The sequence below is a fragment of the Streptomyces sp. NPDC002730 genome (assembly GCF_042888805.1).
GTDB lineage: Bacteria > Actinomycetota > Actinomycetes > Streptomycetales > Streptomycetaceae > Streptomyces.
On the sequence record NZ_JBIAQG010000011.1, the window covers coordinates 1 to 115,343 of the forward strand.

The following is a 115,343-nucleotide window of genomic DNA, read 5'->3' on the forward strand; positions in this document are numbered from 1 at the left end:
CCCTGTGGGAGAGTAGGACGCCGCCGAACAATCATTGTGGGAAAGCCCCGCACCGTCATGGTGCGGGGCTTTTCTGCGTTCAGGACCCATTGCTTCAACCCCTCTCAATTCATGTGGCGCCCGCCCTCAGAGACGGCCGGCGGCCTTCAATGCCAGATACGCATCCGCCAGGGCAGGGGCGAGGTTGTCAGGAGTGGCGTCAACGACCGTGACTCCGTGGCGCTGGAGCTGTTCTGCTGTGCGGCGGCGCTGAGTCTGGGCCTGAGTGCCGGCCGCGGCCTCGTACACGGCGTCGACGGTGCCTCGGGTCTTGGACATCTGCTCGATGTGGGGGTCGGCGACCGAGGCCACGAGTACCGTGTGGCGTTTTGTGAGCTGAGGAAGGACGGGGAGCAGCCCCTCCTCGACGGGCGCGGCGTCGAGGCTGGTCAGCAGAACAATGAGGGAGCGGCGCGGGGCGCTGTGCAGCGCCGTGGCGCTGAGGCCTCGTGCGTCGGTTTCCACGAGTTCGGGTTCGAGTGGAGCGAGGGCGTTGACCACGGCGGGCAGCAGGTCGCCGGCTGAGCGGCCTTGGACCTGGGCGCGGATACGGCGGTCGTAGGCCAGGAGGTCCACGCGGTCACCGGCGCGCGAGGCGAGTGCGGTGAGGAGCAGTGCTGCGTCCATCGCCGCGTCGAGGCGCGGGACATCTCCGACTCGGCCGGCCGATGTGCGGCCGGTGTCGAGTACGACGAGGATGTGGCGGTCGCGTTCAGGGCGCCACGTGCGTACGGCGACGGTGGTCTGGCGGGCGGTGGCGCGCCAGTCGATGGAACGGGTGTCATCCCCGGGGACGTAGTCGCGGAGGCTGTCGAACTCGGTGCCCTGTCCGCGGATCAGGACGCTGGTGCGGCCGTCGAGCTCGCGCAGCCGGGCCAGTCTGGACGGCAGGTGCTTGCGGCTGGTGAAGGGCGGCAGCACTCGCACGGTCCAGGGGACCTTGTGGCTGCCCTGGCGGGCGGCGAGGCCCAGTGGCCCGTATGAGCGGACGGTGATGCGTTCCGCCTGGCGGTCGCCGCGGCGCGTGGGGCGCAGGACGGTAGTGAGACGTCGGCGTTCACCAGAGGGGACGGTCAGCTTGTGCCGGGACGCGGTCTGTTCGGTGCCGGTGAGCCAGCTGCTGGGCGGCCAGGCGTCGCGGAGGTGGGCGCGCAGGCGGCGGTTGGAGGTGTTGGTGACGGTGAGCTGCACTTCCGCGCTGTCACCCAATCGAACTGATGTATCACCGCTTCGGGTGAATCGGAGCGTTCGCACTGGCGCGGCGAGGGCGTAGTCGCACAGGATTGCCAGTGAGAGAGGCGCGTTCACGGCGAGCATCCCCGTCCAGCTCGGGGCGAGGACGCCGACGGGGAGAGAGCCGAGAGCGGCGAGAAGCGCTGTCCTTCCGGTGAGGGCCATGGGTCACTGCCTCAGCGGGGGACGGGGACGTGGGTGAGGATCGCGGTAATGACGGAGTCGGCGGTGACTCCTTCCATCTCCGCCTCGGGGCGGAGCTGGATCCGGTGGCGCAGGGTCGGCAGAGCCAGGGCCTTCACATCGTCCGGGATGACGTAGTCCCGGCCGGTGAGCCAGGCCCAGGCGCGTGCGGTGGAGAGCAGGGCTGTAGCGCCTCGGGGAGACACACCGAGAGTGAGTGAGGGGGATTCACGGGTGGCACGGCAGATATCGACGACGTAGCCGGCGATCTCGGCGGACACCGAGGTCTTGGCGACGGCGGCACGAGCCGCTTCCAGGTCGGCGGGGCCGGCGACGGGGCGCACACCTGCGGACTGGAGGTCGCGTGGGTTGAAGCCTTCGGCGTGACGGGTGAGGACGTTGATCTCGTCGTCACGTGAGGGCAGAGGGACCGTCAGCTTTAGGAGAAAACGGTCCAGTTGGGCTTCGGGAAGCGGGTAAGTGCCTTCGTACTCCACCGGGTTCTGGGTCGCGGCGACCAGGAACGGGTCGGGCAGCAGGCGGGGCGTGCCGTCGACAGTGACTTGCCGCTCTTCCATCGCTTCCAGGAGCGATGACTGGGTCTTGGGCGGGGTGCGGTTGATCTCGTCGGCGAGAAGGAGATTGGTGAACACGGGGCCGGGCTGGAACGAGAACTCAGCAGTGCGCGCGTCGTAGACGAGGGACCCGGTGACATCGCTGGGCATCAGATCGGGGGTGAACTGGACGCGTTTGGTGTCGAGTTCGAGGGAGGCCGCGAGGGTGCGGACCAACAGCGTCTTGGCGACGCCCGGTACTCCTTCGAGAAGGACGTGGCCGCGGCAGAGCAGAGCCACGACGAGACCGGTGACAGCGGGGTCCTGGCCAACCACGGCCTTGGCGATCTCGGTGCGCAGCGCCTCGAGGGAGGTGCGGGCGCGGTCCGAGTTCTGAGCTGTCTCGGGGGTCGGGGCGCTCATGAAGTGCGTACCTCTCTTTCGAGGGCGTCGAGTTGGTCTGCCAGACGGATGAGAGCGGTGTCGTCGGCCGGTGCCGGGCCGAAGAGCAGGGTCTTGAGGTCCCGGTCGCCGGCGGGGAGATGGGCCGACACCGCGGGGAGCAGGGCCTCGGGGGAGTGGGCGTCGATCGGGGGGACGCCGAGGAGCGGGGCGAGGCGGGTGCGGGTTGCCGAGCGCAGGGCTGAGGCCGCGCGGTCGCGGGCGTTCACCTTGCGGTAGAGGCGGGCGCGGCCCTCGGTGGCCTCGGAGGCGCGGATGGCCACGGGGAGCCGTTCGGTCACCAAGGGGCCGAGTCGGCGGGCGCGCCAGATGGCGGCCAGGACGGCGGCGAGGGCGAGTTGGAGAGTACCCCAGAGCCAGCCGGAGGGGATCAGGTCGAGGAATGAGCTGTTGCTGCCGCCGTCGGTGCTGTCGTCAGCGCCGGAGCTGTCACTGAGCGAAGGGAGGTACCAGACCAAATGAGTGCGGGAACCGAGGAGTTGCAGGGCGAGGGAGGCGTTGCCGTGCTTGTCCAGACGGTGGTTGTAGAGGATGTCGGGGGAGCCGAGCAGGACTGTGTCGCCATCGTTCGCGTCGTCGATCCTGAGCAGGGTGGGCAGGCCACCGCTCGGGTAGCAACTGTCGGCATGGGAAGTCTCGGTGGCGTACCGCTCACCGCCGAGGTCGGCATTGCCGGCGCTGCGCGCGGCGGGGAGGGCGCACTGAGGGGTGCGCGCCGAAACCGGAGCCGGGCTTTCGGTGCGGACGCCGGGGGCCAGCACGTCGATGGACACAGGACTGGCGGAGAGGAGGACGGTGCGTCCGCCGGACGAGGCGGTGGCGGTGTGCAAGGTCTGCTGCTGGTGGTCCGTCAGCAGGTCGGGAGCGGCGACGAGAAGCGTGGTATCGGGGCCGGCTGCGGAGGTGGCCTCGTCGAGGGTGGTGACCACGCGGGTGGAGACGCCGCGGCCCTTGAGGAGTTCGGCCACGGCGCGGCTGCCGTAGCGGTCCGCGGACCGGGGGTCGAGGCGGCCGTGCTGGTCCCCGGAGCGCAGGGCGGCCATGGCGATCCCGGCCACTACGAGGATGACGAGCGCGAGGAGCAGGCCGCGAGTGCGGGTCCACACCTGGCGGGTGGTGGGAGACGTGGAGGTGGAGCTGAGGGTGGCCGCGGTCATTCGGCTGCTCCTTGGGCCGCGCCGGTCAGCCGGGGCTTCGCGTGCTCCAACTCGACGTCCAGATCCCGAAGGCGTAGGTATGCCTGCCGGTCGGCGGTGCGGCCACCGTATGTGACGTCGTCGAACTCCCGGGCGGAGGCACGGAGTCCGTCGGCGTGGTCGGGGAGGGAACGGCCGGCTTCGGCGGCGGCCTCGTCGGCTGTGCGGCCCGGGCGCGGGTCGAGGACGACTCGTTCCTCCAGGGAGCGGACGATTGCCCGCATCCGTTCCTGGACGGCTTGGTTCCAGCGTCCGGCGGTGGCGTGTTTTTCAGCGGCCGCACGGTGTTCGGACGCGCTGCGGGGGCTGTCGTCGAAAAGGGTGTCTACGGAGCCAGGGGTGCGTTGCGGCGTGCCAAGACGCCACCAGAGAGCGGCCACCAGGCCGATGACGACCAGGATGACGACGAGGAGACCGAGCGGACCGCCGGGGGCGGCGCCGGACGCGGCGTCGAAGATGCTGCCGACCCAGTCCCAGAAGCGGTTGAGCGCGCGCTGGAGGAGGCTCGGGTCGTTCTCGTGGTACATCGGTTTGGACAACTCCCGCTCCGCCGCCTCTCGGGCGGGGATCCGCGGAGTGTCCACCGGTACGTCATCGCCTGCACGGATCAGTAGCCGCGCTGTCCTCACGCCCCCCGTCGTGGACACCGCATCAGCTCCTGGTGGAGTGGTTGCCAGGCGGCTCGGAGCCGTAGCCGGGGACGCCGGCGGCACGTGCGAGTTCGAGGTCGAGGGCCTCGCGGCGGATGCGCTGGTCCACGTAGAGGAGGACCGTCACGCCGGCGGAGATCGGGTAGGTGATGGACGAGGCGATCACCGAGCCGATTCCCGTGATGATCAGGAAGGGCCAGCCGAAGTCCGGGGTGGTCCCGGCGAAGAGGTCGCTGAAACTGCTGCCGTCAACCGCGTACGCGACCAGGCTGAACGGCACGGCGATGATCATCGACACCAGCAGGGTCAGCAGCAGCGTGAGCGCCAGGATGCCGAAAGTCCGCCACCAGGCGCCCTGGACCAGTTTGGCGGAACGGCGCAGGGACGGGATGACGCCCTGGCGCTCCAGCATCAGCGCGGGGGAGGCCAGGGCGAACCGGATCATCAGCCAGAGGATGACGCCGCAGGCCGCGAGGCCTCCGAGCAGGGCGAGCGCGATTCCCGCACCGTTGCCGAGCAGCACGCCGGGGAGGATGCCCACGGCCATGATGGCGGCACTCATAAGAGGCAGCAGCAGGGTCAGGCCCAGCAGCTGAGGCAGCCGGGGCCGGGCCTCGTGCCAGGCCTCGGAGAGCGTCACCGGGCGGCCCAGTACCGAGCGGCTGATCACCATGGTGAGAAGTGCTGTGGTGAAGAGCGTGCCGATCAAGGTGATCAGCAGCGACGGGCCCATGGCGAGCAGGCTGGACTGCAGCGAGTCCACGGACTGGCTGAGGGCTTCCGACGGGCTTGCGTTCGGGTCGACCTCGGGCGGATCCGGGAGCAGGTAGCGCTCGACCAGGATGTTGCAGATCTGGGAGATCACGGAGACGGTGATCGTGACGCCCAGCACCGTGCGCCAGTGAGCGCGCAGCGTCGACACCGCGCCGTCGAGGATCTCGCCGACACCGAGAGGACGCAGCGGGATGACGCCGGGCTTCGCCGCGGCCGGCGGCCGGCCCCAGTTGCCGTGCGGCTGACCGCCGCCCCAGCCGGGGGCAGGCGGTGGCCCGGGTACGGGGTCGGTACGAGGCGCCGTCGGAGCGGACCACTGTCCCGCGGGCGGCTGTGCCTTGGACCACTTCGAGGCGGGGCCGCTCTCGTCGGCGGGCTCGGCGGGCCGTGGCACGCCGGTTTCCTGCCCGTCGGAGGGAGCAGATCCGGGCGAGGCCCAGCCCGGAGTGTCGTTCACGGTCGTCCACCTCATGGCTTGGTCGCGGGGCCGGCTCGGCGAGCCGACACGTTCACGGTGCCCGTCCGCCCATCAAGGCGGCAGGTTGGCAGCCATCGTGCCACGCGTTGCCTGCTGGTGGGCCGGGCCCTGTATCTCCTTCGTACCTTCATTGTCGGTGCCTCACGGGGCAGACTGGGCGGATGGCTGATCAGTACGTACAAAACCCGGCCGACGCAGAGCCGCCCACGCTTCCGGTGCTGCGCTGGGACGAGCCACCGGAAGGGCCCGTACTGGTGCTTCTCGACCAGACCCGGCTGCCTGCCGAGGAGGTCGAACTGGTCTGTACCGATGTGCCTGCCCTGGTGCGGGCGATCCAGACGCTCGCTGTGCGAGGGGCGCCGCTGCTGGGCATCGCCGGTGCGTATGGTGTGGCCCTCGCCGCCGTGCGGGGATTCGACGTGGATGAGGCGGTGGCCCTGCTGGAGAGTGCGAGGCCCACCGCGGTGAACCTGGGGCACGGAGTGCGGCGGGCGGCGGGCGCCTACCGGGCGGCGGTGGACAAGGGAGCGGATCCGGAGCAGGCGGCCCGGGCGGCGCTCGCGGCGGCCAAGGAACTGCACCGGGAGGATGCCGAGGACAGTGCCCGGATGGCTGAGCACGGGCTGGTGCTCCTTGAAGAGCTGCTGCCGGGCGGCGGTCACCGGATCCTGACCCACTGCAACACCGGGGCGCTGGTGTCGGGAGGCGAGGGCACCGCGTTCGCGGTGGCGCTCGCGGCGCACCGGGTGGGCCGGCTGCGGCGGCTGTGGGTGGACGAGACGAGGCCGCTGCTGCAGGGCGCGCGGCTGACCGCCTACGAGGCGGCGCGCAGTGGAATGCCGTACACACTGCTCACGGACAATGCCGCGGGGTCGCTCTTCGCGGCGGGGGAGGTGGATGCCGTACTCATAGGGGCGGACCGGATAGCGGCTGACGGATCGGTGGCGAACAAGGTGGGCAGTTATCCGCTGGCGGTGCTGGCGAAGTACCACCATGTGCCGTTCATCGTGGTCGCGCCGACCACGACGGTGGACCTGAACACGCCGGACGGGGCGTCGATAGAGGTGGAACAACGGCCGGGACATGAAGTGACTGAAGTCACAGCGCCGCAGATAGCGGCGGCCGGGGTCGGAGCGGACGGCGGGTTGCCGGTCGCGCCGCTGGGAACCCAGGCGTACAACCCGGCTTTTGATGTCACGCCCCCGGATCTGGTGACGGCGATCGTCACCGAGGAGGGTGCGTTGTCCCCGGTCACAGGGGGAGGAATCGCGGAGCTGTGTGCCAGGTCACGCCAGGTAACGATTAGCTAATGGGATGATGTCGATTATGAAGGGACGAGTCCTTGTCGTCGATGACGACACCGCACTGGCCGAGATGCTCGGGATTGTGCTGCGTGGTGAAGGTTTCGAGCCGTCGTTCGTAGCGGACGGCGACAAGGCACTTGCCGCTTTCCGTGAGGCCAAACCGGATCTGGTTCTGCTGGATCTCATGCTGCCCGGACGGGACGGCATCGAGGTGTGCCGGCTCATCAGGGCCGAGTCCGGCGTGCCGATCGTGATGCTCACCGCCAAGAGCGACACCGTGGATGTGGTGGTTGGCCTGGAGTCCGGGGCCGATGACTACATCGTCAAACCGTTCAAGCCGAAAGAGCTGGTCGCCCGGATCCGGGCGCGGCTGAGGAGGTCGGAGGAGCCGGCGCCGGAGCAGCTGGCGATCGGGGATCTGGTCATTGATGTGGCCGGTCACTCCGTGAAGCGGGAGGGGCAGTCCATCGCTCTGACCCCGCTCGAGTTCGACCTGCTGGTCGCGCTCGCCCGTAAGCCCTGGCAGGTGTTCACCCGCGAGGTGCTGCTGGAGCAGGTGTGGGGCTATCGCCACGCCGCGGACACCAGGCTGGTCAATGTGCATGTACAGCGGTTGCGTTCCAAGGTCGAGAAGGACCCCGAGCGCCCGGAGATCGTGGTGACCGTCCGTGGTGTCGGTTACAAGGCCGGGCCGAGCTGACATGTCCCAAGGCAGTGTTGCTCCGAAGCCCGGGCAGCCGGGAGTCCGTGCGGGGCGGGCTGCCGGACCGGGGTGGGGGGCCTCGCGATTCGGCCGTCTGCTCCAGGGCGGACGGCCGCTCCAGGACGGGGCGCCGGGTGGACCGGTGCTCCGGCTCGTCATGCGCTTGATCCGCCGTCCGCTGCTGCCCGCGGTGCGGCTGTGGCGACGGAACATCCAGCTCAGGGTGGTCGCGGGCACGCTGCTGATGTCGCTCGGTGTGGTGCTGCTGCTCGGCTTCGTCGTCATTGGGCAGGTGCGCAACGGTCTGCTCGACGCCAAGGGCAAGGCGGCGCAGAGCCAGGCGGCCGGTGGCTTCGCCGTGGCGCGGGAGAAGGCGAATGCCTCGGTGGGGCCCGGTGGGCAGGACGGTGCCGTCACGGACGGCCGGACTGCGCGGAGCTCCTGGCGGTCCGATCTGGTGGACCAGCTCGCCAGTGGCGGGCAGGGGGCGTTCAACCTGGTGGCGCTGAGTGCCGACTCCCAGGATGCGGGTTCCAGCCGTGCGCCCCGGACCTCGGGTGGTGTGGACCACACGAGCATTCCCGTGGCCTTGCGGGAGGCCGTCGACCAGGGCACCGGGACGTACGAGACGTATGTTCGGATCAAGTACAACAACGATGTGCACGAGCCGGAGCCCGGGCTGGTCGTCGGCACCCGGCTGAACGACATCGAGGGCAATCCCTACGAGCTCTACTACCTCTTCCCGCTGGCGCAGGAGGAGCAGTCGCTCAACCTTGTCAGGGGGACCCTCGCCACGGCGGGGCTGTTCGTGGTCGTCCTGCTGGGAGCCATCGCCTGGCTGGTTGTGCGGCAGATTGTCACGCCCGTGCGGATGGCTGCCGGGATCGCCGAGCGGCTCTCGGCGGGCCGGCTCCAGGAGCGGATGAAGGTCACGGGCGAGGACGACATCGCAAGGCTGGGTGAGGCCTTCAACAAGATGGCGCAGAACCTTCAGCTGAAGATCCAGCAGCTGGAGGAGCTCTCCAGGATGCAGCGGCGCTTCGTCTCGGACGTGTCGCACGAGCTGCGTACGCCGCTGACGACCGTACGGATGGCCGCGGATGTCATCCACGAGGCGCGCGTCGACTTCGACCCGGTGACCGCGCGCTCCGCCGAGCTTCTCGGCGATCAGCTCGACCGCTTCGAGTCGCTGCTCTCCGACCTGCTCGAGATCAGCCGCTTCGATGCGGGAGCCGCGGCGCTGGAGGCCGAGGCGATAGACCTTCGCGAAGTCGTACGACGAGTGATCGGCGGTGCCGAGCCGCTGGCCGAGCGCAAGGGCACCCGGATACGGGTGACCGGTGACGAGCAGCCGGTTGTGGTGGAGGCCGATGCCCGGCGTGTGGAGCGGGTGCTGCGCAACCTGGTCGTCAACGCCGTCGAGCACGGCGAGGGCCGGGATGTCGTGGTGCGGATGGCCGTGGCCGGCGGCGCCGTCGCGGTCGCCGTGCGGGACTACGGCGTGGGACTGAAGCCGGGCGAGGCGACCCGGGTGTTCAGCCGCTTCTGGCGGGCCGATCCGGCGCGTGCCCGTACCACCGGCGGCACCGGCCTTGGTCTGTCCATCGCGGTCGAGGACGCCCGGCTGCACGGCGGCTGGCTGCAGGCGTGGGGCGAGCCCGGCGGAGGCTCGCAGTTCCGGCTGACCCTGCCGCGTACGGCGGACGAGCCGCTGCGTGGTTCTCCGATACCGCTGGAGCCGGAGGACTCGCGGCAGAACCGTGAGCGTGCCGATTTCGCGGGACCGAAGACGAGCGGGCAGCTGCTGACGTCCGTGCCGGTGCAGCCGGTGTTGGACCGGTCACCCCTGCCCGTACCACCGCGCGCCCCCGTGCCGCCCCGTACAGGGCCCGGCGGGGTGGATCCGGCGGCCCTTCCGGGCAACGGTGCCCGGGTGGTGGCACGCCAGGCCGGGGAGCGGCGAGACAGCGACTCAGCGCCACAGCTTTCTTCGGAGCGTTCGGAACGTGAGGACACGACTCGTGGGCGCTGATCCCCGTCGGACCGGCCGCACAGGCGCCGTGCGCGCGTCGGCGCTGCTCGCCTGCAGCGGTGTGCTGCTGGCCGGGTGCGCGTCGATGCCCGACAGCGGTGACATTCATGCGGTGAAGGCGTCCCAGCGTGCGGACTCCCAGGTACGGGTGTACGCGGTGCCGCCGCGGCAGGGGGCGACGCCGGCCGAGATCGTCGCAGGTTTCCTGGAGGCCATGACCAGCGACGACACGAACTTCGCCGTCGCCCGGAAGTATCTGACGCCGGATACGTCCAAGAGGTGGCGGCCGGAGGCGAGTACCACAGTGCTGACGGCAGCGCCGGACTCCGGACAGCCCGTAGCCGGTGGCCGGGACAACCCGGGCATGGACTATCCGCTCATCGGCAAGCAAATCGCGACGGTGGACTCGCAGCACGCCTATCAGGCGGTTTCGCCCACCCCGTACCGCACGACCATTCACCTTTCGCTGCAGAGCGGTCCGGACGGCAAGGAATGGCGCATCGACGCCCTGCCGCCGGGGCTGGTGCTCGGAGCATCCGACTTCCAGCGCAACTACCGTTCCGTTAACAAGTATTACTTCGCCTCCGCATCCAGGAGGAATGTGGTCGTTGCCGATCCTGTCTACATCCGGCAGCGACTGGATCCGGTGACCCGGATGGATCCGGTCACGCAGACGGTCAAGGCGCTGCTCGAAGGCCCGACCAACTGGCTGAAGCCGGTGGTCGAATCGCCGTTCCCCGCAGGTACGGCGCTGAAGGAGGGCACCAAGTCGCTGGCGTTCGACGACCGGAACGCGCTGAAGGTGCCGTTGAACGAGAAGGCGTCCAATGTTGGCCACCCGCAGTGTATGAAGCTGGCGGCCCAGATCCTCTTCACCTTGAAGGACCTTTCGGCCACTCGGATCGAGCAGGTGGAGATTCAGCGCGCGAACGGCTCACAGCTGTGCGTGCTCGACGGCGGCCAGGCGGAGGCGATCGCGCCGGACCACACCTCGGTCAGGCCCGTCAGCCAGTACTTCGTCGACAAGAAGAAGCAGCTGGCGCTGCTGTCGGGCGGCGCCAAGGACATCAGCGAATCGCAGCATGTGCCGGGGCCGTTCGGCAATGGGCAGCTGCCGGTCGGCCTGGTCGGCGTGGCCCGCGACGAGCGCACCGCGGCAGCGGTTTCCACCGACTCCAACCGTCTGTTCGTGGCGTCCATCAAGGCGGGGAGCGAGGTGGGCGACGCGGTGGTGCAGAGCAAGGGCAAGGACGCCGCCCATCGCCTCTCGGCGCCCAGCTGGGACGGCCGGGGCGATCTGTGGGTGGCGGACCGCGACCCCAAGAATCCGGCGCTGCTGCGCCTTGCGGGCGGTTCCGGCGCACCGAAGAACGTCAAGATCGTGCCGGGTCTTGAGGGTGCGCGTATCGAGGCGCTGCGGGTGTCGGCGGACGGTGTGCGGATCGCGCTGCTGCTCACGAAGGACGGGACGACCACGCTGAAGATCGGACGCGTGGAGCGCCAGGGCGCCACCGACAACCCGGTGGTCTCCGTGGCGGATCTGCGGCCCGCCGCGCCTCAGATGGAGACCGTGACGGCCGTCTCCTGGGCCGGTCACAGCAGGCTCGTGGTGGTCGGCAAGGAGTCCGGCGGGGTGCAGCAGGTGCGCTACATCCAGACGGACGGCTCGAGTTCGGCCGCGAGCATTCTGCCGGGGCTCAACCGGGTCAAGGCCGTTGCGGCGTCGGACGACGAGAACCGGCCCCTGGTGGCGTACTCCGAGGACGACGGCATCGTGTGGCTGCCGACCGGTGCCAACTGGCAGACGCTGGTCGAGGACGGATCGTCGCCGGTCTATCCGGGGTAGCGGAGCCGGGCGGCCGGCCGCCCGGGACGGGTTGTCCACAGGGGTGGCAGGGCGCCCCCGGCATTGGCACAGTGGTTGCCATGCGGGGGTGGTGGCGGGAAATCTCCGGTCTGGTGCTGCCGGCCGCCTGTGGCGGCTGCGGCACTCCTCGTACGCCGCTGTGTGAGGCGTGCGCCCGTGCGCTGTACGGCGCCGGGGCGCGCCGGGCGAGGCCTGTGCCGGAGCCTGCGGGCCTGCCGGTGGTGCATGCCGCCGCCCCGTATGCGGACGCCGTACGTGCGGTGCTGCTGGCGCACAAGGAGCGGGGTGCTCTGGGGCTGGCCCGGCCGCTGGGTGTCGCGCTCGCAGGGGCGGTACGCGCGTCGCTGCCGGTGTCCCGGGCCGCCGGGGGAAAGCGGCCGCTACTGCTTGTACCCGTGCCGTCCGCGCGGCGGGCGGTGAGGGCGCGCGGGCACGACGCCGCGCGGCGGATCGCGCTGGCGGCCGCGGGTGAGCTGCGGCGTACGGGGATCGAGGCGAGGGCTCTGCCGGTGCTGCGGCAGCGGCGGGCGGTGGCCGACCAGTCGGGGCTCACGGCCCGCGAGCGGGTGTCGAATCTGGCGGGGGCACTGGAGGTCGTGGCGGGGGGCGGACGGCTTCTGGAGGGCGGCCGGGCGGTGCTGGTGGACGATCTCATGACGACCGGGGCTTCGCTGGCCGAGGCGGCGCGGGCGCTCCGCGCGGCCTCCGGTCTGCAATTTTCTGGATTCGTACAGCCGAGCGCGGCGGTTGTCGCAGTGCCGCCGCTGTCTTTCGAAATGAACTGGAACTGACAGAGAACTTGCGTCGTTGCAGGTAGTGAGAGGCGAAAATGCTCTGATCGGAAGTACGCGCTGGTAGCGGGTGCCGACACCCGTCCGATCGAGCTATGTTCGGTTGTGAGGAATGGCGACAGCTGTTTGCCTCACCGAATGCACTGTCGTGCCTCCGGCCAGGCTTTCGAGGAAGTGAGAACCTCGAAAATTGGTGGGGTGGGGATCTTGTCGACTGGGGAGGAGGAGGTGAAAGTCCGTCCGAGGCTCCGGTGATCACCGGGGTCTGGTGCAAGAGGGAGATGCTCCGCAGCCTGCGAGCGGGCGGGGCTATCCGGGAACGGAGTTCTGCGTGGACATCGTCGTCAAGGGCCGCAAGACCGAGGTGCCCGAGCGGTTCCGCAAGCACGTGGCCGAGAAGCTGAAGCTGGACAAGATCCAGAAGCTCGACGGCAAGGTGATCAGCCTGGACGTCGAGGTGTCCAAGGAGCACAACCCGCGGCAGGCCGACCGTTCCGACCGTGTGGAGATCACACTCCACTCCCGAGGCCCGGTGATCCGGGCGGAGGCAGCGGCAGCCGATCCGTACGCAGCGCTCGATCTCGCCACGGGCAAGCTGGAGGCGCGGCTGCGCAAGCAGCACGAAAAGCGCCACAACCGCCGCGGCAACGGCCGCATTTCGGCATCCGAGGTGGCCGATGTCGTTCCCGGCGTCGCCGAGTTGAACGCCAATGGCCGGCCCGTCGCCGAAGAGGCGCCCCAATCCGTTGCCACCACCAGGATCGGCTCGCTCGAAGTCCAGGGCGAAGGACCGCTGGTGGTCCGCGAGAAGGTCCACACCGCAGCCCCGATGTTGCTCGACCAGGCGCTCTACGAGATGGAGCTGGTCGGGCACGACTTCTACCTGTTCGTCGACTCCGAGACGAAGCAGCCCAGTGTCGTCTACCGACGGCATGCCTATGACTATGGCGTCATCCACCTGGAGACCGACCCGCTGGCCGGGTCCGAGGCGGGCGGCGCAGGAGGTGCACTCGGCGGCTGACCCCGTCAGCAGGCGGCTGGTGCCCCTGGAGCGCCTTGTGTGCCCCCAGGGGCACCACCGTGCGGCCACGGGATCACCGCTCTGTCGTCCGGGCATGAAAGCATGGCGTCGTAAGCCAACCGATGCGCTGTGCACTGACGTTGGCGAATCACACATGATATTCAGGCCACGGCCTTCAGGGGGAGGAACGATGGCGGACAGCTTCGGCCCGGTTCACGGCGACGCCGGCGACGCCGGTGACACAGTCAACGACACCGGCGCGGACGCCGACGACTCACGCAAGGAGCCGATCCGGGTCCTCGTGGTGGACGACCACGCCCTCTTCCGGCGGGGCCTGGAGATTGTCCTCGCACAGGAGGAGGACATCCAGGTCGTCGGCGAGGCGGGCGACGGCGCGGAGGCCGTCGACAAGGCGGCCGATCTGCTGCCTGACATCGTGCTGATGGATGTGCGGATGCCCAAGCGCGGCGGCATCGAGGCCTGTACCTCCATCAAGGAGGTGGCCCCCAGCGCGAAGATCATCATGCTGACGATCAGTGACGAGGAGGCCGACCTCTACGACGCGATCAAGGCGGGCGCCACCGGCTACCTCCTCAAGGAGATCTCCACCGACGAGGTGGCCACGGCGATCCGTGCGGTGGCCGACGGCCAGTCGCAGATCAGCCCGTCCATGGCGTCGAAGCTGCTCACCGAGTTCAAGTCGATGATCCAGCGCACCGATGAGCGCAGGCTCGTCCCCGCGCCCCGGCTGACCGAGCGGGAACTCGAAGTGCTCAAGCTGGTCGCCACGGGGATGAACAACCGCGATATCGCCAAGCAGTTGTTCATTTCCGAGAACACCGTGAAGAACCACGTCCGCAACATCCTGGAGAAGCTGCAACTGCACTCCCGGATGGAGGCCGTGGTCTACGCGATGAGGGAAAAGATCCTCGAGATCCGGTAGGGGCAACGACCGGCGGCTGCGGCAGCGGTCAGGAGCAGCGGCTCCGGCTGCGGTCAGGAGGAGACGGCCCGGACGAGGTCCGCGGTGAGCTCGGCGCGGTCGACCCGTTCGATCCGTACGGAATCGCAGCCGACCCACTCCGCCGCCTCGCGCAGCGCCTGAGCCATGGGTGCCACGGCCTTCGGGGTGTCCAGTGACACCTGGCGGGCCACCAGCGTCGTCCCCTCGCGCGCCGGGTCGACGCGGCCCAGCAGCCTGCCACCCGACAGCAGCGGCATCGCGAAGTAGCCGTACACCCGCTTCGGCTTCGGGACGTACGCCTCCAGGCGGTGGGTGAAACCGAAGATCCGCTCGGTGCGCGGCCGCTCCCAGATGAGGGAGTCGAACGGCGAGAGCAGGGTCGTACGGTGCCGGCCGCGCGGCGCCGAGGCGAGTGCCTCGGGGTCCGCCCAGGCGGGCTTGGACCAGCCCTCGACCGTGACCGGGACAAGACCGGAGTCCGCGACCACCGCGTCGAACTGCTCGCCCTTGAGCCGGTGATAGTCCGCGATGTCGGCGCGGGTGCCGACGCCCAGCGCCTGTCCGGCCAGCCGGACGAGCCGACGCAGGCACTCGGTGTCGTCCAGCTCGTCGTGCAGAAGCGCGTCGGGCACGGCGCGCTCGGCGAGGTCGTACACCCGCTTCCAGCTGCGCCGCTCGGTGCACACCACCTCGCCGTACATCAGCGCGCGCTCGACGGCTACCTTCGACGCCGACCAGTCCCACCACTCGCCGCCGTTCTTCGCGCCGCCCAACTCCGTCGCGGTGAGCGGGCCTTCGGCGCGCAGCTGTTTGATCACCTGGTCGTACGAGCCGTCCGGCAGGTCGTGGTGCCAGTGCGGGTGGCCACGGTAGGCGCGGCGGCGGAAGGCGAAGTGCGGCCACTCCTCCACGGGCAGGATGCAGGCCGCGTGCGACCAGTACTCGAAGCTGTGGCCCTCCGTCCAGTACGCGTCCTCGACCGTCCTGCGGCCCACCGCGCCGAGGCGGGCGTACGGAATCAGCTCGTGCGAACGCGCCAGCACCGAGATCGTGTCCAGTTGTACGGCGCCGAGATGCCGCAGCACGCCTCGCACTCCGCCCCGCCGGTCGGGCGCGCCCATGAACCCCTGGGCGCGCAGCGCTATGCGGCGCGCCTCGTCGGCGGAGAGTTCGGCGGCGGGAGGCGGCAGCGTCGTCATGTTCCGCACGATAGACGTCGGCACTGACAGCCGGCCCCGGGTCCGGTCCCTGCCCGAGGTCGGCCCACCGCCCCGTCGTGCCGCGATCGCGACGCGCCCGGCCCCTTCAGCCCTCGGGGCCCGTCAGCCCCCGGCACGGGCCGGGAGATACGGATGCGTGCTCTCCAGCCCCAGGTCCGACGGCAGCAGCGCACCGACCCAGGTGTCCCTGAGGGTGTCCTTGTTCAGCAGAGCTGCGCGCAGCGCGCCCTCCATCACGAAGCCGGACTTCTCCGCGACGGCCCGGGACCCCGCGTTGCCGACTTCCGCCCGCCACTCCAGACGCGTCGCCCCCAGCCTGCTGAAGGCCCAGTGCGCCACGGCGCCCACGCTCTCCGCCATGACACCGCGCCCGCGGTGCTCCTTGCCCGTCCAGAAGCCGATCTCCCAGGTACCCGAGAAGGTCCGCAGCGTGACCGCGACCGACGCCATCAGCGGACCGCCCTCGCGCGGCAGCACCGCGAAGGTGCACATCGTGCTGGTGCGCCAGCCGTCCGGCACCATCTGCCCGGTGAACTCGGCCGCGTGCTGCCGTTCGTACGGCGAAGGGACCGTCGTCCACCGCTGGATGTCGGGATCCTGGCAGGCCTGGTACACGGCCTCCGTGTCATCGGTCGTGAAGGGACGCAGCAGCAGGCGCTCGGTGGTGAGAGTGATGGGCTCCATGTCCGGATTCTGGTCAGGACCGCGGGCGGATGCGAGCACTTTTCGGGCCTCACCGGCACCTTCCGCGAGTCCCGAGCGTTCTTCTTGCGGGTGACAGCAGGCCCGAGCGACGGCGGACTGACGGCGGACCTCCCGACCCGGCGGGGTCCTCGCTTACGATGGCCGTTGCGGTGGGGCCCACCTGCCGCGCCCGCGCCAGTGTCCATAACACGACCCAGTGCCAGGCCCGATCGGCAAGGAGACCAACCTCAGTGTCCGTCTTCAACAAGCTCATGCGTGCAGGCGAAGGCAAGATCCTGCGCAAACTGCACCGCATCGCGGACCAGGTCAACTCCATCGAAGAGGACTTCGTCAACCTCTCCGACGCCGAGTTGCGGGCGCTCACGGACGAGTACAAGGAGCGCTACGCAGACGGCGAAAGTCTGGACGACCTGCTCCCCGAGGCCTTCGCGACCGTCCGCGAGGCCGCCAAGCGCGTCCTCGGTCAGCGCCACTACGACGTACAGATGATGGGCGGCGCAGCCCTGCACCTCGGATACGTCGCCGAGATGAAGACCGGTGAGGGCAAGACCCTCGTCGGCACCCTCCCCGCCTACCTCAACGCGCTCTCGGGCAAGGGCGTCCACCTGATCACGGTCAACGACTACCTGGCCGAGCGCGACTCCGAGATGATGGGCCGGGTCCACAAGTTCCTGGGCCTGGACGTCGGGTGCATCCTCGCCAATATGACGCCCGCCCAGCGCCGCGAGCAGTACAACTGCGACATTACGTACGGAACGAACAATGAGTTCGGTTTCGACTATCTCCGCGACAACATGGCGTGGTCCCAGGACGAGCTCGTCCAGCGCGGCCACAACTACGCCATCGTCGACGAGGTCGACTCGATCCTTGTCGACGAGGCCCGTACGCCGCTGATCATCTCCGGCCCCGCCGACCAGGCCACCAAGTGGTACGGCGACTTCGCCAAGCTGGTGACGCGCCTGGTCAAGGGCGAGCCGGGCAACCAGCTCAAGGGCATCGAGGAGACCGGCGACTACGAGGTCGACGAGAAGAAGCGGACCGTCGCCATCCATGAGCCGGGTGTCGCGAAGGTCGAGGACTGGCTGGGCATCGACAACCTCTACGAGTCGGTGAACACCCCGCTCGTCGGTTATCTGAACAACGCCATCAAGGCCAAGGAACTGTTCAAGAAGGACAAGGACTACGTCGTCATCGACGGCGAAGTCATGATCGTCGACGAGCACACCGGCCGTATCCTCGCCGGCCGCCGCTACAACGAGGGCATGCACCAGGCGATCGAGGCGAAGGAAGGGGTGGACATCAAGGACGAGAACCAGACCCTCGCCACGATCACCCTGCAGAACTTCTTCCGTCTCTACGGCAAGCTCTCCGGAATGACCGGTACGGCCATGACGGAGGCCGCCGAGTTCCACCAGATCTACAAGCTCGGCGTCGTGCCGATCCCGACGAACAGGCCGATGGTCCGCAAGGACCAGTCCGACCTGATCTACCGGACCGAGGTCGCGAAGTTCGCGGCGGTCGTCGACGACATCGCCGAGAAGCACGAGAAGGGCCAGCCGATCCTGGTCGGCACCACCTCGGTCGAGAAGTCCGAGTACCTCTCGCAGCAGCTGAACAAGCGCGGTGTGCAGCACGAGGTCCTCAACGCCAAGCAGCACGACCGGGAGGCGACGATCGTCGCCCAGGCCGGCCGTAAGGGCGCCGTCACCGTCGCCACGAACATGGCCGGCCGTGGTACGGACATCAAGCTCGGCGGCAACCCCGACGACCTCGCCGAGGCGGAGCTGCGCCAGCGCGGCCTGGACCCGGTCGAGCACGTCGAGGAGTGGGCCGCGGCCCTGCCCGCCGCGCTGGAGCGCGCCGAGGCGGCCGTCAAGGCCGAGCACGACGAGGTCACCAACCTCGGTGGCCTCTATGTGCTGGGCACCGAGCGGCACGAGTCGCGTCGTATCGACAACCAGCTGCGCGGTCGTTCCGGCCGTCAGGGCGACCCGGGCGAGTCCCGTTTCTACCTGTCGCTGGGTGACGACCTGATGCGTCTGTTCAAGGCGCAGATGGTCGAGCGCGTGATGTCGATGGCCAACGTGCCGGACGACGTGCCGATCGAGAACAAGATGGTGACGCGCGCGATCGCGTCGGCCCAGTCGCAGGTCGAGCAGCAGAACTTCGAGACGCGTAAGAACGTCCTGAAGTACGACGAGGTCCTCAACCGCCAGCGCGAGGTCATCTACGGCGAGCGCCGCCGTGTCCTGGAGGGCGAGGACCTGCAGGAGCAGGTGCGTCACTTCATGGACGACACCATCGACGCCTACATCCAGGCGGAGACCGTCGAGGGCTTCGCGGAGGAGTGGGACCTGGACCGGCTGTGGGGCGCGTTCAAGCAGCTCTATCCGGTGAAGGCCACCGTCGAGGAGCTGGAGGAGGCGGCCGGAGACCGGGCCGGGATCACCGCCGAGTTCATCGCCGAGTCCATCAAGGACGACATCCACGAGCAGTACGACGAGCGCGAGAAGCAGCTCGGCTCGGACATCATGCGTGAGCTCGAGCGGCGCGTGGTGCTGTCCGTACTGGACCGCAAGTGGCGCGAGCACCTCTACGAGATGGACTACCTCCAGGAGGGCATCGGCCTGCGCGCGATGGCGCAGAAGGACCCGCTGGTCGAGTACCAGCGCGAGGGCTTCGACATGTTCACCGCCATGATGGAGGGCATCAAGGAGGAGTCCGTCGGCTATCTGTTCAACCTGGAGGTCCAGGTCGAGCAGCAGGTCGAGGAGGTCCCGGTGCAGGACACGGCGGAGCGGACCTCGCTCGCCAAGGAGGACGCCGTTCCCGCGGGCGCTTCTCGTCCGGAGATTCGCGCGAAGGGCCTCGGCGCTCCGCAGCGACCCGACCGGCTGCACTTCTCCGCTCCCACGGTGGACGGCGAAGGCGGTGTCGTCGAGGGCGACTTCGACAACGACGGCGAGCCTGCCCGGTCGGAGATGGACGGGCTGACGCGTGCCGAGCGACGCAAGGCGCAGAAGGGCGCCGGCCGCCGCCGCAAGAAGTAACGCTTGCTCGATGCGAACGGCCGGGGCCGGACACCTCTTGCGGTGTCCGGCCCCGGCCGTTTCGTTCTGGTCCTTCCGGGCCCCGGCCGTTCCATCAGGCGCCGGCGCCGGCACTCGCCGTGTTGCGGCGGCCCAGGCCGAGGAGGCGGGCGGCGCGGGTCGTGGCCCGGGACATCTTCGACGGCATCGAGTCGGGGGCGGGGATGGTGACCGGGCGGACCCGGCCGTTGTGGATCGCGGTGATCCGCCAGCCGTCGTCGGTGTTCACGACCACGACCGTCTGGCGTGACAGGCGCCGCTTGGGGAGCTCGGAGCGCCACGGCATCAGTACGGAGGCGGTGCCATACACGATGGCGACCCCAGGGGCGATGTAGCGGATCGCCTCGATCTCGCCGACCAGCGCCGAGCCGGTGAGGACCCCGCGGAACAGCCGGTCGTGGTTGTCCTGGTGCTCGGCCCGTCCCACGGCACGGGTGCCGTCGTACGACACATAGTCGGAGTCCTCGGTGAAGCAGGCGCCGAAGGCGACAGCGTCGCCGTCGTTCCAGGTCTGCATGAAGCGCTGGAAGAGGTCCTGGATCTGGATGTCGCTGGTGCTCATGGCAAGTCCTCCGGGAATGGTATCCTTTCGACTGACGAAACTTACGATAGCGGAAAGATTCGAATGTCGAAAGAAGCTTTGGTGAGGAATGTTGCCCAGCAGCTCCGCTTGCTGCAGCAGAGCTTCGACGCCTTCGACGAGGCCGCCGCGGCACGGCTCGGCGTGAACCGCACCGACCTGCGCTGCCTCGATCTGGTGCTGGGGGCGGGCGAGCGGTTGGGCGGCGAAGGGTCCGGCAGCGAGCTGTCGGCCGGTGAGCTCAGCGCCGCACTGAAGCTCAGCCCGGCGGCGACGACCACGGTCATCGACCGGCTCGAGCGCGCCGGCCTCGTCACCCGCAGCCGCGACGCGGCCAACCGGCGGCGCGTACTCGTCACCGCCACGGATTCCGCCCGTGCCGCCGAGGCCGAGGTCTACCTGCCCGTCGGCGCCGCCGGGGCCGAGGCGCTGAGCCGCTACGACGAGGGCCAGCTCGCCACGATCCTGGACTTCCTTCAGGCTGCCCGTCAGGTGCAGGAGGGGCAGGCGGCCAGGCTCGGTGTGGACGGCGGCTGAGCCGGGCACCGGCGGCCGCTACCGGGCCGACTGTGCGGCGACACGCTCCCCGCCGAGCTCCACCGCCGCGCAGCGCCAGCGCTGGTCCGCGCCCTGCTCCAGGCGGAAGGCCATCGCGCTGACCCGGTCGCCCGAGCCGATCCGGGCGAAGGCTTCGATCACGCCGGGGCCCGGGTGGTACTCGCCGCAGTGCCGTACGACAGGCGTGACCCGTTCCGCCGGGCGCAGCGGAGCCCCTGGAGCCAGCCGCACCAGTTGCTCGTACGCCTCCCCGATGGTGTGCCCGAGCATCCAGTGCACCGGTCGCTGTCCGCTGAGCACCGCGAGCAGGCGGTCGGCGAACCAGTAGTGCGGCAGGTGCTGCCGCCGTGCGCGGGCCATCGCCGCTGCCGCCACCACTGCGGGCCTGCGTTGATCGCGCCGTCCTGCGGGCCGGGTCCTGTCCATGCAGATCGCCCCCGATATCCGGGCCCGGTCTTGATACCGGACGGTAACTTCACTGGTGATCTTCTACGGGGGCGGGGCGAGCGGCCGCAATGTGTGCGGGCACCGCCGGAGGGCGACGGGAAACTTCACCTATCAGGGTGACGAGCGGTGGCCCCGGGCCGTGGCGGGCAGGCGCGCGGGTATTTCGGGTGGACGGTGCGCGAGCCCGGGAGCGGCACCCCGAAGGGGGACGTCGCACGTATCCTGAGGGCGTCTTCCGACTACGAAAGCGGCCAGCCATGCGCGTCTACGTCCCCCTGACCCTCCCCGGTCTCGCAGAGGCGCACAAGGCGGGCAAGCTGGGCCCCGGTCCGCTGGTCGCCTACGCGGTGACCCCGGGACTGCGCGAGTGGTACGTCTCCGACGACATCGAGGAGCTCGAGTACGCCGCGCTGAACCGTGCCGCGGCCGCCTCGCTGCGGCTGCTCGCGGGTGATCCGGCCGCTGCCAGGCGCCGGGTCGTCGTCGCCGTCGACGTACCGGACCAGGACGCGGTGGCCGATCCCGACCGGGTGCTCGTCGCCAGCGCGCTCGGCGAGGTGCGGGTCGCGTCCGCGGTGCCACTGGCCAAGGCGGCGGCGGTGCATGTGGACGCCGACGACGCGGTGGACGATGTGGCGGCGGCGGCGGAGGCACTGGGAGCGGCGGACCAGGGCGACGACGACGCCCAGTTCACGGTGGACGGCGCGGAGGACCACGAGCTGCTCTGGTTCGGGGTGCAGGAGATCCCGAACCTGATCTCCTGACGCCTGCCGGCCCTCTCCGCCCCCTTCCGCGTTGCCCGGCACCTCGTGCCTGCCCGCCCCCTTCCGCCTCGCCCGGCACCTCCTGCCCCTTCCCGACGGTCATCCCGTCCGGCCGCCTGTCAGTCCTGCTGGGTACTGTTTTGGTATGGGGAAGCACGCGGACACACACATCGTCTGGGACTGGAACGGCACGCTGTTCCACGACATCGACGCGGTCATCCAGGCGACGAACGCCTCGTTCGCGGAGATAGGGCTGCCCGCGATCACGCTCGAGCGCTACCGGGACCTGTACTGCGTGCCGGTGCCGCTCTTCTACGAGCGGCTCATGGGGCGGCTGCCCACGGATGCGGAGTGGGCCGTCATGGACGAGACCTTCCACCGGCACTACTGGGTGCTGGCCGAGAGTGCGGGACTGGCCGCCGGAGCCAGGGAGCTGCTGGTCGACTGGCAGGCGTCCGGGCTGACGCAGTCGATGTGTTCGCTCGCCCCGCACGAGAACCTGATACCGATCGTGCGCACGCACGGCATCGAGCAGCACTTTGTGCGGGTGGACGGCCGGGTCGGCGGATCGCACGCCGGTAAGGCCGAGCACATGGCGCGCCACCTCGCGGGGCTCGACGGAGTACGGGCGGAGCGCGTGGTGGTCATCGGCGACGCCGTCGACGACGCGGTTGCGGCGCAGCATGTGGGAGCGCGAGCCGTCCTCTACACGGGCGGCTCACACAGCCGCGCCAGCCTGCAGGCGGCGGGGACAGGCGTGCCCGTGGTGGACACACTCGCTGAGGCAGTGGCCGAGGCCCAGCGCCTGGCGGCCTGACGCGCGCCGCCAGACGCTTCGCCGTGGCGGCATGCGTCGCGGCGTCAGCTCACCGGGGCCTTCGCGCGCAGCACCTTCAGGAACTCCCGCATCCACGCGGAGTGGTCCGGCCAGGCGCGGGAGGAGACGAGGGTGCCGTCGACGACCGCCTCCGCGTCCTGGAAGCTGGCGCCGGCCGCCTGCATGTCCAGTTCCAGCGCCGGGTAGGCGGTGACGCGCCGGCCCTCCAGGCTGCCGAGCGCCGCCGTCAGCAGCGGGCCGTGGCAGATCTGGGCGACCGGCTTGTCGGAGTCGAAGAAGGACTTGAGGAGCTTGCGGAGTTCCGGGTCGTTGCGCAGATACTCGGGGGCTCGGCCGCCGGGGATCACCACCGCTGCGTACTGTCCCGGCTCGACTTCCGAGAAGGCCAGGTCGGCGGGCCAGGTGTAGCCCGGCTTCTCGGTGTACGTGTCGAAGCCCGGTTCGAAGTCGTGCACCACGAACTGCAGCTTTTTGCGGGAGGGGGCCGCGATATGCACCTCGTACCCCTCCTCCCGCAGCCGCTGGTACGGGTAGAGGACTTCGAGGGACTCGGCTGCGTCGCCGGTGACGATCAGGATCTTCGCTGTCATGGCTGCTCCCGGTGTCCTGCTGTCGACGGTACTCCCGGTGTCGTGCTGTCGACGTGTGACCGTGTCGTCACCGTCAACGTGCACCGCGAGGGGGCTGCTTGCCAAGAGGGCCTGTGTCGCTGTCCAGACTGTCAAACTTCAGGCCCCGCTTTTGTACACATACGGCTCATGACGGGTCGGGGGGGCGGGACGATAGCCTTGACCCGTGATCAGCGCGATACGCCGCGGGGGCAGCGAAGCCCCCGGCCTGCGCCCGGAGTGCCACAGCACCCGGGCGATCGTTGCTCTCCTCGTTCCGACCGGGTTGCCGAACTTGGCCAATAACCGCTCGGACGACTCTCATCGCGGCATAACGTCGACTCCGACCGGATACCCCGCGTCACGGCGTTGCGTCGCTTCTTTCACCTACGTCACGCAACGGCGCGCGACAGGAGCCAGAGGACATGCAGACCAAGCTGGACGAAGCCAAGGCCGAGCTGCTCGAACGGGCCGCCCGGGTAGCTGAGAACAGCCCGCTCGGGGGGAACCTTCCGACTGGGTCCGAGCAAGGGAAGCGTCCAGACCGGGACGCTCTGCTCACGTACCTCCAGCGCTACTACCTGCACACCGCTCCCGAGGACCTTGCCGACCGCGACCCGGTCGACATCTTCGGCGCGGCACTTTCCCACTACCGGCTGGCCGAGAACCGCCCCCAGGGGACGGCCAATGTGCGGGTTCACACTCCGACCGTGGAAGAGAACGGCTGGACGTGCAGCCACTCCGTCGTCGAGGTCGTCACCGACGACATGCCCTTCCTCGTCGACTCGGTCACCAATGAGCTCTCCCGCCAGGGCCGCGGCATCCATGTCGTGATCCACCCGCAGGTCACCGTCCGCCGCGATGTGACCGGCAAGCTCATCGAGGTACTGCCCTCCGAGGCCAAGAGCAAGGCGCTGCCGCACGACGCGCTCGTCGAGTCCTGGATCCATGTCGAGGTCGACCGCGAGACCGACCGCGCCGATCTGAAGCAGATCACCTCCGACCTGCTGCGGGTCCTCTCCGACGTCCGCGAGACCGTCGAGGACTGGGAGAAGATGCGCGACGCCGCGCTGCGCATCGCCGAAGAGCTGCCCAGCGAGCCGAAGGCCGACGATCTGCGCGACCAGGAGGTCGAGGAGGCGCGTGAGCTGCTGCGCTGGCTCGCCGCCGACCACTTCACCTTCCTCGGCTACCGCGAGTACGAGCTCACCGAGAACGACGCGCTCGCCGCCGTCCCGGGGACCGGACTCGGCATCCTGCGCTCCGACCCCCAGCACAGCACGGACGAGGCGCACCCGGTCAGCCCGTCCTTCAGCCGGCTGCCCGCCGACGCCCGTGCCAAGGCCCGTGAGCACAAGCTGCTCGTGCTGACGAAGGCCAACAGCCGCGCGACCGTGCACCGCCCCAGCTACCTCGACTACGTCGGCGTGAAGAAGTTCGACGCCGAGGGAAATGTCGTCGGTGAGCGCCGCTTCCTCGGTCTCTTCTCCTCCGCCGCGTACACCGAGTCCGTGCGCCGGGTGCCGGTCATCCGCCGTAAGGTCGCCGAGGTCCTGGAGGGCGCAGGCTTCTCGCCCAACAGCCACGACGGCCGCGACCTGCTGCAGATCCTCGAGACCTACCCGCGCGACGAGCTCTTCCAGACGCCCGTCGACCAGCTGCGTTCCATCGTCACGAGCGTGCTCTACCTCCAGGAGCGCCGCAGGCTGCGGCTCTACCTGCGTCAGGACGAGTACGGGCGCTACTACTCCGCCCTCATCTACCTGCCGCGCGACCGCTACACCACCGGCGTACGGCTGCGCCTGATCGACATCCTCAAGGAGGAGCTCGGCGGCAGCAGTGTCGACTTCACCGCCTGGAACACCGAGTCGATCCTCTCCCGGCTGCACTTCGTGGTCCGCGTCCCGTCCGGGACCGAGCTGCCCCACCTGACCGACTCCGATGTCGAGCGCATCGAGGCCAGGCTGGTCGAGGCCGCCCGTTCCTGGGCCGACGGCTTCGCCGAGGCACTCAACGCCGAGTGCGGTGAGGAGCGCGCCGCCGAGCTGCTGCGCCGCTACGGCTCCGCCTTCCCCGAGGGCTACAAGGCAGACCACTCGCCGCGTGCCGCCGTCGCCGACCTCGTGCACCTGGAACGGCTGACCGATAACGGCAGGGGCTTCGCGCTCTCGCTGTACGAACCGGTCGGTGCCGGCCCCGGCGAGCGCCGCTTCAAGATCTACCGCACCGGAGAGCAGGTCTCCCTCTCCGCGGTCCTGCCCGCGCTCAACCGGCTCGGCGTCGAGGTCGTCGACGAGCGTCCGTACGAGCTGCGCTGCTCGGACCGTACGACCGCCTGGATCTACGACTTCGGTCTGCGCATGCCGCTGGCCAACGGCAACGGCGACTACCTCGCCGACGATGCCCGCGAGCGTTTCCAGGACGCCTTCGCCGCGGTCTGGACCGGCAAGGCAGAGAACGACGGCTTCAACGCCCTCGTCCTGGGCGCCGGTCTGAACTGGCGGCAGGCGATGGTGCTGCGCGCGTACGCCAAGTACCTGCGCCAGGCCGGTTCGACCTTCAGCCAGGAGTACATGGAGGACACCCTCCGTACCAACGTCCACACCACCCGGCTGCTGATCTCGCTCTTCGAGGCCAGGATGTCCCCGGAGCGCCAGCGCGCGGGCACCGAGCTGATCGACGGTCTCCTCGAGGAGCTCGAGGGCGCGCTCGACCAGGTAGCCAGCCTGGACGAGGACCGGATCCTGCGTTCCTTCCTCACGGTCATCAAGGCGACGCTGCGGACCAACTTCTTCCAGGAGGCCGGCGGCGGCACGCACCACAGCTATGTGTCGATGAAGTTCGACCCGCAGGCCATCCCGGATCTGCCTGCGCCCCGCCCGGCGTACGAGATCTGGGTCCACTCCCCGCGCGTCGAGGGTGTGCACCTGCGCTTCGGCAAGGTCGCGCGCGGCGGTCTGCGCTGGTCCGACCGGCGTGAGGACTTCCGTACGGAGATCCTGGGCCTGGTCAAGGCGCAGATGGTGAAGAACACCGTGATCGTGCCGGTCGGCGCGAAGGGCGGCTTCGTCGCCAAGCAGCTCCCGGACCCGTCCGTGGACCGGGACGCCTGGCTCACCGAAGGCATCGCCTGCTACAAGATCTTCATCTCCGCGCTGCTCGACATCACCGACAACCTGGTGGCGGGCGAGGTCGTACCGCCGGCCGATGTCGTACGCCACGACGGGGACGACACCTATCTCGTCGTCGCCGCGGACAAGGGCACCGCGTCCTTCTCCGACATCGCCAACGAGGTCGCGCTCTCGTACAACTTCTGGCTCGGCGACGCCTTCGCATCGGGCGGCTCCGCCGGATACGACCACAAGAAGATGGGCATCACCGCCCGCGGCGCGTGGGAGTCCGTCGAGCGGCACTTCCGCGAGCTCGGCCACGACACCCAGACCCAGGACTTCACGGTCGTCGGCGTCGGCGACATGTCCGGTGACGTGTTCGGCAACGGCATGCTGCTCAGCGAGCACATCCGGCTGGTCGCCGCCTTCGACCACCGGCACATCTTCATCGACCCGAACCCGGACGCGGCAACCTCGTACGCCGAGCGCAGCCGGCTCTTCGAGCTGCCCCGCTCCTCCTGGGCCGACTACAACAAGGAGCTGCTGTCCGCGGGCGGCGGCATCCACCCGCGTACGGCCAAGTCGATCCCGATCAACGCGCACATGCGCGCGGCGCTCGGCATCGAGCCCGGCATCTCCAAGATGACGCCCGCCGAGCTGATGAAGACGATCCTCAAGTCCCCGGTGGACCTGCTGTGGAACGGCGGCATCGGTACGTACGTCAAGGCTTCCACCGAGTCCAACGCGGATGTCGGCGACAAGGCCAACGACGCGATCCGCGTCAACGGTGAGGACCTGCGGGCCAAGGTCGTCGGCGAGGGCGGCAACCTGGGTTTGACCCAGCTCGGCCGGATCGAGTTCGACCGCAGCGGCGGCAAGATCAACACCGACGCCATCGACAACAGCGCGGGCGTGGACACCTCCGACCACGAGGTGAACATCAAGATCCTGCTCAACGGCCTGGTGTCGGACGGCGACATGACCGTCAAGCAGCGCAACAAGCTGCTCGCGGAGATGACCGACGAGGTCGGGGCGCTGGTGCTGCGCAACAACTACGCGCAGAACGTCGCCCTGGCGAACGCCGTCGTCCAGGCGCCGAGTCTGCTCCACGCCCACCAGCGCTTCATTCGGCGGCTGGAGCGGGACGGGCATCTGGACCGGCCCCTGGAGTTCCTGCCGACCGACCGGCAGATCCGTGAACTGCTCAACGCGGGCAAGGGGCTCAGCCAGCCCGAGCTGGCCGTGCTGCTCGCCTACACCAAGATCACGGTGGCGGACGAGCTGATCGGGACGGAGCTGCCGGACGACCCGTATCTGCGCCGGCTGCTGCACGCGTACTTCCCGCAGCCGCTGCGCGAGAAGTTCCCCGAGGCGATCGACGGGCATGCGCTGCGCCGCGAGATCGTCACGACGGTGCTGGTCAACGACACGGTGAACACCGGTGGTTCGACCTTCCTGCACCGGCTGCGCGAAGAGACGGGTGCGTCGACCGAGGAGGTCGTGCGGGCGCAGACCGCGGCCCGCGAGATCTTCGGACTCGGCGCGGTGTGGGACGCCGTCGAGGCCCTCGACAACAAGGTCGCGGCCGACGTCCAGACCCGTATCCGGCTGCACTCGCGCCGCCTCGTCGAGCGCGGTACGCGATGGCTGCTGGGCAACCGGCCGCAGCCGCTGGAGCTCGCCGAGACCATCGATTTCTTCGCCGAGCGCGTGGAGCAGGTCTGGGCGGAGCTGCCGAAGATGCTGCGTGGCGCGGATCTGGAGTGGTACCAGGGGATCCTGGACGAGCTCACCGAGACCGGTGTTCCCGAGGAGCTCGCGCTGCGGGTCGCCGGGTTCTCCTCCGCCTTCCCGACGCTCGACATCGTCGCGATCGGGGACCGTACGAAGAAGGATCCGATGGCGGTCGCCGAGGTGTACTACGACCTCGCCGACCGGCTGCGGATCACCCAGCTGATGGACCGGATCATAGAGCTGCCGCGGGCCGACCGCTGGCAGTCCATGGCCCGCGCCTCCATCCGCGAGGACCTGTACGCCGCACACGCCATGCTGACGGCGGACGTGCTCTCCGTGGGCAACGGCAGCTCGACGCCCGAGGAGCGGTTCAAGGCCTGGGAGCAGAAGAACGCGGCGATCCTCGGCCGGGCGCGCTCCACGCTGGAGGAGATCCAGGGCTCGGACACGTTCGACCTGGCGAACCTGTCGGTGGCGATGCGGACGATGCGGCAGCTGCTGCGTACGCACAGCTAGCGGTACGGGAACGAGGGGGCGCCGGGTCCGTCCGGCGCGCTTCGCCCTCGATCGCCGGACGGGCTTTTGAGCACAAGCCCGTCCTGCGATCGAGGACAGCCCGTCAGGGGGCCCGGCGGATTCTGGTCAGCCAGCCGGATGCCCTCGGGTCCTTGGCGGCCCGCTCGATCCCTGCCAGGGTCGCCGCGAGCGGCTTCGGCAGCCAGCCGTCGAAGTCCCGTACGTCGCGTCCCGCTGCCCGCCGGCACAGCTCGGCCACCTCCGCCGCCGTCGGCCGCTCCTCGGGCCGGGCGGCGAGGCAGGCCGTCAGCACCTCGCGCAGCGCCGCCGGATGCGCGCGGAGATCCGGCGGCTCGTGGTCGGTGCCGGCGATCCGGGTGGCGACCACCAGGCCACCGCCCTCTCCGTACGGATGGCGCCCGGCGGCGGCTTCGGCGGCGACGAGTCCGAGCGTGAACACATCGGATGCGGGCGTGAGCTGCTTGCCGAGCGCGTGCTCGGGAGACATGTACTTGGGTGTGCCGACCATCCGGCCGACGGTGGTCATGGATGACGTCCCGACGTCCCGCGCGATGCCGAAGTCGAGCAGCCAGGGCCCTTCCGCGGTGAGCAGCAGATTGCCCGGCTTCACATCGCGGTGGATGACCCCGGCGGTGTGTACGGCGTCCAGCGCGTGGGCCGCGCAGGCAGTCAGCTGAAGCACGCACTTCAGCGGCAGCGGCCCGTGTTCGGCCAGCGCGTCGTCGAGCGGCAGCCCCGGTACGTAACGGGTGGCGAGCCAGGGCCGGGCGGCCTCCGCGTCATGGTCGACGACCGGTACGAGGTGGTGTCCGTGCACCCGGCGGACCGCCTCGACCTCGCGGGCGAAACGTTTCCGGAAGCTCTCGCTCTGTGCGTGCTCGCGACGGATCAGCTTCAGCGCGACGGGCCGTCCTTCGCCGGTGCGGGTGAGATAGACGGTGCCCATCCCGCCCTCGCCGATCCGCGCCTCGAGCACATAGCCCGCGATCTCCCGCGGATCGTCGTCGCGCAGCGGCTGAGGCCCCCCGTTCCGCATTCCCACTCCCCTTGGCGCGCCCCTGCCCATTGTCGGCAGCGGAGCCTATCGCGCGGCCGTGGCCGTCCACAGCCGCCTGCAGGAGAGCAGAGCCGCCGTGACCAGCAGACCGTTCCGTACGACCGTGATCAGACAGCCGAGCGGAGTGCCGCCCAGCACATCGTCGTAGAGCAAGGGGTAGGCCAGCGCGCTCAGCGCGGCCGCGGGCAGCATCAACAGCGCGACCGGGCGCTGGGTGGTGTGCCGGGAGGTGAGGCAGACCGCGGCCAGTCCGAGCAGCCAGACCAGATACTGCGGGCTGATCACCCGGCTGGTGACGGTGAAGAGCAGGACGGCGGCGAACGCGGCGTCGAAGGGTGTCGCCGCACTCCAGCGCCGGGCCCTGACCCGCCAGAGCAGCAGCCAGCACAGCGCCGCGGCGGTCAGCAGCAGCGAGAGCCGCGCCACGCTCGACACATAGGGACCGATGAACTCGAAGGCCCCGTACTGGAACCTGACCGTGCCCGGCCAGCCCGCCTTCCGCGCGAGCTGGAGCGCGGTTCCGCCGAGCGACTCGATCTGGACGCCTCTGGCGCCCTGCTGCCGCAGAAAGTCCAGGGAGTGCGTGAAGACGAGCGCGAGGACGGCGAGCAGCGCGACCGCGGAGGCGGCGGCCGAGAGCCAGGCGGCGCGTGTCGTACGTCCCCGGGGTGTGCCGAGCAGGGTGAGCAGCGGCCAGACCTTGACCATCGCGCCGAGGCCGGCGAGCGTCCCGCCGAGCAGCGGCCGGCCGCGCATCGCCAGTAGCGCGAGCACGGCGAGGGCGGTGACCTGGACGTCGTACCGCGCGAAGGGCAGATGCAGCAGCAGCGGCAGTCCGCACACCCACATCCAGGCGCCGTGCACACCGGCGCGGGCGAGCGCGAGGGTGACAACGGCGTCGGCGGCGAGGGTGATGGCGACGAAGGCCTGGAAGTAGGTGAGCCAGGGCAGTGTGCCGGGGAAGAGGAACACCAGCGCGGCGCCGGGCGGGTACTGCCAGGTGACGTCGTTCAGGGGGAAAGCGCCCTGGTCGAGCTGCTCGTACCAGTGCCGGTAGAGGGTGTGCACCTCGCCGGCGACGCCGCTGTCGCCGAGGCGGTCGACGATGAGCAGGAGCAGCATCCCGATGCGGGTGGCTGCCCAGACGGCGCCGAGGGCGACGGCCTGCGTGGGCCGGGCCGGGCCGGCGCCGAGGGGCGCCCGGGTGCCGGGGAGCGCGGTCCCGGGCACGCGGGCGGAGCCATGGGCGGGCGGTGCAGTCCGATGAGTCGTCATCGGCCTGCACTTTAGCCCGCGTTATGGGTAATTTGAGGTGATTTAGGGGCTATTTCTTGGGGCTGGTGAACTCGTTGTACGCGGCGACGACGTCCTTCACCGGGCCGTCCATCCGCAACGTCCCGGCCTCCAGCCAGATCGCGCGGTCGCACGTCTCGGAAATCGTGCCGATGCTGTGGCTGACCAGGAAGACCGTGCCGGCCTCCTCGCGCAGCTCGTTGATGCGCTCCTGGCTGCGCCGCTGGAAGCGGGCGTCGCCGGTGGACAGAGCCTCGTCGATCAGCAGCACGTCGTGGCTCTTCGCCGCGGCGATCGAGAACCGCAGCCGGGCGCCCATGCCGGAGGAGTACGTACGCATCGGCAGCGTGATGAAGTCGCCCTTCTCGTTGATCCCCGAGAAGTCGACGATGTCGTCGTAGCGGTCGCGGATCTGCTCGCGGGTCATGCCCATCGCGAGTCCGCCGAGGATGACATTGCGCTCGCCGGTCAGATCGCCCATGAGTGCCGCGTTCACGCCGAGCAGCGAGGGCTGGCCCTGGGTGAAGACCCTGCCCTTGGATGGCGGCTGCAGGCCCGCGATGGCCTTGAGCAGGGTCGACTTGCCCGAGCCGTTGGAGCCGATCAGGCCGATCGCCTCGCCCTTGTACGCGGCGAAGCTGACGCCCTTGACGGCGTGCACCTCGCGAACGCCGGGTGCGCCCTTGCGGGAGACGATCCGGCTGAGGGCGGTGGTGGCGCTGCCCTTGCCGGTGCGGACGCCGTTCACCTTGTACGTGATGTGGACGCCGTCGACGACGACGGTGGGAACCCTGGAGTCAGCCACGGCCGTACTCCTCCTCTGCCTTCCAGAAGTACAGGAATCCGCCGGCCCCGAAGAGCACTGCCCAGAAGAGGGCCACGGCCCAGACATGCGGGGGGAGTTGGGCGGCGGTGAAGCTGTCGATGAGCGCGAAGCGCATGAGGTCGATGTAGACGGCGGCCGGGTTGCACTGCAACGCCAGCTTGACCATGTGCGGCACCTTGTCGTGGCTGAGCACCTTGTCGATCGACCACATCACACCGGAGACGTACATCCAGGTGCGCAGGATGAACGGCATCAGCTGGGCGATGTCCGGGGTCCTGCTGGCCAGCCGCGCCATGATCATCGAAATGCCGGTGTTGAACACGGCCTGCAGGGTCAGTGCCGGGATCGCGAGCAGCCAGCCGACCTGGGGAAGCTGCCCGAAGCAGACCAGGATGGCGAGCAGCGCGCCGAGCGAGAAGAGCAGCTGCTGGAGCTGCTGGAGCGCGATGGCGATGGGCAGGCTCGCGCGGGGGAAGTGCAGGGCGCGTACGAGGCCGATGTTGCCGGAGATCGCGCGGGTGCCGGCCATGATCGAGTTGGCCGTGAAGGTCCAGATGAACACGCCCGTGACGAGGAACGGGATGAAGTCGGGCACGTGCTTACTGGTGTCGAGCAGCATGCCGAAGATGAAGTAGTAGACCGCCGCGTTCAGCAGCGGGGTCATGACCTGCCAGATCTGGCCCAGCTTGGCCTGGCTGTACTGGGCGGTCAGCCGGGCGGTGGCGAAGGCGACGATGAAGTGGCGGCGGGACCAGAGCTGGCCGATGTAGGAGCGCAGGGTGGGGCGGGCGCCGCTGACGGTCAGACCGTGGCGGGCGGCGAGCGCGGCGAGGTCGGACGGGCCGTCCGGGGCGGATTCGCTCAGATCTGGATGCGGCTCTGGCCGGCCGATCGTCTGGCTGCTCACGGTGCTCGCTTTCGACAGGCGCGGAGGCAGGGACAGGGGTGGAGTACGTCGGGCGCGGGCGTTGGCGGCGCCCGCGCTGGGAGTCGCCCAGCGATGGGACGGACCCGTATCGTCGCTACGGCGAGAGTAGGACGGAGTGACGTCGCAACGCAACCGTTTCGTCGTCCCGGTATGCTCCTGTGCATGACCACGGATCCGGGAACACCACGTCGCGCGCCGGCGGGAGCCGCAGTGCTCCGGGAGGACGTGACCCAGGCCATCCGCGCCGCCGTCTTCGAGGAACTGGCTGCGGTCGGCTTCGCGCGGATGTCGATCGAGGGGATCGCGCGGCGGGCGGGCGTCGGCAAGACGGCGGTCTACCGGCGCTGGAAGTCGAAGCTGTCGCTGGTGCTGGACCTGGTCTCGGTGTTCGCGGCGCAGGGACTGCCGGCGCCGGCGACGGGTTCGCTGTACGGCGATGTACGGGCGCTGCTCGAGGTGGCGTCGCACGCCCTGCGGCACCCGGTGGCCTCGCAGGTCATCCCGGACCTGCTGGTGGAGGCGGCGCGCCACCCGGAAATCTCGGACGCGATCAAGGCGGCGCTGCTGGACAGCCAGCAGGGCGTGGCGGCGATGGTGGTACGGGACGCGGTGGCACGGGGCGAACTCCCCGAATCGACGGACCCGGACAAGGCGCTGGACCTGATTGTGGGGCCGCTGTACTGGCGGCTGGTGGTGGTGCGGACGGGGCTGCCGAAGGGGTACCTGGACGAGCTGGCGCGGGGGGCGGTGGCGGCGCTCCGGTCGTGACCGGGGGTTGTTCCCCTCCCCGCCCCTTCCCGAACCGGGGGCAGGCCCCCGGGCCCCCGCTGAGGCGGCCCTCGTCGTTGAGGTCGGTTGCTACGCCGCGGCGACCAGTTCCCGCGCCCGCTCGTTGAAGTCGGCGACGAGCCGATGCGTTCCGGAGGGCTCCATACGAGTCCTCCTGGTCACACCCCGGGCAGGCGACCAGTCGCTTCATCAGCGCCACCAGCGCTTCAGGCATGGCATGGCAGGCCATCGGTAGCGCAGCGGCGCTGAGCCTCGGACACCAGGAAAGGTCTCCGAGCCTTCCGCGTGCCTGTGCCGGTTACTGAGCCGGTGGCCACTCGCACGGCCGGAAGACCTCACGGGAGGCTACGGCGACCTATACGCGGAGCTGCTTCACAGCGCCGTCGTCCGTCACCTCATACAGGTCGATCCTGAGCAGGTCGCGCACGGTGGCCGGAACTCGCTCCGCGTGCCAGACGGACGAGGTCGGCACGATGATGGCGTAGCGGGTGTCACGGGACCCCCCGATCATCCGGCGCAGGAGCTGCCCATAGGCGATGCCGGTGTCAGTACCGCGATCCGTGGTTCGACCCTTGGCCTCACCTATCAGGCGCTCGACACCGCGTATGGCCTCGATGTCGGCGTCGGGATCGGTGGGGGCCACAGGGGTCCAGCCTTCAGCAACGAGCCAGCGTCGGAACGCATCCGTCACTCGGTCCTCGTCGCGCACTTCTCTGCTTCCCATGCCGCGCAATGATGCCTGCCGCCGCTCACAAGGCCTGGCCGAGGCCACTGGGCGACGAACTGGTCACCGGGTACGGGACCCGAACGCTCTGGCCTCAGCGAGTACCTCCTGGACGAGGCCGAGCTGGTGGCCGAGGGGCTGGATGAAGGCATCCACTTGTTCAATGACCTGGGCTTCCAGGTCTGACGGCTCAGCAAATGTTTCTGGGTTTACGGCCCGCTCCTGAAAGTACGACCGGGAGGCTTCGTACCACTGCCGGCCCCGACGGTGCTCGGCGCGCGCTTCGACGAGCAGCGGTTCGCTTACCTCCTCGTTTCCGAGGCGGCGGGTGACTTTCTGTCGGAGCATCATGTTGCTGACGACTTCGCGGATGCCGACGGGGAAATCCGGGCCCTCGACGGCCCGCTCGATGCGCTGGCCTGCTGGGGACGGCCATGGGGAGCAGACCTCCGTCAACGCCGAATAGAGCTTGCCCCACTCGGGGGATCGGGCTTTCTCACCCTGCTCGATCAGGAGCTGTGCTTTTCGCCGCTGGTGGTACGGGGCGGCGGGGTGCGCGACCTGGTCGACCAGTTTGCGGGCGATCTCGCTTCGCTTGGCGGCCGTGTTCTTGCCGGCCGACCGTGCCCAAGTACGCCAGGCCCGGCGCGCCTGGCTGTCGGGGATCACCACGTCGTCGATCAGCCACATGTGCAGTACCGGGCGAATCAGCGTGTGATGGGGAACGCGCGCGAGCGGAGACCGCAGGCGGGCCTTGAGCATCTCTGTGAACAGCCGGCGCTGGTCGGGTGAGTACAGGCGAGCATCGCTGCCGTGCCGGGTGGACTTCTGAAATGCCGGGGAACCCAGCAGCCCGTGCTCGGTCCAGTCCGTGATCATGCGCGGGCTCGCCTTGGGGACACCAAGCGCCAGCGCGTCGGCAACCAGATCCTCAGCCGTCGCGGGTTCCCAGGTCTCCGCCTCGGGGCTCGTCATGGCGTGGAACTTACATCGGGATTGAGGCCCGGCGGGTCGCTTCGTGCCCCTTGCCCACGGAAGCGTGGCTCTCGACAACGCGAGACCCCCGCACCGCGGAACCCTGGCAGGAACTGGCAGCGCGGGGGCGGCGACAACTCCTTGTGATCGGAGGCCACCTTGGTTCACCGTACGCGCCGGACGTCCCCCAGTCCGCGGCCCACGAACCGTCAGCGAAGGAAGAAGAAGATCCGGCGAGAGTTGCTCTGGAATGTTGCGCGGTCCGGAGCGTGCGGTGCGGCCACCGCCGTGGCAGCGCTCGCGGTCAACACCGTGGCGCACGTGATCAGCCTGAGGTAACAGCCCGGCAGGCAGCGCTCGGCCGCCGTCCCACCCCTGGTCAGAGGGGCCGGACGGCGGCCGCCCCGGCGCCCCGTCAACATCCCTCAGGAATACGTCACTTCACCGCTCCCGCCATGACTCCCGTCACGAATTGCCGCTGGAACGCGAAGAACACCGCCAGCGGGATGATCATCGAGACGAAGGCGCCGGGCGCCAGGACGTCGATGTTGTTGCCGAACTGCCTTACCTGGCGCTGGAGTGCCACCGTGATCGGCGCGCTCTCGGAGTCCGCGAAGATCAGCGCCACCAGCATGTCGTTCCACACCCACAGGAACTGGAAGATCCCCAGCGAGGCGATCGCCGGGCCGCCCAGTGGCATCACGACGCGCGTGAACAGCCGTATCTCGCCCGCCCCGTCGAGCCGTGCCGCCTCCAGCAGCTCTCTCGGGATCTCCGCGAAGAAGTTCCGCAGCAGGAAGATCGCGAACGGCAGACCGAACGCGACATGGAAGATGATCACGCCGATCGTCGTCTCGAAGATGCCGATCTGGCCGAACAGCTTGGAGACCGGCACCAGCGCGACCTGGACCGGGACCACGAGCAGGCCGACGACCACCATGAACCACCAGTCGCGGCCCGGGAATTCCATCCAGGCGAAGGCGTATCCGGCGAGCGAGCCGATCACCACGACCAGAACCGTGGCAGGGACGGTGATCAGCACCGTGGACAGCAGCGAATCGGTGATCGCCGTGTTGTCGAGGAGCCGCGAATAGTTCTCGGTGGTCAGCTGCGCCGGGGCCGAGAACACCTTCCACCAGCCGCTCTCACTGATGTCCGTCGCGTCGCGCAGCGACGACAGCAGCAGCCCGAACGTCGGCATCAGCCAGAACAGGCCCACCAGGATGAGAAACACCCGCATCACGCCACCGCCGGCGCCTGCCGCGATACGCGCCGGGAGTGACTGCTTGGCCTTCACCACACCGTCGGTCGTGGTCATCGGCGGCTCTCCCTTCGCATCCTGCGGATGTTGAACAGCATCACCGGGATCACCAGCAGCAGCAGGAGTACGGAGATGGCGCTGCCCAGCCCCACGTTCGAATCCGTACCGAACGACGAGCGGTACAGCTGGAGAGCGAGGACGTTCGCGTCGTCCTGGGCCGAGCCCGGCGCGATGATGAAGACCAGGTCGAAGATCTTCAGCACATTGATCATCAGGGTGACCAGGACGACCGCGAGTACCGGCGCCAGCAGCGGCACCGTGATCTTGCGGAAGACCTGCCATTCGTTCGCGCCGTCCACCCGCGCCGCTTCGAGGAGTTCACGCGGCACGCTCGCCAGGCCCGCCGCGATCAGCACCATCGCGAAGCCCGCCCACATCCAGACGTAACTGCCGATGATCGCCGGGGTGACGAGCGAGGGGCCGAGCCAGTTGACGCCGTTGTACGGCTCCCGGAAATTGTCGGCGGGCAGCCGGAGTTGGGCGCCCTCGGCGGACGCGGGCAGGCTGAACGTACCGTCCGCTCCGGCTCGTGCCGATGCGACGACCTTGCCGTCCCTGACTGCCTCCACCTTGATGCCCTTGAGGCCGAGCTCCTTGGCGTCGATGGTGTTGGGCTTGCCGCCTCCGCCCTTGGTGAAGTCCAGCCAGGCGGTGCCGGTGATCTTTCCGTCGTCCGGCTGTGCCGGCTTCGCGGGCTTGGCGTCGGACGGCATCTTGTCGGGCGCGACGCCGACCAACGGGAGCTGGACCTGTTTGCCCGCGGTGGCGGGCTCCTTGGCGACGAAGGACCCGCCCGGACCTGCCTCGAGCGGATGGACGGCGAGCGGACGCGCCTTGGGGAATCCGGCCGACTCGGCGAAGGTGTCATGGACGCCCACCCAGACCGCGTTGGCGACACCGCGGTCCGGGTCCTGCTCGTACACCAGCCGGAAGATGATGCCCGCGGCGAGCATCGAGATCGCCATCGGCATGAAGACGATCAGCTTGAAGGCGGTGCCCCAGCGGACCCGCTCGGTGAGCACGGCGAAGATCAGACCGAGCGCCGTCGAGACGGTCGGCGCGACCACCACCCAGATCACATTGTTCTTGACCGCGGTGAGGATGGTGTCCTCGGTGAATATCTCCTTGTAGTTGTCGATCCCGGCGAATCCGCTGCCGGACTGGTCGAAGAAGGACCGGTAGACCGAGTACCCGATCGGGTAGACCACGAGCGCGCCCAGCAGCACCAGCGCGGGCAGCAGAAAGCCGACCGCGATGATCTTACGTGTGCCTGTCACGCTCTTGCGCTTGTCGGCGGGGGGCGTCGGACGTACGGAGCCCCTCGCGGTCGCCGCAGTTGTCACCGATTCAGCTCTTGTACGCCTTGGCCGCGTCCGACTCCAGCTTCTGCTGGGTCCCGGCGACGTTCTTCGGGTTCTTCAAGAAGTCCTGGAGTGCTTTCCACTCGCCCTTGCCGGGCGTACCGCCGAACGACTGCGGCATCTGGTCCGACATGTCGAAGCGGAATGTGTCGCCCGCCGCGATCAGCGCCTTGGCGATATCGCGCTGCACATCATTGGGGTACGCGGAGATGTCGAGCGACTTGTTCGGTGAGATGAACCCGCCCGACTCGGCCCAGATCTTCGCGGCGTCCGGGGAGGCCAGGAAGGTCAGCAGCGCCTGTGCGCCCTTGGAGTCCTTCAGCGCCACGGCCGCATCGCCGCCGGTCACCACCGGAGGCTCGGCGCCCACCGCCGGGAACGGGAACACCTTCGCGTCCGTACCGATCTTGGCGTCGGTCTGCGCGATGTTCACCGAGACGAAGTCGCCCTCGAAGACCATCGCGCCCTTGGGCTGCTCACCGCCGGTGAAGGTCTGGGTGACCGATGCCGGGAACTCCGTCTGGAGCGCGCCGTCGGCGCCGCCCGCGATCAGGTTCGGCTTGCCGAAGAGCTCGCCGAGCGTGGTCAGCGCGGTCTTCACGGACGGGTCGGTCCACTTGATCTGGTGCTTGGCCAGCTGGTCGTACTTCTGGGGTCCCGCCTGGGAGAGATAGATGTTCTCGAACCAGTCGGTGAGCGTCCAGCCGTCCGCGCCGCCGACCGAGACCGGGGTGACACCGGAGGCGGAGATCGTCTCGGCCGTCGACAGGAACTCCTTCCAGGTCTTCGGCTCGCTCGCGCCCGCGTTCTCGAAGGCCTTGGCGTTGTACCAGACCAGGGACTTGCTGGCGGCCTTGAAGTAGACGCCGTACTGCGTGCCGCCGACCGCGCCGAGATCCTGCCAGCCCTTGGTGAAGTTCTTCGCCAGCTCCGCCTTGGCCTCGGCGCCCAGCGGCTTGACCCACTTGCGCTGCACGGCCTGCTGGAGCGCGCCGACCTGCTGGAGGAGTGCCACATCCGGGGGCTGACCGCCGGCGATCTTCGTACCGAGGTAGTTGAGCATCGCGTCCTGGGTGGGGACGAAGGTGACGGAAGCCCCGGTGCGCTTCTCGAACTCCTTGAGGACCTTGGTGAAGTTCTCCTGCTCGGGGCCGGTCCAGACGGCCACGACCTCGATCTTCTCGCCGTTCAGCTTGGGCAGTTGGACCGTCGCCGCGGACTCCTTGCCCTTGCCCTCGCCCGGTTTCGCCTTGTTGTCGTCCTTGTTGTCGCCGCAACCGGCGAGTGCGAGAGCACCGATGGCGGCGAACACCACTGCGGTCCTGCCCGTGCGAAGAGTTGTGCGCATCACTGCCCCGTCTCTCCCGTGCCCTGTCCCGTGCCGACAGGTGTACGCCCGGTACTGGAGGGCCGCAATACCGCACCAGGCGTCAACCAGCCTTTTGTGATGGCCTTGTGACGTGATGTCAGGTCAAAGGGCGGGCCTGTGCTGTCGCTCAGGGGCGGGCCGGATTCAGCGGCGGAACCGGAGTCGCGTCCACTGATCGTGCAGCTCGCTCCAGGGCACTGGCCAGAAGTGCCAAGTCCGTTGGCCCATTGCCCAGTTCACGAACGGGCCGACGGGTCGGCGGGTCACCCATCCGCTCCCACTCGAGCGGCACCACAGTGGGACGCAAGGTCGCCGTACGCGGAATGCGTCCCGTCACCCGGCCGCTCTGGAACGGGGTCACCCGGCCGTCCGGATGCCCGAGCCTGCCTCGACCGGGGGCAGGGTCGTCCGGCCCCGGCGCGGCGGGCGGCGCATCCAGCACGACACGCAGCCGCGCACCCTGTGCCAACTCGGTGTCGGCCGTACGGTCGGGACGCGCGGACGTCGCTATCAGATGTACACCGAGCCGCTCGCCGTCCCGGGCCACGGTTTCCAGGGCCCGTACGACCGAACCGGCCGCGGGCCGCCCGGGGCTGCCGAGCGCCGGTGCGACCAGCGCGTCGAAGTCGTCCACCAGCACGACGAGCCGCGGGAGCGGAGGCGGACCCTCGGCCTTAGTACGGGCCCCGGGGCGCAGCCGGAGCGTGCCGCTGGCGGGGGAGTCGAGGTCACCGCGCTGCTCGGCGGCGCTCGGCGGGCGCTGGCCCACCATCCGGTCGGCCACATCGCGCTGGGTGTGCCACTCGGCGAAACCGACGCTGCCCAGCAGCTCGGACCGCCGCTTCAGCTCGGCCCCGAGCGCCTGCGCGAACGCCCGCATCCGGACCGGGTCCGAGGCCACCAAGTGCTCGGTGACATGGGGCAGTTCGGTACAGGCGGCCAGTCCTTCGCCGCGCTCGCCGCCGGCTCCGTCGACCAGCAGCAGCCCGAGCCGGTCCGGGCGTCCCGCGGCGGCCAGCGAGGCAGCGACGGAGCGCAGCAGCTCAGTGCGGCCGCTGCCCGCCGGGCCTTCGATCAGCAGATGCGGGCCCTCTTCGGTGAGATCGACGGTGAGCGGGCCGCGCGGACCCGCGCCGAGCACCGCGGTGCCGTCGCCCGCCGATGCCCAGCGCGCCATCAGAGATGCGGGGGTGGCGCGGGCGAGACCCAGCTCGTCCAGCAGCCGTGCGGAACGCGGCAGCGCCGCGACCCGGTCGAGGTGTGTGCCGGTGCCCTCGGCGCGCAGCGGCGCGACGGCGCGCCCGAAGCGTTCCGCCCAGGGCGCCGAGACCGCGTCCACCGCGCCGACCGTGCCGCGCCCGACGGGCTGCCCGCCGGCTGTACGCATCAGCCGCAGCGCGGTCGCCACATCGCCGCTGAGCAGGGCGACCGCCCCGCACTCGCGGAAGGCGAGCGAGGCCGCGCACGCCGCCTCGTAGGTCGCGGCGACGGGTGAGAGCGGCGAGGCGGCCGGGGTCTCGGCCAGACAGATCAGATGGATCCCGGCAGCGGGGCCGGCGCCGGCCAGCCTGGCCGTCGTCTCGCGCAGCGCGGCCGATCCGGGGTCCCCGTCGACGATGACGACGGTACGCGCGCCTTCGTACCGCGCGGCGGCTTCGGCGACGGCCCTGCGCTCGGCGCTCGGCCAGCCCGGGCCGAGCGGCCCGTCGTCCAGGCGGCGGGTGAGTTCGGCACTGCGGGCGGTGGCCTGGTCCCGGTCGTAGGCGAGGAGCAGTCGGCAGTCCTGGCCGTGCGCGGGCCGCAGATGCGGCAGCCAGCCGAGCCAGGCCCACTCGCTCTTGCGCTCCTCGAGGCTCCGCGACCGGTCCGTGGAGACCAGCACGATCTCCAGATCCACAGGCGAGTGCAGCGCGGCGAGCTGCGCCACGGCGGACCTGGCAAGACCGGCCAGCCGCGCCCTGGGCCCGGCGAGCCCGAGCGAACCGGCCTCGCGCAGGCCGACGGTCACCGGCACGGCAGGCAGCTCGGCCCGGTCGGTGGTGCCGAGGCGGAGCACAAGGGACTCGGGATGCCCCGCTCCACGCTCCCAGATCCGGGGGCCGGGGCCGAGCGCGGTGAGCAGCACCGCGGCCGGATCGGGCCAGCTCTCGACGGCGCGCGTCGCGGCGCTGCGCGGTCCGGGCTGCGACGGGAGCTCCGGGACAGGCTCCTCCCGGCCTCCGGCGAGCCGCCGGGCCCAAGCTCCTATACCGCGTCTGCGGGGGGTGGCGCCGTCGGGCAGGCGGGTGCCGCGGAAGGGGGCGGCTTGGCGCGGCGGGCCGCTGGGAGCTGCGGGGCTGTGGGCCTCGGGCGGTTCGGGGACCTCGTGGGTCTCGTCCGCCCTGGAGTGCATGGCGTCGCCGTGGGCGCTGCCGTCGGGGCCGTACGTGTCGTATGTATAGAGCGTCTCGGCATCGCCGCGCCCGGCGCTCGTCGGGGCTGCGGGAGCGGTGGGGTCGTACTGGAAGGGCACACGGCGCTGATCGCCTGCCCGGGGGACTTCGCGGGGGCCCGAAGCGTGGGGAGCCCGGTCGGCGGACCCGGGACTGGCCGGAGCCGCACCGCGCGCGCCGGAGCCACCGTGCCCGGAAGCGCCCGATCCGGAAGCGCCCGGAGCCGATGCGTCGGGGCCGTAGCCGCCGGTGCCGGAACCGGCGTCGTCCCGGCGGGCCCAGCTGGGTACTGGTCGGCGATGTCCGGGGTCGGCCGGACCGGAGCTGCCGAGGCCCGAGCCGCCCGGCCCGAAACCGCCAGGAGCTGATCCGTCGGAACCGGAGCCGCCGGAACCGGAGCCGCCGGGGCCGGAACCGGACCCACTGGAACCGGACCCGCCCGGACCAGCCCCGTCCGCCCGGGTCACCCGCAGATGCCCCTCGCCGTCCGGCGCCGTCGGCAGCGCGGGCGTCGGGTCGCACGGGGTGACCCGGAGCGTCGACTCGCCAAGTCGCAGCAGCGCGCCCGCGGGCAGCCTGACCGGGCGGGTGCTCAGGGCCGCGCCGTCCAGCGTGGTGCCGTTCGTCGAGCCGAGGTCGGCGACCGTCACCCGGCCGTCCTCGGCGACCGTGACCGCGCAGTGCAGCCGCGAGACGTCCGGGTCGTCCAGCGGTACGTCCGCCTCGGCGGAGCGGCCGATCCTGATCTGGCCGCCGTGCAGCAGATGGACCCCGCCCGCGTCGGGACCGGCGACCACATGGAGCTGGGCCGAGGCGTCCGCCCCGGGAGACTCGTCCTCACCGGGGACCTGAAGGGAGAGCACCGCGCCGTCCACCAGCGGCGGCTCGCCCAGCGTGCGACGCTGCGCGTCGAGCCGCTCCTGGCCCGCGTACAGCACGACGGAACCCGAGACATCGGGGCCGGAGACGGCCGCCGCGAGGCCGGAGGCCACGGCGGCCAGCGCCGTCCCGGCAGGCGCGGTGATCAGCACGTCGCAGGCGTGTCCCGCGGCATGTCCCGCCGAGGCGTGTCCCACGGAGGCATGCCCCGCGGTCGCGGATCGGCCGCTGCGCGGCGCGAGGACAGTCAGCCGGATCTGCATCGCCGTCAGCAATCCCTTCTGCGCGGGGTACCCGGCAGGGGAGCCGCCCTGTGATCGCCCCCACCCGGCAGGTCGGCACGCGCCACAGGGCTCCCGCCCCCACGACTCCGTGCTGAGGGCATCCTCGCACCTGCCACTGACAACACGCCCGGGGACCACCAGTACGTGATCTTGATTGGTCGGCTCTGGGCGTAAAAATGCCTGGTTGGGATCTGATCCGGAACGTGCGTGACGTTCGCAGCACGGCTCTTCGGCAACCATCCGTACGATGCCCGCGTCTTCCTTTCGAACACGACCAGCGGTCATCAGGAGGGGATGCGCAGGAGGAAGTCGGGCAGACGACCGGCCGGTGCCGTGTCCGGCGGCACTAAAGTGGGTCGGACACCCGGGTGGGCCACCGCGCCTCCGAGCAACGGCCACAGCGGCCCGGGACCACGCAAGGACCACGATCAGCAGGGAGCGCATGACGTGCGGCCGGTAGGCAGCAAGTACCTGCTCGAGGAGCCCCTCGGGCGCGGCGCCACGGGCACCGTCTGGCGAGCCAGCCAGCGGGAGACCGCGGGCGCCGAGGCGGCCGTCGCGGGCCAGCCCGGCGAGACCGTCGCGATCAAGGTCCTCAAGGAGGAGCTTGCTAACGACGCGGACGTGGTGATGCGCTTCCTGCGCGAGCGCTCCGTCCTGCTCCGCCTCACCCACCCGAACATCGTGCGCACCCGGGACCTGGTCGTCGAGGGGGATCTCCTCGCCCTCGTCATGGACCTCGTCGACGGCCCCGACCTGCACCGCTACCTCCGCGAGAACGGCCCGCTCAGCCCGGTCGCCGCCTCGCTGATGACCGCCCAGATCGCGGACGCGCTCGCCGCAAGCCACGCGGACGGCGTCGTCCACCGTGACCTCAAGCCCGCGAACGTACTCCTCAAGACCGACGCCGACGGCCAGATGCACCCGATGCTGACCGACTTCGGCATCGCGCGCCTCGCGGACTCCCCGGGCCTGACCCGTACGCACGAGTTCGTCGGCACGCCCGCGTATGTCGCGCCGGAGTCGGCCGAGGGCCGTCCGCAGACCTCTGCCGTCGACATCTACGGCGCGGGCATCCTGCTGTACGAACTGGTCACCGGCAGGCCCCCGTTCGCGGGCGGCACGGCCCTCGAGGTGCTCCACCGCCACCTCAGCGAGGAGCCTCGCCGCCCCACCACCGTCCCCGAGCCGCTGTGGACGGTCATAGAGCGTTGCCTGCGCAAGGAGCCGGCCCAGCGGCCCAGCGCCGAGAACCTCGCCCGTGGACTGCGTACCGTCGCGGCCGGAGTCGGCGTGCACTCCACGCCCGCGCAGGTCGACGCCGCGCTCGGTGTCGCCGCGCTGCTCGCGCCCGACCCTTCGCCCGCTCAGGTGCCCGAGGCGCCGGGTGCGGCCGACCCGACGCAGGTCCTGCCGAGCAACGCGGGGTCGTACGACCCCAACGCCGCGACCAGCTTCCTGCCGCAGACCGGCGCCCCGCAGTCCGGACCCCCGCAGAGCGGCGACCCGACCACGGTGATGCCGCCCGTACCGCCGGGTCAGCCGCGTCCGGAGGACCCGCACCCCTGGCAGTCCCAGCTGCAGGCGGCCCGCGACCGCAACGAGCAGACACAGGTCCAGTACCTCGACCCGAGTCAGGACCCGCTGCGCCGGCGGCCGCAGCGCCAGCAGCAGAGGCCCCCGCAGCAGCCGCCGCGGCAACCGCAGCAGTACGCGCCGCAGCCTCAGCAACACCGCCCTCAGCAGCAGCGTCCTCAGCAACAGCGCCCGCCACAGCGGCAGCAGTACGCCCCGCCGCCGCAGCCTCAGCAGTACGCGCCGCCGCCCCAGCAGCCCGCGCCGCGCCAGCCGAGGCAGCCGCGCCAGCCCAACCCCAACCGCATGAGGATCCCGGGACTCGGCTGCCTCAAGGGCTGCCTCTTCACCGTCCTGATTCTCGTCGGCGCGGGCTGGCTGGCGTGGGAGCTGTTCCTCCAGGACTGGGTCTCCCAGGGTCAGAGCTATTGGGACGCGATCGGCGACGGCATCTCGAAGGTGACGAAGTGGATCTCGAATCTCGGCGGCTCGGACCCGGGCACCGGAGGCACCGGCAACGGCTCGGGCGCCGGACAGTAGTGACTCGGTAGCTTTGTCGACTTCTGCGGGGTGATTTCCCCCGCAGAAGTGAAGGTTGGCGCCATCCGGGGCACACAGCCCCCCGATGCCCGCGTACGTTACTCAGGTGCGCCTCGCGTGTCGCCGTCCGCCACGGTGCCCGGCCTTCATTTCGGGCCGGGGGTCCGGGGGTCGTCCCCCGGGTAGACACAGCGGGCAACGCCAGCCGCTGAGGGAGCAGTCTTGGCACGGAATATCGGCAGCCGGTACACGGCCCACCAGATCCTGGGGCGGGGCAGCGCCGGCACGGTGTGGCTCGGCGAGGGACCCGAAGGGCCCGTCGCCATCAAGCTGTTGCGCGAGGACCTGGCCTCGGACCAGGAGCTCGTCGGGCGCTTCGTCCAGGAGCGGACGGCCCTGCTCGGACTCGACCACCCCAAGGTCGTCGGCGTCCGCGACCTCGTCGTCGACGGCAACGACCTCGCGCTCGTCATGGACCTCGTCCGCGGCACCGATCTGCGCACCCGCCTCGACCGGGAGCGCCGCCTCGCCCCCGAAGCGGCGGTCGCGATCATCGCGGACGTCGCCGACGGCCTCGCCGCGGCCCATGCCGCCGGAGTGGTCCACCGCGACGTCAAGCCGGAGAACATCCTCCTCGACATGGAGGGCCCGCTCGGCCCTGCCGGTTCGCACCCGGCGCTGCTCACCGACTTCGGCGTCGCCAAACTGATCGACACCCCGCGGCGCACCAAGGCACTGCGCCCTTCGGCGGGACACGCCCCGAACCCGTCGGGCATCATCGGCACCCCCGACTACATCGCCCCCGAGATCGTCGAGGGCCTGCCGCCGCGGGCCGCGGTCGACATCTACGCCCTCGCCACCGTCCTGTACGAGCTCCTCGCGGGCTTCACCCCCTTCGGCGGCGGCCACCCCGGCGCGGTCCTGCGCCGCCATGTCACCGAGACCGTGGTCCCGCTCCCGGGCATCCCCGACGAGCTGTGGCAGCTCATCGTCCAGTGCCTGGCCAAGGCCCCCGCGTCCCGCCTTCGCGCCTCCGAACTGGCCGCCCGCCTCCACGACCTGCTCCCGCTCCTCGCGGGCATGCCGCCGCTGGACGTCGACGAGCCGGATGCCGAGCCGCCCTCGGAGCCGTACGCGGACGTGACTCCGGCCACCCCCGACGAGCCCCGCCGCCGCGGCGCCGTCCCGCTCGTCCCCGGCGCCGCCCCCGCGGACTCCAACCGCGACACCCACACCTCGATGCGGGTCCCGGCACCGGACGAGCTGGCAGGCGGCGCCCGCGGCACGGCCCGCGCGCCCCGTACCCCCGGCCAACGCCGCCCGGGCTCGGCCCGCCACAAGTCGGACGCGGTCCGCAAGCGCCGGATCACGCTGGGGGCGGCGGCACTGGTGCTGGCCGCGGTGGTGGGCGTCGGAGGCTGGCTGGCCACGAGCGACGGTGATACGGACGCGCCGCCGCAGGACTCGAAGCAGTCGGCACCCTCCGAGCCCTAGCGGGTAGGGTCGCCGCGCCCAGCCGTTACGCTGGGGGCGTGGCAGTCGTCGATGTATCCGAAGAGCTGAAGTCCCTCTCCTCGACCATGGGGTCGATCGAGGCCGTCCTGGACCTCGACAGGATGAGGGCAGACATCGCTGTGCTCGAGGAGCAGGCCGCGGCACCGTCCCTCTGGGACGACCCCGAGGCGGCGCAGAAGATCACCAGCAAGCTTTCGCACCTCCAGGCCGAGCTCCGCAAGACCGAGGCGCTCCGTGGGCGGATCGACGACCTCGGTGTGCTCTTCGAGCTCGCCGAGGACGAGGACGACGCGGACACCCAGGCCGAGGCGGAGTCCGAGCTCGCCGCGGTCCGCAAGGCGCTGGACGAGATGGAAGTCCGTACGCTCCTGTCCGGCGAGTACGACGAGCGCGAGGCGCTGGTCAACATCCGCGCCGAGGCCGGCGGCGTCGACGCCTCCGACTTCGCCGAGCGCCTGCAGCGTATGTATCTGCGCTGGGCCGAGCGCCACGGCTACTCCACCGAGGTCTACGAGACGTCGTACGCGGAAGAGGCCGGCATCAAGTCGACCACCTTCGTCGTGCGGGCGCCGTACGCCTACGGCACGCTCTCCGTCGAGCAGGGCACGCACCGCCTGGTGCGCATCTCGCCCTTCGACAACCAGGGCCGCCGCCAGACGTCGTTCGCCGGCGTCGAGGTGCTGCCGGTCGTCGAGCAGAGCGACCATGTCGAGATCGACGAGTCCGAACTGCGCGTGGACGTCTACCGCGCCTCCGGCCCCGGTGGCCAGGGCGTCAACACGACGGACTCCGCCGTGCGCATCACGCACATCCCGACCGGAATCGTCGTCTCCTGCCAGAACGAGCGCTCCCAGATCCAGAACAAGGCGAGCGCGATGAACGTCCTCCAGGCCAAGCTTCTTGAGCGCCGCCGCCAGGAGGAGCAGGCTCTCATGGACTCCCTCGGCAAGAGCGACGGCGGCAACTCCTGGGGCAACCAGATGCGTTCGTACGTCCTGCACCCGTACCAGATGGTCAAGGACCTGCGTACGGAGTTCGAAGTGGGCAACCCCCAGTCGGTACTTGACGGCGAGATCGACGGCTTCCTCGAAGCAGGAATTCGCTGGCGCAAGCAGCAGGAGAAGTAAAAGGACGCTTTGTCGACAAGGGAACTGCCGCCTCCGAGGCGGCAGTTCGCTTTTATGTCACAGTTGCATCCCCGCAGGTCAGGCAACCTCCCTCATACCGGACATCGCACGCGCAACCGCCTTGACGCCTTTCCAAATCTTGGGAAAGCTGACGCGCGGCATGCGTATCTACTGGGGCGCGTGTGAGTGGGGGTCGAACGAAACAACCCCCAACGGCAGTTGCCCCGGACGCTGCTCCATTGACGAATAGCTACTGGGGGTAGCAACCAGATGACCAAGAAGACGCGTATCCGTGTGGCGCGCATTGCCGCCGGCGCGGTGATCGCCGCCGGTGCGTCACTGACCGCCGCCGGCGCCGCTTCGGCCGTCGGTGTCGGCATCAACGTGGGTCCCCTTGAGGTGTCGGCCAACGCCGACGAGTCGGGAATCGACGCCGGTATCGGTGTCGACGCCGACCCGACGGAGATTCCGACGGATGTCCCCACCGACGTTCCGACCGACGTTCCGACCGATGTCCCCACGGACGTCCCGACTGACGTCCCCACGGATGTTCCGACGGACAAGCCGACGGACAAGCCGACGGACAAGCCCACCGACAAGCCGACGGACAAGCCCACCGGTAAGCCGACGGACAAGCCGACCGGTAAGCCGACGGGCGACCCGTCCGAGAACCCGACCGGCAACCCGGGCACCGGCACCGGTGACAACGGCGACGCCGGTACCTGCACCGTCGACCTCGACGGTGCCAAGTGCGCGGACAACACCGACACCGACAGCGCCGGCTCCAAGCCGGTCGAGCAGGGCAAGGCCAAGGAGGAGCTGGCTGAGACCGGCGCCGCCGAGACCACGTTCCTGCTGATCGGTGCCGCGACGATGATCGCCGGTGGCATCGGCTTCCGTATGCTGCCGCGCCTCGTCGGTGGCGGACGCACCGTCGCCTAAGCGACACAGCACGTAACAGCACGTAAGAGGAGGGCCCGGGGCGCTACAGCGCCCCGGGCCCTCCTCTTACGTATGTCTACGCGGTCTGGTGCGCGGCCAGCAGCGCCAGCGCCGCTATCAGCACCACCAGCAGGGTCAGCAGCGCCACCGGGTTCAGGCCGCCGAAGGGGCCCTCCTGCTGCAGCCGCTCGCGGTTCGCCCGGCATACCGGGCATCGGCCCTCGTTCACCGGGGCCGCGCAGTTCGCGCACACCAATCGGTCGTAGGTCATGCGCTCTCCTCCTCCCGCGCGCCGGAGCCGCAGGTGCGGACCGTAAGCACAGTTCTCTTCCGACAACGCTCAAGGAAACGCAACCGTTCCCCTACCACTGTGCCAGCTCCCGCGCGTTTCGGCGCGCCGCCCCGGATTACGCCCGTTCCGTTACGGGACAAAATGCGCAACCCCGCGACGTCGACTGCGAGCGCCAGGCTCCTTCGCGTAGTGTCACGCACACCTACCCCCGGCCGACCGTGGTGCACCCGTGATCCGATTCGACAACGTCTCCAAGACCTACCCCAAGCAGAGCCGCCCAGCCCTGCGCGATGTGTCGCTCGACATCGCCAAGGGGGAGTTCGTCTTCCTCGTGGGCTCGTCCGGTTCCGGAAAGTCGACCTTTCTGCGCCTTGTTCTGCGTGAGGAGCGCGCCAGCCAGGGCCTGGTGCATGTCCTCGGCAAGGACCTGGCCCGGCTGTCGAACTGGAAGGTGCCGCACATGCGCCGCCAGCTCGGCACCGTCTTCCAGGACTTCCGCCTCCTCCCCAACAAGACCGTCGCCGAGAACGTGGCGTTCGCGCAGGAGGTCATCGGCAAGCCGCGCGGTGAGATCCGCAAGGCCGTGCCCCAGGTCCTCGACCTCGTCGGCCTCGGCGGCAAGGAGGACCGGATGCCCGGTGAGCTCTCCGGTGGTGAGCAGCAGCGCGTCGCGATCGCGCGGGCCTTCGTCAACCGCCCCATGCTGCTGATCGCGGACGAGCCGACCGGAAACCTGGACCCGCAGACCTCCGTGGGCATCATGAAGCTGCTGGACCGGATCAACCGGACCGGGACCACCGTGATCATGGCGACCCACGACCAGAACATCGTCGACCAGATGCGCAAGCGCGTCATCGAGCTCGAGAAGGGCCGTCTCGTACGCGACCAGGCACGCGGCGTCTACGGCTACCAGCACTGAGCCCGTACAGACTGAAAGGCTGAAAGCTCGCCATGCGCGCCCAGTTCGTCCTGTCGGAGATCGGCGTCGGTCTCCGCCGCAATCTGACGATGACCTTCGCCGTCATCGTTTCGGTAGCCCTTTCGCTCGCCCTCTTCGGCGGTGCGCTGCTCATGCGCGAGCAGGTCAGCACGATGAAGGACTTCTGGTACGACAAGGTCAACGTCTCGATCTTCCTCTGCAACAAGAACGACGCGGCGACCTCGCCCAAGTGCGCCAAGGGCGCCGTCACCGCCCAGCAGAAGGAGCAGATCGAGGCCGATCTCAAGAAGATGGATGTCGTCGACACCGTCCAGAAGGAGTCGGCCGACGAGGCGTACAAGCACTATCGGGAGCAGTACGGGGACACCCCCATCGCCTCCACCATCACGCCGGACCAGATGCAGGAGTCGTTCCGCGTCAAGCTGGACGATCCGGAGAAGTACAAGGTCGTCGCGACCGCCTTCGCCGGCCGGGACGGTGTGCAGTCCGTCCAGGACCAGCGCAACATCCTGGAGAACCTCTTCTCCCTCATGAACGGCATGAATGTCGCCGCGCTCTTTGTGATGGCGCTGATGCTGGTGATTGCGCTGATGCTGATCGTCAACACCGTGCGGGTGTCGGCGTTCAGCCGCCGTCGTGAGACCGGCATCATGCGACTTGTGGGAGCATCCAGCTTCTACATCCAGATGCCGTTCATCATGGAGGCCGCCTTCGCCGGTCTGCTGGGCGGTCTGGTCGCCTCCGCCATGCTGCTCGTCGGCAGGTATTTCCTGATCGACCACGGTCTGGCGCTCTCCCAGAAGATGCAGTTGGTCAACTTCATCGGCTGGGACGCGGTGGTCACCAAGCTGCCGCTGGTGATCGCGATCGGGCTGCTGATGCCCGCCATGGCCGCTTTTATCGCTTTGCGCAAGTACCTCAAGGTGTGACAAGCGCCCCGGGCGCTGTACGGCCAACGGCCGTACGGCGCCCTTTGCTTGTCCTAGAGTGGGCGCCATGCCGGGCCCGGAGTTCTGCCCTCGGCCCCGCCGCATCCGCCGCGGGGCGGCCCTGACGTTGGTCTTTGCCAGCGTGCTCGCCACCGCGGCCGCCACCGACGGTCTGCCGCGCGACGACGAGAAAACGCCCCGCCCCCTTGCCGCCCGCGCCGCTGCCGCGACCGTCGACCGCGACGACGTTGCCAGGGCCGCCGCGGAGGCGATGGCCGACGGCAAGTCCGGCACGAAAGCGGCCGAGGACGTCGTCAGTCGCAGCGGGGACCGCTGGGGCGCGGTGTACGACAAGAGCGAGTACGAGGAGTTCGAGCAGGCCCTCGACGGTGAGTACACGGGCGTCGGCCTCGGGGCCAGACGCGCCGCCGACGGGCGTGTGGAGGTGGCCAGGGTCCAGCCCGGCGGGCCCGCCGACAAGGCGGGCATCAGGGCCGGCGACCGGCTCCGTACGGTCGGCGGCATCGACGTCGACAAGCGTCCCGTCACCGAGGTCGTGGCGCTGCTGCGCGGCGGCAACCGTACGAGTGTGGTCCTGGGCCTCGAGCGCGCCGGCCGGAGGTGGTCCGAGACACTGTTGCGCACCACACTGACCACCGAGGCGGTCACCGTCCGCAACCTCGCCGACGGGGCTGTGATGATCAAGGTTGCCTCCTTCACCAAGGGCTCGGGCATGCAGGTACGGAACGCGGTCCGGGCCGCTCCCGCCGGGGCCGGCGTCCTGCTCGATCTGCGCGGCAACGCCGGGGGCCTGGTCGCCGAGGCCGTCACCGCCGCCTCCGCCTTCCTCGACGGCGGCCTGGTCGCCACGTACGACATACGAGGCGAGCAGCGTGCTCTGTACGCGGCAGCGGGCGGTAACACCGAGCGACCGGTGGTCGCGCTCGTCGACGGCGGCACCATGAGCGCCGCCGAGCTGGTCACCGGGGCGCTGCAGGACCGCGGCCGCGCGATCACGGTGGGCTCGCGCACCTTCGGCAAGGGCTCGGTCCAGATGCCCAGCCGCCTTCCCGACGGCTCGGTCGCCGAGCTGACCGTCGGCCACTACCGCACGCCGGCGGGCCACAGCGTCGACGGCCGGGGCATCACACCGGACCTGGTGGCGGGCAAAGGGGCCGAGAAACGGGCCCAGACGGTATTGAGTGGCCTCGGGGGAGGGTCGTAGTGCGAAAATGACCGCACTATGGCAAAGGAAACAGGGCGCAAGCTGATCGCGCAGAACAAGAAGGCGCGGCACGACTACCACATCCTCGACACCTACGAGTGCGGTCTCGTGCTGACAGGTACCGAGGTGAAGTCGCTGCGCCAGGGGCGGGCCTCGCTGGTGGACGGCTTCGTCCAGATCGACGACCACGAGGCGTGGCTGCACAACGTGCATATCCCCGAGTACACCCAGGGGACGTGGACCAACCACAGCGCGCGGCGCAAGCGGAAGCTGCTGATGCACCGCGCCGAGATCGACAAGCTCGCGTCGAAGACGCAGGAGACGGGGCACACGATCGTGCCCCTCGCGCTGTACTTCAAGGACGGCCGGGCCAAGGTCGAGATCGCGCTGGCGAAGGGCAAGAAGGAGTACGACAAGCGGCAGACGCTGCGGGAGAAGCAGGACCGGCGGGAGACGGACCGCGTGATCTCGGCGGCGAAGCGGCGTCAGCGGGCCTGAGCCGTGGGCGCGGGGGAATATGCTGGCACGGTCGTGCGTTGGTCACGTACGATGGCACCTGCCCCTCACGGGGTGCACCACCAGCACCACCTTGAAAAATAAACATGGGGATGATCGGTTTCGACAGCGGATGTCGAAGCAGGGGAAGCGAGCCGAGGAAGCGGCAATGATCTCGTAAACCATATGTCGCAACCAATAATCGCCACTTCCAAGAGCGATTCCCGCGCCTTCGCGCTCGCTGCCTAATTAGCAGCTAGCGAAGGCCTTCGGGTGTCAGCCCGGGGCTGTTCCCGACCCGGATCCTGGCATCAGCTAGGGAACTAAACCTCTAAGCCCGGTCACGGGGCGTAGAGGGAAATCAAACAGTGACTGGGCCCGTCGGAGACTTGTTCGCGTGATCTCCGGGGCCGAGAAAATCGCAGCGAACTGCGCTCGGAGAAGCCCTGTTTCTGCACCGTTGGACGCGGGTTCGATTCCCGCCATCTCCACAATTCCCATGTGAGGCGAAGGCCCGGCTGCTACGGCAGCCGGGCCTTTGTCGTGCGTACGGTGTGTGCACAGGAGTGTGCACGGCCGTGTACGCCCACGGCCGTGTACGCCGACGTGCCTGCCGCGGCTCAGGCCGCCGGCTGGTGGCCGCCGGTCAGCAGTCCGAGCAGGTGGTCCATCTCGGTGCGCCAGATGCGGTGCACATTCATCCGGGTCGGCTGCGGCTGCCCGGGCAGCTGGAAGCGGAACGAGCTCCAGATGGCGTTGCGCTTGACGTCACCGATCATTCCGACAACTTCGGCCGGCTGAAGTGCGAAAGCGATCTCCTGCGGGCGATTGCTCATCCGGCCCGCCTTGTGGACGACCACGGCCTGTTCGGTCACGGTGATGAAGTAGTACGTCAGAAACGCCTGGCCTATGAGGCCGAGCATGCTCATCAGCCACACACTGGGGCCTGCGATGGCCTGGATGGTGACGATGGGCCGGTCGGCCGGATTGGCCTGTGCGATGGCGGTGGCCACCTGCTGCTGGATGGTTGCCTTCTTGATGGCCATGGGCCCTCCCCTGAGCGGAACGCAGGCCCCCGCTTCGGGGGCGGTGCAGCGTATCGCCCTGTCCGCGGCGATATCCGCCCGGGGCTGGGGTCAGGGCCGCCGGGCCTTCGCCGCTGCGGACAGCAGCAGCGCGACCGCGGCCGCCGAGAGAGGCACCACGTATCCGTACGGTGCGCTCGCGTGCTCCACCGTCCAGCCGCCCGTCGCCGAGCCGGCCGCTATGCCGCCGAGCAGCGCGGTGACCGCGAGCGTCATGCCCTCGTTCAACTGGCCTTCCGGGGTCAGGCGTTGCACCAGCGTCATGCCGGTGACCATGGTCGGGGCCGTGGCCATCCCGGCCAGAAGCAGCGCTCCGGCCAGCGTGAGCAGCGAGCCGGTGGCGGCGGCGAGCAGCGGCAGCGACATCAGTGCCGTCATCGCGGCGATGCAGGTCAGCAGGCGGCGCGGAAGGCTGCGGGCGGGGCGTACGGAGCCGTAGAGCAGGCCGGCCGCGCACGATCCGGCCGCCTGGAGTGCGAGCACCGCGCCCGCGGCGCTTGCATGCCCGCGGTCGTCCGCGAACGCGATCGTCACGACCTCCATGGAGCCGAAGACCGCTCCCGTGGCGAGGAAGACGGCGAGCATCGCGGGCATTCCCGGCGTACGGAGCGGGGATCCGGCGTGCGTCGAGCGCGCGGCCACCGGCGGTTCGGTGGAGCGCTGGGCGGCGAAGATCAGTACGCCTGTCAGCAGCAGGACCGCACCGGTCAGCGTGCCCGCCTCGGGGAAGAGCGCGGAGCACAGGAACGCTCCGAGCACCGGGCCGAGCATGAAGCACAGCTCGTCGGCGGCCTGCTCGAAGGAGTTCGCGGTGTGCAGCGCGGCCGCGTCGCCCTTGTGGAGATGGGCCCAGCGTGCGCGGGACATGCCGCCGGTGTTGGGGGTGCTGGCGGTCGCGGCGTATGCGGCGAAGAGCGTCCAGTCGGGCGCGCCGAAGCGTACGCACAGCAGCAGCGCGAGCGAGCCGAGCGCGGCGAGCGCGGTGGCGGGCACGGCGATACGGGCCTGCCCGTACCGGTCCACGAGCCGCGCGGTCCACGGCGCGACCAGCGCGGTGGCGGCGAGGCCGGTCGCGGTGACGGCTCCGGCGAGGGCGTACGAGCCACGCGACCCGGCGATCATGATGACGGCGCTCACGCTGAACATGCCCATGGGGAGGCGGGCGATGAGGTTGCCGGCGGTGAAGGCGCGGGCGCCGGGGGTCGCGAAGAGCCGGGCGTAGGGGTTTTGCCGCGGGGTCCGGGTGGCGCCCTGCGGCTCGAAGAGCCGGAGGTAGGGCGCGAGGCGGGACTTTCCCCCACCCCGCCCCTTCCCGTAACCGGGGCTCCGCCCCGGGCCCCGCGCCTCAAACGCCGGCGGGGCTTGATCTTCCGCCCGACGGGCTGAATCTTTCAGCCCGTCCGGCGATTGAGGACTGGGGGTCTGGGGGCGAAGCCCCCGGTTACGGGATTGCGGCATGGGGCAACCCTCGCCGCGGCGCTCCCGCCGCGTCCAACACCTGCTCGGCACCCATTGACGCACCCACGTTGTAAATTCACCGCGTGCCCCAGGACATGGACCCCCGGCTGCTCCGCGCCTTCATCGCCGTCGCCGACGAGCTGCACTTCACCCGTGCCGCTGCGCGGCTGTATGTCGCGCAGCAGGCCCTCAGTCGCGATATCCGGCGGCTGGAACGGGAGTTGGGCGTCGAGCTGTTCGTACGGACCACCCGCCAGGTGACCCTCACGGCTGACGGCGAGCGGCTGCTGCCGTACGCGCGGCGGGTGCTTCAGGCCCAGGACGATCTGCTGGCCGCCGCCTCGGGAGCGTCCCGGCCGCTCCTCGTCGACCTCAACGGCGAGGGCATGGCGTCCGGCCGGGTGCTGGCGCGGGCCCGTGAACTCGCCCCGGAGTGCGAGCTGATGGCCCGCTTCGAGAGTGGGCTGACCGGCGCCGCCGCCGAGATCGTCGCCGGTCGGCTCGATGTCTCCTTCGGGCGGTTCGCCGGGCTCGAGCCCGGCATACGGGCACTCCTGTCCCACCAGCCCGTGCGGTACGAGCCGATGGCCGTGCTGCTGCCGCACGACCACCCCCTCGCCACAACGTCCCGGATCCCGTTGAACGCTCTGGCGGGCGAGACCGTATATGCCGGTGCGGGCAATCCGCGCACTCTGGAGTGGACGGATCTGGCGCTGCGGCTGTTCGCGGGACGAGGGATCGCGATCGCGCCGCCCGCGCCCGTGGCGATCGGTGCTGAGGAGTTCCGGAGGGTGATGGCAAAAACGCGTAACCCGGTCCTGGCTGTCGTGGACTTTCCAGCCATGCCGGACACCGTGCTGCGCCCGATCGTCGACCCCGTACCGCTGTCACCGCTCTCGCTGGTGTGGCGCAAAGGATCGCGCCACCCCGGAGTGGACGCGCTTCGAGCGGCGGCCGCCGAACTCGCCGCGCAAGAAGGCTGGCTGGAACGGGACCCATCCGGATGGTTGCCGGAATGTGACATGTCGCTGATGTGTGACAACAGCTGACACAAGGGCACGACTGTCATCGGTGTGCGCTACATTCTGGGTCCGGGTGCATGAGGTAGGGGGCGTTCGGATTGGGTGGGGACCCGGTCCGGCGAACACTGGTCAGTCGTATGCGCGCTCGTATTTCAGCCAGGTGGGGGTGTGTGTACAACTGTGGACAATTGGCAAGAAGATTCCCGTATCGGTCATACTCATGAGCCGTACGAAGTCACTGTCCAACTGGACGGGCTTGGCCGAATACTGGGGGATCTACCGCCCGAGCCGGCTGCCCAGGAGGGCTCCGACGGACCGGTCTTCGTCGATGAGAGCGGCCGCCGCAGCAAGAAGTTCCGTCGCCTCGGCTGGGTCTTCGCGATCGCCTGCGCCTGCTACGCCGTGACGCTCGTCGCCGCCCTCGTCGGCGGCAACTCCAGCGCACCCTGGCTGCCCGGCATCGGCCAGCAGGGCAAGGAGCAGACGGACAAGGTCGAGATACAGCCCGCCCCCACCGACGGCGCCTCCGTGGCGGCCACCCCCAGCGGCGTACCCGGCGCTCCCACCCCGACCGACTCCAACGGCGCCGTGCTGCCGCAGCCGTCGGGCCGTGCGTCGAACGGCAGCTCCGTCGGAGGGCCGGCCGCACCGGGTCCCGGGGCCTCCGGCTCCGTATCGCCCAAGCCCTCCGGTGGCGGCCTTCCGGTTCCCGGCGGGCCCTCCGCCTCCGCCTCCCCGGGCGGCGGCGGAAGCGATCCCGGACCCGAGCCCGACGGCAGCCCCACCGCTCCCACGCCGTCCGACCCCGGTCCGACCGGCGGTCCGACCGAGCCACCCATGCAAGAAGGCGCGCTCTAACACATGACACTCCCCAGCAACCGGGCCCCGCGACAGCGGCGGAGAGCCCGGCGCTCCGTACGGCGCAGACTGCCCATGCGCTATCTGCTGCCCGTGGTCTTCCTCGTCGCGCTGCTCGCCATGCTGATGCTGCGCGGCTATGTGCACAGCGAGATCCTCGCCGACCACCGCGTGCGTCCGCCGGCGCCCACCGACCAGGTCCCCGACGAGATCCTCGAAGGCGGACCGGTCATCGACGCCCGCGGCAAGTCCGCGCCCAAGGCGTTGCGCATCCCCGACAAGCAGCTCGTGCTCACCTTCGACGACGGCCCGGACCCCGTCTGGACGCCGAAGGTGCTGGACAAGCTGAAGAAGTACAACGCGCACGGCGTCTTCTTCGTCACCGGCACCATGACCTCCCGCCACCCCGAGCTGGTGGAACGGATGGTGCGGGAGGGGCACGAGGTGGGTCTGCACACCTTCAACCACCCCGACCTCTCCTTCCAGTCCACCGACCGCATCGACTGGGAGCTCTCGCAGAACCAGCTGGCGATCGCGGGCGCGGCAGGCATCCGTACGTCCCTCTTCCGGCCGCCGTACTCCTCCTTCTCGGACGCCATGGACAACAAGTCCTGGCCGGTCACCCAGTACATCGGCAGCCGCGGCTACATCACCGCCCTCAACAACACCGACTCCGAGGACTGGAAGCGCCCCGGCGTCGACGCGATCATCAAGCAGGCCACGCCCAAGGGCACCCAGGGCTCGATCGTGCTGATGCACGACTCCGGCGGCGACCGCTCCCAGACCGTCGCCGCCCTGGACCGCTTCCTGCCGGAGATGAAGGCCAGGGGCTACCGTTTCGCGAACCTCACCGAGGCGCTCGGCGCCCCCAGCGCCCACACCGCCGTCACCGGCCCCGAGCTGTGGAAGGGCAAGGCCTTCGTCGCCGCCGTCGCCTTCTCGGAGAACACCACCGAGGTCCTGGTCGTCGGCCTCGCCGCGATCGGTGTGCTGGTCTTCGCGCGCTTCGCGCTGATGCTGCTGCTCTCCTTCGCGCACGCCCGCAAGGTGCGCAGGCCCGGCTTCAGCTGGGGCCCGCCGATCACCGGGCCCGTGTCCGTGCTCGTCCCCGCGTACAACGAACGCGAGTGCATAGCCAATACGGTGCGTTCGCTGATGGCGAGCGACCATCCCATCGAGGTCCTCGTCATCGACGACGGCTCCACCGACGGCACCGCGGACATCGTCGAGGCGCTGCGGCTGCCGAACGTCCGCGTTGTGCGCCAGGAGAATTCCGGAAAGCCCGCAGCCCTCAACAACGGCATCCGGCACGCCCGTTACGAGATCGTCGTGATGATGGACGGCGACACCGTCTTCGAGCCGTCGACCGTGGGCGAGCTGGTGCAGCCCTTCGGAGACATGCGCGTCGGCGCGGTCGCGGGCAACGCCAAGGTCGGCAACCGCGACAGCCTGATCGGGGCCTGGCAGCACATCGAGTATGTGATGGGCTTCAACCTGGACCGCAGGATGTACGACCTGCTGGGCTGCATGCCCACCATCCCCGGCGCGGTCGGCGCCTTCCGCCGCCAGGCCCTGGAGCGCGTCGGCGGCATGAGCGAGGACACCCTCGCCGAGGACACCGACATCACCATGGCCATGCACCGCGACGGCTGGCGCGTCGTCTACGCCGAGCGGGCCCGTGCCTGGACCGAGGCGCCGGAGACCGTGCAGCAGCTGTGGTCCCAGCGCTACCGGTGGTCGTACGGCACCATGCAGGCGATCTGGAAGCACCGCCGCGCCCTGGTGGAACGCGGGCCCTCGGGCCGCTTCGGCCGGGTGGGCCTGCCGCTGGTCTCCCTCTTCATGGTCCTCGCGCCGCTGCTGGCCCCGCTGATCGACGTCTTCCTGCTGTACGGGCTGGTCTTCGGCCCCACCCAGAAGACGATCGTCGCCTGGCTCGGCGTCCTCGCGATCCAGCTCGTCTGCGCCGCGTACGCCTTCCGGCTCGACCGCGAGCGCATGATCCATCTGATCTCGCTGCCACTCCAGCAGCTCCTCTACCGGCAGCTGATGTATGTCGTTCTGCTCCAGTCCTGGATCACGGCACTGACCGGCGGCCGGCTGCGCTGGCAGAAGTTGCGGCGTACGGGAACGGTGGAGGCGCCCGGAGTGATTCCGAGCCAGCGGCGCAGCAGTGAGGACCGGAGGCCGGTCGCGTGAGCCACAGTTCCACGGCCGCCGCGGCGCCGGACCTGGCCGCCGCCGGGACGGCTCCGCGCCCTGGCCGCGACCGCTATCTCGACCTCCTGCGCTCCGTCGCGCTGGTCCGCGTCGTCGTCTACCACATCTTCGGCTGGGCCTGGCTGACGATCCTCTTCCCGTCCATGGGTGTGATGTTCGCGCTCGCGGGCTCGCTGATGGCGCGCTCGCTGTCGCGGCCCGCGCTCGGGGTGATCCGCGGCCGTATCCGCAGGCTGCTGCCACCGCTGTGGGCGTTCGCGGCGGTCCTTGTGCCGATGATGTTCCTGGGCGGCTGGAAGCCCGACAAGAAGGACGGCCTGTGGTGGTGGGCCGACCTGCTCAACTACCTCTTCCCGGTCGGCGCCCCGCCGTTCCCCTGGTCCCTCGGCGACGAGTCCGGCCTGGTGGAGACCACCTGGGCGGTGCAGGCCGGCGAACCGCTCTGGTATCTGCGCACCTACCTCTGGTTCGTGATCGCGTCGCCGCTGCTGCTGTGGGCCTTCCGCAAGGTGCCGTGGGTGACGCTGCTCGCCCCGGTCGCCCTGTGCGCCGTGGTGGGCACCGACCTGGTGAAGATCCCCGGCGAGACGGGCTCCGCCATCGTCGACTTCGCGACGTTCGGTGCCTGCTGGGTCCTCGGCTTCGCCCACCACGAGGGCCTGCTGCAGCAGATCCCGCGCCATCTCGCGCTGTCCTGCTCCTCACTGGTGATGGCCTTCGGCCTGTGGTGGGCCTCGGGCCACCAGACCGTGGACGGCTGGGACCTGAACGACATACCGCTGGCCCAGGCCACCTGGTCGCTCGGCTTCGTGGTGATCCTGCTGCAGTACTCCCCGTCCTGGCAGCAGCTTCCGGGCGGGCTCGCCCGGCTCGACAAGTACGTCACGCTGTCCAACAACCGAGCGGTTACGATTTACCTCTGGCACAACACCCTGATCATGGCGACGATCCCGCTGCTCGACCTGTTGTGGCAGATCCCATTCGTGGACGCCCACCTGGGTGGCGTACTGGAAGCTACGTACACACCCCTGATGTTTGTGGTGGTCTGGCCGCTGATCGGGCTGATGATCGTGGCCGTGGGCTGGATCGAGGACCTGGCGGCGAAACGGAAGCCGCGACTGTGGCCGACCGGCGCCCGTAGGGCGAAGGACGGCTCACACCGGCGCTGACCGCCGGGTGAGAGCAAGGTTGCCTACCGGTCACCTCACGCCACCTGGACCGAAACGCGCCGTCCATAACGTCGCTTCCACGACCCGAGGACCGTGGAGGCACGTGATGGCTGGCCGGTGGATCGAACAGTGGGACCCAGAGGACGAGACCTTCTGGCGAGAGACGGGGGAGAAGATCGCCCGGCGTAATCTCGCCTTCTCCGTCCTGAGTGAACATATTGGGTTCTCCATCTGGACCCTGTGGTCCGTGATGGTGCTCTTCATGGGGCCGCAGTACGGCATCGACCCGGCCGGCAAGTTCTTCCTGATCGCCACGGCCACGCTGGTCGGGGCGGTGATCAGGGTGCCGTACACCTTCGCCGTCGCCCGCTTCGGCGGCCGCAACTGGACCATCTTCAGCGCACTGATGCTCCTGCTGCCGACCGGCGCGGCGTATGCGGTCATGGAGCCCGGGACCTCGTACACCACCTTCCTGGCGGTCGCGGCGCTCACCGGCGTCGGCGGAGGCAACTTCGCCTCGTCGATGACGAACATCAACTCCTTCTTCCCGCTCCGTAAGAAGGGCTGGGCCCTCGGGCTCAACGCGGGCGGCGGCAACATCGGGGTGCCGGTGGTGCAGCTCGTGGGCCTGCTGGTGATCGGGACGGCCGGGGCGACCCATCCGCGCATTGTGCTGGGTGTGTACATCCCGCTGATCGTGGTGGCCGCGGTGTGCGCGGCGCTGTGGATGGACAACCTCGCGCCGGTGAAGAACGACACCGGAGCGGCCAAGGAAGCGGTCCGTGACGCCCACACCTGGATCATGTCGTTCCTCTACATCGGGACCTTCGGCTCCTTCATCGGCTACAGCTTCGCCTTCGGCCTCGTCCTGCAGACGCAGTTCGGCCGTACGCCGCTGCAGGCCGCGTCGCTCACCTTCATCGGGCCGCTGCTCGGCTCACTGATCCGGCCCGTCGGCGGTCTGCTCGCCGACCGGTTCGGCGGGGCGCGCATCACCCTGTGGAACTTTGTGGCCATGGCGGCCGCGACCGGAGTGGTCGTCGCCGCCTCGGTCAAGGAGTCCCTGAGCGTCTTCCTCGTCGGCTTCATCGCGCTGTTCGTACTGACCGGGCTCGGGAACGGCTCGACGTACAAGATGATCCCCGGCATCTTCAACGCCAAGGCCCTGGCCAAGGGCATGACGGGCGAGGAGGCGGGCGCGTACGGCCGCAGGCTGTCCGGGGCCTCGATGGGGCTGATAGGCGCCGTGGGCGCGCTCGGCGGCCTCGGCATCAACCTCGCCTTCCGGCAGTCCTTCCTGACCGCCGGGACGGGGACCAGCGCCTTCATCGCCTTCCTCGCCTTCTACGCGGCGTGCTCGGTGGTCACCTGGGCGGTATACCTTCGCCGGCCGGCCGTCACCCCTGTGCAGGCTGGGGCGGCCGAGGCGGCTGAGGCAGAACCGCAGCTCGGCTACGCCCGGGTGTGAGCGGAACGACACCGGAGGGACCCGCCGTAACGGCTGGGAAATGTGGGCGAACCGAGCCTGTCACGCATCGTTGGCAGGCTCGGCCGCCACATCCGTACAGGGTGGGACAGAGTAGGGACGATCACATGCAAGACCATCAGCACGGGCCCCTCGCCGGATTCACTGTCGGCGTCACCGCCGCCCGGCGCGCCGACGAGCTCGGCGCGCTGCTCCGGCGCCGCGGCGGCGACGTTCTCCATGCCCCGGCCCTGCGTATCGTCCCGCTTGCCGACGACGCGGAGCTCCTCGCCGCCACCAAGGAGTTGATCGATCACGCGCCCGATGTCGTGGTCGCGACGACCGCGATCGGCTTCCGCGGCTGGGTGGAGGCCGCGGACGGCTGGGGGTACGGCGAGGAACTGCTGACCCGGCTGCGCGGTGTGGAGCTGCTGGCCCGCGGGCCCAAGGTGAGGGGCGCGATCCGCGCCGCAGGGCTCACCGAGGAGTGGTCCCCGGCCTCCGAATCCATGGCCGAGGTCCTCGACCGGCTGCTGGGAGAAGGCGTCGACGGCCGCCGCATCGCGCTCCAGCTGCACGGCGAGCCGCTGCCCGGATTCGTCGAGTCGCTACGGGCCGGGGGCGCCGACGTCGTCGTCGTACCGGTCTACCGGTGGATGGCGCCGGAGGATCTCGGTCCGCTCGACCGGCTCCTCGACGCGACCGTCTCCCGCGCCCTGGACGCCGTCACCTTCACCAGTGCCCCGGCCGCCGCCTCGCTGCTCTCCCGCGCCGAGACCCGCGGCCTGCTCCCCAAACTGCTGAGCGCACTCGACCACGATGTGCTGGCGGCCTGCGTGGGGCCGGTCACCGCGCTGCCGCTGCAGGCCGTGGGCGTCACCACGGTGCAGCCGGAGCGCTTCCGGCTCGGCCCGCTCGTCCAGCTGCTCGGCGTTGAGCTGCCCTCCCGCGCCCGTACGCTGCCGGTCGCGGGGCACCGCATCGAGATCCGCGGCCACGCGGTCCTGGTCGACAACGACCTGCGCCCCGTGCCGCCCGCCGGAATGGCCCTGCTGCGCGCCCTGACCCGGCGCCCCGGCTGGGTCGTCTCCCGCTCCGACCTGCTGAATGTGCTGCCGGGCGCGGGCAAGGACGAGCATGCCGTCGAGACGGCCATGGCCCGGCTGCGTACGGCGCTGGGTGCGCCCAAGCTGATCCAGACCGTCGTCAAGCGGGGCTACCGGCTGGCGCTGGACCCGGCTGCCGACACCAAGTACGCCGACGTCTGACGTACGAGAGCGGTCGCCCGCCACAGGCAGGCAAGCGCGGCCGTGGACAGCACCAGGCGCACCACGTTCCAGGCGACCCACGGGTCCTCGAACCTTTCGCGCACGGCGGCAGGATCGGCGATCCGGGCCGGGTCACCGGCCGCTGCCACCTCGTCGTTGAGCGGAATGTTCACCGCCGTGGTCACCAGCAGCACCGCGGCGTACAGCGCCAGCGCCGCCACCGCCCACCAGCGTGCCGGGGAGCGGCGCTGCTGCCAGGCCGCGACCGCGGCCAGGATCAGCGCACCGAAGAAGCCCGCGAAGAAGACGGGATTCTGGATCACCTCGTTGATGTTCTGCATGACCTCGAGATAGATCCGGTCGTCGCTGCGCGCCAGCGCCGGCATCACGGAGGTCGCGTACGCGTACCAGACGCCCGCGACCAGGCCATTGACCACGGTCGCTGCTCCGAGGACGGCCTGAGCGCTCCTGCCCGCTGCCGTGCCCTCCGCCCTGATCTCCGCCCTGTTCTCTGCCTTGTTCTGCGTCATGTCATCAGTCAAGCGCCGGCAGTCGACCCTCTCCATGGGCGAGCGTCGCAACCCCATGTCCAGGCGTCTACGGTGCAGGTGTCTACGGTGCGGGCGTCTACGGTACGCAGGATGAGCACTGATCATGTCCGCCTCAGCCTCGACGGCCCGGACGACGCCGCACGCCTCGCCGAGGCGGTGGCCGACGCCCTGGTCCGCAACCGCGACCATATGCGGCCCTGGTCGCCGCACCGTCCCGCCGCTTTCTTCACGCCCGAGGGGCAGGCCGTCCGGCTCGCGCCCGATCCGGCGGTCAGGCACTGGCACTTCACCGACGGCCGCCGCGTTGTCGGCCAGTTCACTCTCACCGACATCGTCCTCGGCCCCTTCCGCAGCGCGAGTCTCGGCTACTGGATCGACGCCGAGTACACCGGCCGCGGGCTCGCCACCCGAGCGGTCGAGGAGGTCTGCCGGGCCGCCCGCGAGGAGCTCGGCCTGCACCGCATCCAGGCAGGCACCCTCCTCGACAACGCCGCCTCCCAACGGGTCCTCGCCAAGTGCTCCTTCGAGGTCATCGGCACGGCCTCGCGCTATCTGCACATCAACGGCGAGTGGCGTGACCACCGCCTCTTCCAGCGGATTCTGCACAACGACCCACCAATGCCCTGAAGTTCACCTCCCAAGGCATGCAACCTGCCGGGGTGTCCGGCGCGTAATGATGCCGCCGACGTCCGCATCAGCGGCGCGGCCCGCACCGGAATGGAGAACAACCAGATGGTCCAGGCACGGTGAGCACAGGCATGGTCGGCAGAGGTACGGCGTTGGGCGCGGTCCTGCTGTCTCTGCCGGCAGTCCCCGCGCAGGCCGCATCAGCCACGACGGCTGCGGAGAGCGCCAGTTCGGCCGCGAAGAGCGCCACTTCCGCCGCGAAGAGCGCCACTTCCGTCGCGAAGAGCGCCACTTCGGCCGCCGAGGGGGGCCCGCACGCTCGAGGCGGCGTTCTGCGGCAAGCCGGCGGCCGCGCCGACAGGGCCCACCGCACGCGCCACGACGCCGGGCGGGCCGTAGCCGTCGCGCGACCCTCCGACCGGTACGAGGACATCGCTCCGGGCATCGCACGCCACTGACGCCGGAAAACGCGGCGGGACCGGGCAGGAGGAGGGGTTCCGGCCGCGCCCCCGGACGGGCACTCTGAGAGGGAACGGCTCCCACCGGCAACCTCCGAGACATTCTCCGAGACCCCGAGGCGGTGACAGGCGCATGACGGCGGGCATGGGCTCGTACGACTGGCGGTTCGACTCAGGGCGCATCTGCCTGGACCTGGTGGCGACCTCGGAGACGGCTTCCGGCGTGGCCTGCGGCGCCGAGGAGCCGCTGGCCGAGGCCGGACGGCTCGGGCAGTGGCTGGTGGGAGCGGGGCTGGTGCCCGCGGGGACACCGCTCGCGGCCGTCGACGGCCACTGGGCGGCCAGGTTCGTCGAACTGCGGGACTGTGTCGGGCAGCTGGTGCGGGCCCAGATCGACGGCCGCTGCGCCGAGTTCGCTCTCGAGCGCGTCAATGTCTTCGCCGCGGGGCCGCCGCCCGGCGTCAGAGCCGTACGCGCCCCGGACGGCTCGTTGGTACGGACGCTGAGCGCCGCGCCCGACTGCGAGGCGCTGCTCGCTGCCGTCGCCCGCGACGCCGTGGAGCTGCTGACCGACCCGGTTTCCCGGGCCCGGCTGCGGCGGTGCGAGGGCGACAATTGCCGCCGCGTCTACCTCGACACCTCGCGGGGACGGCGGCGCCGCTGGTGCTCCAGCGAGGTGTGCGGGAACCGCGAGCGGGTTGCCAGGCACCGCCGCAGGGCCGCCGTGGCGAGGGCCTGAGACCCCTCCCGGGGCCGCCGTAAAAGATCTTGAAAGTTTTTTGGCTGTGCGTTGAGTGATGCGTCTGTGGTCCCCGTAGTGATGGGGGAGAAGCAGTCAGCCGAAATCAGGGTCTCGACCGGGAGGTTCAGGTGCGCAAGGATGCGGCCGTGGCCGATGACCGTCCGCAAAGGGCCCGCCATCGCAGCGAGAAGCCACGCATCGACTCCTCAGCACCTGACGAGGAACTCATGCGCGCGCTGTATCGCGAACATGCGGGACCTTTGCTCGCTTATGTACTGCGCCTCGTCGCCGGCGATCGCCAGCGCGCCGAGGACGTGGTGCAGGAGACGCTCATCCGTGCCTGGAAGAACGCCGGTCAGCTCAACCGAGCGACCGGCTCTGTCCGACCCTGGCTGGTGACGGTGGCACGCCGCATCGTTATCGACGGTCACCGCAGCCGGCAGGCCCGGCCGCAGGAGGTCGATCCGTCGCCGCTGGAGGTCATGCCCGCGGAGGACGAGATCGACAAGGCGTTGTGGCTGATGACGCTCTCAGATGCGCTCGATGATTTGACGCCCGCCCACAGGGAAGTGTTGGTCGAGACGTATTTCAAGGGCCGTACGGTCAATGAGGCGGCCGAAACGCTCGGCATACCCAGCGGGACGGTGCGGTCCCGGGTGTTCTACGCACTCCGTTCCATGAAGCTCGCTCTGGAGGAGAGGGGGGTCACGGCATGACCATGTATGAGCAGGAATCCGTACACGATGCGGTCGGCGCATACGTGCTCGGCATTCTCGACGACGCGGACGCCTCCGCCTTCGAGGCGCATCTGGCGGGCTGCGACATTTGCGCCGCCCACCTCGAGGAGTTCTCCGGGATGGAGCCGATGCTGGCCATGCTGGCGGAGGCCCCGGCACCGGTCCAGCAGTCGAATGTGCTGAGCATGCCCGGTCTGCATGCCATGCCGGGGTCGGAATTCCCGCCACCGAGGCCCGTTCCCGTGGTGCCGAAGGCGCCCAGCCCGAAGCTGCTCGGCGGACTGCTCGACGAGGTCGCGGCCAAGCGGGCGCAGAAGCGCAGGCGCGGGATGTATCTGGTCGCGGCCGCCGCGGCGCTGATCATCGGTGGTCCCGCCGTCGCGGTCGTCGTCACGGCGAACGACTCCGGCACCAAGAACGAGGCGGGCGCGGGCACCGACCCGCACCCCACCAGTCCCGCCGAGGACGCCTTCTTCAATCACATGGACGAGAAGGTCCGGGCGACGGACGCGACGACCAAGGTCAGCGCGACCGTCGGTATGGAGAAGAAGGCCTGGGGCACCCACACCGTTCTCGAACTGAAGAACGTCAAGGGTCCGCTGAAGTGCAACCTGGTCGCCGTCTCCAAGAGCGGCGAGCAGGAGGTCGTGACCTCCTGGGCGGTGCCGAAGTGGGGGTACGGGATCGCGAACAGCCCGAACGCCCTGGGCAAGAACCCGCTCTACGTCCATGGCGGCGCGGCGATGGACCGCAACGACATCGACCACTTCGAGGTCCGTACGTTTGACGGCAAGCGACTGGTGGAGGTCGAAGCCTGACAGATTCGCCCCCTTCGCGTACGGTTGACGGCTGCCCAGTGCACGTCAGAAGGGGGCCTCGGTGGCCGCGCAGGATGCCGCTGTTGATTCCATGGTCGAATCCGCCGTTGACACGGTCAGGGACCGTGAAATCGGTGTTGAGCAGGAACATCTCGACCAGGTGTACCGCCGCCTCGAGGAGAAGATCCACGAGGCGGAGTTCTTGATGAACGACGCCGCGAAACGCGGTCAGGTCGGCACGCCGGGCGCGCTCGCCGAGCGGGACGCCCAGGTCTTCAGGGCCGGTGTGCACCTCAACCGCCTGAACAACGAGTTCGAGGACTTCCTCTTCGGCCGGATCGACCTGCTGTACGGCAAGGACGGCGAGAAGGGCCCGGACGGGGCGTACACCTCGGTCGAGCCCGCCGACGACGCCGTACGCGCCGACAACACCGCCGAGATCGGCGAGACCCTGCACATCGGCCGTATCGGCGTTCTCGACTCCGACTACGCGCCGCTGGTCATCGACTGGCGGGCCCCGGCCGCCGCGCCCTTCTACCGCTCGACACCCGTCGATCCCGGCCGGGTGGTACGCCGCCGGGTCATCCGCTCCAAGGGCCGCAAGGTCCTCGGCGTCGAGGACGACCTGATGCGCCCGGAGCTGACCGCCACGCTGGACGGCGCCGCGCTCCCGGTCATCGGGGACGGCGCGCTGATGGCGGCGCTCGGACAGGCCCGCAGCCACTCGATGCGGGACATCGTCGCCTCCATCCAGGCAGAGCAGGATCTGGTGATCCGCGCCCCGGCCGCTTCCGTGACCTATGTCGAGGGCGGCCCGGGGACCGGCAAGACCGCGGTGGCCCTGCACCGGGCGGCGTATCTGCTCTACCAGGACCGCAGGAGATACGCGGGCGGCATCCTCATCGTCTCGCCGACCCCGCTGCTCGTCGCGTACACCGAGGGCGTGCTGCCTTCGCTGGGCGAGGAGGGGCAGGTCGCGATCCGCGCGGTCGGCAATCTGGTCGACGGCGCGGAGGCCACGGCGTACGACGAGCCGGCCGTGGCCCGGATCAAGGGCTCCTCGCGGATGCTGAAGGTGCTGCGCCATGCCGCGCGGGGCGCGCTGGAGCTGTCGGGGCCCGCGGTGGAGCCGGCGGGGCAGCTCGCCTTCGGCGAGGAGCCCCAGGCCCCGTCCGGAGCGCCCGACCGGCTGCGCGTCGTCGCCTTCGGCCGCCGCCTCGAGATCGAGGCCGACGAGCTCAACCGCATCCGCCACAACGTCCTCGGCGGCACCACCCCGGTCAATCTGCTGCGCCCGCGCGCCCGCAGGCTGCTGCTGGACGCCCTCTGGTCGAAGTCCGGATCCGCGGGGCGCGGTGCGTCTTCCTCTCTCGGCGACCCCGAGCTCGCCGCCGAGCTGAGGTCCTCCTTCGACGAGGACATCAGCGGCGAGGACAGCTTCATCGAGTTCCTGGACGCGTGGTGGCCGGAGCTGACGCCGCGCGGCGTGCTCGTCGCGATGGCCGACGAGCGGCGGCTCGGCCGGTGGGCGCGGCGGGTGCTCAACCCGGGCGAGGTGCGCCGTCTGGCCCGCTCCCTGCGGCGGCTCGGCGACGACGGCCGAGGCCCTCTCTCCGTACACGACGTGGCCCTCCTGGACGAGCTGGGCACACTGCTCGGCACCCCGGCCCGTCCGCGCAGGAAGCGCGAACTCGACCCGCTGGACCAGCTCACCGGTCTGGAGGAGCTGATGCCGCAACGCCAGGAGTCGCAGCGCGAGCGTGCCGAGCGGCTGGCGCAGGAACGTACCGAGTACGCGCATGTGATCGTCGACGAGGCGCAGGACCTGACTCCGATGCAGTGGCGGATGGTCGGCCGCCGCGGCCGGCACGCCACCTGGACGGTCGTCGGCGATCCGGCGCAGTCGTCCTGGTCGTCCCCGGACGAGGCGGCCGAAGCACGCGACGAGGCGCTCGGCAGCCGTCCGCGCCGCCGTTTCGAGCTGACCGTCAACTACCGCAACCCGGCCGAGATCGCCGAGCTGGCGGCCAAGGTGCTGGCGCTGGCGATGCCGGGCATGGAGTCGCCGTCCGCGGTCCGCTCCACGGGCGTACGGCCGCGCTTCGCGGTGGTGCAGGACGGTGACCGGGCCTCGGCCGTACGGGCGGAGGCGAAGCGCCTGCTGGACCAGGTGGACGGCACGGTCGGTGTCGTCGTCGCGATGAACCGGCGCGAGCAGGCGGCACGTTGGCTGGCCGGGCTCGGCGAGCGCGTGGTGGCGCTCGGCTCGCTGGAGGCGAAGGGACTGGAGTACGACGCGACCGTCGTTGTCTCGCCCGCGGAGATCGCGGACGAGTCCCCGGCCGGGCTGCGGGTGTTGTACGTGGCGCTGACGCGGGCGACCCAGCAGCTGACGGTGGTCTCGGACCGGCGCGACGAGCCGGACGCGCACGGCGTGCCTGACCTCCTGCGGGACTGATCCCGGACTGATCCGGGACTGATCCGGGGCTGATCCGGGGCTGATGGGGGCCGGTCCGACGCCGGCCCGGGACTGAACGGACGCTGATCCGTACAGATTCCGAGACAACGCGCGATGCGGGAATCGCCTACCGGGATTGTTGGTCCGGGGGCGTCCCCCGGGAAAAGCACAGTGTTAGCCTGAGTGTGGCACCGGCTCGATCCAAGCCCCCGGGCCCAACCTTCGTCGCTGCGAGCGACCACTTGCCGCGAGGCGAGCATGGCGGGTCGGTGCCACCTTTTCGTACGAGAGACAGGTCCGCGTCACCGGAAGGTGGCGCGGACCTGTTTCATTGGGGGCTTCCGCCGGGACAGCCCTATCTCGTATGGTGGAAAGCTGTTTCCGAAAACTAAATGACCACTATTACCTGCTACTCGCAGGTAGGTGCGACCATCGGAAAGCGTCGCCGGGCATGAGCCGCGGCCGCATGGCAATGAAGCTAGCGAAAGCAGAGGAACCCGGTCATGGCAACGGCGCCCAGCGTCTCGTACTCGATGACGGTCCGGCTGGAGGTCCCCGCGAGCGGTACCGCGGTCTCCCAGCTCACCACGGCCGTGGAGTCCTCCGGCGGCTCTGTGATCGGCCTGGATGTGACCGCTTCCGGCCACGAGAAGCTGCGGATCGACGTCACGATCGCAGCGACCTCGACCGCGCACGCCGACGAGATCGTCGAGGAGCTGCGCAAGATCGTGGGCGTCGTCCTCGGCAGGGTCTCCGACCGTACGTTCCTGATGCACCTCGGCGGCAAGATCGAGATGCAGTCCAAGCACCCCATCCGCAACCGTGACGATCTCTCGATGATCTACACGCCGGGCGTGGCGCGGGTCTGCATGGCGATCGCCGAGAATCCCGAGGACGCCCGACGCCTCACCATCAAGCGCAACTCCGTTGCAGTGGTGACCGACGGCTCCGCCGTCCTCGGCCTCGGCAACATCGGCCCCATGGCCGCGCTCCCGGTGATGGAGGGCAAGGCGGCACTCTTCAAGCGCTTCGCCGGCATCGACGCCTGGCCGATCTGTCTCGACACGCAGGACACCGACGCCATCGTCGAAATCGTCAAGGCGATCGCCCCCGGCTTCGCGGGCATCAACCTCGAGGACATCTCCGCGCCCCGCTGCTTCGAGATCGAGGCGCGGCTGCGCGAGGCCCTGGACATCCCGGTCTTCCACGACGACCAGCACGGCACCGCGATCGTCGTCCTCGCCTCGCTGACCAACGCGCTGCGCGTGGTGGGCAAGGCCATCGGGGACGTACGGGTCGTCATGTCGGGCGCCGGCGCGGCCGGTACGGCCATCCTGAAGCTGCTGATCGCGGCGGGCGTCAAGCACGCCGTCGTCGCCGACATCCACGGTGTGGTGCACGCGGGCCGCGCGGACCTGGTGGCCGCCGCTCCCGACTCGCCGCTGCGCTGGATCGCCGACAACACCAACCCCGAGGGTGTCACCGGAACGCTCCGGGAAGCGGTCGTCGGCGCGGACGTCTTCATTGGCGTGTCCGCCCCGAACGTGCTGGGCGCGGAGGATGTCGCGGCGATGGCCGACGGCGCGATCGTCTTCGCGCTCGCGAACCCCGACCCGGAGGTCGACCCGGCAATCGCCCGCCAGACGGCGGCAGTTGTCGCCACCGGCCGCTCCGACTTCCCCAACCAGATCAACAACGTGCTGGTCTTCCCGGGCGTCTTCCGCGGTCTGCTGGACGCTCAGTCCCGTACCGTCAACACGGAGATGATGCTCGCCGCGGCCGCGGCGCTGGCGGATGTCGTCACCGAGGACGAACTCAACCCGAACTACATCATCCCGTCCGTCTTCAACGACAAGGTCGCGGGAGCGGTCGCCGGAGCGGTACGCAACGCCGCGAAGGCGGCCGGCGCGGCTGTGACGGGCCCCACGTCGTCCTGACGTACGGCGCGTCGCGGGTCGCGGGGCCGGGAATGCGGCTCTAGGGTGACGGACCATGAGCCCCGCGCTCGAGGCTCTGCGGCTCCGCGGAGTCTCCGACGAGTAGACGGAACGTCACCACGACGAGGCAGTGGCGCTTTTCGTGTGACTCCGGAGGGTGCCGGATTGGCTTTCCCGCCGCTGGTGGGGGCAGGATGCGTATTCGGGCGCGAGGGTCTGACAGCAGACCCGGGTCCGGGGACTGTCCGAGGGCCCTGGCAGCATCGGCTTCGATCTCACGCCTCACAGGCAAGAAGAACACGGGAGTAACAACATGAACCGCAGTGAGCTGGTGGCCGCGCTGGCCGACCGTGCCGAGGTGACCCGGAAGGACGCCGACGCTGTACTGGCCGCTCTCGCCGAGGTGGTCGGCGAGGTCGTCTCCAAGGGCGACGAGAAGGTCACCATTCCCGGCTTCCTGACCTTCGAGCGCACCCACCGTGCCGCTCGCACCGCTCGTAACCCGCAGACCGGCGACCCGATCCAGATCCCGGCCGGCTACAGCGTGAAGGTCTCCGCGGGCTCCAAGCTCAAGGAAGCCGCCAAGGGCAAGTAAGCCCCGAGGCACAGCACGAAGGGCGGCCACCTGTGTGTCGGGTGGCCGCCCTTTGCGTGCGTACGGGCCTTCCAGGGCCCGTGTGGGGCCGTTACCGGGGGGCTGCGCCCCCCAGGCCCCCCGTACGCCCTTCGGGCGTGTGCTCAATCGCCGGACGGGCTGGAGGATCCGGGGGCGAAAGTCAGCCTCGCCGGCGTTTGAGGCGGGGCCTGGGGTTGCGAATCAGCCCCGCCGGCGATTGAGGCGCGGGGGCCCGGGGGCGGAGCCCCCAGGGGGTCAGACGAGCGCGCCGCCGGGGAGTTCGACCCTCGCTCCCAGCTTCTCGAGCTTCTCCATGAAGTTCTCGTAGCCGCGGTTGATCAGGTCGATACCGTGCACCCGCGAGGTACCCTGCGCCGCCAGCGCCGCGATCAGGTACGAGAAGCCACCGCGCAGGTCAGGGATGACCAGGTCCGCGCCCTGGAGCTTCGTCGGGCCCGACACGACCGCCGAGTGCAGGAAGTTGCGCTGACCGAAGCGGCAGTCCGAGCCGCCCAGGCACTCGCGGTAGAGCTGGATGTGCGCACCCATCTGGTTGAGCGCGGAGGTGAATCCCAGCCGCGACTCGTACACCGTCTCGTGGACGATGGACAGGCCCGCCGCCTGGGTCAGCGCCACCACCAGCGGCTGCTGCCAGTCGGTCTGGAAACCGGGGTGTACGTCCGTCTCCAGGGCGATCGCGTTGAGCGAGCCGCCCGGGTGCCAGAAGCGGATGCCTTCGTCGTCGATCTCGAAGGCGCCGCCGACCCTCCGGTACGTGTTCAGGAACGTCATCATCGAGCGCTGCTGCGCGCCCCGCACATAGATGTTGCCCTCGGTCGCCAGCGCCGCCGACGCCCAGGACGCCGCCTCCAGGCGGTCCGGGATGGCCCGGTGGGTGTAGCCGCCGAGCTTGTCGACACCGGTGATCCGGATGGTCCGGTCGGTGTCCATGGAGATGATCGCGCCCATCTTCTGCAGTACGCAGATGAGGTCCTCGATCTCCGGCTCCACCGCGGCGTTGGAGAGCTCGGTGACGCCCTCCGCCAGTACCGCCGTCAGCAGCACCTGCTCCGTCGAGCCGACCGACGGGTACGGAAGGCGGATCTTGCAGCCACGCAGCCGCTGCGGGGCCTCCAGGTACTGGCCGTCCGCCCGCTTCTCGATCGTCGCGCCGAACTGGCGCAGCACCTCGAAGTGGAAGTCGATCGGCCGGCCGCCGATGTCGCAGCCGCCCAGGCCCGGAATGAAGGCATGGCCGAGCCGGTGCAGCAGCGGGCCGCAGAACAGGATCGGGATGCGTGAGGAGCCCGCATGTGCATCGATGTCAGCGACGTTCGCGCTCTCGACGTGCGACGGGTCGAGCACCAGCTCACCAGGCTCGTCGCCGGGGCGGACCGTCACTCCGTGCAACTGCAGCAGTCCGCGTACGACGCGCACATCACGGATGTCGGGCACATTGCGCAGCCGGCTCGGCTCACTGCCGAGCAGGGCGGCGACCATCGCCTTGGGCACGAGGTTCTTCGCGCCGCGAACGCGGATCTCGCCCTCCAGCGGGGTTCCGCCGTGGACAAGCAGTACATCGTCTGTGACGGTCATGAATCTCGCGTTCCGGAGTGGTCGGACGGGGGGCCAGTGAAAAGGGTAAGGGGCGTACACCCCTGTCCCGTAAGGCCAAGGACGGTCCGGGGACGTAATGAATTGGGCACAACACGTTCAGTCCGCGCGGCGGTGCGGAGCGTCACCATCGGGTGTTCCGGAGTCGGCGGCGTACGCCGTGCCCTGAGCTGCGTCGGCTCACACTGTGCCCCGCGTTCCCCGCGGAGGGCGAAGATGCGGGATCATGTCTCGCATGACCGAGGTGTCCTCGCTCACAGGGCGGCTACTAGTCGCCACACCCGCCCTCGCGGACCCGAATTTCGACCGGGCGGTGATTCTGCTGCTCGACCACGACGACGAGGGCTCGCTCGGCGTCGTCCTCAACCGGCCGACGCCGGTGGTCGTCGGCGACATCCTGGAGTCCTGGGCCGCACTGGCGGGTGAGCCCGGCGTGGTTTTCCAGGGCGGCCCGGTCTCGCTCGACGCCGCGCTCGGTGTCGCCGTGATCCCGGGCGACGAGGGGCCGCTGGGCTGGCGGCGGGTGTACGGCGCGATCGGTCTGGTCGACCTGGAGACGCCGCCGGAGCTGCTCGGTGCGGCGCTGGGCTCACTGCGGATCTTCGCGGGGTACGCAGGGTGGGGGCCGGGCCAGTTGGAGGACGAGCTGAACGGCGGCGCCTGGTACGTCGTCGAGTCGGAGCCGGGTGATGTGTCGTCGCCGCGGCCGGAGAGCCTGTGGCGGGCGGTGCTGCGGCGGCAGCGCAACGAACTGGCGATGTTCGCGACGTATCCGGACGACCCGTCGCTCAACTGACCTCCCGCGACGTGTCGCGGCCTCCCGTGACCTCCCGCGTGGACGGCGCCCGGGCGCGGGTGGGCCCCGTGGCGGCCGGTGGGGCATCGACGTGAGTACCCTTGGAGCTCATGAGCACTCTTGAGCCCGAGCGCGGGACAGGCACGGGAACCCTCGTGGAGCCGACGCCGCAGGTGTCGAACGGCGACGGCGACCACGAGCGCTTCGCCCATTACGTCCAGAAGGACAAGATCATGGCGAGTGCCCTCGACGGCACTCCCGTGGTGGCACTGTGCGGGAAGGTCTGGGTGCCGGGGCGCGACCCCAAGAAGTACCCCGTCTGCCCGATGTGCAAGGAGATCTACGAGTCCATGGGCCCTGGCGGCGACAAGGACAAGGGCGGCAAGGACAAGAAGTAACCTCCTCGGGTCCTGCTGTCGTGAACGGCCCCCGGGGTGCGCATGCGTGCGTACCCCGGGGGCCGTTTGCGTGCGTGCTGCCGTTGCACGGGGTGCAGCTGCCGGTCACAGAGTGGTTGAGACCTCTTGTCCGGTTGTTTGCCCGGCTCTAGCCTCCTGCGTGTTGTGCAGAACGAAACGTACGTTGCACATGTTGCAACGCCTACTCGTAGGGGACAACGCATGAAGCTGTCTGCCCGAATTGCCGCCCCCGCCGCGGCACTTGTGCTGGCGGGCCTCACCGCCACCGCCTGCGCCCCCCAGACCTCCGACAACAGCGCCAAGAAGGACGAGAAGGCCGGCACCCTGCGCGTCTGGCTCTTCCAGGAGGTCAACAACAAGCCGAAGGAGCAGGTCGTCGACGCCGCCGTCGCCGCGTTCGGCAAGGAGCACAAGGACGCGAAGGTCGAGATCGAGTACATACCGGTCGAGACCCGCGCCCAGAAGATCAAGGCCGCCTTCAACGACCCGAAGAGCGCGCCGGATCTGATCGAGTACGGCAACACCGACACGGCCGGATACGTCAAGGACGGCGGACTCGCGGACGTCAGCACGGAGTTCACCGACTGGGACGAGGCCAAGGACACCGACCCGACCGCCAGGCAGTCGGTCACGGTCGGCGGCAAGATCTACGGCGCGCCGCTCTTCGTCGGCGTACGCGCGCTGTACTACCGCACCGATGTCTTCAAGGAGCTGGGCATCGCGGCTCCCAAGACCCAGGACGAGCTGATCGCCACCGCCAAGAAGATCCACAAGGCGAAGCCGGAGCTGTACGGACTCGCGGTCGGCGGCGCGTACACCTATGGCGCGATGCCGTTCATCTGGGCGCAGGGTGGCGAGCTCGCCGAGGAGAGCGGCGGTTCGTACAAGGCGGCCATCAACAGCCCGGCCGCGCAGAAGGGCATCACGGCGTACACCTCGCTCTTCGGCGACGACAACTGCCCGGCCGCGAAGTGCGCCTCGATGGGCGGCAACGCGACTGTGACGGCCTTTGCCTCCGGCAAGGCGGCGATGGCGATCGGCGGCGACTTCAGCCACCAGGCGGTGGAGGCGGGCTCGGTGAAGGGCAAGTACGCGGTGGTGCCGCTGCCGGGCCTGAAGGCGGGCGAGACGGCGCCGGCCTTCGCGGGCGGCAACAACATCGGCGTACTGAAGAGCAGTTCGCACCGCACGCTGGCGGTGGACCTGATGAAGCAGTTCGCGGGCAAGGAGACGCAGCGCAAGCTGTTCGACGCGATGGGCTTCCTTCCGACGTACACGGATGTCCGGTCGGAGGTGGCGAAGAAGGAGCCGTTCGTCGATCCCTTCGTCAAGACCCTGGGCGCGGGAGCCAAGTTCGTGCCGGCCTCACCGGGCTGGGGTCAGATCGACGCGTCGCTGGTGCTGCCGACGATGTTCCAGGAAATAGTGAGCGGCAAGAAGGACGTGGCGGCGGCGTCGGGTGACGCGGCGAAGAAGATGGACGCGGCGTTCGCTGCCGCGGGCTGAACGCGATGACGAACGGTACGAACCGGGGTCCGGACGGCCCGGACTCCTCGGACAGCGCGGGGACACCCGAGGTGGCAGCGGTGCCTGTTGCCGAGGCGGGCGTCCCGGATGGCTCGGGCCCGCGCGCCGAGTCCGGCGGGCCGGGCGGTGCTCCTGCGGCGGTCGACAAGACCGGCGGCTCCGCGAGCGCTTCGACCGAGGCCGCTGCGTCCGCCGATGGGGCGGGCGTTGACGACGCTTTGCTCGCCGTCGGCAGTGCGGGCGTCCGAGGCATCCCGGGCCCGCGCGCAGTCGGTGCTCCTGCGGCGGTCGACGAGACCGGCGGCTCCGCGAGCGCTTCGACCGAGGCCGCTGCGCCTGCCGACGGGGTGGGCGCGGCAACGGGGGCGGCTGCGTCTGCCGCTGAGTCGGCTGCGTCGGCCGACACGGCGGCGTCCGCAGTCGGGGCCGGCGCGTCGACCGACGCCTCGGTCGCCGTCGGCAGTGCGGGCGTCCGAGGCATCCCGGGCCCGCGCGTCGGGACCTCCGCGGCCGGCCGGTCCGGCGCAGCCGCGGTGCCCGCGGTGCCTGCGGGCTCGGGGCGCAAGGGCGGCCCGGACGGCCCGCAGGGTGCCCAGGGTGCCGGGAAGGCGCGCGCATACCGCGGGCCCCGGCGCGGACAGGGGCGCGGGGGCTGGACGCCGTGGCTCTACCTCGCTCCCGCGCTCGTCGTCCTCGGCGGGCTGCTCGTCTACCCCATCTACCAGCTCGGCCTGATCTCCTTCCTGGAGTACACCCAGGCACAGGTCAGCGGCGGCGAACCGACCACCTTCCAGGGGCTCGGCAACTACCGCCCCCTCTTCGCCGACAGCCAGTTCTGGCAGGTCCTGCTCGCGACCCTGGTCTTCGCCGCCTCCTGCGTCGTCACCACGCTCGCCGTGGGCTGCGGCCTCGCCGTCCTGCTGACGCGCGTACGGGCCCTGCCCCGCCTCGCGCTGATGCTGGCCGCACTCGGCGCATGGGCCACCCCGGCCATCACCGGGTCCACGGTCTGGGTCTTCCTCTTCGACCCGGACTACGGACCCGTCAACCGGCTCCTCGGCCTCGGCGACTTCTCGTGGACGTACGGGCGCTACAGCGCCTTCGCGCTCGTACTCCTCGAAGTGGTGTGGTGCTCATTCCCGTTCGTGATGGTGACGGTGTACGCGGGCATCAAGGCGATCCCCGGAGAGGTGCTGGAGGCGGCCTCGCTCGACGGCGCCTCGCAATGGCGGATCTGGCGCTCCGTCACCGCCCCGATGCTCCGCCCCATTCTCGTGGTCGTCACCATCCAGTCGATCATCTGGGACTTCAAGGTCTTCACCCAGATTTATGTGATGACGAACGGCGGAGGCATCGCCGGACAGAATCTCGTGCTCAATGTGTACGCCTATCAGAAAGCCTTCGCGTCCTCGCAGTACAGCCTGGGCTCGGCGATCGGCGTCGTGATGCTGCTGATTCTGCTCGCGGTCACCCTCGTATATCTGCGACTGCTGCGACGCCAGGGAGAAGAGCTGTGAGCCTGCCCCGCATCCACCGCCCCTGGCGCCTCGCCGCCGAGGCATCCGCGCTCGTCATCGCGGTCGTCGTGGCCTTCCCGCTGTACTGGATGGTGCTCTCCGCCCTCAAGCCGGCAGGCGAGATCCAGTCGACCGAGGCACGGCCCTGGACGCTTTCCCCTTCGCTCGACTCTTTCCGCCGCGTCTTCGAACAGCAGGAATTCGGCCGTTATTTCCTCAACAGCCTGTTCGTCGCGGGGGTGGTCGTCGTCGTCTCCGCACTGATCGCCTTCCTGGCGGCGACGGCGGTCACCCGGTTCCGCTTCAAGTACCGCACCACCCTGCTGATCATGTTCCTGGTCGCGCAGATGGTGCCGATCGAGGCGCTGACGATCCCGCTGTTCTTCCTCATGCGGGACTTCGGTCAGCTGAACACCCTCGGCTCGCTGATCCTGCCGCATATCGCCTTCTCGTTGCCGTTCGCGATCTGGATGCTGCGCGGCTTTGTGAAGGCGGTCCCCGATGCGCTGGAGGAGGCGGCGTACATCGACGGCGCGAGCCGGACGCGCTTCCTGTGGCAGATCCTCTTCCCGCTGGTTTTCCCGGGGCTGGTGGCGACGAGCGTGTTCTCGTTCATCTCGACCTGGAACGACTTCCTGTTCGCCAAGTCCTTCATCATCAGCGACACCTCGCAGTCGACGCTGCCGATGGCGCTGCTGGTCTTCTTCAAGCCGGACGAGAACGACTGGGGCGGGATCATGGCAGCGTCTACCGTGATGACCGTGCCGGTGCTCGTCTTCTTCGTACTCGTACAGCGACGTCTGGTCTCCGGACTCGGCGGCGCGGTGAAGGACTGACGCGATGACCTCCGCAGAGAGCTCCACATCGACCTCTACGCCGACTTCCACGGATCTGATTCCGGCGCCGCGGACTGTCGACGGTCCGTACCGCACCCCCTTCGTTTTCGCCACCGGTACCGCACTCGCCGCGGCTCCCGGCACGGAGGGCGTCGCCCGCTGGCTCCGTACGGTCGTGGGCACCGCCCTCGGCCGCGATCTGCCCCCGGGCGCGGCCGGAGCCGACCACACCATCACGCTGCTGATCGATCCGTCCCTGGCGCCCGAGGCCTACCGCCTCACGGTCTCGTCGGCCGTCGAGATCGTGGGCGGCAGCTCCGCCGGGGTGTTCTGGGGAGCCCAGACGTTGCGTCAACTCCTCGGTCCTGATGCGCACCGACGGGCGTGCCCGGACCCGGAAGCCTGGCGCGGCGTCCCGCACCAGGTCATCGAGGACAGCCCCCGCTTCCCCTGGCGCGGCCTCATGCTCGACGTCTCACGGCACTTCCTGCCCAAGGACGACGTCCTGCGCCACCTCGACCTGCTCGCCGCCCACAAGCTCAACGTCTTCCACTTCCACCTCACCGACGACCAGGGCTGGCGCATCGAGATCAAGCGCCATCCGAGGCTGACGGAAGTCGGTGCCTGGCGGGAACGCACCAAATACGGTCACCGCGCCTCCGCGCTCTGGGACGAGAGGCCGCACGGCGGTTACTACACCCAGGACGACATCCGCGAAATCGTCGCGTACGCCGCCGAGCGGCATATCACCGTCGTGCCCGAGATCGACATCCCCGGCCACTCGCAGGCCGCCATCGCCGCGTATCCGGAACTGGGCAACACCGACGTCATCGACACAACCACCCTCTCCGTCTGGGACAACTGGGGTATCAACCCGAACGTACTCGCCCCCACTGACAACACCCTTCGCTTCTACGAGGGCGTCTTCGAGGAGCTCCTCGAACTCTTCCCCGCCACCTTCATCCACATCGGCGGCGACGAGTGCCCGAAGGACCAGTGGAAGGCCTCTCCGGCCGCCCAGGCCCGTATCAAGGAACTCGGCCTGGCCGACGAGGACGAGCTCCAGTCCTGGTTCATCAGGCACTTCGACAGCTGGCTCGCCGACCGCGGCCGCCGTCTCATCGGCTGGGACGAGATCCTCGAGGGCGGCCTCGCCCCGGGCGCCGCCGTCTCCTCCTGGCGTGGATACGCCGGCGGGATCGCCGCGGCCGAAGCAGGACACGACGTCGTCATGTGCCCCGAGCAGCAGGTGTACTTGGACCACCGCCAGCACGGCGGCCCCGACGAGCCGATGCCCATCGGCTACGTACGCACCCTCGAGGACGTCTACCGCTTCGAGCCCGTGCCCCCGTCCCTGTCGCCCGAGGCCGCCGCGCACATCCTCGGCACCCAGGCCAACGTCTGGACCGAGGTGATGCAGGACCGTTCCCGCGTCGACTACCAGGTCTTCCCGCGGCTCGCCGCCTTCGCCGAGGTCGCCTGGTCCGCACTCCCTGCGCCCGCCGAGCGCGACTTCGCGGACTTCGAGCGGCGAATGACCGCCCACTACGCGCGCCTTGACGCGCTCGGCGTCGATTACCGCCCGCCCGGCGGCCCGTTGCCGTGGCAGAAGCGACCCGGCGTGATCGGACGCCCGATCGAGGGTGCGCCCCCAAACGTGTGAGCCCGGTGTAAAGCTGTGTGTCCTGCGCCGCAGAGCCTGGGACCGTGGAAGCCCGTAAGGAATAAGTCGTACAAGGCTCGCCGAAGAGTGGCAATCCGCACGTGGTGGCGATGGTGTTGCAAATCGGACCATCGTCACGAGTGGGGGCATCCGGTACGGATGTGCCCTTCGCGGACCCTCTCGTCGGTCGGCTCGGAAGATGTGCCAGAGTTGCCACGTCCGGGCTGTGAGCACGTACGGTACGGCAACACAGGCGGGACAGCCGGGACACCGGGAAGGGGCAGCTGGGTGACCACGCACGCACCGCAGGCGGCGCAGTCGGTGACGCTGCCGGCCTCGCTCGACGAGGCCGTGGCGGCGCTCGACGCCATGCCCGCCGCCGTGCCCGTCGCCGGCGGTACGGACCTCATGGCCGCCGTCAACAAGGGCCAACTCCGCCCCGCGGGCCTCGTCGGCCTCGGCCGTATCAGCGAGATCCGCGGCTGGCGCTACATGGACGGGCATGCGCTGCTCGGCGCCGGACTCACCCACGCCCGGATGGGACGGCCCGACTTCGCGGCCCTCATCCCCGCGCTGGCCGCGTCCGCGCGCGCCGCGGGCCCGCCTCAGATCCGTAACGCGGGCACGCTCGGCGGCAACATCGCCACCGCCGCCCCCACCGGCGACACCCTGCCCGTACTGGCCGCCCTCGAGGCGGACCTGGTGATCGCGGGACCCGGCGGCGCACGCCGCGAGATCCCCGTCTCCCATCTGCTGGCCGGCCGCGAGATGCTCGCCCCCGCAGAACTCATCGGATTCGTCCGCGTACCCCTGCTGCACGCCCCGCAGGTCTTCCTGAAGGCGACCGGCCGGACCGGCCCCGGCCGCGCCACCGCATCCGTCGCCGTCGTCCTTGACCCGGCGCGGCGCGGGGTGCGCTGCGCGGTGGGTGCGATCGCGCCGATGCCGCTGCGGCCGCTGGAGGCGGAGCGCTGGATCGCGTCGCTGATCGACTGGGACGGCGAGCGGGGCCTGGCGACCGAGGCGCTGGCGGCATTCGGCGAGTACGTCGCGGCGGCGTGCATCCCGGATCCGGCCCCGGCCGTGCAGGGCGAGGAGCCACCCGCGCTGCCACCCGCCGTACTGCATCTGCGGCGCACGGTCGCCGCGCTGGCCCGACGTGCACTGGGGAGGGCGCTGTCGTGAGCAATGAGGACAATCCGCACGAACTGCCGCACGAGCTCCCGCCGGAGCAGGGCGGCTGGCAGCCGATTCCGCACGGCGGCGAGTACGACGCGGAGGCCACGGCCTTCCTGCAGCTGCCGCCCGAGGGCGCGCTGGACGCGGCGCCGCTCGAGGCGCCGGGCCATGGCTACGTACCGCCGATGATCACGCCACTGACGCCCGCGGACGCGACGGATCCGGCGGCGACGGGCGCGTGGGCCGCGCACCAGGCGGACGGGGAGCCGCCCGCGGTGCGGTGGCCGGAACCGGCGTCCGGATACACGGGGCCCGCCGACCCGCACGCCACGGGCCAGTGGACCTTCAACGAGACCGAGCCGGTCCAGGCCGCCTCGGAGCTGACCGGCCAGTGGACGATTCCGGTGGCGGGCGGCGACCTGCCGGAGGAGTCGGGCGAGTTCACCACGACGGCGCTGCAGTCCCAGTGGGCCGATACGGCCCCGGCGACGCTGCCGGGCGGTGCGACAGCCCCGTGGGCGCCGTCGCCCGACGCCCCGGCGACGCTGCCGGGCGGAGCGCCCGCGCCGTGGGCGACGGCACAGGAGCCCGCGGCGGTGGAGGAGCCTTCGCCGGTGGAAGGGCCTTCGGCGGTGGAGGGGCCGGCCGAGTCCGAAGGAGCCCCCGAGGAGACCGCCGCAGCCCCTGAGGAGGCCGCTGAGGAAGCTCCAGCGGAGAGCCCCGAGGAGGAGCCCCTCCCCACCTCCTCCACCGGCAGCGACGAGCATCCGCCCACCTCCTACGTCCTGCGGGTCAATGGCACCGACCGCCCCGTCACCGACGCCTGGATCGGCGAATCCCTGCTCTACGTACTGCGCGAACGACTCGGTCTCGCGGGCGCCAAGGACGGCTGCTCGCAGGGCGAGTGCGGCGCGTGCAACGTCCAGGTCGACGGCCGTCTCGTCGCCTCCTGCCTGGTCCCCGCGGCGACCGCGGCGGGTTCCGAGGTGCGTACGGTCGAAGGCCTCGCCACCGACGGCGAACCGTCCGACGTCCAGCGTGCTCTGGCGGCCTGTGGCGCGGTCCAGTGCGGTTTCTGCATCCCCGGCATGGCCATGACCCTCCACGACCTCCTCGAGGGCAACCACGCCCCCACCGAGCTCGAGACGCGGCAGGCCCTGTGCGGCAATCTCTGCCGCTGCTCCGGCTACCGGGGCGTCCTCGATGCCGTACGCGAAGTGGTCGCCGAGCGCGGAGCGAGCGCCGTGGCCGCGGCGGAGGCGAGCGAGGAAGCCCGCATCCCGCACCAGGCGCCCCCCGGTGCAGGTAGTGTGCAGCTCCACCCGCACGACGGAGGCATGGCGTGAGCAACGACGCGGCCACCACTGCGACGCCCCAGGCGGTCGACGGCCCTCAGCCGCAGCCGCCCGCCCACGGCCTCGGCGCTTCCCTCCCGCCGGCCGATGCCCGCGCCAAGACCGAGGGCACGTTTCCGTACGCCGCCGACCTGTGGGCCGAGGGCCTGCTGTGGGCGGCGATCCTGCGCTCCCCGCACCCGCACGCCCGTATCGGCTCGATCGACACCTCGGCGGCGCTGGACATGCCAGGAGTGCGGGCAGTAGTCACCCACGAGGACATTCCGGGTGATTCGTCGTACGGCAGGCGTATCGCCGACCGTCCCGTCTTCGCCTCCGAGCTGGTCCGCCACCACGGCGAGGCGATCGCGGCGGTCGCGGCCGACCACCCCGACACGGCCCGCCTCGCGGCGGCGGCGATCGCGGTCGAGTACGAACTCCTCGAACCGGTCACCGACCCCGAGAAGGCCTTCGCCGCCGAACCACTGCACCCCGACGGCAATCTGATCCGTCACATCCCGCTCCGCTACGGCGACCCCGATGTGGCGGGCGACGTGATCGTCGAGGGCCTCTACCGCATCGGCCGCCAGGACCCGGCCCCGATCGGCGCCGAGGCCGGCCTGGCCGTCCCGCGCCCGGACGGCGGCGTGGAGCTGTACGTCGCCTCGACCGACCCCCACACGGACCGCGATCTGGCGGCGGCGTGCTTCGGCCTGGAGCCGGACCGGGTGAAGGTCGTCGTCACGGGCGTCCCGGGCGCGACGGGCGACCGCGAGGACCCGGGCTTCCAACTCCCGCTCGGCCTGCTGGCGTTGAAGACGGGCTGCCCGGTCAAGCTGACGGCGACCCGCGAGGAGTCCTTCCTCGGCCACGCCCACCGCCACCCCACGCTGCTGCGCTACCGCCACCACGCGGACGCGGAGGGCCACCTGATCAAGATCGAGGCCCAACTGCTGCTGGACGCAGGCGCGTACGCCGACGCCTCCTCCGAATCGCTCGCGGCCGCGGTCGCCTTCGCCTGCGGCCCGTACGTCGTCCCGCACGCCTTCATCGAGGGCTGGGCGGTCCGTACGAACAACCCTCCCTCGGGCCATGTGCGCGGCGAGGGAGCGATGCAGGTGTGCGCGGCCTACGAGGCCCAGATGGACAAACTGTCCGCAAAGCTCGGCCTCGACCCCACCGAACTCCGCCTCCGCAACGCCCTTGCCACCGGCGACATCCTCCCCACCGGCCAGACGGTCACCTGCCCCGCGCCTGTCGCGGAACTCCTTCACGCCGTACGGGACTTCCCGCTCCCCGACCTCCCCAAGGACTCACCGGAGAACGACTGGCTGCTCCCGGGCGGCCCGGAGGGCGCGGGCGAACCGGGAGCGATCCGCCGCGGCGTCGGCTACGCACTGGGCATGGTCCACATGCTCGGCGCGGAAGGCACCGACGAAGTCTCCACAGCCACGGTCAAGGTCCACGACGGAATCGCGACCGTCATCTGCGCGGCAGTGGAAACGGGCCAGGGCTTCGCCACGCTCGCCCGCCAGATCGTCCAGGAGACGCTGGGCATCGAAGAGGTCCGCGTGGCCTCGGTCGACACGGACCAGCCCCCGGCGGGCCCGGCGGCCCACGGCCGCCACACGTGGGTCTCGGGCGGCGCGGTCGAGAGGGCCGCGAAGATGGTCCGCACCCAGCTTCTGCAGCCCCTGGCCCACAAGTTCGGCATGTCCACGGAGCTGCTCCAGATCACCGACGGCAAGATCACGTCGTACGACGGTGTCCTCTCGACCACCGTCACGGAGGCGATGGACGGCAAGGAGCTGTGGGCAACGGCCCAGTGCCGCCCCCATCCGACCGAACCTCTCGACGACTCGGGCCAGGGAGACGCTTTCGTGGGCCTCGCCTTCTGCGCGATCCGCGCGGTGGTGGACGTCGACATCGAACTGGGCTCGGTCCGCGTGGTCGAAATGGCGGTGGCTCAGGACGTGGGCCGCGTCCTGAACCCGGCCCAACTGAACGCCCGCATCGAAGCCGGCGTCACCCAGGGCGTCGGCACGGCCCTGACAGAAAACCTCCGCACGGCCCGCGGCCTGGTCCGCCACCCGGACCTGACGGGCTACGCACTCCCGACATCTCTTGACGCTCCGGACATTCGCATCGTGAAACTGGTCGAGGAACGGGACGTGGTGGCCCCCTTCGGGGCCAAGCCGGCAAGCGCGGCCCCGGTGGTGACGTCCCCGGCGGCGGTGGCGTCGGCGGTACGCGCGGCAACGGGGCGCCCGATCAACAGGCTGCCGATAAGGCCTCAGGCGGCGGTGGCTGTTCCCAACTCGTGACCGTGTGACGCTCATTGCACGTGCAATCCAAGGGCGCGCACTGTCCTTGGGGCTCGGTACAGTGATCCCTGTAGACGTGTGTAAACGGGGAGGCGTTCGTGGCAGAGGAAGGCGGGGCGGTGGGCCCGGTATACGGGCCGCCGTTGTACGGGCCGCAGGTGCCGCCGTTGTACGGGCCGCGGGTACCGCCGCCGGTGTACGGGCCGCCAGTGCCTAAGCCGCCCAGCTCGATGGAGACGCTGTGGAACGTCAATCCGCAGCAGGCGATGCTGGTCGAGGCCGAGACGCTGGAGAAGTTTCGCAAGAAGGCCGATGGCATCCTGACGAAGCTTCTGGGGTCGCAGGCTTCACCGAAGCAGCTGGCTGACGAGAAGATGGTTCGTAACGAACTAGGTGGGGGACAAGGCGCGTTCATCGAGGCGGAGGAGCTCTTCGATGCGTACGAGTCGGTCGTCGCGCAGCTGAAGCAGCTCTCGAAGATGCTGTCGGATTCGGTGGACGGTCTGAGCATCGCCGTCCGCGCTTCGCAGAGCGGCTATGAAGAGATGGATGCCGACGTCAAGCGACGGATGCAGGCCCTGCACCAGCACACGGGCGCGTGGGCCAGGGAGCACACGGAGCAGCCGGTCGACCAGGGCGCTGACACCTGATGACGCTGGGCCGAGGACAACGGGGGAGAGGGGTGACGACACATGGGTAAGGGTGCCAAGGGCGGCGGCGATGGCGGTGTGAAGACCGACTTCCAGAGCATGACCCATGACGACATGTGGGCATGGCTGACGCCTTCGAGCAGTGGAACTGTCGCGGGCATCTCCGATCGGCTCAAAGATGCCGCGAAGGCACTCGATGAGCTGGCAGACGACCTCAAGAAGCACATGGAAGACGTGCACTGGACGGGAGAGGCGGGTACGGCGTTCATCAAGTGGGGTGAGAGCACGATCAGTTCCACGAGGGCATTGGCTGTCTACAGCGGCGATTCCGCCTACTGGCTCTCGATCGCTTCAACGGCGATCGCGTCCGCCCACAGCGCCATGCCTGACAGTCTGGGAAGCGCCCAGGCCAACGCGGAAGCCGCGCGCAAGTACCACAACGACCCCGATTCGCAGTCGATCGGATCCAGCGCGCGAGCCACCATCAACACGTTCCAGCCGCCACCGGACGAGAAGGGCAAGGTTTCTCCGGAGGCCTTGGCTGCGGCGAGCTCGGCGAGGGAGGAAGCTCGCCAAGAGGCGATCAAGAACATGAGAAGGCTGGCGGGCACGTACGCGGAGAGTGCCAGCCAGATGAACGCGCAGAAGGTGCCGGTCTTTCCGTCGCCGCCGGACCGTTTTGTGCCGGAGGCGCCGTCGTACAGCAGATCCGTCTCCACCGTTGGAACTGAGAGGCAGGGACACGGTCAGTTCGACCGGACCTCTCCCGCTAAGAGCACTGTCCACACAACGTCCTCGGACTCCACTCAGCCTGTGGCGCATGCAGAGCAGCGTGGGCAGGTCCAGCCCGAGCGCCCGGTGAACCTGGGGATCGACAGCGTCGACACCCTGCCGCCGCAGACCCAGTTCCCCCCGACGACCGGCACGGTACCCCCGGCAGTGAAGCCCGATGGTCCGAGCGTTGTGCCGCCCGGCGTGATACCGCCCGCGTTCGGTGGCAAATCAGTTGGGCCAGCCACCAGTGCGCCTGGCAAGGCGATCGTCGGCGGCCGTGGTGTGATGCCGCCTAGCCAGGGCGGAATCGCGTCGAGGATGCCGCGTGAGAACGGCATTGTTGGCGGTCGCCCTGTCACGCCGAACACGGGCCGCCCTGCGGTCGGAATTCCCCGCAGCACGGTGATCGGCAACGAAGGGACCACGGGCGCCCGCGGGCCGATGGGGCGCGGAATGGCCGGCATGCACGGCGGCGGTCCCATAGGAGGCGCGGGCCAGAGCGGCATTTCTGGTGGGCGCCGCTTGGCGTCCGAAGTGGGCGGGGTGGTCGGAGGCCGACCGCAGCAGCCCGGACAGACGGGTGCCCGTCCCTTTACGCCTGGCGGCTCGGGTCTCGTCCGAGGCCAGAACGCGAGCGTCAGCGGCGGTGCGCACCCTGGACAGGTAGGTCGCGCCGGAGCGGTCCCTCCGGGGACACACGGCGCCAACTCTCGACGCGACGATCAAAGCGGTGAGCGTCCGGACTACCTGTCGGAGGACGAGGAGACCTGGCAGCAGGGCAGCCGGCGCGTCGTCCCGCCGGTCATCGACTAATCACCCCCACATAGAGGTCAAAGGAAGCAGATGTCGACCAGCAGTATTCGATCGCGCCGTCGCAGGTTCGTTGTCGCGGCGTCGCTGGGCCTACTGCTGGTGGGCTCTGCTGCCACACCGGCTCTGGCGGAGTCCGTCCGTTCGACGCAGTGGCATTTGGATGCCATGCACGCCGAGGAAATGTGGAAGGTCAGCACCGGCAAGGGCGTCACGGTTGCAGTCATTGACAGTGGTGTCGACCCCACGCACCCCGACCTCCAAGGCCAGGTTCTGCCGGGCAAGGACATGGTCGCAGGGAAGCGGGGCGATGAACACACCGACCTTGAAGGCCACGGCACGTCCATGGCAGGCATCATCGCCGGTACAGGGAAGATGGACGGCGGGAATGGAGCCCTTGGGCTTGCGCCGGGGGCCAAGATTCTTCCCATCCGCCTCGTGGATAAAGAACTTGGTGGCAACAGGCAGGATCAGGCCGACGAATACCAGAAGCCGGCCAGCGAGGCCATCCGATTCGCCGTCGACAGAGGCGCCAAGGTCATCAACATTTCGCAGGGCGTCATCCACGGATCGCCGGAGTTGACGAGCGCCGTCAAGTACGCCCTCGACAAGGGTTCGCTCATCTTCGCCTCTGTCGGAAATGAAGGCGACAGCGACATCGAATTCCCGGCCGCTACTCCCGGTGTTGTGGGAATGGGCGCGATCGGCAAGGACGGCAAGAAGATCGAGGTGTCCCAATTTGGGCCGCTCGTGGACTTTGTCGCGCCCGGCGCGGACATCATTGGTCCCTGCACCAAGGACACGCGGCTGTGCAAGAGCAGCGGTACCAGTGACGCGACGGCTCTCGCCTCTGCGTCCGCCGCGCTCATCTGGTCCAAACACCCGGAGTGGACCAACAACCAAGTCCTCCGCGTCATGCTCAACACGGCCGGCAGCCCGAGGAGCGGAGAGAAGCGTACCGACTTCCTCGGCTACGGGACGGTGCGCCCGCGTATCGCCTTGCAAACCCCCGGCGACCCGGGCCCGGCCAACGAATACCCACTCCCGGACCTCGCGTCCGCCGCCCCCAAGTCGCCTTCCTCGCAGCCCTCCAAGGCTGCCGCAGGCGGGGCTGAGTCCGACAACAAGCAGTCAGCGGACGCGGCGCCTGCATCAAAGGACGACAGCAACACCGGCCTCTTCATCGCCCTCGGCATCGGCGCCGCAGCCCTCATCGGCACCGCCGTCGCTGTCCCTGTCATCCGCTCCCGTCGTCGCAACGCCTGACACGTCCGGATCGCCTTCAGGGGGTGCGCGCGCTGAACGCGTACTTCCTGCCTCGGCTCTCGTGCGTCGTTCCGCTTGCAGACTTGCTGCACCAATCTCTTTGCCCGCACCGCGCATTCGCATCGTGGAACTTTCGAACGCTCTGTGGTGACGTTGGCTGTACGACCCGGAGCAGGGCTTGGAACTGCCTCACAATCGGGTCTCAGATGGGGCGTGATGCCCAACTCCTCACGATCTGCCACTCATTGCGTATGCAATCTTGAGGTGCGCAACGACCCCCCTGCTCACTACAGTGGCTTTGAAGCTGTGGTAAGCGGAGAGGAAGTCTTGCTGCGAAGCGAGGGCGAGCCGAGCGTGGCTCGGAAAGCTGCTGCGCCCTCTCCGGCAACCAGAGGTCGGCTTTGCCCTCCCGGACCCGGACAGCTTTGAACATCGCGCTCAGCGCACGCATCACCGCCAGTCTTCAGTCCAGTAGCCACGGCACTCAGCAACGGGGAAGAACGATGTCGTTCGACGAGGAATGGGCCAGCGCACGGTCGGGTGCGACCACCATGCGACTCAACCAGCTGCCTGCGGAGGGCGGAGGAGGCAGCAGCGGCGGAGCCGCGGACTACAAGGTCACGTCCAAGGACCTGCAGGCCATCGGCAATGAGGCTCAGGAGCTCTACCACGGTCTCGAAACCGCCGCGTTCCACGCCGGAGCTCAGACCGACACCGCCTCCACGAGCCTTGATCAGGACGGCTTCAAGACGGGTTCGGGCATGTGGACTGCCTGGGACAAGTGGCGCACCCAGTCCGAAACGCTCTTGAGCGCCTGCGCGCATATCCACAATCACCTTGAAGACACGGTCCTCAACCACACCAATCACGAAGAAGTGCTCGTCACCAACTTCACCATGTCCAAGATTTCCGAGCACTTCAGCTGAGGGGCGCGCAGATGCCGACGTTTGACCAGGTTCTCCATGTTCGCCTCGGGAGCCTCAAGGAATCTGTTACGGACTGGGGTGCGACGTACGACAAGCTCGTGAAGCTGGAGGAGAAGGCGGAAAACGGTCTCCGTACGAAGGCCGACAAGGCCGACTGGGAGGGCGAGAACGCGGGCGTAACTCGCCCCTTCGTGAAGAAGACCGCCAAGGAGTTCGGAGACGCCGCCAAGGTGGCGGACAGCATCCGGAACATCCTTCGGGACTCGCTGGCCGAATTCAAATCGGCGAAGGAATCGCTCGAGAAGCTGGTCGAAGAGGCGCCGGGTAAGGGAATCCGTATTGATCCCGACGGCGTCGTCAGCTACTTGATCCATCCCGATCGCAGGAGTAAGAACTACGACGGGCCCAAGCCCGAACAGGCCGACTTCGATGCGATGAGGTCTGCCATCAAGGCTGCCATTGACAAGGCGAACGATGCCGACGATGTGGCATCTCGAGCTCTGCGCACGGTCGTTGGCACGGACGAGAGCAACTTCTCCGGTACTGACTACGACTCCCTCAAGGATGCCTCCAAAGCTCAAGACGCAGAGGATGCCAAGGAGGCGGCGAAGATCGTCAAGAAGGGTGACGACGCCACTGCGGAGGAGATCGACAAGCTCAACAAGTACTTCAAGGACAACAAGGGCGACCCGTACTTTGCCGAGCGATTCGCCCTCGAAGTGGGTCCGAAGGGGAGCTTGGAGTACTGGGCCGACATGGGTGTTCCGGGTGACGGCCCCAGCCGCCTCGGCATCGACCACCGCGACAAGCTGGCGGAGCTTCAGAAAAACTGGAGCATGACTCTGGCCGCTGCCACGCATTCCACCAGCCCCGAGATGGAGCAGTGGAAGGCGGATGTGATCAAGGCCGGCAGCGAGCCCATTCAGTCGCGTGGTGCGCATCCGTACGGCTTCCAGGTCATGAGCAACCTGATGCGCGTCGGGGACTACGACGACAAGTTCCTGCGCAATTACGGCAACGCGCTCGTCGTGGCCGAGGACAAGATCACACACGGCGGCTCTCATCCGCCCGGCCGGGCCTGGTTCCAGCCGCAGCAGGCGCACCTCAACTGGATCGGCGGCGGTGCGGGCCAGGACCCGATGTCCGGCTTCATGGAGGCGCTCGGCCACAACCCGAAGGCGTCGACCGAGTTCTTCAACAGCGACATCGACCTCACTCCGGAGAACAGCAAGGACGACAAGAAGCTCAATGCGTTCGACTACTTCTCCAAGGACCGGGACTGGCCCGAGGAGCTGAACGACAAGGGCAGGATGAGCAAGGAGCCCGGCTACGACGCGCTGGGCCATGCGCTGGAGTCCGCCACGACGGGCCATCCGTACGACGCTCCGGCCGAGGGTCTGAAGGATGTCCGTACGGCTGAGAACGCCGAGGTCATGCAGAAGGTCGTCGAGTACTACAGCGGCGAACCGAAGCACATGCACGAGCAGCCGGGCATCGATGACAGCCTCGGCAAGATGGGTGCGGCGTACATCGACGAGCTGGACCGGTCGCTGGAGCAGGAGAACGGCTCCTCCATGCAGGAGGTGACGGACTCGCCCTTCGGAGCCAACGGCAAGAACGGTCACTCCCGCTTCGGCGACAAGTTCGACACGGAGTTGCTGTTCAACCGGGGCGACGCGATCAACTTCATGGGCATCGTGGCGCAGAGTGAGTCCGGCCACGCCCAGCTGTCGGCTGCCCAGACGATCTACACGACGAGTGTCATGGACGAGGTCGGTCCCAAGCCCGGCTCCGGGCATGCCCAGGATCTGGACCTCACCGACGCCAAGACCGCGCTGCGGATCGGTGCGGAGACACACGGCATCCTCGACGAGTCGCGCATGGCGCAGATCGACCAGGATTACGACAAGGACTCCGAGGAGCACAAGAAGGCCGTCGGAAGGACCACGGAGTGGGTCAAGTTCGGCGTGGGCGCGGCGGCTGCGGGTGGTGTCGCGGCGCTGACCGGCGGCATGGGCGGAGTGCTTGTTCCGCTGGCCACGGAAACCGTGGGCGGTGCCGTGGTGACGTTCCTCGGTATGGAGGCCGATGACATTGCGGAGAAGTACGAGGAGGACGAGCTCCTCAAGAAGAAGTCGGACGACCTGAAGGACGAGGCGCTGGAGACGGGCAAGCAGAACGCCCTCGTGCCGGCCAACGCGTATGCCGACGCCCCCGGCTGGAAGAAGGAGGACAGCAACTACGTTCGGGAAGAGCTGACCAAGTACGTCAAGGACAGCCGCCTGCATGCCAAGGACGACTCACTGCCCGACCCGTACAAGCCGAAGAAGAATTGACATGCGAACCACGCTGAGAATGTTCATGGTGCCCGTGGCCGTCGTCGTCCTGGGGGCGGCAGCGGGGTGCTCCTCCGACAACGGAGGCAAGGACGCGATGAAGGGCAAGCCTGTCGCCGAAGTCTGCGACGGCTTCGCGAAGGACACCCCGGCTCTCGATGCCCTCAAGGCGATCGCCGGGGACGGTGATTTCGCCGATGACCGTTCTCTGCCAGATGAGACGCTCAAGGCCTTGCGAGAAGCGGACGGCGAGCTCACGACGAAGGAGCTGGCGAGCGGCACTCCCCTTTGCCGACTGCAGGCGGCAAAGGACGGTGAGTCGGCCCTCGACATTGACTTCCGTGAGGCCTTGGTGGTTCCGAAGGGCCGGGACAGGTCGACCTTCTCCTACTTCATCACCGGCGAGGATGCGCTCTCCGCGAACCGTTTCGCGAAGATCCTTTTTGAGTGCCGTATGAAGGAGCCCGCGAAGAAGATCATCGTCGCGGCGGAGCTCGAGCGATCGAACAAGAGCGAGGCCGCGGTGAAGGATCTCCCCGGGCTCCAGATCACGGTACTCAACGCAGCGGCCCGCAAGGTCGCCGCCGATCTGGGCTGCCAGAACGACACCAAGCTGGTGAGCGGGGTGCCCAAGCCCGCGGCCTGAGCCGGCTCAGGGCGCCGGCGGTGCCGGTGGGCTGCAGTTCCTGCACAGACCCGGCTGTGGAGCCCGGAAGGCGCGGTCGCAGAGATCGCAGTTTTGGAGCGGGTCCGGGCAGCGGGCCAGTTTGTGGGCGGCCGGGAGCGGTGGCGGCAGCATCGCCGTGAGGCGGTGGGCGAGTAACGCTGCCGGGTGGTGGATCGCACCGCCGGGAAGCGCTGCGGTGAGAGTGCGCCGTACCGCCTCCGGGGTGACGCCGCGCTCGAGCCAGGCGTCGACCGCCGGGGCGAGGCGGCGTACGTCTCTTTCGGCTAGGAGCAGGCGTGGGTCGTCGCACCGTAGGGCCGCGACGAGATCGAAGGCGGCCGTAGTCGCCGACGCGGGTAGCGGCAGGACTGGTGCGGGGCGCGCGTGCTGCGGGCGCTTTGGTGGTGACGGGGTTGAACTCGGCTCCGTAGCGCCGGGATTGTTGTAGGAGACCGTACGGGTGATCACTCGGCCCGATCGCAGCCGCTCACGCGTACGAGCGAGGTAGCCATGGGCCTCCAGCTCCCGCAGGGCGGCCGCGATGCGGACCTCGCCCTCCGGGAAGCGCTCGGCGAGGGCCTTGATGGAGACCTTCGCGCCAGCGGGCAGCGACTGGATGTGGGCGGCCAGGCCGATGGCCGTAAGCGAGAGTTCGCGGTGCTGGGTGAGGTGGTTTCCGACCACAGTGAAGCGGTCCGGGTGGCGGCGGTTGATGTGCCGGATGCCGGACGTGGGAACGGAAGGCGACGCGCACGGGGGCGCGTTAAGCTGCGGATCAGCCATCTGGGAAGCGTCTACTTCCTCGGTGGTCAGGCCCTCGATCGGGATTGCAGTCCCGGCCGGGGGCCGTCGCGTGTCTGTGGTTGTCAAGGCCGAGCCTGCACTGCCAACCGGCATATGCGCCAGCGAGGTTGGGGCAGATCACTCGTAGGAGTGATGGGGGCTGGGGGTGGGTTGGAAGGGTTCTCTCCCACGGTTCTTTACTCCTTGGTCGTCGCGCCGCACCGGGCGCGGGCTCGCCGGGTTGTGTAAACCTCGATACGGTCAGAGCGGGGTAATTGCTTCGATTTAGGCCGACCGGCAATAGGCGCCCGGGAGGTGGCGGGGACATCAGAATGGTCACGTGTCCACGCGATCATGGAGTTCTCTACGCTCAGTAATCACAAAGGACGGCCTGGCCGCGCTGCCATTTTGCCTGCTTGAACCCTCCCAGAGGGGAGTGCAGGGTGGATGCATGACATGGACAGCACCACCGGTCGAGCGCACCAAGCAGCTAGGCGACCTGGGTACCGTAACTGAGCGTCAGATGTTGGAGGGTTGGCTGAGCTGGCACCGGGAAACGTTGCTGGCCAAGTGCGCCGGGCTTGAGCCAGCCCAATTGGCGCCCGTAGAGCCGTCGAACCTCACCCTCCTTGGCTTGGTCCGGCACATGGCGGAGGTAGAGCGATGGTGGTTCCGGCGAAGCTTCGCAGGTGAGGCCACGCCGCCATTCACTACCGCTGGGATGAGCGTCCCACCACGCGCCGCCTCAAGTGATCCATTTGCCGGTCGGTCTTAAAGCCAGGCTGTCTCGTAAGCGCCGTAACCTGACCAAGTCCCCCGTCGGCCGGCGAGCGTCTCAATCAGCAGCGGCCCCGCCCAGACTTTGCGTGGGACGGGTGTTCGGGAGCGCGGGGCAGCGTGTGTGCGTGGGAGCGGGTGACTTCGATACGTACCGTCCTCGCCTGACTCAGGGTGCTCAGAACACCGGCAGCGCTGTCAGCCAGCCCTCCGTCGTCACGAAGACGCGGTTTCCGTCGGCGTCGAAGCCCGTGACCTTGCCGCGCGGGGTGTACGAGATGAGGGGACTGCCCTCCTCCGGCTCGATGGCCTGCACTTCGGGATAAATGTTCAGGATCCAGACGCAGCTGCCCTGGACCAGCACAGGGGTGTCCGCGATTCCCAGAGGCTCCTGTTTCCACATCGTCGTGCCGTCCGACAGCCTGGCGCGCTGGGCCCAGCGTCCGCGCATGGCGAAGGCCGAGTCGCCGATCAAGGTCGGGTCGGCCCAGCTCTCCCGGGTCCCGTCGTAGTTCTTGTGGGGCTTGGTTGTCCAGATCTCCTTGCCGTCGGAAATCCGGCGTGCATGGAGGTCCCTGCCACCGAAGTAGCAGTTCTCGCCGGTCACTTGAGGAGGGTAGGGGGACGTCTGCCCGGAGGTGACCTGCCACACCTTGCGTCCGTCTCGCGTGTCGAAAGCCACGACGTGCCCGCCCGAGGCGGACATCAGCAGGCGGCCCTGGGCGGCCCTGCCACGGGGGCGGGCCTCGGTCAGGAGGTTCACCGGGCTCGGCGCCGTCCAGCGGATGCTCGCGTCCGAGCGGCTGATGGAACGCAGCCGGCCGTCCTGGGTGACGAGGTACACCGCCTCGTCGTCCGAGGCGAGTACGCAGCGGGCCTGGGCCGGAGCGGTCCACTTCCGTTCGCCGGTGGAAGCGACGAAGGTGAGCAGCTTGCCGCCAGGGCCGACGGCTGCGATCAGCCGGTCGGACACGGAGATGTACCGGCCGGAGGCGTCTACGTCGGGAGCGGTCCAGCGCGGCTTGCCGTCGATGACGCTGTGGGCGGCGATGCCGCCTCCCCGGGCGCCGAAGACGATGACGTCCCGTACCGGCTTGGGCGGAGGCGAGTTGTCGGCGGTGATGTTCAACGGCCCCCATAGGGGCTTGATGGGCGGGGCGTCTATACCGAAGGTGATCTCACCCTTGTTCGGGTCGAGCAGGGGCGCATTCGGTGTCGTCACGGCTGGCGGGATGTCGAAGGGGCCCGACTCCTTCCTGCCCTCGGTACCGGTCCCGGAGTTTTCGTCCCGGCGAAGCCACCATGCCGCCGTTCCGCCGCCCGCTGCGAGGACCGTGCCGCCCGCTGCGAGGGTGGTCAGCAGGCGGCGGCGGGAGACCGGGCGGGGACCGTCCATGGCGGTGACCCGGTCGATGCCCGTCTCGCGAGACTTGATGTCGTCGGCCAGCAGGCCGCCGCGCCGCCATATGCGATCGGCGCACTTCGGCGGGGCGAATGCCGAGGGGATCTGACCGGGTGCAGGCCTAAGACCTGGGTCCTTGGCGAGACATGGGCCGATGAGCTGCTGGAGCGCCGGTGAGACAAGCGTCAGGTCCGGCTCGCCGTGCACCACCTCGTACTGCACAGCGGCGACATGGCCGGCGTCGAACGCACGGCGGCCACTTGATGCGAAGGCGAGCACGGCTCCGAGGGAGAAGACGTCAGCAGGCGGGCCGACGCGCTGCCCGAGGATCTGCTCGGGGGCGCCATAGCCAGGCGTGACCGGCACCTGGCCCGTGGTGGTGAGCGTCAGCCCGTGTTCGGGGCGGGCGATGCCGAAGTCGATGACGCGCGGTCCGGCCGACGTCAGCACGATGTTGGCCGGCTTGAGGTCGCGGTGGATCAGCCCGGCCGCGTGGATGTCGTGGAGCGTAAAGGCGAGGGCCGAGGCAAGGGCGCGTACGGTCGGATCGTCCATCGCCCCGTACGTACGGATCGCTTCGTCGAGGGTCGGTCCTGCCAGGAACTCGGTGGCGATCCACGGACGCCCGCCCTCCATCTGCGACCCCAGGACCCGCGCGACTCCCTTGCTGGTGACGGCCTGCGCCATCTGCGCCTCGCGCACGAAGCGCTGGGCAAGGTGCTGGTCGTGGGCCAGTTCGGGGCGCAACACCTTCACGGCTGCGGGGCGGCCGGAGCCGTCCTGGGCGAAGTAGACCTTACCCATCCCGCCCTCGCCGAGCACGCCGAGGAGACGGTACGGGCCGAGGCGGAGCGGATCGCCGGTGCCGAGCGGGTTCATGTGGGGAAGCCTTCTACTGGAGGGGGAACGCGGCGAGGAAGCGATGGCCGTACGCGATCACGACCTTGGCGCTTTCGTGGCCGAAGAAGCGCGTGCCGACGGTCTTGTATGTCTTCGCTGTCGTACGTGAGGACATGTTGATCGCGCGCAGACCCGAAGGTCCCTTGCTGTAGACGTACTTGGCGCCGACAACGGGAGCGTCGGTGAGGTCCGCCTTCGTACCCTCGCCGCCCTTTTCCTCCCAGCGGACTGTTCCGTTCGTGGCGTTGACTGCGATGACGCCGAGGCCCCTCTGCACGGCGCACACCAGGCCGTTCTTGACCGTCGGTGGGCCGCACACGGTTCCGGGCCGGGACTTGGCCAGGCTCCAGGCCTCACCACCGTCGGTCAGGCGCAGCGCGCGCAGTGGCCCCGTGCCCATAAAGACATGCTGGCTGTCCGTCACCAGACGCTCCCGTACCTGCTCCGGCTGGACATTGGCGGGCTTGTCCCAAAGGACGGCCCCGGTGCGGGAGTTGTGCGCCACGACACGGACCGAACCCTGGTTTGTCTCCTGCAGGAGGATCAGCCGGTCTCCAACGACCCGTCCGGCAAGGAAATGGAGCCGGTCGGATTTATCGGGTCGTCGCGGCAGGCTGTGGCTCCAAAGCACCTTTCCCGTACGAATGTCAACGGCGGCGAGCGACCAGGACTGGCCGCTGTCGAAACCCGGCCACTCCTTGTCGCGTTCCTTGCCCGCGGCGGCGAGGTAGATCGCCCCGCCACTTGCGCAGATGAGCTGGTTCTCTACGACCACCCCGTTGAACTCCTGGATAAGAGGCAGGCGCTTCTTCGCCTTGCCGGTGGTGAGGTCGAGGGACTCGACAACCAGCGGCCAGGCCTTGCCCTTGTGGCCGACGGACTCTTTCAACTCGCCGATCCGGTAGACCTGTTCACCGTCGGAGGTGACGGTCCAGTTGTCCTCGAGCTTGCCCGTGGTCCACTTTCCCGCGCCCGTGGACGCCTCGACTCCGGCAAAGCCATTGCCGATGGCCAGGACCACCTGGTCGCCGACCGGGAAGGGGACGGAAGCTGAGCCCGGAAAGAGGTCGAGGCCGCTCGGCTGACCCACTTGGATCTGCCACGCGTAGTCGGGCTGTGGTTCCACCGACCCGGTTGGGGACGGGCCACTGGCGACCGGCTTCGGCTCGTTGGCGTCGGGCCCGAGCCACGCCCAGGCGCCCGCCCCTGCAGCGGCCACACCCAGAATCGAACTTCCGCCGACCGTAAGGAGCTTGCGGCGGGACAGAGCCGGGGCCTGGCGGGTGGTGTGGGCGGAGGTTGTGTATGCCGGCGCCGGAAGCCGGTACGGCTGGTGCTGCCAGACCTCCGTCGCGCGGCGGGCGATCTCTGCGAGGACCGTGTCCGGGAGATGGTCCGCGAACTGGCCCTGGCCGTCATGGAGTTGAGTGCCAAGCTCCCAGGTGCTGGGGCGCTGCGACGGGTCCTTCGACAGGCAGCGCGTCAGGATCGGGACCAGAGTGTCGGGGACCCCCGTCAGGTCGGGGTCGGCGTAGCGGACGCGGTAGAGCAGGTCGGCGGCCTGGCCGGCGCCGAAGGGACCGTGGCCCGTAGCGGCGTGAACCAGGACGCCGGCCAGCGCGAACACGTCGCCCGCCGGGGTGTGTTCCTGGCCCGTCGCCTGCTCAGGAGACATGAACGCCGGGGTTCCCGCTGCCGCCCCCGTACGCGTGAGGCGGTCGTCGCCTGCCGCCCGCGCGATGCCGAAGTCGATGATTTTGGGGCCGTATGCCGTGACCATGACATTCGACGGCTTCAAGTCGCGGTGGACGACATCCGACGCGTGGAGCTGAGCCAGCGCCCCGGCGAGCGCCGCCCCCAGCGCACGGATCGACGTCTCCGGCAGCGGCCCGGCCAGTGCGACCGCGTCGTCCAGCGGCGGGCCGAGGACGTATTCGGTGGCCAGCCAAGGCGTTTCGGCCTGCGGGTCGGCGTCGACCACGATCGCGCCGTGATGGCCGCCGATGATGCGTGCCGCGTCGGTCTCCAGCCGGAAGCGGGTCCGGAATCCCGGGTCGGTGGCGATGCCCGCGTGCATGGTCTTGAGCGCGGCGGTCCGGCCGCCGGCCGAGCGTGCCAGGTAGACGGTGCCCATGCCGCCGCTGCCGAGGCGGGCGATCAGACGGTACGCACCGAAACCGGCGGGATCGTCATGCGTTAGAGGGGAGAGCACAGGTCAGGCACCGTGGGTCTGCGGGACGCGAAGCTCCGCGGCGAGTACCTCGGCGGACTGGCGGGCCACCGCCGCCACCACACGGCCCGGCAGCCAGCCGGGCGTCAACAGCGAGGTGCTCGAGTCAAGAACCGTTGACGCCGGCGCTGTGGACGCGGGCGGCAGCGAGTGCAGGACCTCGGCCGCCGTCGGGCGGGCCGCCGGGTCGCGGGTGAGGCAGCGGGAGATCAAGGAGCGCAGGGATTCGGGGAGTTCGGCACTGTCCGGGACCGTGTGGCCGGTGGCGGCGTACGCGAGGACCGCGCCCAGGGCGTAGACGTCCCCCGGCGGGCGCGGGCGGCCGCCCGATGCCTGCTCCGGGGCGAGGCTGCCGGGCTCCAGGCCGGGCAGGCCGGAGCGCTGTTCGCCGTCCGGGGCGGCGGCGCGTACGGCGCCGAAGCAGGTCAGACGCGGGCCGTCGCCCGCCAGCAGTACGGCCGCCGGTGACAGGCCGGCGTGCGTGATGCCCGTCGCGTGCGCGCCCGCCAGCGTCTCGGCGAGGGCAGTCCCGATGGCCCGCACCGTGCGCTCCGGCAGGGGGCCGCCGTGGACGGCGAGGGCCACGGGAAGCGGCAGCGAGGGGAGGTACGGGGACGCGTACCAGGGGGAGTCGGACGGCGGCGACAGTTCGGCGACGGGGGAGACCCAGGGGCCGAGCAGCCGGCGAGCGGCGTCCGCCTCGACGAGAAAACGTTCGGGATCCACGCCTTCCCCCGGTGTCCTGACCAGCACCGTACGATCGCCGTCCGCGCTGCGCGCGATGAAGCGGCGCTCGGGGGCAGGGGGAAAGCCCGGACCGGCCGGATCGAGACGCGTGATGAGGTAGTACGGCCCGATCTGGCGCGGACTGTGCCCCTGCGGCCGTTCCGTGTGTGCTCGTTCCATCTGCTAAGCCCCCGTGGTGGTCATGAACGACAGGAGCCTACTCAAGTGCCGGTGCGGGCCCGGAGGGTGGTCCGTCCTGGGGCGGTCACGGACCGCCGATCGTTCGTCGGCTCTGAGGGCGCCTTGCACGTGCAATCCGGGTCAGGCGCGTACCGGCATGGCGACGACCGAGCCGCCGTGCGCGGCGAAGAGCCGGTTGCCGTCGCCCGACACCTCGTACGCCGCCCCGTCGTCCTTGTCGCCGAAGGTGTACGGGAAGAGCTCGTCGCCGGTGTCCGCGCTGACTGCCGTCAGTCCGTAGTAGCCAGACTCGACGATCCAGACGGTGCCGCCCTGCACAACCGGCCGCTTCCGGGGGTCGTCGCCGTATCCGCGCAGGTAGAACTTCCACTCCTTCGTCCCGTCGCTCGCGCGCCGACGGTACAGCCCGTCGTCGACGGCGTACAGCTCGTTCCCGCGCACTGCCGGAGGACCCCAGCCGCCGCCTGACTCATCGACCTTCGTCTCCGGCTCCACCGACCAGATCTTCTTGCCGTCGGTGAGCGCGTGAGCGGCCAGAGTCCGCCCGCCGAAGTAGACCCTGTCCTTCACGATGGCGGGCGCCAGAGCCGCCGTTCCCTGGTTGGGCAGGCCCCACACCTTGCGGCCGCTGGCCGTGTCCAGGACGACAACCACGCCGTCCGATGCGAAGAGCACCAGGCGGCCCGCGCCGACGGCCGCCGCCGGTGGGGCGGTGTACGAGGTGCGTACGGGCGTGGGGATCGACCACAGCACCTTCCGCGTGGCGACAGCGACCGCGCTCAGATGCCGCTCCTTGGTCATCACGTAGACCGTGTCGGCGTCCGCCGCCAGCAGCTTCTCGACGGTGATGCCGGAAGTCGTCCAGGCCTGCTCCCCGGTGGATGCGATGAACGCCTGCAATGCGCCTTCCGCGTCCGCTCCCACGACGAGCCTGTCGGCAACCGTCACGAAGCCGGCCGAGCCACTCGCCCCGGTGGCACGCCACTTCTGCTTCCCATCGGTCACGCGATGGGCGGCCAGGCCACCCTTGTCGGTCTCGAGGATCACCACGTCGCGTACGGGAAGGGGAGCCGGGGTCTTCGCACCCGCCCCGCGCACGGGGCCCCACAGCGGCGCGAAGTCGTCGCCGGCAGCCAGTACCGCGGCTGACGGCGTCTCGACGGCCGGCGGAACGGCGACCGGCGGCGGCCCCGAACCGTCCCGACCGCCGCCCTTGAGCCACCAGGCGGTCGTACCCGCACCGGCCGCGAGGACCGTGCCGCCCACGGCCAGGGCGGTGAGCATGCGGCGCCGGGACGGCTGGGCGGGAACCTCTGTCGAGTACGACGAGACCAGGTGCTCGGCCGTGGTCTCCCGCCGGGCGATCTCCTCCGCCCAGGGCCCCTGCCGCCAGACCTTGCCGGCGCTCTTGGGAGGGGCGAGCGCCAGGGCGATCTGCGCGGGTACGGGCCGCTGCGCCGGGTCCTTGGCGAGGCAGGGGAGTATCAGGTGGCGGAGCTGGTCCGGCACCCGGCTCACGTCCGCCTCACCATGGACGACTTCGTACTGCACCGCAGCCACATGCGGGCCGTTGAAGGCCCGTTGCCCACCGGCCGCGTACGCGAGAACCGCCCCGAGCGAGAAGACGTCGGCCTGCGGACCGACCCGCTGCCCGAGGACCTGCTCGGGAGCGCCGTAGCCGGGGGTGACCGGGATCTGGCCCGTGGTGGTGAGCGTGAGACCGTGCTCGGGCCGGGCGATGCCGAAGTCGATGACGCGGGGGCCGCGCGAAGTCAGCACGATATTGGACGGTTTGAGGTCACGGTGGACCAGGTCCGCGGCATGAATGTCCTGGAGCGTACGGGCGAGGGACGCGGCGAGCGCACGCAGACCGGGCTCGCCCAGCGGCCCGTACGCGTCGACCGCCTCCTCCAGCGTGGGTCCCGCCAGGAATTCGGTGGCGATCCAGGGCCGTCCGCCCTCGGTCTGTGCGCCCAGTACCCGAGCCACGCCGGCGCTGGTCACGGCCTGCGCGGTCCGGGCCTCGCGGACGAAGCGCTGGGCCAGGTGCTGATCATGCGCGAGCTCGGGCCGCAGGACCTTCACCGCCGCCTTGCGGCCGCTGTTGTCCCGCCCGAAGTAGACCTTCCCCATGCCGCCTTCGCCCAGTGTGCCGATGAGTCGGTACGGGCCGAGGCGCAAGGGGTCGCCGGTGCTGAGGGGGATCATGGTGAGGCTCTCTCACTCGAAGGGCAGGGCGGTCACGGTGGCGTCGTCGGCGCCGATGAGCGTCTTGGTTCCCTCGTGCACCGCGAAACGGATCGCGGAACTCGGCGAAGACCGGACGGACTTGTGGGTGCGGAGATCCACGGCGCTGATGCCGCTGGTCACAGGCGCGTACACGAACTTCGTACCGACGACCGGTGGCACATCGAGCCTCGGGTCCTCGTCCTTCGTCAGGTCCTCCACCTCCTCCCACAACAGCTTTCCCGTGGTCGCGTTCAGGGCGACGAGGCCGCGGCTGCCCTCGGCCGCGTACACGACGCCGTTCTTCACGGCCGGAGGCCCGTAGAGCCGAGAGTTCTCCTCGACATCGCCCCGATTACGCCCCTCACCGAACGACCAGGCGACCTTGCCGTCGGAGTGCCGGACCGCGTGGACCCGTCCGCTGCCGATGTAGACGTGCTGCTGGTCCACAGCGAGTTGGCCGGGAATCAGGAAGGAGTTGTCGCCCCGCACTCTGGGCATCTCCGTCGTCCAGAGCCGCTTTCCGGTGCGGATGTCGGTGCCGCTCACGCTGAAGTCCGGGAGAGTCACCCCGTTGCCCGCGGTGACCAGGCACTTTCCGACTGCCTTCGCGCTGATCGCATGCGAGCCGTTGTCGGGATAGATCATCCCGTGAGGCCGCTGCCAGAGCTTCTTCCCGGTACGGATGTCGACGGCGAGCAGGCGCCAGCCCTTGGCCTGGTCGGCGAAGTCCGTGGCCTTGGGCCCGGTCCAGGCGATCAGATAGAGGACGCCGTCAGCGGCGGTGAGCAGTTCCACGTCGTGCACGGAGCCGCTGAATTCGGCGAAATGCCCGATGCGACGTTCGAGGGTCCCATTGGCTGCCGAGAACGCGCTGAGTGTCAGCCCCTCCCCTTCGGTCTCCTCGGGCACGAAGCCGTAGATCGCCGTGCCGTCCGATGCGATCTGCTGCCCCACGTCAAGCAGGGGGTAGGACCAGCGCTGCTTGCCGGTCTTCGGGTCCAGGCCCAGCAGCCCAACGTCGGACAGGGTGACGACTGTGTTGCCGACGGGCATGGGGAGCTGGCGCTGCCATTTGTCGGCGACATCGACGCTCCACACGGCCGACGGCCCGTTGTCGGCTTGTTTGTCGTCCGAAGAGTCGTCGCCGGCGTGCTGCTTGTCGGACCACGCCCACGCCCCGATGCCTGCGGCAGCCACGCCGAGGGCTGACCCTCCGCCGATCGTGAGCAGCTTGCGGCGGGACATGCCGCCCGGGGCGGGGGGCTCGAACTCCTGCGGGGCCGGAAGGCGGTGCGGTTGGTAGTACCAGACCATCGACGCACGGCGAGCGATCTCGAAGAGGACGGCGTCGGGGAGGTGGTCGGCGAACTGGCCCTCCCCGTCGTGGAGTTGGGCTGCCAGTTCCGTGGTGGTGGGGCGGTGGGCCGGGTCCTTGGAGAGGCAGCGGGTCAGGATCGGGGTGAGGGCGTCGGGTAGGCCGGTGAGGTCGGGGTCGGCGTAGCGGACGCGGTAGAGGAGGTCGGCGGGCCGGCCCGAGCCGAAGGGTCCGTGGCCCGTTGCCGCGTAGGTGAGGACGCCGGCGAGGGCGAAGACGTCGCCCGCCGGTGTGTGTTCCTGGCCTGTTGCCTGTTCCGGGGACATGAAGGCGGGGGTGCCCGCGGCTGCTCCGGTGCGGGTGAGGCGGTCGTCGCCTGCTGCGCGGGCGATGCCGAAGTCGATGATTTTGGGGCCGTACGCCGTGACCATCACGTTGGAGGGCTTGAGGTCTCGATGGACGACGTCGGAGGAGTGCAGTTGGGCGAGTGCTCCGGCCAGGGCTGCGCCCAGGGCTCGGACCGAGGCTTCAGGCAGTGGTCCGGCGATGGAGACGGCGTCGTCGAGGGGCGGGCCGAGGACGTACTCGGTTGCCAGCCAGGGGGTTTCGGCGTGCGGGTCCGCGTCAACGACGGTCGCGCCGTGGTGCCCGCCGATGATCCGGGCGGCGTCGGTTTCGAGGCGAAAGCGGGTACGCGAGGCCGGATCCGATGCGATGCCCGCGTGCATGGTCTTGAGCGCGACGGTACGGCCGCCGGCGGAACGGGCCAGATAGACGGTTCCCATGCCGCCGCTGCCCAGGCGGGCGATCAGGCGGTATGCACCGAGCTGGGCTGGGTCGTCGTGGGTGAGAGGGGACGGCATCGTGTCAGTTCCGTACCGCGCCGAAGCCCGTCGGGCGCGGGCCGTCTCCGGCCAGGCGTACGGCCGCGGGGGAGCGGCGGCCGGTCGGAACGAGGCGGGTGATCAGGGAGTACGAACCGATCTGGCGCGGAGTGTCCACGCGCGGTCGATCCGTCTGTGCTCGTTCCATGTGCGAATCCCCCGTCGACAAGACAACAGCAGCAGAGCCTACCGAGTGCCCGAGCGCGGGTTCGCCGGGAGGTGGATGGCTGCGCTACGCGTTTGCTCGTCGGCCTCCTGTGACGTCTGGGTCATTCGCATGGCGAAACCGCAGGGCAAGCGATTGGCCCCAAGAGCGGGTAACCGCCCCCACTCGTGACTATTTGTAGCTAATTGCAGCCGCAATTCAGGGCTGTTCCCTGTCTTAAACGCTCGCTACAGTGGCTCTGAAGCAGTGGGTAACGGGGGAGGGTACGTTGCTGCCGAGCAACGGTAGGTCGGGGACACACGTCGTGTCCCCCTGCCGACCTGCTCGGGGCTGCCGAGGACGCGATGGTGCGAGGCCGGCTCGGAGGACGTGAGACGAAACGGTGCGGCGGCTGCGGGCGGAGTGCCCGCCCCCCGCTGTGGTCCGCCGTACGGTGGTCCGCCGCAGGTTCCGCCACCCCTCATCGATCAGGTCTCCGTAATTCCTGTGAGTCACAGCGAACCAGCCTTGGCAATGATCCGACCGCAGTCCTGAGGAAGACATGTCGTTCGAAGAGGAATGGGCTCAGCACAAGAGCGAGGCCACAACCCGAATGCAGCTCAACCAACTTGACCCCGGTGACGGTGGGCGAGGCGGGCAGAGGCTTCACGTGACGTACAGCGTGCTGATGGGCCGCGCGGACAAAGCTGACACTGCCCGTGGTGACTTTGTTGATGCCGACAACAAGGCGATGACAGAGACCGCCCAGGTGGGAGCGAGCCTCAGAGGCTTCAAGTCGGGTCCCGCCTTCGCCACCTTCCTCACTCGGTGGAAGAAGCAGGTGTCCTACGTCGAGGGCTTGCTCAAGAACGATGTGGCGGGTGCTCTTCGGGCCTCCGCAGCTGATTTCGAGGTACGCGACAAGGACGAAGCAGACCGCTACAAGAACTCCCGTAAGGGAAAGAACGGTGGCGCCGACGACAAGCCGGACCTGAAGTAAGAGGCTGAGGAGATCACGGACATGCTCGACTACAAGACGCTCCTCCATGCCGACTTCGCGGGGCTGTCAGAGGCGGTGACCCAATGGGGCAAGCTTCCTGAAAAGTTCGAGAAGGCCAACACCCTCTACTGGAACACAGTGGTCAAGGACATCTATGGGTCCGACTGGAAGGGCGAGGCGGCCACCGCGGCCTACGAAAAGCTCTCCATGGTGGACAAGCAGATGGTGGCTGCCGGCGACGAGGCAGCGGACGTCCACAAGCTGCTCTCCGATGCCCATGAGATCTTCACAGAAGCGCAGAAGAAGCTGAAGACCCTGAAGGCCGACATCGAGAAGGACAAGTACCTCTCGATCAAGCCCGACGGCGAGGTCTGGTTCGATCCCCCAGAGGGCAGAAACGGGTTCCAAGACACACGGAATCCTTGACCAGGCTCGGGTCAGCGAGATCAATCACTCGTACGGCGAAGCCACGGACGCAGCCAACCGCAAGATGGCCGAAGCCGCGGAGTGGAAGAAGTTCGGGGTCAGTCAGGGCGTCGGTCTGGGAGTCGGCCTGGCCACGCTGCCGTTCGGCGGGCCCACGACAGCGGCAGCAGTCGCCTTCGCCGTACCCGCCGTCATCGAAGGTGTGGGCGGAGCCCTGGAGACCGATCAGGGCATCAGGATCGATCGCGAACTGGCGGAGCAGGAAGCCGATTACGACCGCAAGGAAGAAGTGTCCAAGAGGGAGTTTGTCTCGCTGGGCAGGTCCCGTGCGGTCGATCCGCTCGAGGCCTACATCGCGGTCCACCCTGAACTCGAAGGGACCAGGTGGCACACGGAGATGAAGCACAACTTGGAAGGCAGCTACAACTTCGGTGACAACGAGACCGACCAGACTGATGCGGACTGAATGATGGAGCAGGTGTTTTCCCGTCGGTCTCCCGCAGTCGCTCTGCTTGCGTGTGTGCTGTTCGCGAGCACGGCGTGCGGCGGGAGCGACGAGGAGCCGGAGAAGAAGTCCAAGCCCTCGGTTGCCCTTACGCCGTTGAGCGGTGCCTGCGGGGGGATCTTCGTCAAGGAGACCGTCGCCGAAGTGCTGGGCAGACCGAAGGGCAAGAGCCTCGAGCGAGGCGCCCAGGCCGAACTTGCTGTCGATAAGGCGGCTGAGGTGGGGCGATTCCTCGGCGAGGAAATGGATTGGTCCAGGCCCTCCAAATCCACCTGCTTTGTCGATGGCGAATCGGGTGGGTCCGCAGAGATCGACATCCAGTTCGGATGGTGGCCCGGGCCCTTCTCGAAGGAGGGCGCGAAGCCAGGGAAGTCCGCCGTGTTCCAGGCCGATGAAAGCGGGTCGTCTCTGCTTGTCGACTGCAGGCGGGCCGATCTGGCCGAGTCGGGGAAGAAGGCAGCTGTCCTTCGCGGTGTCATCACCGACCGTGTCGGCCTGAGCAGCAATGCAAGTGCCAAGCTCCTCATTGCCTCGGCCAAGAAGGTGGCGGAGGGCTTGAAGTGCGAGAACGAACTGGCGTTTCCTGATCCGCCGGAGCGGCAGAAGGGCCTGAAGTAGTGACCGGCGTAGTCGTCTTCTTCTTCCTCGCGGCCGCCCTCTTCGTCGCCCTCGGGCTTGCTGATCAGCGCAAGCTCTACTGGAAGCTGTCCTCCTGGCGTTACCGCAATCCCGAGGCCAATGAGCCCTCGGACACCGCGTACGCCATCGGGCGCGTCGTCGTCTTCGCCGCTGCGGGGATCATGGTGTTTCAGGGGTGCTCGGCCATGAACTTCGCCGATGAAACCTCCTGGAGCAAAAGCGAGTTCAACGAGGCTGTCCAGAGCGCGGCCGTCTCGTTGGGGGACGAGTCGCACGTCGACTCGTCGGCCGGTGGCTATGCCTCGCTGATCGAGTCGAAGGTCGGTGACGCGGGCGAGGGCAAGGGGCCGTCGTACGCGGTCGAGGCCAAAGCTGTCGGTGAGAGTGATGACTACGAAGTCACCGCGCGCGGTGAGGACTTCGTCTTCTGCATGCACGTCTCGCAGAGCGAGTCGGGGGAGGGCGGGTTCGCCGTTCCGGGTGCGGACGGGTCGAGCACGGTGGTGCCCGAGTACGAACTGACGGCCACCGCCGTCGAGGGCTCGTGTTGAGGTCGTTGCTGTGTACGGAAGCGGCCGCTCCTGCGCCGTTGGGGTGACCGCTTCCGTCCGTTCGGCAAGGCGTATCGGGGTCGCCCCGGCTTGTTGAGGAACAGGTGCGAGGGTTCTTCGGCGGCGAGACCCCGGCCGGCCGCTTCAGAAGACCGGGAGCGCGGAGAGCGAGTTGCCGTCCAGGAGGAAAACGCGATTGGCGTCGGCCACGAGCCAATAGGCGTCGGGGTTCTTGATGATGCGGAACACCCAGGAGGAGAAGCGTTGTTCGCTGGTCTGGTCGAGGACGTTTATCCCCCCTCCTGTTTTATTGACGGCAACCGACCAGAACCCATTGCCTTGAACGACAAGTGGGCTGGGGGGGTCGCATTCAAACAGGCCTTCATACAGCCAGCCGTCCCGGCGCCCGTCGCGGATGCCGAAGCGCAGAGGAAGTCCGAGCACGGCTGCGTACAAGTACGCGCCATGGACGGTCGGAGGGCCCCAGGAGACCGGGACGCCGCCCGGTGGACGTGGGTTCTCGGCGGCCCAGCGCTCCTTTCCGTCAGTGATGTCGAGAGCGTAGAGGCGCTTTCCGGTCACGAAGAGGGAGCGCCCAGAGATGGCAACACCTACTCGGTGGTCGGATTGTTTGCGTCGGTCCCATACTTTGCGACCGCTGCTGGTGTCGACGGTGACGATGTCTCCGTCCGCCGTGGTGATGACCAGGCGGCCATGTGCTGTGATGCCACGTGACGTGGCCTTCGTGCCGAGATCGGCGTCGACCCGGACCGTCCAGCGGATCTTGGCATCGGACCGGCCGATGCTGCGCAGACGACTGTCCTTGGTGACTACATAAACGGCTTCGTCGTCCGCGGCGAGGATGGAGGACGCCTCCGCCGGAGCCGTCCATTTGGGCTCGCCCGTCGACGCGACGAAGGTCAGGAGGGTGCCGCTCTGGTCGATGGCTGCTACCAGTTCATCGGAGAGTGACAGGTATCGGTGAGCGGCCACAGCCTCGGGCGCGGACCATCGGAGTTTGCCGTCGACGACGCTGCGCGCTGCGATACCGCCTTTTGGGGCCCCGACGATGATGACGTCGCGCACGGGCAGGGGCGCAGGCGAGTCATCGCCGAGAGCCGATGTGAGGCTCCAGAGCGGAGCGGGAGTCTCGCCCAGGACGTAGTCGCCCTTCTTCGCGGACAGGACGTGGGCTTTCGGGGTCTTCACGGCCGGAGGGATGTCGAAGGGATCCCTCCGGGTACCGTCCGCCTTCCAGCTCCACCATGCGGCCGTGCCGCCGCCGACGGCAAGCACGGACCCGCCGAGCGCGAGGGTCGTCAACAGACGGCGTCGTGAGACGGAACGCTGTGTGCTCACCCCTGGCAACGTGGTCATCCGGTGGAGGCTGCGCTCGCGTTCCGTGATGTCCTGTGCGATGGGGCCCCGCAGCCAGGCACGTTCGGAACCTCGGGGCGGGGCGAAGAACTGGGCTATTTGGTCCGGGGCAGGCCGCAACGAGGGGTCTTTGGCGAGGCACGGACCGATCAACGGTTGGAGGGTGGGCGGTACGCGGTCCAGGCGCGGCTCACCGTGAACGACGTTGTACTGCACGGCGGCGACGTGTGAACCCTCATACGCACGTTGTCCACTCGCCGCATACACCAGTACAGCGCCCAAGGAGAAGACATCGGCGGGCGGTCCTACGCGTTGGCCGAGCACCTGCTCGGGGGCTCCGTAGCCGGGCGTCACCGGGACCTGGCCGGTGGTGGTGAGCGTGAGACCGTGCTCGGGGCGGGCGATGCCGAAGTCGATGACGCGGGGACCTGCTGCAGTGAGCACGATGTTGGCGGGCTTCAGGTCGCGGTGGACGAGGCCGGCAGTGTGGATGTCCTCGAGCGCGTGAGCCAGCGTCGCCGCGAGGGCTCGTACCAACGGCTCGTCGAGCGGCCCGTGCGAGCGGACGGCGTCCTCGAGGGTCGGGCCGGTCAGGAACTCGGTGGCGATCCAAGGGCGCCCGCTCTCGGTCTGGGCGTCAAGGACGCGGGCCACGCCCTCGCTGGTGACAGCCTGAGCCATCTGGGCTTCGCGGACGAATCGTTGCCCGAGGTTCTGGTCGTGCATCAGGTGGGAGTGCAGGACCTTCACAGCGGCAAGGCGCCCCTCGCCGTCCTGCCCGACGAAGACCTTGCCCATGCCTCCCTCGCCCAGAATGCCGAGGAGACGGTACGGGCCGAGTCGGATCGGGTCTCCGGTTTGCAAGGGCTTCATGGCCGCGGTGCTTTCTGTGTGTTCACCGGAGGGGGTAACCGGCGGCGTATTCGTCGCCCAGGGCGATGAGTCGCTTGGTGGATTCATGAGTGAAGTACCGGGCACCGGCAGCTCTGAAAGGACGGGATGCGACGCCGCTGCGAATATCTGCGGCCACGAGTCCCGAGGGAGACTTGCTGTACACGTACTTGATGCCCACGACGGGAGGAGCGTCGAGACCCGTCGCGGTGTCCCCGCGGTCCTTCTCTGCCCAGCGCAACTTCCCGCTGTCGGCACGGACCGAGACGACGCCCCGGCCCTGCTCCACTGCGTACACAACGCCGTCCTTGACGCTCGGCGGGCTGTAGGCGGCCCCGGAGCGTCCCTCTTCGAAACGCCACGCCACCTTGCCGTCACGCAGGTTGAGAGCGATGAGTTCACCGGCGGCCGGGTACACGTGATTCTCGTCCACCGCCAGACTCGCTCGGCTGAAAGCCGGCTCCTTGCCGTCAAGCGCCCTGTTCCACAGGGACTTGCCGGTGCGGGCGTTGCGGACGACAAGGCGAAGTCTGCCGTCCGCGGATTGCTGGACGAGTACCAGATACTCCCCCTGGACCTGGGCGGACAGGAAGTGCAGGCGTTCGGATTTGTCCGGTCTTGCGGGGAGCGGCTGAGTCCAGAGCTCCTTGCCCGTGCGGCTGTCGAGGGCGAGCAGGAACCAGGACTGGTCGCTCCGGAACCCGTCGGTCGATACGCGTCCTCGGCCTCCCACCACGTAGACCGCGCTGTCCGTGGCGCAGAGCAACTGATTCTCGAAGAGGTGTCCCCGCAGGTTCTTCAGCCGGATGAAGGGTTCCTTGAGCTCTCCGGTGGCCAGATCGACGATGCCGATGGCGAGCGGATCGGTTTCTTCGAAGGGGTACTCGATGGCATAGATCTGCCGGCCGTCCGTGGCGACTTGATGGAAGAAGTGCACATCCGGGTCGGACCACTTCGTCTTGCCTGTCTTGGGATCCAGGGCCTGCAGGGAGCTGGCGCTCTGCGCCACAGCGACCACGTTGTCCAGGAGGAGCGGCGCAGACGGAATGCGAGGGCTGATGCCGTAGTCGGTCTTCATCTGCCAGATCAAGTCCCACTTGGGGCTGCTCGGGGCAGTGGGTGCCGCCTTTGGATCGGTGCTGTCCTGCCTGAGCCAGGGCCAGGTTCCTGCTCCGACTGCGGCCAGGCCGAGTACGGAACTGCCGCCCACGAAGAGGAGTTTGCGGCGCGACATGGCGGGTGGGGTGCTGTTCGGTTTGGTTTCGGCGAGGGCGTGGCCCGGCGGAGGCGGGAGGCGGTTGGGCACGACACGCCAGACGTCCGAAGCGCGACGGGCGATCTCCGCGAGCACAGCGTCGGGGAGGTGGTCGGCGAATTGGCCCTGGCCGTCGTGGAGTTGTTCGGCGAGTTCCCTTGTTGTGGGCCGCTGGGTGGGGTCTTTGGAGAGGCAGCGGGTCAGGATCGGGACCAGCCCTTCGGGCACGCCCGTCAGGTCCGGGTCGGCGTATCGGACGCGGTACAGCAGGTCCGCCGCCTGGCCCGCGCCGAAAGCGCCGTGGCCCGTTGCCGCGTACGTCAGTACGCCCGCCAGGGCGAAGACGTCACCGGCGGGGGTGTGCTCCTGGCCCGTGGCCTGCTCGGGGGACATGAAGGCGGGCGTGCCGGCCGCTGCTCCCGTACGGGTCAGGCGGTCGTCGCCCGCCGCCTTGGCGATGCCGAAGTCGATGATTTTGGGGCCGTACGCCGTGATCATGACATTGGAGGGCTTCAGGTCGCGGTGGACGACCTCGGAGCCGTGGAGCTGAGCGAGTGCCCCGGCGAGGGCTGCGCCCAGGGCCCGCACCGATGGCTCAGGGAGGGGCCCGGAAAGGGAGACCGCGTCGTCCAGGGGCGGGCCGAGGACGTACTCCGTTGCCAGCCAGGGGGTTTCGGCGAGTGGGTCCGCGTCGACGACCGTTGCTCCGTGGTGGCCGCCGATGATGCGGGCCGCGTCGGTCTCCAGGCGGAAGCGGGTGCGGAAGGCCGGGTCCGAGGCGATGCCTGCGTGCATCGTCTTGAGCGCGACGGTGCGGCCGCCGGCGGAGCGCGCCAGGTACACCGTGCCCATGCCGCCGCTGCCCAGGCGCGCGGTCAGGCGGTATGCGCCCAGCTGGACAGGGTCGTCGTACGTCAGAGGCGAAAGCACCGGTCAGTTCCTGGGGGAGATGCGGAGTTCGGCAGCCAGCACTTCCGCCGACTGGCGGGCGATCGCCGCCACAACCCGGCCCGGCAGCCAGCCTGGTGTGAGGAGCGATGCAGTTGAGTCGAGCGTCGTCGCGGTGGGGGCGGGTGATGACGGGGGGAGTGAATGCAGCACCTCGGCTGCGGTGGGGCGGTCCGCCGGGTCCCTGGTCAGGCAGGCCGAGATCAATCCCCGTAGTGAGTTGGGGAGTTCGGAGCGTTCGGGGACTGTGTGGCCGGTGGCGGCGTAGGCGAGGACCGCGCCCAGTGCGTAGATGTCGCCCGGCGGGCGCGGGCGGCCGCCCGATGCCTGTTCCGGTGGCAGGCTGCCGGGTTCCAGGCCCGGGCGGCCGGTGCGTTGTTCGCCGTCCGGAGCCGCCGCGCGTACCGCGCCGAAGCACGTCAGGCGCGGGCCGTCCCCGGCCAGGAGCACGGCCGCGGGGGCCAGGCCCGCGTGAGTGATGCCCGTGGCGTGTGCGCCCGCAAGCGCCTCGGCCAGCGCCGCGCCCAGGGCTCGCACGGTCCGCTCGGGCAGCGGGCCGCCGTGGACGGCCAGAGCCACGGAGAGCGGGAGCGCGGGGAGGTAGGGGGAGGCGTACCAGGGGGCTGTGGACGGGGGCGCGACCTCGACGACGGGAGAGACCCAGGGCCCGAGCAGGCGGCGGGCCGCGTCGGCTTCGACGAGGAAGCGTCCGGGGTCGACCGCTTCGAGGGGAGCGCTCACCAGCACCGTACGGTCGCCGTCCGCGCTGCGCGCGACGAAGCGCCGCTCGGGAGCGGGAGGGAAGCCGGGGCCGGTCGGATCGAGGCGCGTGATCAGGTAGTACGAGCCGATCTGCCGCGGAGCATCCAGGCGTGCTCGTTCCGTCTGTGCTCGCTCCATCTGCGAATCCCCCGGGCCGTCTCGAATGACAGGAGCCTACTCAAGCAGCGGAGCCTGCCCGGAGGGTGGTCGGCTTGCGGTCGCGATCCTGAAGGTCAGGGCGGGCGCGGGAGCAGCACTCATGCCGGGACGGACAGGACGGTCAGCTCTTCGTGGGTGAGGAGGAACAGACGGTCACCTTCCGCCGACATGGAGTGAATTGGCCATTCCTGCGGGTGGAACCATGCGCGCTCACCGGTGTCCTTGCGGACTGCTGCAACGCCCAGGGCGGGGTCATCGAGGGCACGCGCATAGACGAATCGGCCGTGGACCAGCGGACCCACCTCGGACGATGTGCGGAACTTCAGTTCGTGCGTCCAGACCTTCGCGCCGTCACTCACGCGCCGGCAGTGGAGGACGTTGCCGTCGATCGCGTAGACAAAGGCTCCGGAGACGGTCGCCGGGCTCCAGCGGTTCTTGTTGAGGAGGCCCTGCATGGAAATGGACCACACCTCCTTGCCGTCGCTCAGCCTCACTGCCTTCAACGTGTCGTTGCCCAGCAGGACCAAGTCCTTGTGTATCGCCGGTGTCGTGGGCAAGAGAGCCAGGTCATTGCGGGCCCACACCTTCTTGCCCGTACGACTGTCGAGAACGGCCGCATCACCCGTCGCGCTGTAGAGGGCAAGCCGGTTCCCGGCAACGGCGCCCTGGGCTATGGCGTCGATGTTGGCGCGGATCGGTGAGGGGACGATCCACCGCTGTTTGCGTGTTGCCAGGTTGTAGCAGCGGATCTCTTCGCCGTAGTGGACGTACAGGGATTCATCGTCCATCGCGATGAGCGTTTCCCACCCCGCGTAATCCGACGATCTCTCCGTTCCAGTGGATGGGTCGAGACCAAATGTCTCGCCGTGGCTGCTCGCAAGGACCAGTCCGCCGGGCAGGGCGAGGAAGCCCTTCTGTGCGTCGAAATCGGGCTTCGCCCACCTCTGCTTTCCGCTCCCGGCGTCGTACGCAGCGATGCCCTCGTCCGGCATGCCGACGACCACGACACCTCCCACCGGCAACGGCGGCGGGCTCAACACGTCCGCGACCTTCAGTGGTCCCCACAGCACCACCGGTTCCCTACTGGTCTTCAGAGCGTTCTTGTCCGCCCCGTCGTCCTCCTTGCCGCTCCCCATCAGCCAGGCGGTGGTTCCGCCGCCGGCCGCCAGCACTGCCGCCCCCGCCGCCAGGCCTACCAGCAGCCGCCGACGGCTCGGCGCGGCCGCTACGACCGTCCCGGGGAGGGTGGCCTGCGCTTTCGCGTCCGCCTCGCGGTGCTGGATGTCGGCGGCCATGGGCCCCTGCCGCCAGATCCGTTCGGCTCCTCGCGGTGGTGCGAATGCCGTACGGATCTGCGGCGGGAGGGGACGGTGGGCCGCATCCTTCGCCAGGCACGGCCCGATCAGTACGCGCAAGTGCTCCGGGATGTGGCCGAGGGACGGCTGCCCGTGCACGACTTCGTACTGCACCGCGGCCACATGCGCGCCTTCGTACGCCTGGCGCCCGCTCGCCGCGTACACCAGCACGGCTCCCAGAGAGAAGACGTCCGCCGCCGTTCCGACGCGCTGTCCCAGCACTTGCTCGGGGGCGCCGTAGCCCGGTGTCACCGGGGTCTGGCCCGTGGTGGTCAGAGTGAGTCCGTGCTCGGGCCGTGCGATGCCGAAGTCGATAATGCGAGGGCCCCGCGAGGTCAGCACGATGTTCGACGGCTTGAGGTCGCGGTGGATCAGCCCGGTGGCGTGGATGTCCTGGAGCGTGTCGGCGAGCGAGGCGGCGAGCGCGCGGAGGGCCGGCTCGGCCAAGGGGCCGTACGCCTGCACAGCCTGGTCCAAGGTCGGTCCCGCCAGGAACTCCGATGCGATCCAGGGACGGCCGCCCTCGGTCTGGGCCGCGAGGACACGCGCCACCCCCTTGCTCGTCACCGCCCGGGCCGCTTCGGCCTCGCGCAGGAAGCGCTGCACCAGATGCTGGTCATGGGCGAGTTGAGGCAGCAGGACCTTGATGGCCGCAGCCCTGCCCTGGCTGTCGTGACCGAAGTACACCCGGCCCATGCCGCCCGCGCCGAGTACGCCGACAAGACGGTACGGGCCGAGGCGAAGGGGGTCGCCGGGGCCGAGGGGGTTCATCAGGGTTGCCTTTCCGGGTCGTTCAGTCCTGGTCCAGCCGGACGGCCACGACCAGATCGTCGCCCACCCCGACGAGCCGCGCGGCGCGTTCGTGGAGGACGAAGGACGAGGGACTGGGGCTGAAGGTCCAGTCCTTCTTGTACGAAGCGAGATTGACGGCGCCGAGTTGCGTGCCGTCCGAGCTGAAGACGTGGGCGCCATGGATGACGGGCGGGATGCGGAGCGCGGGGAACTGATTCCTGGGCTGCTCCTCCCAGCGCAGATTCCCGTCGGACGCATCCAGGCCCACGAGCCCGCCCTGGAACTCCGCCACGTACACCACGCCGTCCTTCACCGCCGGTGTGCCGTACGCACGGGCGTCCGCGGTGACGATGCTGTCGCGCCCCTTGCCGAACCGCCAGGCGACGGAGCCGTCGGAGAGACGCAGAGCCAGGGCCTCGTTGGCGCCGAAGTAGACGTGCCGACCGTCCACCGCGAGCTCGCCCGGGAGGAGAACACTCGTGTCCGTCTCGTTCCTGGCCACGGTCGCCTTCCACAGCTCCGCACCTGTACGGACATCCCTGGCGCTGACTTCGAGGGCGTTACCGGTGGCGGCCTTCCTGCACAGTACGAGCCGGCTGCCGCTGCGGGCGGAGACGATGGTCTCCTCAAGCACGCCGATCCGGTACGAACGCAGGGGCGTGCTCCACAGTTCCTTGCCCGTATTCAGGCTCACGGCCATCACGT

General features: G+C 69.3%; 92 protein-coding genes, 1 other RNA gene and 1 pseudogene (1 of these 94 running past the window's edge). 57 read left to right on the plus strand and 37 right to left on the minus strand.

Going from position 1 to position 115,343, the window contains the following annotated elements:
* Positions 1–126 precede the first annotated feature (126 nt).
* From ACFYXH_RS26620 to ACFYXH_RS26640, 5 genes are read right to left on the minus strand one after another with little or no spacing between them, the layout of a single operon-like run.
* On the minus strand, positions 127–1,437 hold the full coding sequence (locus tag ACFYXH_RS26620) for a DUF58 domain-containing protein (protein WP_389567774.1): 1,311 nt from the start codon (positions 1,435–1,437) through the stop codon (positions 127–129).
* 11 nt (positions 1,438–1,448) lie between these two features.
* On the minus strand, positions 1,449–2,432 hold the full coding sequence (locus tag ACFYXH_RS26625) for a MoxR family ATPase (protein ID WP_327323958.1): 984 nt from the start codon (positions 2,430–2,432) through the stop codon (positions 1,449–1,451).
* Complete coding sequence (locus ACFYXH_RS26630) at positions 2,429–3,628, minus strand: DUF4350 domain-containing protein (RefSeq protein ID WP_389567777.1); 1,200 nt, start codon at positions 3,626–3,628, stop codon at positions 2,429–2,431. Before ACFYXH_RS26630 ends, ACFYXH_RS26625 begins: the two co-directional genes overlap by 4 nt.
* Positions 3,625–4,314, minus strand: a complete 690-nt coding sequence (locus tag ACFYXH_RS26635; protein ID WP_389567780.1) for a DUF4129 domain-containing protein — start codon at positions 4,312–4,314, stop codon at positions 3,625–3,627. Before ACFYXH_RS26635 ends, ACFYXH_RS26630 begins: the two co-directional genes overlap by 4 nt.
* 4 nt (positions 4,315–4,318) lie before the next feature.
* Positions 4,319–5,548, minus strand: a complete 1,230-nt coding sequence (locus tag ACFYXH_RS26640; protein WP_389567782.1) for a glycerophosphoryl diester phosphodiesterase membrane domain-containing protein — start codon at positions 5,546–5,548, stop codon at positions 4,319–4,321.
* A gap of 182 nt (positions 5,549–5,730) precedes the next feature.
* Here ACFYXH_RS26640 and mtnA point away from each other — a divergent pair, with 182 nt between their 5' ends.
* The 7 genes from mtnA (at position 5,731) to ACFYXH_RS26675 (ending at position 14,230) form a co-directional block, all read left to right on the plus strand.
* The gene (mtnA, locus tag ACFYXH_RS26645; protein ID WP_389567785.1) at positions 5,731–6,879 is read left to right on the plus strand and encodes an S-methyl-5-thioribose-1-phosphate isomerase; all 1,149 of its coding nucleotides are present in this window, start codon (positions 5,731–5,733) and stop codon (positions 6,877–6,879) included.
* Between the two features lie 4 nt (positions 6,880–6,883).
* On the plus strand, positions 6,884–7,573 hold the full coding sequence (gene mtrA / locus ACFYXH_RS26650; RefSeq protein WP_187438793.1) for a two-component system response regulator MtrA: 690 nt from the start codon (positions 6,884–6,886) through the stop codon (positions 7,571–7,573).
* 1 nt (position 7,574) lies between these two features.
* The gene (gene mtrB / locus ACFYXH_RS26655; RefSeq protein ID WP_389567788.1) at positions 7,575–9,608 is read left to right on the plus strand and encodes an MtrAB system histidine kinase MtrB; all 2,034 of its coding nucleotides are present in this window, start codon (positions 7,575–7,577) and stop codon (positions 9,606–9,608) included.
* Positions 9,598–11,454, plus strand: a complete 1,857-nt coding sequence (locus tag ACFYXH_RS26660) for an LpqB family beta-propeller domain-containing protein (protein ID WP_389567790.1) — start codon at positions 9,598–9,600, stop codon at positions 11,452–11,454. Before mtrB ends, ACFYXH_RS26660 begins: the two co-directional genes overlap by 11 nt.
* Before the next feature lie 80 nt (positions 11,455–11,534).
* Positions 11,535–12,266, plus strand: coding sequence for a ComF family protein (locus tag ACFYXH_RS26665; RefSeq protein ID WP_389567794.1), 732 nt, complete (start codon positions 11,535–11,537; stop codon positions 12,264–12,266).
* Positions 12,267–12,597: 331 nt separating this feature from the next.
* The gene (gene hpf / locus ACFYXH_RS26670; RefSeq protein ID WP_389567797.1) at positions 12,598–13,287 is read left to right on the plus strand and encodes a ribosome hibernation-promoting factor, HPF/YfiA family; all 690 of its coding nucleotides are present in this window, start codon (positions 12,598–12,600) and stop codon (positions 13,285–13,287) included.
* Positions 13,288–13,477: 190 nt separating this feature from the next.
* Positions 13,478–14,230 carry a response regulator gene (locus ACFYXH_RS26675; protein ID WP_389567800.1) on the plus strand — a complete coding sequence of 251 codons (753 nt, stop codon included), beginning with the start codon at positions 13,478–13,480 and terminating at the stop codon, positions 14,228–14,230.
* Between the two features lie 53 nt (positions 14,231–14,283).
* Here ACFYXH_RS26675 and ACFYXH_RS26680 read toward each other — a convergent pair whose 3' ends face one another.
* Complete coding sequence (locus ACFYXH_RS26680) at positions 14,284–15,450, minus strand: winged helix-turn-helix domain-containing protein (protein ID WP_389567803.1); 1,167 nt, start codon at positions 15,448–15,450, stop codon at positions 14,284–14,286.
* 123 nt (positions 15,451–15,573) lie between these two features.
* Positions 15,574–16,155 (minus strand): GNAT family N-acetyltransferase, encoded by a 582-nt coding sequence (locus ACFYXH_RS26685; protein WP_389567806.1) that lies wholly within the window; start codon positions 16,153–16,155, stop codon positions 15,574–15,576.
* 251 nt (positions 16,156–16,406) lie between these two features.
* Between ACFYXH_RS26685 and secA the strand changes: the two genes are divergently transcribed.
* Entirely contained in the window at positions 16,407–19,226 is a 2,820-nt protein-coding gene (gene secA, locus ACFYXH_RS26690) for a preprotein translocase subunit SecA (RefSeq protein ID WP_389567809.1), read from the plus strand.
* Between the two features lie 94 nt (positions 19,227–19,320).
* Here the strand turns inward: secA and ACFYXH_RS26695 are convergent, their stop codons facing one another.
* The gene (locus ACFYXH_RS26695; RefSeq protein WP_389567812.1) at positions 19,321–19,827 is read right to left on the minus strand and encodes an SgcJ/EcaC family oxidoreductase; all 507 of its coding nucleotides are present in this window, start codon (positions 19,825–19,827) and stop codon (positions 19,321–19,323) included.
* An 81-nt stretch (positions 19,828–19,908) separates the two neighbouring features.
* Here ACFYXH_RS26695 and ACFYXH_RS26700 point away from each other — a divergent pair, with 81 nt between their 5' ends.
* Positions 19,909–20,382, plus strand: a complete 474-nt coding sequence (locus ACFYXH_RS26700; RefSeq protein WP_389567815.1) for a MarR family winged helix-turn-helix transcriptional regulator — start codon at positions 19,909–19,911, stop codon at positions 20,380–20,382.
* Positions 20,383–20,400: 18 nt separating this feature from the next.
* Here the strand turns inward: ACFYXH_RS26700 and ACFYXH_RS26705 are convergent, their stop codons facing one another.
* On the minus strand, positions 20,401–20,829 hold the full coding sequence (locus ACFYXH_RS26705; protein ID WP_389567818.1) for an Rv3235 family protein: 429 nt from the start codon (positions 20,827–20,829) through the stop codon (positions 20,401–20,403).
* A gap of 278 nt (positions 20,830–21,107) precedes the next feature.
* Here ACFYXH_RS26705 and ACFYXH_RS26710 point away from each other — a divergent pair, with 278 nt between their 5' ends.
* Positions 21,108–21,614 (plus strand): DUF6912 family protein, encoded by a 507-nt coding sequence (locus ACFYXH_RS26710; RefSeq protein WP_389567821.1) that lies wholly within the window; start codon positions 21,108–21,110, stop codon positions 21,612–21,614.
* Positions 21,615–21,759: 145 nt separating this feature from the next.
* Positions 21,760–22,431: an HAD family hydrolase gene (locus tag ACFYXH_RS26715; protein WP_389567823.1), complete on the plus strand. Its 672-nt coding sequence runs from the start codon at positions 21,760–21,762 to the stop codon at positions 22,429–22,431.
* A 44-nt stretch (positions 22,432–22,475) separates the two neighbouring features.
* Here the strand turns inward: ACFYXH_RS26715 and ACFYXH_RS26720 are convergent, their stop codons facing one another.
* On the minus strand, positions 22,476–23,042 hold the full coding sequence (locus ACFYXH_RS26720; RefSeq protein WP_389567826.1) for a DJ-1/PfpI family protein: 567 nt from the start codon (positions 23,040–23,042) through the stop codon (positions 22,476–22,478).
* 443 nt (positions 23,043–23,485) lie between these two features.
* Between ACFYXH_RS26720 and ACFYXH_RS26725 the strand changes: the two genes are divergently transcribed.
* Positions 23,486–28,420 carry an NAD-glutamate dehydrogenase gene (locus tag ACFYXH_RS26725; protein ID WP_389567829.1) on the plus strand — a complete coding sequence of 1,645 codons (4,935 nt, stop codon included), beginning with the start codon at positions 23,486–23,488 and terminating at the stop codon, positions 28,418–28,420.
* A 103-nt stretch (positions 28,421–28,523) separates the two neighbouring features.
* Here ACFYXH_RS26725 and ACFYXH_RS26730 read toward each other — a convergent pair whose 3' ends face one another.
* The 4 genes from ACFYXH_RS26730 to ACFYXH_RS26745 are packed head-to-tail and all read right to left on the minus strand — an operon-like array spanning position 28,524 to position 32,509.
* Positions 28,524–29,477, minus strand: coding sequence for a serine/threonine-protein kinase (locus tag ACFYXH_RS26730; RefSeq protein WP_389567832.1), 954 nt, complete (start codon positions 29,475–29,477; stop codon positions 28,524–28,526).
* Between the two features lie 45 nt (positions 29,478–29,522).
* The gene (locus ACFYXH_RS26735; RefSeq protein ID WP_389567835.1) at positions 29,523–30,773 is read right to left on the minus strand and encodes a glycosyltransferase 87 family protein; all 1,251 of its coding nucleotides are present in this window, start codon (positions 30,771–30,773) and stop codon (positions 29,523–29,525) included.
* Positions 30,774–30,822: 49 nt separating this feature from the next.
* Positions 30,823–31,596, minus strand: a complete 774-nt coding sequence (locus ACFYXH_RS26740; RefSeq protein ID WP_389567838.1) for an ABC transporter ATP-binding protein — start codon at positions 31,594–31,596, stop codon at positions 30,823–30,825.
* The gene (locus tag ACFYXH_RS26745) at positions 31,589–32,509 is read right to left on the minus strand and encodes an ABC transporter permease (protein ID WP_389568506.1); all 921 of its coding nucleotides are present in this window, start codon (positions 32,507–32,509) and stop codon (positions 31,589–31,591) included. The genes ACFYXH_RS26740 and ACFYXH_RS26745 overlap by 8 nt, the downstream gene beginning before the upstream one ends.
* A gap of 198 nt (positions 32,510–32,707) precedes the next feature.
* Here ACFYXH_RS26745 and ACFYXH_RS26750 point away from each other — a divergent pair, with 198 nt between their 5' ends.
* The gene (locus tag ACFYXH_RS26750; RefSeq protein ID WP_389567841.1) at positions 32,708–33,313 is read left to right on the plus strand and encodes a TetR/AcrR family transcriptional regulator; all 606 of its coding nucleotides are present in this window, start codon (positions 32,708–32,710) and stop codon (positions 33,311–33,313) included.
* Between the two features lie 376 nt (positions 33,314–33,689).
* Here ACFYXH_RS26750 and ACFYXH_RS26755 read toward each other — a convergent pair whose 3' ends face one another.
* The 6 genes from ACFYXH_RS26755 to ACFYXH_RS26780 form a co-directional block, all read right to left on the minus strand.
* Entirely contained in the window at positions 33,690–34,058 is a 369-nt protein-coding gene (locus ACFYXH_RS26755; protein ID WP_389567844.1) for a hypothetical protein, read from the minus strand.
* A 63-nt stretch (positions 34,059–34,121) separates the two neighbouring features.
* Positions 34,122–35,033, minus strand: coding sequence for a hypothetical protein (locus ACFYXH_RS26760; protein ID WP_389567846.1), 912 nt, complete (start codon positions 35,031–35,033; stop codon positions 34,122–34,124).
* 436 nt (positions 35,034–35,469) lie between these two features.
* A complete protein-coding gene (locus tag ACFYXH_RS26765; RefSeq protein ID WP_327323934.1) occupies positions 35,470–36,351 on the minus strand; it encodes a carbohydrate ABC transporter permease in 882 nt (293 codons plus the stop codon).
* On the minus strand, positions 36,348–37,697 hold the full coding sequence (locus tag ACFYXH_RS26770; RefSeq protein ID WP_389567850.1) for a carbohydrate ABC transporter permease: 1,350 nt from the start codon (positions 37,695–37,697) through the stop codon (positions 36,348–36,350). The genes ACFYXH_RS26765 and ACFYXH_RS26770 overlap by 4 nt, the downstream gene beginning before the upstream one ends.
* Positions 37,698–37,701: 4 nt before the next feature.
* Entirely contained in the window at positions 37,702–39,063 is a 1,362-nt protein-coding gene (locus tag ACFYXH_RS26775; protein WP_389567852.1) for an ABC transporter substrate-binding protein, read from the minus strand.
* A 148-nt stretch (positions 39,064–39,211) separates the two neighbouring features.
* Complete coding sequence (locus tag ACFYXH_RS26780; RefSeq protein ID WP_389567855.1) at positions 39,212–42,658, minus strand: FHA domain-containing protein; 3,447 nt, start codon at positions 42,656–42,658, stop codon at positions 39,212–39,214.
* A 468-nt stretch (positions 42,659–43,126) separates the two neighbouring features.
* On the opposite strand from ACFYXH_RS26780, the gene ACFYXH_RS26785 reads away from it, so the two are divergent.
* The 4 genes from ACFYXH_RS26785 to ACFYXH_RS26800 all read left to right on the plus strand — a co-directional run bounded on the left by ACFYXH_RS26785 (position 43,127) and on the right by ACFYXH_RS26800 (position 48,378).
* Positions 43,127–44,794 (plus strand): serine/threonine-protein kinase, encoded by a 1,668-nt coding sequence (locus tag ACFYXH_RS26785; RefSeq protein WP_389567858.1) that lies wholly within the window; start codon positions 43,127–43,129, stop codon positions 44,792–44,794.
* Between the two features lie 222 nt (positions 44,795–45,016).
* Positions 45,017–46,288, plus strand: a complete 1,272-nt coding sequence (locus ACFYXH_RS26790; protein WP_389567861.1) for a serine/threonine-protein kinase — start codon at positions 45,017–45,019, stop codon at positions 46,286–46,288.
* A gap of 38 nt (positions 46,289–46,326) precedes the next feature.
* The gene (prfB, locus tag ACFYXH_RS26795) at positions 46,327–47,436 is read left to right on the plus strand and encodes a peptide chain release factor 2 (protein WP_389567863.1); all 1,110 of its coding nucleotides are present in this window, start codon (positions 46,327–46,329) and stop codon (positions 47,434–47,436) included.
* A 270-nt stretch (positions 47,437–47,706) separates the two neighbouring features.
* Positions 47,707–48,378 (plus strand): PT domain-containing protein, encoded by a 672-nt coding sequence (locus ACFYXH_RS26800; RefSeq protein WP_389567866.1) that lies wholly within the window; start codon positions 47,707–47,709, stop codon positions 48,376–48,378.
* 76 nt (positions 48,379–48,454) lie between these two features.
* Here ACFYXH_RS26800 and ACFYXH_RS26805 read toward each other — a convergent pair whose 3' ends face one another.
* Positions 48,455–48,649 carry a hypothetical protein gene (locus ACFYXH_RS26805; RefSeq protein ID WP_362690189.1) on the minus strand — a complete coding sequence of 65 codons (195 nt, stop codon included), beginning with the start codon at positions 48,647–48,649 and terminating at the stop codon, positions 48,455–48,457.
* 250 nt (positions 48,650–48,899) lie between these two features.
* Between ACFYXH_RS26805 and ftsE the strand changes: the two genes are divergently transcribed.
* The 5 genes from ftsE to ssrA all read left to right on the plus strand — a co-directional run bounded on the left by ftsE (position 48,900) and on the right by ssrA (position 52,753).
* Positions 48,900–49,589 (plus strand): cell division ATP-binding protein FtsE, encoded by a 690-nt coding sequence (ftsE, locus tag ACFYXH_RS26810; RefSeq protein ID WP_266475950.1) that lies wholly within the window; start codon positions 48,900–48,902, stop codon positions 49,587–49,589.
* A gap of 32 nt (positions 49,590–49,621) precedes the next feature.
* Positions 49,622–50,539, plus strand: a complete 918-nt coding sequence (ftsX, locus tag ACFYXH_RS26815) for a permease-like cell division protein FtsX (protein WP_327323916.1) — start codon at positions 49,622–49,624, stop codon at positions 50,537–50,539.
* A gap of 67 nt (positions 50,540–50,606) precedes the next feature.
* The gene (locus ACFYXH_RS26820; RefSeq protein ID WP_389567870.1) at positions 50,607–51,764 is read left to right on the plus strand and encodes a S41 family peptidase; all 1,158 of its coding nucleotides are present in this window, start codon (positions 50,607–50,609) and stop codon (positions 51,762–51,764) included.
* An 18-nt stretch (positions 51,765–51,782) separates the two neighbouring features.
* On the plus strand, positions 51,783–52,262 hold the full coding sequence (smpB, locus tag ACFYXH_RS26825; protein ID WP_385309274.1) for an SsrA-binding protein SmpB: 480 nt from the start codon (positions 51,783–51,785) through the stop codon (positions 52,260–52,262).
* Positions 52,263–52,368: 106 nt separating this feature from the next.
* Positions 52,369–52,753: a transfer-messenger RNA gene (ssrA, locus tag ACFYXH_RS26830) on the plus strand.
* 126 nt (positions 52,754–52,879) lie between these two features.
* On the opposite strand, the gene ACFYXH_RS26835 is transcribed toward ssrA, so the two are convergent.
* Together ACFYXH_RS26835 and ACFYXH_RS26840 are read right to left on the minus strand one after the other, a co-directional pair.
* On the minus strand, positions 52,880–53,305 hold the full coding sequence (locus tag ACFYXH_RS26835; protein WP_389567873.1) for a hypothetical protein: 426 nt from the start codon (positions 53,303–53,305) through the stop codon (positions 52,880–52,882).
* 90 nt (positions 53,306–53,395) lie between these two features.
* Positions 53,396–54,802: an MFS transporter gene (locus tag ACFYXH_RS26840; protein ID WP_389567876.1), complete on the minus strand. Its 1,407-nt coding sequence runs from the start codon at positions 54,800–54,802 to the stop codon at positions 53,396–53,398.
* 95 nt (positions 54,803–54,897) lie between these two features.
* On the opposite strand from ACFYXH_RS26840, the gene ACFYXH_RS26845 reads away from it, so the two are divergent.
* The 6 genes from ACFYXH_RS26845 (at position 54,898) to ACFYXH_RS26870 (ending at position 62,804) form a co-directional block, all read left to right on the plus strand.
* Complete coding sequence (locus ACFYXH_RS26845) at positions 54,898–55,851, plus strand: LysR family transcriptional regulator (protein ID WP_389568509.1); 954 nt, start codon at positions 54,898–54,900, stop codon at positions 55,849–55,851.
* 153 nt (positions 55,852–56,004) lie between these two features.
* Positions 56,005–56,682 carry a hypothetical protein gene (locus tag ACFYXH_RS26850; RefSeq protein WP_389567878.1) on the plus strand — a complete coding sequence of 226 codons (678 nt, stop codon included), beginning with the start codon at positions 56,005–56,007 and terminating at the stop codon, positions 56,680–56,682.
* Positions 56,683–56,757: 75 nt separating this feature from the next.
* Complete coding sequence (locus ACFYXH_RS26855) at positions 56,758–58,881, plus strand: glycosyltransferase (protein ID WP_389568512.1); 2,124 nt, start codon at positions 56,758–56,760, stop codon at positions 58,879–58,881.
* Entirely contained in the window at positions 58,878–60,071 is a 1,194-nt protein-coding gene (locus ACFYXH_RS26860; RefSeq protein WP_389567881.1) for an acyltransferase, read from the plus strand. Before ACFYXH_RS26855 ends, ACFYXH_RS26860 begins: the two co-directional genes overlap by 4 nt.
* Positions 60,072–60,177: 106 nt before the next feature.
* Positions 60,178–61,539 carry a nitrate/nitrite transporter gene (locus tag ACFYXH_RS26865; protein WP_389567884.1) on the plus strand — a complete coding sequence of 454 codons (1,362 nt, stop codon included), beginning with the start codon at positions 60,178–60,180 and terminating at the stop codon, positions 61,537–61,539.
* Between the two features lie 125 nt (positions 61,540–61,664).
* Positions 61,665–62,804, plus strand: a complete 1,140-nt coding sequence (locus ACFYXH_RS26870; protein ID WP_389567886.1) for a uroporphyrinogen-III synthase — start codon at positions 61,665–61,667, stop codon at positions 62,802–62,804.
* On the opposite strand, the gene ACFYXH_RS26875 is transcribed toward ACFYXH_RS26870, so the two are convergent.
* Positions 62,753–63,334: a DUF1772 domain-containing protein gene (locus ACFYXH_RS26875; RefSeq protein WP_389567888.1), complete on the minus strand. Its 582-nt coding sequence runs from the start codon at positions 63,332–63,334 to the stop codon at positions 62,753–62,755. The two genes, ACFYXH_RS26870 and ACFYXH_RS26875, sit on opposite strands and share 52 nt — an antisense overlap.
* A gap of 111 nt (positions 63,335–63,445) precedes the next feature.
* On the opposite strand from ACFYXH_RS26875, the gene ACFYXH_RS26880 reads away from it, so the two are divergent.
* The 8 genes from ACFYXH_RS26880 to ACFYXH_RS26915 all read left to right on the plus strand — a co-directional run bounded on the left by ACFYXH_RS26880 (position 63,446) and on the right by ACFYXH_RS26915 (position 71,727).
* The gene (locus tag ACFYXH_RS26880; protein WP_389567891.1) at positions 63,446–63,982 is read left to right on the plus strand and encodes a GNAT family N-acetyltransferase; all 537 of its coding nucleotides are present in this window, start codon (positions 63,446–63,448) and stop codon (positions 63,980–63,982) included.
* A 119-nt stretch (positions 63,983–64,101) separates the two neighbouring features.
* Entirely contained in the window at positions 64,102–64,440 is a 339-nt protein-coding gene (locus ACFYXH_RS26885) for a hypothetical protein (RefSeq protein WP_389567894.1), read from the plus strand.
* A 133-nt stretch (positions 64,441–64,573) separates the two neighbouring features.
* Complete coding sequence (locus tag ACFYXH_RS26890) at positions 64,574–65,179, plus strand: CGNR zinc finger domain-containing protein (protein ID WP_389567896.1); 606 nt, start codon at positions 64,574–64,576, stop codon at positions 65,177–65,179.
* Positions 65,180–65,310: 131 nt separating this feature from the next.
* Entirely contained in the window at positions 65,311–65,898 is a 588-nt protein-coding gene (locus ACFYXH_RS26895; protein ID WP_108148995.1) for a sigma-70 family RNA polymerase sigma factor, read from the plus strand.
* Positions 65,895–66,737 (plus strand): anti-sigma factor family protein, encoded by an 843-nt coding sequence (locus ACFYXH_RS26900; RefSeq protein ID WP_389567900.1) that lies wholly within the window; start codon positions 65,895–65,897, stop codon positions 66,735–66,737. The genes ACFYXH_RS26895 and ACFYXH_RS26900 overlap by 4 nt, the downstream gene beginning before the upstream one ends.
* Before the next feature lie 91 nt (positions 66,738–66,828).
* Entirely contained in the window at positions 66,829–69,195 is a 2,367-nt protein-coding gene (locus ACFYXH_RS26905) for a HelD family protein (protein ID WP_389568514.1), read from the plus strand.
* 503 nt (positions 69,196–69,698) lie between these two features.
* Entirely contained in the window at positions 69,699–71,132 is a 1,434-nt protein-coding gene (locus tag ACFYXH_RS26910) for an NAD-dependent malic enzyme (protein WP_389567903.1), read from the plus strand.
* A 313-nt stretch (positions 71,133–71,445) separates the two neighbouring features.
* Positions 71,446–71,727, plus strand: a complete 282-nt coding sequence (locus tag ACFYXH_RS26915; RefSeq protein ID WP_326650212.1) for an HU family DNA-binding protein — start codon at positions 71,446–71,448, stop codon at positions 71,725–71,727.
* A gap of 276 nt (positions 71,728–72,003) precedes the next feature.
* Here the strand turns inward: ACFYXH_RS26915 and murA are convergent, their stop codons facing one another.
* Positions 72,004–73,344: a UDP-N-acetylglucosamine 1-carboxyvinyltransferase gene (murA, locus tag ACFYXH_RS26920; protein ID WP_389567906.1), complete on the minus strand. Its 1,341-nt coding sequence runs from the start codon at positions 73,342–73,344 to the stop codon at positions 72,004–72,006.
* Between the two features lie 253 nt (positions 73,345–73,597).
* Here murA and ACFYXH_RS26925 point away from each other — a divergent pair, with 253 nt between their 5' ends.
* From ACFYXH_RS26925 to ACFYXH_RS26995, 15 genes are all read left to right on the plus strand, one after another.
* A complete protein-coding gene (locus tag ACFYXH_RS26925) occupies positions 73,598–74,158 on the plus strand; it encodes a YqgE/AlgH family protein (protein WP_389567909.1) in 561 nt (186 codons plus the stop codon).
* A 110-nt stretch (positions 74,159–74,268) separates the two neighbouring features.
* The gene (locus tag ACFYXH_RS26930) at positions 74,269–74,556 is read left to right on the plus strand and encodes a DUF3039 domain-containing protein (RefSeq protein WP_327323900.1); all 288 of its coding nucleotides are present in this window, start codon (positions 74,269–74,271) and stop codon (positions 74,554–74,556) included.
* A gap of 222 nt (positions 74,557–74,778) precedes the next feature.
* Positions 74,779–76,083: an extracellular solute-binding protein gene (locus tag ACFYXH_RS26935; RefSeq protein ID WP_389567913.1), complete on the plus strand. Its 1,305-nt coding sequence runs from the start codon at positions 74,779–74,781 to the stop codon at positions 76,081–76,083.
* Positions 76,084–76,646: 563 nt separating this feature from the next.
* Positions 76,647–77,621, plus strand: coding sequence for a carbohydrate ABC transporter permease (locus ACFYXH_RS26940; protein ID WP_389568517.1), 975 nt, complete (start codon positions 76,647–76,649; stop codon positions 77,619–77,621).
* Positions 77,582–78,457 carry a carbohydrate ABC transporter permease gene (locus tag ACFYXH_RS26945; protein WP_389568520.1) on the plus strand — a complete coding sequence of 292 codons (876 nt, stop codon included), beginning with the start codon at positions 77,582–77,584 and terminating at the stop codon, positions 78,455–78,457. Before ACFYXH_RS26940 ends, ACFYXH_RS26945 begins: the two co-directional genes overlap by 40 nt.
* Before the next feature lie 4 nt (positions 78,458–78,461).
* Positions 78,462–80,120: a beta-N-acetylhexosaminidase gene (locus tag ACFYXH_RS26950; protein WP_389567915.1), complete on the plus strand. Its 1,659-nt coding sequence runs from the start codon at positions 78,462–78,464 to the stop codon at positions 80,118–80,120.
* A 288-nt stretch (positions 80,121–80,408) separates the two neighbouring features.
* Positions 80,409–81,305: an FAD binding domain-containing protein gene (locus ACFYXH_RS26955; RefSeq protein WP_389567918.1), complete on the plus strand. Its 897-nt coding sequence runs from the start codon at positions 80,409–80,411 to the stop codon at positions 81,303–81,305.
* Positions 81,302–82,645 carry a 2Fe-2S iron-sulfur cluster-binding protein gene (locus ACFYXH_RS26960; RefSeq protein ID WP_389567921.1) on the plus strand — a complete coding sequence of 448 codons (1,344 nt, stop codon included), beginning with the start codon at positions 81,302–81,304 and terminating at the stop codon, positions 82,643–82,645. Before ACFYXH_RS26955 ends, ACFYXH_RS26960 begins: the two co-directional genes overlap by 4 nt.
* Positions 82,642–84,957, plus strand: a complete 2,316-nt coding sequence (locus ACFYXH_RS26965; protein WP_389567924.1) for a xanthine dehydrogenase family protein molybdopterin-binding subunit — start codon at positions 82,642–82,644, stop codon at positions 84,955–84,957. The genes ACFYXH_RS26960 and ACFYXH_RS26965 overlap by 4 nt, the downstream gene beginning before the upstream one ends.
* A 230-nt stretch (positions 84,958–85,187) precedes the next feature.
* Positions 85,188–85,607 (plus strand): hypothetical protein, encoded by a 420-nt coding sequence (locus ACFYXH_RS26970; RefSeq protein ID WP_389567927.1) that lies wholly within the window; start codon positions 85,188–85,190, stop codon positions 85,605–85,607.
* A gap of 42 nt (positions 85,608–85,649) precedes the next feature.
* A complete protein-coding gene (locus ACFYXH_RS26975) occupies positions 85,650–87,194 on the plus strand; it encodes a hypothetical protein (RefSeq protein WP_389567930.1) in 1,545 nt (514 codons plus the stop codon).
* A 30-nt stretch (positions 87,195–87,224) separates the two neighbouring features.
* Complete coding sequence (mycP, locus tag ACFYXH_RS26980; RefSeq protein ID WP_389567933.1) at positions 87,225–88,457, plus strand: type VII secretion-associated serine protease mycosin; 1,233 nt, start codon at positions 87,225–87,227, stop codon at positions 88,455–88,457.
* Between the two features lie 425 nt (positions 88,458–88,882).
* Positions 88,883–89,383 (plus strand): hypothetical protein, encoded by a 501-nt coding sequence (locus tag ACFYXH_RS26985; RefSeq protein WP_389567936.1) that lies wholly within the window; start codon positions 88,883–88,885, stop codon positions 89,381–89,383.
* 11 nt (positions 89,384–89,394) lie between these two features.
* Complete coding sequence (locus ACFYXH_RS26990; RefSeq protein ID WP_389567939.1) at positions 89,395–91,719, plus strand: DUF6571 family protein; 2,325 nt, start codon at positions 89,395–89,397, stop codon at positions 91,717–91,719.
* A 1-nt stretch (position 91,720) separates the two neighbouring features.
* Positions 91,721–92,365: a hypothetical protein gene (locus tag ACFYXH_RS26995; protein WP_389567942.1), complete on the plus strand. Its 645-nt coding sequence runs from the start codon at positions 91,721–91,723 to the stop codon at positions 92,363–92,365.
* 6 nt (positions 92,366–92,371) lie between these two features.
* Here ACFYXH_RS26995 and ACFYXH_RS27000 read toward each other — a convergent pair whose 3' ends face one another.
* Positions 92,372–93,169: a helix-turn-helix domain-containing protein gene (locus ACFYXH_RS27000; protein WP_389567945.1), complete on the minus strand. Its 798-nt coding sequence runs from the start codon at positions 93,167–93,169 to the stop codon at positions 92,372–92,374.
* Positions 93,170–93,620: 451 nt separating this feature from the next.
* Between ACFYXH_RS27000 and ACFYXH_RS27005 the strand changes: the two are divergent.
* Positions 93,621–93,872 (plus strand): annotated as a pseudogene (locus tag ACFYXH_RS27005) (DUF664 domain-containing protein); the annotation flags it as partial.
* Positions 93,873–94,124: 252 nt separating this feature from the next.
* Here ACFYXH_RS27005 and ACFYXH_RS27010 read toward each other — a convergent pair.
* The 6 genes from ACFYXH_RS27010 to ACFYXH_RS27035 all read right to left on the minus strand — a co-directional run bounded on the left by ACFYXH_RS27010 (position 94,125) and on the right by ACFYXH_RS27035 (position 103,951).
* Positions 94,125–96,227 carry a PQQ-binding-like beta-propeller repeat protein gene (locus ACFYXH_RS27010; protein WP_389567947.1) on the minus strand — a complete coding sequence of 701 codons (2,103 nt, stop codon included), beginning with the start codon at positions 96,225–96,227 and terminating at the stop codon, positions 94,125–94,127.
* Between the two features lie 13 nt (positions 96,228–96,240).
* The gene (locus ACFYXH_RS27015) at positions 96,241–98,460 is read right to left on the minus strand and encodes a protein kinase (protein ID WP_389567950.1); all 2,220 of its coding nucleotides are present in this window, start codon (positions 98,458–98,460) and stop codon (positions 96,241–96,243) included.
* 3 nt (positions 98,461–98,463) lie between these two features.
* Positions 98,464–99,384, minus strand: a complete 921-nt coding sequence (locus tag ACFYXH_RS27020) for a serine/threonine protein kinase (RefSeq protein WP_389567952.1) — start codon at positions 99,382–99,384, stop codon at positions 98,464–98,466.
* 141 nt (positions 99,385–99,525) lie between these two features.
* Positions 99,526–101,613, minus strand: a complete 2,088-nt coding sequence (locus ACFYXH_RS27025; RefSeq protein ID WP_389567954.1) for a serine/threonine-protein kinase — start codon at positions 101,611–101,613, stop codon at positions 99,526–99,528.
* Positions 101,614–101,625: 12 nt separating this feature from the next.
* On the minus strand, positions 101,626–103,812 hold the full coding sequence (locus ACFYXH_RS27030; protein WP_389567956.1) for a PQQ-binding-like beta-propeller repeat protein: 2,187 nt from the start codon (positions 103,810–103,812) through the stop codon (positions 101,626–101,628).
* Between the two features lie 4 nt (positions 103,813–103,816).
* The gene (locus tag ACFYXH_RS27035) at positions 103,817–103,951 is read right to left on the minus strand and encodes a hypothetical protein (protein WP_389567958.1); all 135 of its coding nucleotides are present in this window, start codon (positions 103,949–103,951) and stop codon (positions 103,817–103,819) included.
* A gap of 589 nt (positions 103,952–104,540) precedes the next feature.
* Here ACFYXH_RS27035 and ACFYXH_RS27040 point away from each other — a divergent pair.
* From ACFYXH_RS27040 to ACFYXH_RS27060, 5 genes are all read left to right on the plus strand, one after another.
* Entirely contained in the window at positions 104,541–104,978 is a 438-nt protein-coding gene (locus ACFYXH_RS27040) for a hypothetical protein (protein WP_389567961.1), read from the plus strand.
* Positions 104,979–104,999: 21 nt separating this feature from the next.
* Entirely contained in the window at positions 105,000–105,404 is a 405-nt protein-coding gene (locus ACFYXH_RS27045; protein ID WP_389567964.1) for a hypothetical protein, read from the plus strand.
* A 64-nt stretch (positions 105,405–105,468) separates the two neighbouring features.
* Entirely contained in the window at positions 105,469–105,870 is a 402-nt protein-coding gene (locus ACFYXH_RS27050) for a hypothetical protein (RefSeq protein WP_389567966.1), read from the plus strand.
* 54 nt (positions 105,871–105,924) lie between these two features.
* Entirely contained in the window at positions 105,925–106,527 is a 603-nt protein-coding gene (locus ACFYXH_RS27055; protein WP_389567969.1) for a hypothetical protein, read from the plus strand.
* Positions 106,527–107,099: a hypothetical protein gene (locus tag ACFYXH_RS27060; protein ID WP_389567971.1), complete on the plus strand. Its 573-nt coding sequence runs from the start codon at positions 106,527–106,529 to the stop codon at positions 107,097–107,099. The genes ACFYXH_RS27055 and ACFYXH_RS27060 overlap by 1 nt, the downstream gene beginning before the upstream one ends.
* 144 nt (positions 107,100–107,243) lie before the next feature.
* Here ACFYXH_RS27060 and ACFYXH_RS27065 read toward each other — a convergent pair whose 3' ends face one another.
* The 5 genes from ACFYXH_RS27065 to ACFYXH_RS27085 form a co-directional block, all read right to left on the minus strand.
* Positions 107,244–109,349, minus strand: a complete 2,106-nt coding sequence (locus tag ACFYXH_RS27065; RefSeq protein ID WP_389567973.1) for a protein kinase — start codon at positions 109,347–109,349, stop codon at positions 107,244–107,246.
* Positions 109,350–109,371: 22 nt separating this feature from the next.
* A complete protein-coding gene (locus ACFYXH_RS27070; protein ID WP_389567976.1) occupies positions 109,372–111,552 on the minus strand; it encodes a PQQ-binding-like beta-propeller repeat protein in 2,181 nt (726 codons plus the stop codon).
* A gap of 3 nt (positions 111,553–111,555) precedes the next feature.
* Positions 111,556–112,470, minus strand: a complete 915-nt coding sequence (locus ACFYXH_RS27075; RefSeq protein WP_389567979.1) for a serine/threonine protein kinase — start codon at positions 112,468–112,470, stop codon at positions 111,556–111,558.
* A gap of 119 nt (positions 112,471–112,589) precedes the next feature.
* Positions 112,590–114,617 carry a PQQ-binding-like beta-propeller repeat protein gene (locus tag ACFYXH_RS27080; protein WP_389567982.1) on the minus strand — a complete coding sequence of 676 codons (2,028 nt, stop codon included), beginning with the start codon at positions 114,615–114,617 and terminating at the stop codon, positions 112,590–112,592.
* A gap of 22 nt (positions 114,618–114,639) precedes the next feature.
* A protein-coding gene (locus ACFYXH_RS27085) for a PQQ-binding-like beta-propeller repeat protein (RefSeq protein WP_389567985.1) crosses the window boundary here: on the minus strand, positions 114,640–115,343 show its 3' end. It continues 1,501 nt past the right edge of the window; the window shows 704 of its 2,205 coding nt (coding positions 1,502–2,205); its start codon lies off the right edge, out of view — the gene reads right to left on this strand; it ends in the stop codon at positions 114,640–114,642.

What these genes read in the sequence shown, in the direction of transcription:
- ACFYXH_RS26620 (WP_389567774.1), bottom strand. Translation starts at nt 1,437, where the DNA reads ATGGCCCTCACCGGAAGGACAGCGCTTCTCGCCGCTCTCGGCTCTCTC.
- ACFYXH_RS26625 (WP_327323958.1), bottom strand. Translation starts at nt 2,432, where the DNA reads ATGAGCGCCCCGACCCCCGAGACAGCTCAGAACTCGGACCGCGCCCGC.
- ACFYXH_RS26630 (WP_389567777.1), bottom strand. Translation starts at nt 3,628, where the DNA reads ATGACCGCGGCCACCCTCAGCTCCACCTCCACGTCTCCCACCACCCGC.
- mtnA (WP_389567785.1), top strand. Translation starts at nt 5,731, where the DNA reads ATGGCTGATCAGTACGTACAAAACCCGGCCGACGCAGAGCCGCCCACG.
- mtrA (WP_187438793.1), top strand. Translation starts at nt 6,884, where the DNA reads ATGATGTCGATTATGAAGGGACGAGTCCTTGTCGTCGATGACGACACC.
- mtrB (WP_389567788.1), top strand. Translation starts at nt 7,575, where the DNA reads ATGTCCCAAGGCAGTGTTGCTCCGAAGCCCGGGCAGCCGGGAGTCCGT.
- ACFYXH_RS26665 (WP_389567794.1), top strand. Translation starts at nt 11,535, where the DNA reads ATGCGGGGGTGGTGGCGGGAAATCTCCGGTCTGGTGCTGCCGGCCGCC.
- ACFYXH_RS26675 (WP_389567800.1), top strand. Translation starts at nt 13,478, where the DNA reads ATGGCGGACAGCTTCGGCCCGGTTCACGGCGACGCCGGCGACGCCGGT.
- ACFYXH_RS26680 (WP_389567803.1), bottom strand. Translation starts at nt 15,450, where the DNA reads ATGACGACGCTGCCGCCTCCCGCCGCCGAACTCTCCGCCGACGAGGCG.
- ACFYXH_RS26685 (WP_389567806.1), bottom strand. Translation starts at nt 16,155, where the DNA reads ATGGAGCCCATCACTCTCACCACCGAGCGCCTGCTGCTGCGTCCCTTC.
- ACFYXH_RS26695 (WP_389567812.1), bottom strand. Translation starts at nt 19,827, where the DNA reads ATGAGCACCAGCGACATCCAGATCCAGGACCTCTTCCAGCGCTTCATG.
- ACFYXH_RS26705 (WP_389567818.1), bottom strand. Translation starts at nt 20,829, where the DNA reads ATGGACAGGACCCGGCCCGCAGGACGGCGCGATCAACGCAGGCCCGCA.
- ACFYXH_RS26710 (WP_389567821.1), top strand. Translation starts at nt 21,108, where the DNA reads ATGCGCGTCTACGTCCCCCTGACCCTCCCCGGTCTCGCAGAGGCGCAC.
- ACFYXH_RS26715 (WP_389567823.1), top strand. Translation starts at nt 21,760, where the DNA reads ATGGGGAAGCACGCGGACACACACATCGTCTGGGACTGGAACGGCACG.
- ACFYXH_RS26720 (WP_389567826.1), bottom strand. Translation starts at nt 23,042, where the DNA reads ATGACAGCGAAGATCCTGATCGTCACCGGCGACGCAGCCGAGTCCCTC.
- ACFYXH_RS26725 (WP_389567829.1), top strand. Translation starts at nt 23,486, where the DNA reads ATGCAGACCAAGCTGGACGAAGCCAAGGCCGAGCTGCTCGAACGGGCC.
- ACFYXH_RS26730 (WP_389567832.1), bottom strand. Translation starts at nt 29,477, where the DNA reads ATGCGGAACGGGGGGCCTCAGCCGCTGCGCGACGACGATCCGCGGGAG.
- ACFYXH_RS26735 (WP_389567835.1), bottom strand. Translation starts at nt 30,773, where the DNA reads ATGACGACTCATCGGACTGCACCGCCCGCCCATGGCTCCGCCCGCGTG.
- ACFYXH_RS26750 (WP_389567841.1), top strand. Translation starts at nt 32,708, where the DNA reads ATGACCACGGATCCGGGAACACCACGTCGCGCGCCGGCGGGAGCCGCA.
- ACFYXH_RS26755 (WP_389567844.1), bottom strand. Translation starts at nt 34,058, where the DNA reads ATGGGAAGCAGAGAAGTGCGCGACGAGGACCGAGTGACGGATGCGTTC.
- ACFYXH_RS26760 (WP_389567846.1), bottom strand. Translation starts at nt 35,033, where the DNA reads ATGACGAGCCCCGAGGCGGAGACCTGGGAACCCGCGACGGCTGAGGAT.
- ACFYXH_RS26765 (WP_327323934.1), bottom strand. Translation starts at nt 36,351, where the DNA reads ATGACCACGACCGACGGTGTGGTGAAGGCCAAGCAGTCACTCCCGGCG.
- ACFYXH_RS26775 (WP_389567852.1), bottom strand. Translation starts at nt 39,063, where the DNA reads ATGCGCACAACTCTTCGCACGGGCAGGACCGCAGTGGTGTTCGCCGCC.
- ACFYXH_RS26780 (WP_389567855.1), bottom strand. Translation starts at nt 42,658, where the DNA reads ATGCAGATCCGGCTGACTGTCCTCGCGCCGCGCAGCGGCCGATCCGCG.
- ACFYXH_RS26800 (WP_389567866.1), top strand. Translation starts at nt 47,707, where the DNA reads ATGACCAAGAAGACGCGTATCCGTGTGGCGCGCATTGCCGCCGGCGCG.
- ACFYXH_RS26805 (WP_362690189.1), bottom strand. Translation starts at nt 48,649, where the DNA reads ATGACCTACGACCGATTGGTGTGCGCGAACTGCGCGGCCCCGGTGAAC.
- ftsX (WP_327323916.1), top strand. Translation starts at nt 49,622, where the DNA reads ATGCGCGCCCAGTTCGTCCTGTCGGAGATCGGCGTCGGTCTCCGCCGC.
- ACFYXH_RS26820 (WP_389567870.1), top strand. Translation starts at nt 50,607, where the DNA reads ATGCCGGGCCCGGAGTTCTGCCCTCGGCCCCGCCGCATCCGCCGCGGG.
- smpB (WP_385309274.1), top strand. Translation starts at nt 51,783, where the DNA reads ATGGCAAAGGAAACAGGGCGCAAGCTGATCGCGCAGAACAAGAAGGCG.
- ACFYXH_RS26835 (WP_389567873.1), bottom strand. Translation starts at nt 53,305, where the DNA reads ATGGCCATCAAGAAGGCAACCATCCAGCAGCAGGTGGCCACCGCCATC.
- ACFYXH_RS26840 (WP_389567876.1), bottom strand. Translation starts at nt 54,802, where the DNA reads ATGCCGCAATCCCGTAACCGGGGGCTTCGCCCCCAGACCCCCAGTCCT.
- ACFYXH_RS26845 (WP_389568509.1), top strand. Translation starts at nt 54,898, where the DNA reads ATGGACCCCCGGCTGCTCCGCGCCTTCATCGCCGTCGCCGACGAGCTG.
- ACFYXH_RS26855 (WP_389568512.1), top strand. Translation starts at nt 56,758, where the DNA reads ATGCGCTATCTGCTGCCCGTGGTCTTCCTCGTCGCGCTGCTCGCCATG.
- ACFYXH_RS26865 (WP_389567884.1), top strand. Translation starts at nt 60,178, where the DNA reads ATGGCTGGCCGGTGGATCGAACAGTGGGACCCAGAGGACGAGACCTTC.
- ACFYXH_RS26870 (WP_389567886.1), top strand. Translation starts at nt 61,665, where the DNA reads ATGCAAGACCATCAGCACGGGCCCCTCGCCGGATTCACTGTCGGCGTC.
- ACFYXH_RS26875 (WP_389567888.1), bottom strand. Translation starts at nt 63,334, where the DNA reads ATGACGCAGAACAAGGCAGAGAACAGGGCGGAGATCAGGGCGGAGGGC.
- ACFYXH_RS26880 (WP_389567891.1), top strand. Translation starts at nt 63,446, where the DNA reads ATGAGCACTGATCATGTCCGCCTCAGCCTCGACGGCCCGGACGACGCC.
- ACFYXH_RS26890 (WP_389567896.1), top strand. Translation starts at nt 64,574, where the DNA reads ATGACGGCGGGCATGGGCTCGTACGACTGGCGGTTCGACTCAGGGCGC.
- ACFYXH_RS26900 (WP_389567900.1), top strand. Translation starts at nt 65,895, where the DNA reads ATGACCATGTATGAGCAGGAATCCGTACACGATGCGGTCGGCGCATAC.
- ACFYXH_RS26905 (WP_389568514.1), top strand. Translation starts at nt 66,829, where the DNA reads ATGGTCGAATCCGCCGTTGACACGGTCAGGGACCGTGAAATCGGTGTT.
- ACFYXH_RS26910 (WP_389567903.1), top strand. Translation starts at nt 69,699, where the DNA reads ATGGCAACGGCGCCCAGCGTCTCGTACTCGATGACGGTCCGGCTGGAG.
- ACFYXH_RS26915 (WP_326650212.1), top strand. Translation starts at nt 71,446, where the DNA reads ATGAACCGCAGTGAGCTGGTGGCCGCGCTGGCCGACCGTGCCGAGGTG.
- murA (WP_389567906.1), bottom strand. Translation starts at nt 73,344, where the DNA reads ATGACCGTCACAGACGATGTACTGCTTGTCCACGGCGGAACCCCGCTG.
- ACFYXH_RS26925 (WP_389567909.1), top strand. Translation starts at nt 73,598, where the DNA reads ATGACCGAGGTGTCCTCGCTCACAGGGCGGCTACTAGTCGCCACACCC.
- ACFYXH_RS26930 (WP_327323900.1), top strand. Translation starts at nt 74,269, where the DNA reads ATGAGCACTCTTGAGCCCGAGCGCGGGACAGGCACGGGAACCCTCGTG.
- ACFYXH_RS26935 (WP_389567913.1), top strand. Translation starts at nt 74,779, where the DNA reads ATGAAGCTGTCTGCCCGAATTGCCGCCCCCGCCGCGGCACTTGTGCTG.
- ACFYXH_RS26950 (WP_389567915.1), top strand. Translation starts at nt 78,462, where the DNA reads ATGACCTCCGCAGAGAGCTCCACATCGACCTCTACGCCGACTTCCACG.
- ACFYXH_RS26970 (WP_389567927.1), top strand. Translation starts at nt 85,188, where the DNA reads ATGGAGACGCTGTGGAACGTCAATCCGCAGCAGGCGATGCTGGTCGAG.
- ACFYXH_RS26975 (WP_389567930.1), top strand. Translation starts at nt 85,650, where the DNA reads ATGGGTAAGGGTGCCAAGGGCGGCGGCGATGGCGGTGTGAAGACCGAC.
- mycP (WP_389567933.1), top strand. Translation starts at nt 87,225, where the DNA reads ATGTCGACCAGCAGTATTCGATCGCGCCGTCGCAGGTTCGTTGTCGCG.
- ACFYXH_RS26990 (WP_389567939.1), top strand. Translation starts at nt 89,395, where the DNA reads ATGCCGACGTTTGACCAGGTTCTCCATGTTCGCCTCGGGAGCCTCAAG.
- ACFYXH_RS26995 (WP_389567942.1), top strand. Translation starts at nt 91,721, where the DNA reads ATGCGAACCACGCTGAGAATGTTCATGGTGCCCGTGGCCGTCGTCGTC.
- ACFYXH_RS27000 (WP_389567945.1), bottom strand. Translation starts at nt 93,169, where the DNA reads ATGGCTGATCCGCAGCTTAACGCGCCCCCGTGCGCGTCGCCTTCCGTT.
- ACFYXH_RS27010 (WP_389567947.1), bottom strand. Translation starts at nt 96,227, where the DNA reads ATGAACCCGCTCGGCACCGGCGATCCGCTCCGCCTCGGCCCGTACCGT.
- ACFYXH_RS27020 (WP_389567952.1), bottom strand. Translation starts at nt 99,384, where the DNA reads ATGGAACGAGCACACACGGAACGGCCGCAGGGGCACAGTCCGCGCCAG.
- ACFYXH_RS27025 (WP_389567954.1), bottom strand. Translation starts at nt 101,613, where the DNA reads ATGATCCCCCTCAGCACCGGCGACCCCTTGCGCCTCGGCCCGTACCGA.
- ACFYXH_RS27030 (WP_389567956.1), bottom strand. Translation starts at nt 103,812, where the DNA reads ATGCCGTCCCCTCTCACCCACGACGACCCAGCCCAGCTCGGTGCATAC.
- ACFYXH_RS27040 (WP_389567961.1), top strand. Translation starts at nt 104,541, where the DNA reads ATGTCGTTCGAAGAGGAATGGGCTCAGCACAAGAGCGAGGCCACAACC.
- ACFYXH_RS27045 (WP_389567964.1), top strand. Translation starts at nt 105,000, where the DNA reads ATGCTCGACTACAAGACGCTCCTCCATGCCGACTTCGCGGGGCTGTCA.
- ACFYXH_RS27050 (WP_389567966.1), top strand. Translation starts at nt 105,469, where the DNA reads ATGGCCGAAGCCGCGGAGTGGAAGAAGTTCGGGGTCAGTCAGGGCGTC.
- ACFYXH_RS27065 (WP_389567973.1), bottom strand. Translation starts at nt 109,349, where the DNA reads ATGAAGCCCTTGCAAACCGGAGACCCGATCCGACTCGGCCCGTACCGT.
- ACFYXH_RS27075 (WP_389567979.1), bottom strand. Translation starts at nt 112,470, where the DNA reads ATGGAGCGAGCACAGACGGAACGAGCACGCCTGGATGCTCCGCGGCAG.
- ACFYXH_RS27080 (WP_389567982.1), bottom strand. Translation starts at nt 114,617, where the DNA reads ATGAACCCCCTCGGCCCCGGCGACCCCCTTCGCCTCGGCCCGTACCGT.